The organism is Methylomonas sp. 2F7, assembly GCF_057126975.1.
Genome location: NZ_CP195203.1, coordinates 921902 through 1037244, shown reverse-complemented (window position 1 = coordinate 1037244; position 115343 = coordinate 921902). Strand labels below are relative to the sequence as shown.

102 protein-coding genes (2 of these 102 running past the window's edge) are annotated in these 115343 nt (G+C 52.2%); 54 read left to right on the top strand and 48 right to left on the bottom strand.

Translation table 11 applies throughout. The features are described 5' to 3' along the window. The 11 genes from ACR64Q_RS04840 to ACR64Q_RS04790 all read left to right on the top strand — a co-directional run. Positions 1-408: the 3' end of a hypothetical protein gene (locus tag ACR64Q_RS04840; RefSeq protein WP_313733768.1), read on the top strand. 801 nt of this gene lie to the left of the window's left edge; 408 of the gene's 1209 nt are visible here — the last part of the coding sequence; its start codon lies beyond the left edge, outside the window; the stop codon is at positions 406-408. A gap of 2 nt (positions 409-410) precedes the next feature. After that, complete coding sequence (locus ACR64Q_RS04835) at positions 411-1541, top strand: glutathionylspermidine synthase family protein (RefSeq protein WP_313733767.1); 1131 nt, start codon at positions 411-413, stop codon at positions 1539-1541. A gap of 2 nt (positions 1542-1543) precedes the next feature. Next, positions 1544-1960: a DUF350 domain-containing protein gene (locus ACR64Q_RS04830; RefSeq protein WP_313733766.1), complete on the top strand. Its 417-nt coding sequence runs from the start codon at positions 1544-1546 to the stop codon at positions 1958-1960. Positions 1961-1964: 4 nt separating this feature from the next. Beyond that, positions 1965-2657: a two-component system response regulator CreB gene (creB, locus tag ACR64Q_RS04825; protein WP_313733765.1), complete on the top strand. Its 693-nt coding sequence runs from the start codon at positions 1965-1967 to the stop codon at positions 2655-2657. Further along, complete coding sequence (gene creC, locus ACR64Q_RS04820) at positions 2654-4096, top strand: two-component system sensor histidine kinase CreC (RefSeq protein WP_313733764.1); 1443 nt, start codon at positions 2654-2656, stop codon at positions 4094-4096. Before creB ends, creC begins: the two co-directional genes overlap by 4 nt. Further along, the gene (locus tag ACR64Q_RS04815; protein ID WP_313733763.1) at positions 4093-4551 is read left to right on the top strand and encodes a hypothetical protein; all 459 of its coding nucleotides are present in this window, start codon (positions 4093-4095) and stop codon (positions 4549-4551) included. The genes creC and ACR64Q_RS04815 overlap by 4 nt, the downstream gene beginning before the upstream one ends. A gap of 125 nt (positions 4552-4676) precedes the next feature. After that, on the top strand, positions 4677-5078 hold the full coding sequence (locus tag ACR64Q_RS04810; protein ID WP_313733762.1) for a type II toxin-antitoxin system MqsA family antitoxin: 402 nt from the start codon (positions 4677-4679) through the stop codon (positions 5076-5078). 63 nt (positions 5079-5141) lie between these two features. After that, complete coding sequence (locus tag ACR64Q_RS04805) at positions 5142-5435, top strand: hypothetical protein (protein ID WP_313733761.1); 294 nt, start codon at positions 5142-5144, stop codon at positions 5433-5435. 924 nt (positions 5436-6359) lie between these two features. Further along, a complete protein-coding gene (locus ACR64Q_RS04800; protein WP_313733760.1) occupies positions 6360-7112 on the top strand; it encodes a flagellar brake protein in 753 nt (250 codons plus the stop codon). 169 nt (positions 7113-7281) lie between these two features. After that, entirely contained in the window at positions 7282-7911 is a 630-nt protein-coding gene (locus ACR64Q_RS04795; RefSeq protein WP_313733759.1) for a response regulator transcription factor, read from the top strand. Positions 7912-7955: 44 nt separating this feature from the next. Further along, a complete protein-coding gene (locus tag ACR64Q_RS04790) occupies positions 7956-8480 on the top strand; it encodes a PepSY domain-containing protein (RefSeq protein WP_313733758.1) in 525 nt (174 codons plus the stop codon). Positions 8481-8571: 91 nt separating this feature from the next. On the opposite strand, the gene ACR64Q_RS04785 is transcribed toward ACR64Q_RS04790, so the two are convergent. From ACR64Q_RS04785 to ACR64Q_RS04755, 7 genes are all read right to left on the bottom strand, one after another. After that, a complete protein-coding gene (locus ACR64Q_RS04785) occupies positions 8572-10959 on the bottom strand; it encodes a hypothetical protein (protein ID WP_313733757.1) in 2388 nt (795 codons plus the stop codon). Between the two features lie 56 nt (positions 10960-11015). Beyond that, a complete protein-coding gene (locus tag ACR64Q_RS04780) occupies positions 11016-11879 on the bottom strand; it encodes an esterase/lipase family protein (RefSeq protein WP_313733756.1) in 864 nt (287 codons plus the stop codon). Between the two features lie 22 nt (positions 11880-11901). Then, positions 11902-12960, bottom strand: coding sequence for a DUF6765 family protein (locus tag ACR64Q_RS04775; protein ID WP_313733755.1), 1059 nt, complete (start codon positions 12958-12960; stop codon positions 11902-11904). Between the two features lie 17 nt (positions 12961-12977). Further along, the gene (locus ACR64Q_RS04770) at positions 12978-13874 is read right to left on the bottom strand and encodes a glycyl-radical enzyme activating protein (RefSeq protein WP_313733754.1); all 897 of its coding nucleotides are present in this window, start codon (positions 13872-13874) and stop codon (positions 12978-12980) included. Between the two features lie 15 nt (positions 13875-13889). After that, positions 13890-14543 (bottom strand): hypothetical protein, encoded by a 654-nt coding sequence (locus ACR64Q_RS04765; protein ID WP_313733753.1) that lies wholly within the window; start codon positions 14541-14543, stop codon positions 13890-13892. 13 nt (positions 14544-14556) lie between these two features. Next, the gene (locus ACR64Q_RS04760; RefSeq protein WP_313733752.1) at positions 14557-17529 is read right to left on the bottom strand and encodes a pyruvate formate lyase family protein; all 2973 of its coding nucleotides are present in this window, start codon (positions 17527-17529) and stop codon (positions 14557-14559) included. Between the two features lie 241 nt (positions 17530-17770). Continuing rightward, complete coding sequence (locus tag ACR64Q_RS04755; RefSeq protein WP_313733751.1) at positions 17771-19276, bottom strand: phenylacetate--CoA ligase family protein; 1506 nt, start codon at positions 19274-19276, stop codon at positions 17771-17773. 99 nt (positions 19277-19375) lie between these two features. Here ACR64Q_RS04755 and ACR64Q_RS04750 point away from each other — a divergent pair, with 99 nt between their 5' ends. Beyond that, positions 19376-20353 (top strand): MDR/zinc-dependent alcohol dehydrogenase-like family protein, encoded by a 978-nt coding sequence (locus ACR64Q_RS04750; protein WP_313733750.1) that lies wholly within the window; start codon positions 19376-19378, stop codon positions 20351-20353. A 523-nt stretch (positions 20354-20876) separates the two neighbouring features. On the opposite strand, the gene nadA is transcribed toward ACR64Q_RS04750, so the two are convergent. From nadA to ACR64Q_RS04735, 3 genes are all read right to left on the bottom strand, one after another. After that, positions 20877-21971: a quinolinate synthase NadA gene (nadA, locus tag ACR64Q_RS04745; protein WP_313733749.1), complete on the bottom strand. Its 1095-nt coding sequence runs from the start codon at positions 21969-21971 to the stop codon at positions 20877-20879. A gap of 78 nt (positions 21972-22049) precedes the next feature. After that, the gene (locus tag ACR64Q_RS04740; RefSeq protein WP_020485324.1) at positions 22050-22439 is read right to left on the bottom strand and encodes a hypothetical protein; all 390 of its coding nucleotides are present in this window, start codon (positions 22437-22439) and stop codon (positions 22050-22052) included. An 84-nt stretch (positions 22440-22523) separates the two neighbouring features. Then, the gene (locus tag ACR64Q_RS04735; protein ID WP_313733748.1) at positions 22524-23078 is read right to left on the bottom strand and encodes a DUF2780 domain-containing protein; all 555 of its coding nucleotides are present in this window, start codon (positions 23076-23078) and stop codon (positions 22524-22526) included. A 278-nt stretch (positions 23079-23356) separates the two neighbouring features. Between ACR64Q_RS04735 and ACR64Q_RS04730 the strand changes: the two genes are divergently transcribed. From ACR64Q_RS04730 to ACR64Q_RS04720, 3 genes are all read left to right on the top strand, one after another. Beyond that, complete coding sequence (locus ACR64Q_RS04730; RefSeq protein WP_313733747.1) at positions 23357-24286, top strand: ZIP family metal transporter; 930 nt, start codon at positions 23357-23359, stop codon at positions 24284-24286. Positions 24287-24368: 82 nt separating this feature from the next. After that, positions 24369-25025 (top strand): TMEM165/GDT1 family protein, encoded by a 657-nt coding sequence (locus ACR64Q_RS04725; RefSeq protein WP_026603934.1) that lies wholly within the window; start codon positions 24369-24371, stop codon positions 25023-25025. Between the two features lie 25 nt (positions 25026-25050). Further along, positions 25051-29148, top strand: a complete 4098-nt coding sequence (locus ACR64Q_RS04720) for a bifunctional diguanylate cyclase/phosphodiesterase (protein ID WP_313733746.1) — start codon at positions 25051-25053, stop codon at positions 29146-29148. A gap of 182 nt (positions 29149-29330) precedes the next feature. On the opposite strand, the gene rnd is transcribed toward ACR64Q_RS04720, so the two are convergent. Continuing rightward, a complete protein-coding gene (rnd, locus tag ACR64Q_RS04715) occupies positions 29331-30479 on the bottom strand; it encodes a ribonuclease D (RefSeq protein WP_033194401.1) in 1149 nt (382 codons plus the stop codon). 201 nt (positions 30480-30680) lie between these two features. Between rnd and ACR64Q_RS04710 the strand changes: the two genes are divergently transcribed. Continuing rightward, the gene (locus ACR64Q_RS04710) at positions 30681-33011 is read left to right on the top strand and encodes a TonB-dependent receptor (protein ID WP_313733745.1); all 2331 of its coding nucleotides are present in this window, start codon (positions 30681-30683) and stop codon (positions 33009-33011) included. Positions 33012-33044: 33 nt separating this feature from the next. Here ACR64Q_RS04710 and ACR64Q_RS04705 read toward each other — a convergent pair whose 3' ends face one another. The 3 genes from ACR64Q_RS04705 to ACR64Q_RS04695 are packed head-to-tail and all read right to left on the bottom strand — an operon-like array spanning position 33045 to position 37551. Further along, positions 33045-33593 (bottom strand): DbpA RNA binding domain-containing protein, encoded by a 549-nt coding sequence (locus ACR64Q_RS04705; RefSeq protein ID WP_313733744.1) that lies wholly within the window; start codon positions 33591-33593, stop codon positions 33045-33047. A gap of 6 nt (positions 33594-33599) precedes the next feature. Further along, positions 33600-34886, bottom strand: a complete 1287-nt coding sequence (locus ACR64Q_RS04700) for a peptidylprolyl isomerase (protein ID WP_020485316.1) — start codon at positions 34884-34886, stop codon at positions 33600-33602. 7 nt (positions 34887-34893) lie between these two features. Further along, positions 34894-37551, bottom strand: a complete 2658-nt coding sequence (locus ACR64Q_RS04695; protein WP_483823277.1) for an LPS-assembly protein LptD — start codon at positions 37549-37551, stop codon at positions 34894-34896. Positions 37552-37808: 257 nt separating this feature from the next. On the opposite strand from ACR64Q_RS04695, the gene ACR64Q_RS04690 reads away from it, so the two are divergent. Together ACR64Q_RS04690 and murU are read left to right on the top strand one after the other, a co-directional pair. After that, positions 37809-38810: an aminoglycoside phosphotransferase family protein gene (locus ACR64Q_RS04690; RefSeq protein ID WP_026603927.1), complete on the top strand. Its 1002-nt coding sequence runs from the start codon at positions 37809-37811 to the stop codon at positions 38808-38810. After that, complete coding sequence (murU, locus tag ACR64Q_RS04685; protein WP_026603926.1) at positions 38807-39505, top strand: N-acetylmuramate alpha-1-phosphate uridylyltransferase MurU; 699 nt, start codon at positions 38807-38809, stop codon at positions 39503-39505. Before ACR64Q_RS04690 ends, murU begins: the two co-directional genes overlap by 4 nt. Here murU and hemJ read toward each other — a convergent pair. The 6 genes from hemJ to pyrC all read right to left on the bottom strand — a co-directional run bounded on the left by hemJ (position 39502) and on the right by pyrC (position 44574). After that, positions 39502-39927, bottom strand: a complete 426-nt coding sequence (gene hemJ / locus ACR64Q_RS04680) for a protoporphyrinogen oxidase HemJ (RefSeq protein ID WP_026603925.1) — start codon at positions 39925-39927, stop codon at positions 39502-39504. The genes murU and hemJ overlap by 4 nt on opposite strands. A 17-nt stretch (positions 39928-39944) precedes the next feature. After that, entirely contained in the window at positions 39945-40397 is a 453-nt protein-coding gene (locus ACR64Q_RS04675; protein ID WP_313733742.1) for a DUF4124 domain-containing protein, read from the bottom strand. A 127-nt stretch (positions 40398-40524) separates the two neighbouring features. Further along, a complete protein-coding gene (locus ACR64Q_RS04670; RefSeq protein WP_313733741.1) occupies positions 40525-40902 on the bottom strand; it encodes a lipid-A-disaccharide synthase N-terminal domain-containing protein in 378 nt (125 codons plus the stop codon). Between the two features lie 50 nt (positions 40903-40952). Then, positions 40953-41678 carry a glycosyltransferase family 2 protein gene (locus ACR64Q_RS04665; protein ID WP_313733740.1) on the bottom strand — a complete coding sequence of 242 codons (726 nt, stop codon included), beginning with the start codon at positions 41676-41678 and terminating at the stop codon, positions 40953-40955. A gap of 76 nt (positions 41679-41754) precedes the next feature. After that, positions 41755-43332 (bottom strand): ArnT family glycosyltransferase, encoded by a 1578-nt coding sequence (locus ACR64Q_RS04660; RefSeq protein ID WP_313733739.1) that lies wholly within the window; start codon positions 43330-43332, stop codon positions 41755-41757. Positions 43333-43536: 204 nt separating this feature from the next. Beyond that, positions 43537-44574 carry a dihydroorotase gene (pyrC, locus tag ACR64Q_RS04655; RefSeq protein WP_313733738.1) on the bottom strand — a complete coding sequence of 346 codons (1038 nt, stop codon included), beginning with the start codon at positions 44572-44574 and terminating at the stop codon, positions 43537-43539. A gap of 113 nt (positions 44575-44687) precedes the next feature. On the opposite strand from pyrC, the gene ACR64Q_RS04650 reads away from it, so the two are divergent. Both ACR64Q_RS04650 and aspS read left to right on the top strand, forming a co-directional pair. Then, positions 44688-44951, top strand: a complete 264-nt coding sequence (locus ACR64Q_RS04650; RefSeq protein ID WP_020485305.1) for an FmdB family zinc ribbon protein — start codon at positions 44688-44690, stop codon at positions 44949-44951. Positions 44952-45040: 89 nt separating this feature from the next. After that, positions 45041-46831 (top strand): aspartate--tRNA ligase, encoded by a 1791-nt coding sequence (gene aspS, locus ACR64Q_RS04645; RefSeq protein ID WP_313733737.1) that lies wholly within the window; start codon positions 45041-45043, stop codon positions 46829-46831. A gap of 613 nt (positions 46832-47444) precedes the next feature. Here the strand turns inward: aspS and epmA are convergent. Further along, positions 47445-48422, bottom strand: coding sequence for an EF-P lysine aminoacylase EpmA (epmA, locus tag ACR64Q_RS04640; RefSeq protein WP_026603917.1), 978 nt, complete (start codon positions 48420-48422; stop codon positions 47445-47447). Then, entirely contained in the window at positions 48419-48988 is a 570-nt protein-coding gene (gene efp, locus ACR64Q_RS04635) for an elongation factor P (RefSeq protein WP_020485302.1), read from the bottom strand. Before efp ends, epmA begins: the two co-directional genes overlap by 4 nt. Positions 48989-49061: 73 nt before the next feature. Between efp and epmB the strand changes: the two genes are divergently transcribed. The 5 genes from epmB (at position 49062) to ACR64Q_RS04610 (ending at position 56854) form a co-directional block, all read left to right on the top strand. Continuing rightward, positions 49062-50048, top strand: coding sequence for an EF-P beta-lysylation protein EpmB (gene epmB / locus ACR64Q_RS04630; RefSeq protein ID WP_313733736.1), 987 nt, complete (start codon positions 49062-49064; stop codon positions 50046-50048). 99 nt (positions 50049-50147) lie between these two features. Beyond that, the gene (locus tag ACR64Q_RS04625; protein ID WP_313733735.1) at positions 50148-54146 is read left to right on the top strand and encodes a PAS domain-containing protein; all 3999 of its coding nucleotides are present in this window, start codon (positions 50148-50150) and stop codon (positions 54144-54146) included. 4 nt (positions 54147-54150) lie between these two features. After that, positions 54151-55074, top strand: a complete 924-nt coding sequence (locus ACR64Q_RS04620) for a diguanylate cyclase domain-containing protein (RefSeq protein WP_020485299.1) — start codon at positions 54151-54153, stop codon at positions 55072-55074. 89 nt (positions 55075-55163) lie between these two features. Then, entirely contained in the window at positions 55164-55889 is a 726-nt protein-coding gene (locus tag ACR64Q_RS04615) for a sulfite exporter TauE/SafE family protein (RefSeq protein ID WP_020485298.1), read from the top strand. Positions 55890-55900: 11 nt separating this feature from the next. After that, on the top strand, positions 55901-56854 hold the full coding sequence (locus ACR64Q_RS04610) for a sigma-54 interaction domain-containing protein (protein WP_020485297.1): 954 nt from the start codon (positions 55901-55903) through the stop codon (positions 56852-56854). Positions 56855-56910: 56 nt separating this feature from the next. On the opposite strand, the gene ACR64Q_RS04605 is transcribed toward ACR64Q_RS04610, so the two are convergent. The 10 genes from ACR64Q_RS04605 to smc form a co-directional block, all read right to left on the bottom strand. Continuing rightward, positions 56911-57654 (bottom strand): PP2C family protein-serine/threonine phosphatase, encoded by a 744-nt coding sequence (locus ACR64Q_RS04605; RefSeq protein WP_313733734.1) that lies wholly within the window; start codon positions 57652-57654, stop codon positions 56911-56913. A gap of 4 nt (positions 57655-57658) precedes the next feature. Next, entirely contained in the window at positions 57659-58402 is a 744-nt protein-coding gene (gene pdxJ / locus ACR64Q_RS04600; RefSeq protein ID WP_313733733.1) for a pyridoxine 5'-phosphate synthase, read from the bottom strand. Positions 58403-58475: 73 nt separating this feature from the next. Continuing rightward, a complete protein-coding gene (gene recO / locus ACR64Q_RS04595; protein WP_313733732.1) occupies positions 58476-59177 on the bottom strand; it encodes a DNA repair protein RecO in 702 nt (233 codons plus the stop codon). Then, a complete protein-coding gene (gene era / locus ACR64Q_RS04590; protein WP_313733731.1) occupies positions 59177-60067 on the bottom strand; it encodes a GTPase Era in 891 nt (296 codons plus the stop codon). The genes recO and era overlap by 1 nt, the downstream gene beginning before the upstream one ends. Then, complete coding sequence (gene rnc, locus ACR64Q_RS04585) at positions 60064-60747, bottom strand: ribonuclease III (RefSeq protein WP_313733730.1); 684 nt, start codon at positions 60745-60747, stop codon at positions 60064-60066. The genes era and rnc overlap by 4 nt, the downstream gene beginning before the upstream one ends. Beyond that, a complete protein-coding gene (locus tag ACR64Q_RS04580; RefSeq protein WP_313733729.1) occupies positions 60744-61121 on the bottom strand; it encodes a DUF4845 domain-containing protein in 378 nt (125 codons plus the stop codon). Before ACR64Q_RS04580 ends, rnc begins: the two co-directional genes overlap by 4 nt. 96 nt (positions 61122-61217) lie before the next feature. After that, complete coding sequence (gene lepB / locus ACR64Q_RS04575; RefSeq protein ID WP_313733728.1) at positions 61218-61994, bottom strand: signal peptidase I; 777 nt, start codon at positions 61992-61994, stop codon at positions 61218-61220. 12 nt (positions 61995-62006) lie between these two features. Further along, the gene (gene lepA, locus ACR64Q_RS04570) at positions 62007-63806 is read right to left on the bottom strand and encodes a translation elongation factor 4 (protein WP_020485289.1); all 1800 of its coding nucleotides are present in this window, start codon (positions 63804-63806) and stop codon (positions 62007-62009) included. Positions 63807-63877: 71 nt separating this feature from the next. After that, the gene (locus tag ACR64Q_RS04565; RefSeq protein WP_020485288.1) at positions 63878-64615 is read right to left on the bottom strand and encodes a cell division protein ZipA C-terminal FtsZ-binding domain-containing protein; all 738 of its coding nucleotides are present in this window, start codon (positions 64613-64615) and stop codon (positions 63878-63880) included. Continuing rightward, complete coding sequence (gene smc, locus ACR64Q_RS04560; protein ID WP_026603904.1) at positions 64615-68115, bottom strand: chromosome segregation protein SMC; 3501 nt, start codon at positions 68113-68115, stop codon at positions 64615-64617. Before smc ends, ACR64Q_RS04565 begins: the two co-directional genes overlap by 1 nt. Before the next feature lie 371 nt (positions 68116-68486). Here smc and nhaD point away from each other — a divergent pair, with 371 nt between their 5' ends. From nhaD to ACR64Q_RS04545, 3 genes are read left to right on the top strand one after another with little or no spacing between them, the layout of a single operon-like run. Further along, a complete protein-coding gene (gene nhaD, locus ACR64Q_RS04555) occupies positions 68487-69932 on the top strand; it encodes a sodium:proton antiporter NhaD (protein ID WP_026603903.1) in 1446 nt (481 codons plus the stop codon). A gap of 24 nt (positions 69933-69956) precedes the next feature. After that, on the top strand, positions 69957-71492 hold the full coding sequence (locus ACR64Q_RS04550; protein WP_313733727.1) for a DUF4118 domain-containing protein: 1536 nt from the start codon (positions 69957-69959) through the stop codon (positions 71490-71492). Beyond that, positions 71489-72187, top strand: a complete 699-nt coding sequence (locus ACR64Q_RS04545) for a response regulator (RefSeq protein ID WP_026603901.1) — start codon at positions 71489-71491, stop codon at positions 72185-72187. The genes ACR64Q_RS04550 and ACR64Q_RS04545 overlap by 4 nt, the downstream gene beginning before the upstream one ends. A 200-nt stretch (positions 72188-72387) precedes the next feature. Here the strand turns inward: ACR64Q_RS04545 and ACR64Q_RS04540 are convergent, their stop codons facing one another. Beyond that, positions 72388-72747, bottom strand: coding sequence for a hypothetical protein (locus tag ACR64Q_RS04540; RefSeq protein WP_026603900.1), 360 nt, complete (start codon positions 72745-72747; stop codon positions 72388-72390). Between the two features lie 294 nt (positions 72748-73041). Between ACR64Q_RS04540 and queF the strand changes: the two genes are divergently transcribed. The 13 genes from queF to tpx all read left to right on the top strand — a co-directional run bounded on the left by queF (position 73042) and on the right by tpx (position 84543). Continuing rightward, entirely contained in the window at positions 73042-73431 is a 390-nt protein-coding gene (gene queF / locus ACR64Q_RS04535) for a preQ(1) synthase (protein ID WP_020485282.1), read from the top strand. A gap of 7 nt (positions 73432-73438) precedes the next feature. After that, entirely contained in the window at positions 73439-73723 is a 285-nt protein-coding gene (locus ACR64Q_RS04530; RefSeq protein ID WP_026603899.1) for an EscU/YscU/HrcU family type III secretion system export apparatus switch protein, read from the top strand. Then, complete coding sequence (gene asd, locus ACR64Q_RS04525) at positions 73720-74580, top strand: archaetidylserine decarboxylase (protein ID WP_026603898.1); 861 nt, start codon at positions 73720-73722, stop codon at positions 74578-74580. The genes ACR64Q_RS04530 and asd overlap by 4 nt, the downstream gene beginning before the upstream one ends. A 108-nt stretch (positions 74581-74688) precedes the next feature. Then, a complete protein-coding gene (gene yajC / locus ACR64Q_RS04520; protein ID WP_020485279.1) occupies positions 74689-75039 on the top strand; it encodes a preprotein translocase subunit YajC in 351 nt (116 codons plus the stop codon). Between the two features lie 75 nt (positions 75040-75114). Beyond that, positions 75115-76962 carry a protein translocase subunit SecD gene (secD, locus tag ACR64Q_RS04515; RefSeq protein ID WP_026603897.1) on the top strand — a complete coding sequence of 616 codons (1848 nt, stop codon included), beginning with the start codon at positions 75115-75117 and terminating at the stop codon, positions 76960-76962. A 149-nt stretch (positions 76963-77111) separates the two neighbouring features. After that, a complete protein-coding gene (ndk, locus tag ACR64Q_RS04510; RefSeq protein ID WP_026603896.1) occupies positions 77112-77543 on the top strand; it encodes a nucleoside-diphosphate kinase in 432 nt (143 codons plus the stop codon). Next, on the top strand, positions 77518-78630 hold the full coding sequence (gene rlmN, locus ACR64Q_RS04505; RefSeq protein WP_313733726.1) for a dual-specificity RNA methyltransferase RlmN: 1113 nt from the start codon (positions 77518-77520) through the stop codon (positions 78628-78630). The genes ndk and rlmN overlap by 26 nt, the downstream gene beginning before the upstream one ends. Then, positions 78620-79381 carry a type IV pilus biogenesis/stability protein PilW gene (gene pilW / locus ACR64Q_RS04500; protein ID WP_020485275.1) on the top strand — a complete coding sequence of 254 codons (762 nt, stop codon included), beginning with the start codon at positions 78620-78622 and terminating at the stop codon, positions 79379-79381. Before rlmN ends, pilW begins: the two co-directional genes overlap by 11 nt. 19 nt (positions 79382-79400) lie before the next feature. Further along, complete coding sequence (hisS, locus tag ACR64Q_RS04495) at positions 79401-80687, top strand: histidine--tRNA ligase (RefSeq protein ID WP_313733725.1); 1287 nt, start codon at positions 79401-79403, stop codon at positions 80685-80687. Between the two features lie 33 nt (positions 80688-80720). After that, positions 80721-81377 carry a YfgM family protein gene (locus ACR64Q_RS04490; protein ID WP_313733724.1) on the top strand — a complete coding sequence of 219 codons (657 nt, stop codon included), beginning with the start codon at positions 80721-80723 and terminating at the stop codon, positions 81375-81377. 28 nt (positions 81378-81405) lie between these two features. Continuing rightward, the gene (bamB, locus tag ACR64Q_RS04485) at positions 81406-82617 is read left to right on the top strand and encodes an outer membrane protein assembly factor BamB (protein WP_313733723.1); all 1212 of its coding nucleotides are present in this window, start codon (positions 81406-81408) and stop codon (positions 82615-82617) included. A 4-nt stretch (positions 82618-82621) separates the two neighbouring features. Further along, the gene (der, locus tag ACR64Q_RS04480; RefSeq protein ID WP_020485271.1) at positions 82622-84013 is read left to right on the top strand and encodes a ribosome biogenesis GTPase Der; all 1392 of its coding nucleotides are present in this window, start codon (positions 82622-82624) and stop codon (positions 84011-84013) included. Positions 84014-84039: 26 nt separating this feature from the next. Then, positions 84040-84543, top strand: coding sequence for a thiol peroxidase (tpx, locus tag ACR64Q_RS04475; protein WP_020485270.1), 504 nt, complete (start codon positions 84040-84042; stop codon positions 84541-84543). 78 nt (positions 84544-84621) lie between these two features. Here the strand turns inward: tpx and ACR64Q_RS04470 are convergent, their stop codons facing one another. The 3 genes from ACR64Q_RS04470 to ACR64Q_RS04460 form a co-directional block, all read right to left on the bottom strand. Next, a complete protein-coding gene (locus ACR64Q_RS04470; RefSeq protein ID WP_313733722.1) occupies positions 84622-85176 on the bottom strand; it encodes a hypothetical protein in 555 nt (184 codons plus the stop codon). Positions 85177-85330: 154 nt separating this feature from the next. Beyond that, complete coding sequence (locus ACR64Q_RS04465; protein ID WP_313733721.1) at positions 85331-85723, bottom strand: glycine zipper family protein; 393 nt, start codon at positions 85721-85723, stop codon at positions 85331-85333. A gap of 102 nt (positions 85724-85825) precedes the next feature. Next, a complete protein-coding gene (locus ACR64Q_RS04460; protein WP_483823276.1) occupies positions 85826-85990 on the bottom strand; it encodes a hypothetical protein in 165 nt (54 codons plus the stop codon). A gap of 192 nt (positions 85991-86182) precedes the next feature. Between ACR64Q_RS04460 and ACR64Q_RS04455 the strand changes: the two genes are divergently transcribed. After that, a complete protein-coding gene (locus ACR64Q_RS04455; RefSeq protein WP_313733719.1) occupies positions 86183-86689 on the top strand; it encodes a YkgJ family cysteine cluster protein in 507 nt (168 codons plus the stop codon). Here the strand turns inward: ACR64Q_RS04455 and ACR64Q_RS04450 are convergent. The 5 genes from ACR64Q_RS04450 to ACR64Q_RS04430 all read right to left on the bottom strand — a co-directional run bounded on the left by ACR64Q_RS04450 (position 86672) and on the right by ACR64Q_RS04430 (position 92658). Further along, positions 86672-86956 carry a hypothetical protein gene (locus ACR64Q_RS04450; protein WP_026603887.1) on the bottom strand — a complete coding sequence of 95 codons (285 nt, stop codon included), beginning with the start codon at positions 86954-86956 and terminating at the stop codon, positions 86672-86674. The genes ACR64Q_RS04455 and ACR64Q_RS04450 overlap by 18 nt on opposite strands. Before the next feature lie 128 nt (positions 86957-87084). Then, positions 87085-88890: a helix-turn-helix transcriptional regulator gene (locus tag ACR64Q_RS04445; protein ID WP_313733718.1), complete on the bottom strand. Its 1806-nt coding sequence runs from the start codon at positions 88888-88890 to the stop codon at positions 87085-87087. Between the two features lie 273 nt (positions 88891-89163). Beyond that, a complete protein-coding gene (locus ACR64Q_RS04440) occupies positions 89164-89673 on the bottom strand; it encodes an aspartate carbamoyltransferase (RefSeq protein ID WP_313733717.1) in 510 nt (169 codons plus the stop codon). A 214-nt stretch (positions 89674-89887) separates the two neighbouring features. After that, the gene (locus ACR64Q_RS04435) at positions 89888-91756 is read right to left on the bottom strand and encodes a diguanylate cyclase (RefSeq protein ID WP_313733716.1); all 1869 of its coding nucleotides are present in this window, start codon (positions 91754-91756) and stop codon (positions 89888-89890) included. Positions 91757-91845: 89 nt separating this feature from the next. Then, positions 91846-92658 carry a Crp/Fnr family transcriptional regulator gene (locus ACR64Q_RS04430; protein WP_026603883.1) on the bottom strand — a complete coding sequence of 271 codons (813 nt, stop codon included), beginning with the start codon at positions 92656-92658 and terminating at the stop codon, positions 91846-91848. A 611-nt stretch (positions 92659-93269) separates the two neighbouring features. Between ACR64Q_RS04430 and ACR64Q_RS04425 the strand changes: the two genes are divergently transcribed. The 4 genes from ACR64Q_RS04425 to ACR64Q_RS04410 all read left to right on the top strand — a co-directional run bounded on the left by ACR64Q_RS04425 (position 93270) and on the right by ACR64Q_RS04410 (position 98590). Beyond that, positions 93270-96791 (top strand): PAS domain S-box protein, encoded by a 3522-nt coding sequence (locus ACR64Q_RS04425; protein WP_313733715.1) that lies wholly within the window; start codon positions 93270-93272, stop codon positions 96789-96791. Then, positions 96788-97396, top strand: a complete 609-nt coding sequence (locus tag ACR64Q_RS04420) for a response regulator transcription factor (protein WP_313733714.1) — start codon at positions 96788-96790, stop codon at positions 97394-97396. Before ACR64Q_RS04425 ends, ACR64Q_RS04420 begins: the two co-directional genes overlap by 4 nt. A 102-nt stretch (positions 97397-97498) precedes the next feature. Next, positions 97499-97807 (top strand): hypothetical protein, encoded by a 309-nt coding sequence (locus ACR64Q_RS04415; RefSeq protein WP_483823275.1) that lies wholly within the window; start codon positions 97499-97501, stop codon positions 97805-97807. 471 nt (positions 97808-98278) lie between these two features. Next, entirely contained in the window at positions 98279-98590 is a 312-nt protein-coding gene (locus ACR64Q_RS04410) for a hypothetical protein (protein ID WP_313733712.1), read from the top strand. A 16-nt stretch (positions 98591-98606) separates the two neighbouring features. Here the strand turns inward: ACR64Q_RS04410 and ACR64Q_RS04405 are convergent, their stop codons facing one another. After that, positions 98607-99428: a thermonuclease family protein gene (locus tag ACR64Q_RS04405; protein ID WP_313733711.1), complete on the bottom strand. Its 822-nt coding sequence runs from the start codon at positions 99426-99428 to the stop codon at positions 98607-98609. Between the two features lie 14 nt (positions 99429-99442). Between ACR64Q_RS04405 and ACR64Q_RS04400 the strand changes: the two genes are divergently transcribed. The 4 genes from ACR64Q_RS04400 to ACR64Q_RS04385 all read left to right on the top strand — a co-directional run bounded on the left by ACR64Q_RS04400 (position 99443) and on the right by ACR64Q_RS04385 (position 106148). Continuing rightward, on the top strand, positions 99443-99988 hold the full coding sequence (locus ACR64Q_RS04400) for a DUF1415 domain-containing protein (protein WP_026603876.1): 546 nt from the start codon (positions 99443-99445) through the stop codon (positions 99986-99988). Between the two features lie 497 nt (positions 99989-100485). Next, positions 100486-104559 carry a response regulator gene (locus tag ACR64Q_RS04395; RefSeq protein ID WP_313733710.1) on the top strand — a complete coding sequence of 1358 codons (4074 nt, stop codon included), beginning with the start codon at positions 100486-100488 and terminating at the stop codon, positions 104557-104559. Further along, the gene (locus tag ACR64Q_RS04390; protein ID WP_313733709.1) at positions 104552-105715 is read left to right on the top strand and encodes an HD domain-containing phosphohydrolase; all 1164 of its coding nucleotides are present in this window, start codon (positions 104552-104554) and stop codon (positions 105713-105715) included. Before ACR64Q_RS04395 ends, ACR64Q_RS04390 begins: the two co-directional genes overlap by 8 nt. Beyond that, positions 105630-106148, top strand: coding sequence for a hypothetical protein (locus tag ACR64Q_RS04385; protein WP_313735086.1), 519 nt, complete (start codon positions 105630-105632; stop codon positions 106146-106148). The genes ACR64Q_RS04390 and ACR64Q_RS04385 overlap by 86 nt, the downstream gene beginning before the upstream one ends. A 60-nt stretch (positions 106149-106208) precedes the next feature. Here the strand turns inward: ACR64Q_RS04385 and ACR64Q_RS04380 are convergent, their stop codons facing one another. Beyond that, complete coding sequence (locus ACR64Q_RS04380; RefSeq protein WP_313733708.1) at positions 106209-106910, bottom strand: TPR end-of-group domain-containing protein; 702 nt, start codon at positions 106908-106910, stop codon at positions 106209-106211. Positions 106911-106993: 83 nt separating this feature from the next. Here ACR64Q_RS04380 and ACR64Q_RS04375 point away from each other — a divergent pair, with 83 nt between their 5' ends. After that, the gene (locus ACR64Q_RS04375) at positions 106994-107320 is read left to right on the top strand and encodes a DUF2288 domain-containing protein (protein WP_313733707.1); all 327 of its coding nucleotides are present in this window, start codon (positions 106994-106996) and stop codon (positions 107318-107320) included. Here ACR64Q_RS04375 and ACR64Q_RS04370 read toward each other — a convergent pair. Beyond that, positions 107262-107921: an HvfX family Cu-binding RiPP maturation protein gene (locus ACR64Q_RS04370; protein ID WP_313733706.1), complete on the bottom strand. Its 660-nt coding sequence runs from the start codon at positions 107919-107921 to the stop codon at positions 107262-107264. The two genes, ACR64Q_RS04375 and ACR64Q_RS04370, sit on opposite strands and share 59 nt — an antisense overlap. 42 nt (positions 107922-107963) lie before the next feature. Here ACR64Q_RS04370 and ACR64Q_RS04365 point away from each other — a divergent pair, with 42 nt between their 5' ends. Further along, complete coding sequence (locus ACR64Q_RS04365; RefSeq protein WP_313733705.1) at positions 107964-108308, top strand: cupin domain-containing protein; 345 nt, start codon at positions 107964-107966, stop codon at positions 108306-108308. 60 nt (positions 108309-108368) lie between these two features. Here the strand turns inward: ACR64Q_RS04365 and ACR64Q_RS04360 are convergent, their stop codons facing one another. Then, positions 108369-109655, bottom strand: coding sequence for a DEAD/DEAH box helicase (locus ACR64Q_RS04360; RefSeq protein ID WP_313733704.1), 1287 nt, complete (start codon positions 109653-109655; stop codon positions 108369-108371). Between the two features lie 151 nt (positions 109656-109806). Between ACR64Q_RS04360 and ACR64Q_RS04355 the strand changes: the two genes are divergently transcribed. Continuing rightward, positions 109807-110169: a PilZ domain-containing protein gene (locus ACR64Q_RS04355; RefSeq protein WP_020485245.1), complete on the top strand. Its 363-nt coding sequence runs from the start codon at positions 109807-109809 to the stop codon at positions 110167-110169. A gap of 35 nt (positions 110170-110204) precedes the next feature. Here the strand turns inward: ACR64Q_RS04355 and rapA are convergent, their stop codons facing one another. Next, a complete protein-coding gene (gene rapA, locus ACR64Q_RS04350) occupies positions 110205-112967 on the bottom strand; it encodes an RNA polymerase-associated protein RapA (protein WP_313733703.1) in 2763 nt (920 codons plus the stop codon). Between the two features lie 198 nt (positions 112968-113165). Here rapA and ACR64Q_RS04345 point away from each other — a divergent pair, with 198 nt between their 5' ends. Beyond that, positions 113166-113603: an NUDIX domain-containing protein gene (locus ACR64Q_RS04345; RefSeq protein ID WP_026603868.1), complete on the top strand. Its 438-nt coding sequence runs from the start codon at positions 113166-113168 to the stop codon at positions 113601-113603. Between the two features lie 43 nt (positions 113604-113646). On the opposite strand, the gene dapB is transcribed toward ACR64Q_RS04345, so the two are convergent. Together dapB and dnaJ are read right to left on the bottom strand one after the other, a co-directional pair. After that, the gene (dapB, locus tag ACR64Q_RS04340) at positions 113647-114453 is read right to left on the bottom strand and encodes a 4-hydroxy-tetrahydrodipicolinate reductase (RefSeq protein ID WP_313733702.1); all 807 of its coding nucleotides are present in this window, start codon (positions 114451-114453) and stop codon (positions 113647-113649) included. 3 nt (positions 114454-114456) lie between these two features. Then, positions 114457-115343 carry the 3' portion of a molecular chaperone DnaJ gene (gene dnaJ / locus ACR64Q_RS04335; protein WP_033155573.1) on the bottom strand. The gene runs 253 nt beyond the window's last position, so the window shows 887 of its 1140 coding nt (coding positions 254-1140); its start codon lies off the right edge, out of view; it ends in the stop codon at positions 114457-114459.

Sequence of the window (115343 nt, the reverse complement as noted above, 5' to 3'; positions counted from 1 at the left end):
CTGTGCGGTAACAGACTGGATTTTTATCTAATGCTGTTGATAGGTGCGATTTATTACTACGACTTTTATCCCCGGCTATCCACCTGGGAAAGCATATTGCAAGCCGCACCTGAAGCCCAGTCGGTCCAAGTAACAGTTCCCCGCCGTTCCATGCAGGTGTCCTTGGCTTTATTGGGCGGTCTATCGCTAGCCAGTTATGCCGGCAACCCGAACGATTTTCGGATACGCCAACAGGATTGCGTCGACGACCAAGGCAACCCGGTCGAATGCCACAGCAGCGGCAGCCACGGCGGCGGTTCCGGTTCCGGTTCCAGTTATCGCGGCAATAGTGGCTCGGACAGCCATAGCTCGACAAGACGCGGCGGTTTCGGCTTCTTTGGCGGATCGCACAGTTCGTTCGGCGGCTAAACATGCAACGTATCGAGATAGCTCCCCGCAACGACTGGCAGCAGCGAGTGGAAGCGGTAGGTATGACTTATCACACCCTGGACAACGAAACCTACTGGGACGAATCGGCCTGCTATCGCTTCACGGCCAGCCAGATCGATATTCTCGACGATGCCACCGCCGAATTGCATGCATTGTGTCTAAAAGCCGTTCAGGCCATCATCGACCGCAAGTTGTTCAAGCAATTGTTGATTCCGGATTGGGCCGTGCCCTATATCGTCGATTCTTGGGAGCGGCGGGAACCCAGCGTTTACGGCCGCTTCGATCTGGCCTGGGACGGCAGCGGCCAGCCCAAATTGCTGGAATACAACGCCGACACGCCCACCGCGCTGCTGGAAGCGGCTGTGGTGCAATGGTTCTGGTTGCGGGAATGCTATCCGGACGCCGATCAATTCAATTCGATACACGAAAAACTGCTCGGCTTTTGGCAACATTACCGGCAGCACCAGCCCAGCCTGTATTTTGCCGGCGTGGACACCAGCGACGAGGATAGCGGCAACTTGGAGTATCTGCGCGATACCGCTGTGCAAGCTGGTCTGCAAACACAGCGCCTGGCGATCGACCAAATCGGCTGGGACACCAACGGGCAACGCTTTGTCGATCTGCGCAATAACCCCATCCGCGCGCTGTTCAAGCTTTATCCCTGGGAATGGCTGTTGCATGAGGAGTTTGGCCCTTACCTGCCGCAAGCCCAGCCCGCCATGCTGGAACCGCCCTGGAAGCTGCTGCTCAGCAACAAAGGCATGTTGCCGATTTTATGGGAGTTGTTTACCGACCACCCCAATCTGCTGCCGGCCAGTTTCGCCGACCAACCGTTGCTGGGCGATTATGTGCGCAAACCGCTGTATTCCCGTGAAGGCGCCAACATCCAGATTCGCCGTGGCGCCAGCCTCGTCGAAACCGGCGGTAGTTACGACGGTGCAGCTTACATTTATCAAAGACACACGCCGCTGCCCAACTTTGCCGGCAATTTTCCGGTGATCGGCTCCTGGGTCATCGCCGATCAACCGGCCGGCATCGGCATACGTGAAGACAAAACCGAAATCACCGGCAACAATAGCCGCTTCATCCCGCATTATTTCGTCGAGAATTGACTATGGAATCGCTAGACCTCTCTAACCTCCTGGCCGGCGCTAATGGCTTTTTTCTGCACTTCGTCGCCGCTGCGGCACTGACCGGCCTGTTTGCTTTCTGTTATCTGTGGATTACGCCCTACGCCGAATTCAAACTGATCCGCGAGGGCAAAACGGCGCCGGCGGTGGCGTTTAGCGGCGCATTGCTGGGCTTTGTGTTGGCGCTATCGGGAGCTGTCGCCAATAGCGTGTCTTTTATCGACATGCTGATCTGGGCCGGCATTGCTTTATTTTTGCAGGTGCTGGTGTTTGTCGGGCTGAGACTGGCCTTTGCCGACCTATGTAAACGCATCGCCGACGACGAATTGGGGCCGGCCATCGTCCTGGCCGGTTTTGCGCTGGCTGCGGGCCTATTGAGCGCGGCCTGCATGACCTATTAAAGCCGTGACCGCCGCCAAACGCATCTTAATCGTCGAAGACGAACCGGCAATTGCCGACACCTTGATTTACGTGCTGAACAGCAGCGGTTATCAGACCGAGCACGTCGGCTTGCTGCAAACTGCGTTGTCTAGGCTGCAAACCGACTCGTTCTCTCTAGCTATTCTCGATGTCGGCCTGCCGGACGGCAATGGTTTTGACTTGTGCCGGCAGTTACGCCGCTTCTCGGACATCCCGGTGATTTTTCTGACCGCGCATGGCGACGAAATCGACAGGATCGTCGGCTTGGAAATCGGCGCCGACGACTATATCACCAAGCCGTTCAGCCCGCGCGAAGTCGCGACCAGAGTTGGGGTTATCCTACGCCGGATAGGTAAAGCGGACGCTAATAAGCCAGCAGTGACGCCTAACGCCCAGTTTGATTTGGATAGCCAAGCCGGCCGCATCCGCTATTACGGGCAGTTACTGGATTTAACCCGTTACGAATTTTTGTTGTTGAAACTATTCATCGAACATCCGGATCGGATTTTCTCCCGCGAACAACTGCTGGAAAGAATCTGGCAAGACCCCGGCGACGTGTTCGACCGCACAGTCGACACCCATATCAAAACCTTGCGCGCCAAACTACGCTTGGCCGCCGCCGACCAAGACCCGATACGCACCCATCGCGGCCTGGGTTATAGCTTGCAAGGCCGATGAAACTATCGGTAAGGCTGTTTTTGGGTTATTTCCTACTGGTGGCTGTGACCGGGCAACTGGTGTTGTTACTGGTGGTAAAACAGATCGGCCCCGGCGTGCGTACCGCCCTGGAAGCCAGCTTGGTGGATACCGCCAACCTGCTGGCCGAACTGGCCGCGCCGGACTTGTTGCAGGGTAACATCGCCGACGGCCATTTCGCCCAGGCAGTCAAGCGTTACAGCAAGCGGCCGGTGTCGGCGACCATCTTCGGCTTTCCGAAACAATCCCTGGATTACCGGGTTTACGTTACCGACTCGACCGGCATCGTTCGCTTCGACTCGGCTGGGACGGCAGTCGGCGAAAACTACTCGCGCTGGAACGACGTCTATCTAACCCTGCAAGGTCAATACGGCGCCCGTTCCTCGCAAGCCCATCCCGGCGATAAAACCAGCTCGACCATGCATGTCGCCGCGCCGGTGCGCGACGGCGAGAAGTTGATAGGCGTGGTCACCGTCGCCTACCCCACCGCGCTGCTGCAACCCATCGTCGACGCCAGCAAGAATGCCATACAACGCGGCGCGTTCTGGCTGTTCGGCGGCGCTTTGCTTTTCGGTGCGGTATTCAACTGGCGCTTGACCCGCGCCATCGATTTATTGGTCGGCTACGCCCGCAGCGTCGCGTCCGGCGGCAAAGCCAGTCCGCCGAAATTACGCAGCGTCGAGCTGTCCACACTGGCACACGCCCTGGAAAGCATGCGCCTGGAATTGGAAGGCAAACAATATGTCGAGCGTTATGTACAAACCCTAACCCATGAAATGAAAAGCCCGCTGGCGGCCATCCGCGGTGCGGCGGAATTGCTGGAAGAACCACTACCGGATGCAGACCGCCGCCGTTTCGCCGGCAACGCCAAAGAACAGGCCGAGCGCCTGGATCAATTGATCGAACGTTTATTGGGACTAGCTGAATTGGAGCAGCGCCAGCAATTATCCGATCCAGAGCTATTGGATTTGGGCGAATTGCTGAAAAGCGTCCTGGCTGAAAAAGCCCCGCAATTGCAGCACCTGCATTTGCAAACCGCCGTGACGCTTGACGAATCACTACACGTGCTAGCGGAAGAGTTTCTATTGCGGCAGGCCATTTCCAATTTACTAGACAACGCCTTGGCCTTTGCACCCGAGGCTTCAGTGATCGAGATCGACGGCCGCCGCGACGGCAAACAAATCATCTTGCGCATCCGCGACCACGGCCCCGGCATCCCAGACTACGCGCTGGAGCGTGTGTTCGAACGCTTCTATTCCCTGCCGCGCCCCAACAACGGCCGCAAGAGTACCGGCTTGGGCCTGGCATTTGTTAGGGAGGTGGCTACGCTACATGGCGCGGAGATCAAAGTCGGCAATGCCGAGGGCGGCGGGGCGATGGCGGTGTTGAGATTTCCTGACATTATGACCCAACGAATATGAAATCGAATTGGACTATTTGTTTACTCATCGCGCTGAGCCTTCAGCAAATTGCTTATGCTGAATATGATTTTCCTCTCGGCACCAATTGTTCTTTGAAAAAACCTCCTGAAAATGCTGGTGAATATCTTATACATGGCCGAGTTAATAAAGTTTATCCTCGCGCTAAAGATATAGATGCCACCTACAATGGCTGTCAAATTGCATGGTCTCCTGTTGAAAATGGCTGGGAAATTTTCGGTATTGAACACTTTACGGACGGGTACTCAGACCGTATATGGGGACCTAGCAATTCCGGCATTCGATTACGGGATTGTATTTATCAGAAAGGCCTACTATTACAGGGAAATCTGCGTAGCTGCCACTCCAAATCCCAACCTATGCCTTCAATGCCATCCGGATGCGCGAAGCGGAAGCAAGGGGATGGACACTTACCACAAGATTGTCGATACGAATAGATTCGTCCGCTGGTAGGTCAGGGTTCTCGATAGCGTTCCCTGATAACTTAGCCGATAGGTCTAATTTATTTGAAACAGACCGTCGTCGACGATGTTCTCGTCGTCTCGTTTAAGGAGCTTTGACTATGAAATGCCCATCCTGCGCAACGGCCGAACTGCTGCATGACACCCGAGATATGCCCTACTCTTACAAAGGCGAATCTACCGTGATACCGGAAGTCACCGGCGATTTTTGTCCCGCCTGCGGCGAGGTTTTGACCGATCCCGAGGAATCCAAACGGACCATGGCCCTGATGCTGGAATTTAATAAACAGGTCAATGCATCCATCATCGATCCTAATTTCATTGCTCAAGTTCGCAAGAAGCTGGCATTGGATCAGCGTGAGGCCGCCGAAATTTTCGGTGGCGGCATCAATGCGTTTTCCCGTTACGAAACCGGCAAAACCAAGCCGCCATTGGCTTTAGTAAAACTGCTGAAAGTATTGGATAGGCACCCGGATTTGCTGGATGAGATTAGAGCGGCGTAGAGATACTTCTGACAACTATCATCCCCAGTCGCAAAGCGACGAAACACTATCTGCGAGACGGACATGACTAACTTAAAATTGGATCAAGATGAACAGGCATTTTTAAGCGCCTTCGAAGCCGACGAATTCGAATCCGTGTTGACCGACGAACGTAAGGCCGATTTAGCTACGGCCGCCGAAGCAACCTTTAAAAAAGACAAGCGCATCAACATCAGAATATCCGCCAGGGATTTAGCGGCGTTACAACGCCGAGCCTTGCAAGAAGGATTGCCATATCAGACGTTAGTTGCCAGCGTGTTGCACAAATATGTCTCCGGGAGTCTGCGGGATGTTATGTCGGACAATATTCGGGGTTAACGAGCATTTAGGATTTGCATGGGTGTTTCATAAAGTATTTGATATACACGAATGCCGTCGAATAGGCTTGCCGGTATACTTTGTTTGTTGGTTTTTGATGATCCGGCACATGACGCTAACACTGATGCCTCCTAAGCGGACAGAAACTTTCTAATAAACTCCCAGGCGCGCCGTTGAAACACAACCCCAAATCTACTGTTGAATATGGAAACCAGAGGCTCTTGATAGCCCCATTTGGCGCCCTGCCTGCGACATTTTTTTGATGCTTTGGGCCGCCCTATTAATTCCGGACTTTGAGCCACGCTATTTAGACATTTTATGGCTCGCTATGGATACACTTGGCGTTGTTGGTTTGTGGCTAGCAGTATTTCAAAATCCTCGGGAGTCTAATATTCGAAGCACGGTCACCTTTACTTTTCTTATTGCCGGACTAATTGCCGAGGGCCCGGTTCTATATGAGTTGGTAGTATCCTTTTTTACGGTTACTCCTCTAACATTTTCGGCAAAAAGCTTTCTTGACTTGGGAACGTGGTGCTTTATTGCGACATTCTTCGGGCCAGCGACTTGTGCCTCGCATTACTGTTTCCACTATATCGCAGCAAGACTAACCCAGGTAGGTCAGGGTGCGCGCTAGCGTTCCCTGACAATTTGGCTTCGATTCGTCAGGTAGCCGCTCGGCAACTGCTCCTGCGTTGCCCTACCTCCTGCATCCATACAGTCGTATCGCGCCAACGTGACCTACATCATTCACTGCCTTCATAGAGCTTGCTAAGTCAGGGAACGCTGTCGCGTACCCTGACCTACATGTCTGCATTCATAGAGTTCGCTAAATCAGAAAATTAAATACGCCCGGTTTCAAGCCTGCAACAAAGCGGTTTTTAACGTATATTTTCTAATATATTTACAAACCTACGATAACTATCGATGGAAGACGACTACGCGATTTTTAACCAGAAACAGATTGTCAATTACCTAACTGAAATCCAGCAGCGTAATTGTATTTTGTCCGCTCGCTACGGGGTGAATAATCAATCGTTTTTAACTGCGATCGTGCAAATTGACCTTAAGCATAATACGTTGGCGATAGACATTGCGCCGACGAAAGAATTGACGGACCGTTTGTTACTGACCAAGCGTGTGCATTTCTTCACGCAGGTGGATGGGATTGAAGCGACATTTCAAGGGATGAACATCAAACTGGTGCAAAGCCCGCAGGGCGCGGTGTTAATGATGCCCTTGCCTGATAGGCTGTATTGGCGGCAGCGGCGTAATTATTATCGGGTGAAAGTACCGCAATCGCATGTCGGCACCTATTGCCAGTTTAACTTTAACGTAACAGACGCCACCACTGGCGTTCAATCTGCCCTTACAAAAACCTTCAAACTGCTGGATATCGGTTTGTGCGGTCTGGCCTTAATCAATCCCGAGCATGCGTTACAACAAGATTTACTGTCTATCGAAGCGGTCAGTTGCACGTTATTCCTGCACGACCACGAACATCACCACGCCGACGTCGGGCTGCGCGCCAAGTACAGTATCGACGTCAAAACCAGCACGATAACCACTGCGCATCGGATAGGTTTTCAATTTACCGCCATTTCACCGGCTTTTGAGAGCAGCGTGCAAATTTACATGCAATCCATAGAGCGGATGCTGAAAAACATCGAGAGTCATTAGAACAGCGTTAACACGCCCTGTTTCTGTTAATCTCCAACGACAGCTAGGCTCAAACCCTAATCAAAAGGCGAGTTCACCGATAGCCATCGACGCCAGAGAGAACAATGCCTTCCGCACCACAAGGGCTTGGCTTGACAATTACACCCGTTTAGACAAAAGGCAAGATATTGTGTCAGTCATCAGACTATTGCTACCACCAGGGTTTGCAGAAATTGGCCTTGATCCGGTAGAGCTGGAGAAACAAGGTATTGTGGTCGTAACAATGGAGCCAAATACTGCGGAACCGATGAATTTCGCGGCTTTAGAGCTAGCCATGATCGATGGAGAGGCGACCTTGCAGGACAATCTGACCCTGATCGAGCAAATAAAATCTATTGCTCCCGCGTGTAAATTTATGGTCCTGCTTCGCCATTCCAGTGCTCATGCCGTGACTTATATGCAGGCCGGTGTGACGGGATTGTTGGCAGTGCTTCCCGACGCGGTGAAGTTGGCCGAGATCATCCGCAAGCTTGTGCAAGGTGAATATTACCTGGATCAAAACATCGCGCAGTTGTTGGCCATGCGGCAAATCAAAAAGCAGCTAGATCCATTTGTATCGCTCAGCTCCCGCGAATTCGATGTATTTTGTCTGTTAGCCGAAGGCTGTTCATTGCAAACGATAGCGCTGCAATTAGGCATCAGCAGTAAGACCGTGTCCAATTGCCAAACTCAAATCAAACTGAAACTGGCTATCGATAATCGAGGCTCGCTCAGAAAGTTTGCGAATTGCCATGGCTTGATTATCGATAACAGCGTATGATTCCCGTCATTCGGGAATTTTTCCTTTTATTTGCGAGGTAGCTTATGAAAAAGTCATTGTTAACATTATCTGTATTAGCCGGTTTTGGCATGTTGTCCGCTAGTGCCGTGGCAGCCGATCAAGGCCTGGAAAACTGCATCCAAGCCGTAAAAAAAGAAAAAGCGGGCGAGCTGGTCAAACTGGAAAAGCTCAACGTAGCCGGCAAAGGCGCTTACGAACTGGAACTGCGCGACAGCAACCGCCAGGAGTGGGAATTCATGTGCGATGCCGACAGCGGCAAGCTAACCGAAAAAGAATCTGAAGTGGCTGATCCGAATAGCCAGGCATTCAAAAAGAATGTCAAAGTCACAGAGGAAGACGCGGCGGCGATTGCGCTAAAAGCCAACCCCGGCAAGATTGAGGAGGTCGAATACGAAGTCGAGGAAAACGGCGGCTCATCTTATGAATTCGACATCGTCAACGACAAAGGCTTAGAAACCAAAGTCGAAGTCGACGCCGCCAGCGGAAAAATCATCGAAACCGCTACCGAGGAATGGGAAATCGGCGAGGAAACTGACGAAAAACGTTAGTTCCATCCCCTGATAAAAAGCCTTGTCAAAGGGACTCTCGCAAACAGAGTCCCCGCGCCAGTCAAACCGATACCCTATCCGATATTCATGCTCAGGTATTGATATCAAAACCTATCGCCTGCCGATGTTTCTCCCAGGTGTTATCCAGCAATAGAAAATAACCAAATAATTGGTATTGGTATTCCGCCGGATCGGTAGCCGAGTGAAACGGCACCAGCAGCGCAGTGGAATAAATCAATTGCCCCAGAAACAAGCCCTCCGCAATCTCCACCAACTCATCCAGACACGTACCGATTGGCGCCGGACCGCCGATTAGCGGATAGCGGTAGTGAAACTGGAATACTTTCTTGGCTTTGTCCGGCCCGTTATTCATCGGCAAAATCGATTCCCGATCATCTACACCCAAAAAGCTATAGCCCTGCCTGACGAACGGCGACGGTCCGGCATCGGTGAGCTGCTGAATGGATGGCAGCGGCGGATGGTAATTCATATCCAATACCCGGAACAACGCATCGGTGGGTAGGATGCGCGAATCCTGGATGTTATTGCCAAATACCCAATGTTCGGCAGCTTCCCGTTCCCAGAAGGACTTGTCGGCTTTTGACATGCCCTGGTCCCAACTGCCGCTGCTCAAATGTTCGGCGTATAAGCCCGGTTCTGACCAATAATGCTCACGATTTTTTTCTACCAAGGCGTAATGCGGAAAACTGGCCGGATGAGCTTTTAGCTCGGCTACCCGCTCCGGATAGCGCTGCACCAAGTCGTCGCTCTCGTCCAGCAGCATGCTCAACTTACGGCCACTGATCCGTTCGAAAGATTTACCGGCCCAAGGAAATATAAAGCGGCCGATATTGGCCCACACCGCGTTCAGCAAATTGGGCGCGCGCGGATCGTTTTGCAGCCTATCGGCCAGCGCGGTCGGAATCATGCTGTGTTCCTGTAAAGAGCGGGCGATATTGGCGATAAAGCTGTCGCCAAAACCCCAATGCAAATTCAGCGTGGCGCCGTGGTAATAATCAAAGCCGCTGCAAGGATCGCTTTGCCCGTACCAAGCGCGCGCTTCGGGCGCGTCGAAACGGGTGTTGTAACCTCTACCCTGCCCTTGAAACACACCATCGGCAATACGTGGCGCAACGCCGCAACGAAACAGGCGATTCAACACCTCAAAATGCCGCAGATGATCATCAAAACCACTGGCTGCGGAAATTTTGCCTTGCTGGCGTTGCAACATTTGCAAAATGGATTCGCCTGGCTGTAGCAACTCGCGTACATCGCCATCGTCACTTTTTGGCGACGCTTCCAGACAAAACGTGGTGAATTTGCGATTCAACTCCAGATCGTCGCGCCAGCCATTCGCCCAATCCACACCATCCGCTACAGCACCCGGTTTGGCCGGCACCGGTTTGTCGTAGCCCAGCTCCTTCCAGCCGCGTTCGCCGGGCCGTGGCCGCAGGTTCGGAAAAGCCGAGTCTGCAAACGCCTCGCGGGCGCGAGCGGTATCTATCATCAAAAAAAAGCCGTTATTTTGATAGCCGTAATCGACCGAATTATCGCCCGTATACGCGTCTCCCAATTCCCACTCCGGCGGATGATCGCCAAACAAGGGTAACTGCAACGTGCCCAAGCTGTAATGATGGGTGGCCATGACCAATTGGCCCAGATAGACGCCCTCCTCTATTTGTACCAACTCGTCGATTAAGCGGGTCATCGGGAACGCCGGATGTAAGTCGTGCCAACGGTAATTGAGCTGATAAACGGCTTTGCCGTTCATATCTCCAACCACGGACTTGCCAGGCAAGGACAGGAAAATTCCGCCGGTTTTCACATACGGAATGGCTTTTTCCTTGGCCAGATTTTGCGCAAGCAATTGGCTATCGAAGCCCTGCGCTTTGGTATCCAAAGGCCGGTCCCGCAAACTCCAGAATTGGGTCAGGACCGGCATGCCCAAGCTTTGAATGAAATTGGGATCGTCCGGTTCGCGGAAAAAATTCCGGCCGATACGAGTCGTTTCCGGGTCGTAATTAAAGATCGCGACCGGATCGTGGCCACATTTCGTGGCGAATACCTCTTTAGTAACCGGCTCAAACGTCTTACCCATCCATAAACCGGTACTGGCAAAAGTGACATTCCACAGCGTTGCCATCCATTCCAGATGCGCCAGCAGCGAACGGTTTTCACCGTGTTTCTTGGCTGCCTCCTTAAAATAATCGCTGTCGCGAATAGACATCGAAACGCCGATCATCGGGCCGTCCAGCGGCGTGCTGGTGCCGCACTTGAATAAGGTCAGCAGTTTTTCGTGGACAGCGTCCCATTCCTCGCGGCGCAGATTATCTCCCAGAATGTTGCGAAAGCGGCCCAGCATAGGCAGCGCGCCGTCTTGAAGATCGTTGGCAAGAATAGCTTCGAGCGCATTGGCCAACGCTTGTGTTTCAGGCTCCGAAGCGGTTGGAAAATTGGCGACATTGAGATAGTTGTTCATGGTCCTTCCCCGGTATTTGTTATATTTTTTGCTTAGGCCGGACGTATGGTCCCGGCTCAAAAGCCTTGTTGTTTTAGGTCTTTGACTATGTCGACGTATACCGCCGGAATATCGAAATGTGTCAGCAGCACGCCGCGATAGTCCACCAAGTCGCCATGTGACAGGCCTCGGTTCGGATTGCTATCACCGATCAAGCCGCGAAACCTGCCCCACTGGCAGGAATTAGTGGAGACCATGCCATCGTTGTCGCCTTCTATGCGCTTCAGCAACACATGGGTGGCAGCAAACACAGGGTCGTCGATAGCCCGGCGCATCAGCGTCCCATAGCTTTGGTAATACACGCCTGGCATATCCGGTACCTGTTGATTAAATTCCGCCAGGTAACTACGAGTCAGCTGTTTAATGGCCATGCCAGCTTGGGGGCTTTTGTCGCCGGTGATTCTGGCCAGGATGTCCATCGCGCCGAACCCCAATCTCTGCGCCAGGCGTTTGAAGAAATTTACGCTTAACAGGTTTTGGGTATCGGGAATGTCGCCGGCGACCAGATCCGCCACGGCCGAGCCATGATGAGGGGTGCAAACCGTGGTCAGACTGGCGACCTTATCGGCCATATCCAGCTTGGATATCAGATAGCGTGCCTCCAGACCGCCCTTGGAATGAGCAATGATGTTGACCTTTGCCGAGCCGGTTTGGCTAAGCACCTGTTCAATATTCGGCTTCAGGACGAGTGCGCTGTTTTCATGACTATTCCAGGCATCCAAACCGCCCTGAACTACCTGAGCACCGGCGGCTTCCAAAACTTTAGGAATCCGCCCCCAGGAGTTCAGCATCAACATATCGTCGCGGTAGCCGATGCCGTGTAACAAGACGATGGGGTATAAGGTACGGCAAGTTAAATCGGCTTCGGTATTGGCGTTCATGAGTTGTCTCCTGCTTATCGGCTTAGCCCGCGCAAATGCCGTACTTGGGCAAAATATCGTGCAGCACCGTCAAGCGATGCAACTGCAAGGCGTCGTGGAATAACTTCCAGTTACTGCTTAAAAATCCGGGCTTATAGGGATGAACGCGCAGATCCCAACTGCTGCCCAAGGCTTTCTCCTTCCAGGATCCCACACCTTCCGCGACGTAACTAATCTCGGCGCCGCCAAAACTAAATCTTTCCCCGTTAAAGCCGCTTTTGACGATATCCAGCCATCTTTCATGACGCGTCTTATCTTCTTTAATTTTTAATTCCAGAAAGATTTTATTCAGTAGGGCCTTATCCGCAGCCGGCAACCCGCTTGGAGGTTTATTCAGGTACTGCTGCATGGCTTTACACATCGCATCCGCAGCCATGCAAAAATCCGTGGGGTTATCGCGATCAACCCAGACACCGCGACCGTTCTTATACTGCCAATGTAAAAACGGTAGATCGGGAAACATCTTGGCACGACCATGACCCAAGGGCGGAATGACATCGTCCAGCCAATCCTCCAACATATGCTGGAGTTGCTTGGCATACATACCGGAGCTTTTAATTTCTCTGGCGTGCTCCACTTGGTTGATCTCGTGAATTACCCCGGCAAAGCCTTGGTGCGACCAGGTATCCGCATACACATGCAATGCAATCCCCAGCCGATGCAGACTGTATGGTTTGCCTTTATCGTTGACGGCCGCCTGCACCATCTCCTTGGCCGGCGGACTATCCGGCAGGCAGACAATTTTCTGGATAAACGTGCCATCCGGATCCTCGCCCGGCCCCTTGCCGCCGTTACCCGGCAAAAAATGGAACGGCAACCAGATCAGATGGTTGTAATCGTTGTTCAAATTACCGACATCGGTGCTTTTATGCGAGGAATGAATCCGCGCATAAAAGGCGTCGTTATCGAAATGCACGACGCCTTCGCTGACGGCGTCGTCCACGTATTGTGCCGAATAGGCGATGATGTCGGCCTGATCGTGCTCGAAACCGGCGATGCGGGCCGTGACATAAGTAACGGAGTGATGGAAATCGGTTTGCATGATGACTCTCCTTGAAATCAATTGGCTTGCAGGCAATCGATGCAGTGTTCAATTTCGGCGTCGCTCATGAATGCGCTGTGCCGATATTCGACATCGATACCGAAGCGTTGCAGCTTGTCCAGCCATAATGGGTTATAAGGCAAGGCGCTGACCTGCTTGATCCGGTGCTCCCGCAAAAATCGGGCTATGCCGCGCAGGTTTTCGTCGGTGGCGGTAATATTGGGAATTAAAGGAATACGTACCTTGACCGGAATGTCGGCGATCTCGGTCAGGCGCTGCAAATTATCCAGAATCGGCCGATTGGAATGGCCGGTGTGCTGGATACTCGCGGCTTCGTCTATCAGTTTTAGATCAAAATAAATCAAATCCAACCAAGGCAGCAGTAAGCGGGTAAAGCGCCCGAAATTGAACATGCCGTTGGTTTCGACGGCGGTACGAATGCCGACGGCTTTCAGTTTTTTAAAAAACTCGTGCAGAAAATTCATCTGCATGGTGCATTCGCCACCGGACGCCGTAACACCGCCGCCGGTAGCATCAAAAAAGGGCTTGTCTATTGCCACCCGGTAAAACAGCTCGTCCACGCTCAGCCATTGGCCGACCAGCTCCAAGGCATGCCGAGAGCACACCGTCGCGCAGCGCCCGCACTGATCGCAGCGCTCTCGATCAAGCCGCAGCAGCTGGTCTTGCAGGGTTAAGGCTTTGGTTTTACAAGCCTTGATACAAGGCCTATCGCAGTCGTCCTGATCACAGAGCTCGGGGCGAAAAGACAGGGATGGCCCCGGAGCAAGCCCTTCGGGATTTTGACACCAACTGCAACTCAGCGGACAGCCCTTGAAAAACACCGTGGTGCGGATGCCCGGCCCGTCCTCGCTGGTATTGCGTTTGATATCGAAGATGTAGGCTTTGCTGTCCATCTTCCTGCTCCATATTCAGGCCGCTTTAGGAAGGTCCAGGGACAACTGAATATCCGTGGCGATAGCGCCCAGTTTGAAAAGATGGCCGACATGGCCGGTCAGCTGCACCAGATTCTCCAGCAGCAAACCGACGATATCGACACCGGAACGGCCCAACAGGCCGATAATGGATTGCACATCCTTGAAGCGCACGACCAGATCGACCTGGCTGGGGTCATTCTCAGTTTGGTCAGCTTGATTTTCAGTCAGCACTTGGGTATCGACCAGCGCCAGCGAGTTCAGCGCCTGTCCGAATGGGGTCTTGATATACAGCGCATCGGGATCGGGGCAAAACCTCAGCAACACATTCATATCGTCGCCGCGCCGGCTGGTGCGGATCAGAAATTTGCCTTGGTAATAACGGCGACCACCCGGCGCGGCGGGATCGAGAATTACAAAATTTTCCTCGAAAAAGGCATTGGCCTTGGCGGCTTGCGCGGCGTCCAGATGGCAATCGCGTAATAAATAGCCAAAACCCAAGCGCAGCGCGACAGCCATGCCGCCTGCCAGTAAGCGGCCTTGAGTCTTATCCAGCACCGCCGGCAGGTCGCCGGCCTGGTTCGCGGCCTTGGCGCCCAACTTCAAGGTTTTTTGTAAATTCGGTAATAAACAGGGAAATCCGGCATGCATGACAGTTCTCCTATTAAAGCGCGTTGAGCGTATGTTGCTCGGCGCCGGTATCCAAGCCAAAATTGGCTCTTTGAATAATCTCTTTGCGCATTTGCGGGCTGAGCGTAACAAAGTACGCCGAGTAGCCCGCCACCCGTATCATCAGATCTTTAAAAGGCTCCAGGGCTTTGTGCTCGGCCTCGCCGGAGCCCGTTTGGCCGGCCGCCGTGGCGGCGCGGTCAGCGGCCACCAGATCGTTGATGGAGGACACGCACATTTGCACCAGCACGCCGTTTTGGTCGGCAAAGGCCTTCATATAGCGCGAGAACAATTCGGTATCTTCTGCGAAATGGCCGCGATCACGGGTGGTTAGGCTGAGGTTGTAGGTGTAGCCGTTCTGCACCGTGTTAGCATTCACCGAGGTGACCGACAGCATATGATCCAGCAAATTGACCGGCTCACCGTTGGCTTTCACAATGCCCGGACACGGCGTGATGCCGCTGGCAAACGACTCGCCGCTACGCCGGCCATTGGGTGTAGCCTTGGTCAACATCCCAAAACCGGCATGATTGGTCATGCTCCAGTAACCTGGCAGATAACGCCCGCCGCGATGAGTGCGGTATTGGGCAAACACTTCCTGCAACATTTCGGTCAGCAAATGCGTGTATTTAACAGCGGTGGCGTTGTTGTAAATGCCGCCCGGGGTTTGATCGACGCCAGCGCCGTATTTGGGGGCCAATCGGACCATTTCCTTGATTTGTTTTAACCGATCTTTGCTTAGATTAGGCAAGCCGAGCGGTGCATCCTCGGGATGCAACCAGTTTTGTACCCGCGCCAGAAATGCCGCCCAAGCGCTTTTCGGTTGTAGGCTGTTTTCATCGAAATCGGCCTGCATGGCCGCCAGCAATTCGCCGGCAGACATTTTGCCGCCAAACACCAGGGTGTCCAGCACGCAAAACGAGTCGATTACATCGGCCAAACCAATCACCGCAATCCCCGCCGAATTGTATTTAGCCCCGCCGGCGGATACATCGCGAAAACTGGCGCCGTCGCTGTCCGGGGTATTGGTGGGTCCGGTGAACAACCCGGACAAGAACGGCGACTGCCTGGATTGTTCGTAGAAACGGCCGAAGTAATTGTTGCATTGCACGACGTGGCGGGCCATTTCGTTCAATTGAAATTTAAAGGCTTCGATAAACGCTTGCATGCTATCGATTTGAATCAACGGCTGAGTGGTGTAACGCTCGTCTCCGTAAAACAGGTTTGGCGATTTCGGCGCCACGCCGTCGCTGCGGTGTTTGCCGCCATACAAAGCCAGCTCTAACACCGCCGGCAGCACCATCAAGGTCGAGCCGGTATTGCCGTAATGTTTATGCGCGGCATTCTCTTCGATGCAGCCGATAGAAGTGTAATCGTAGGCATCCGCCAAGGCTTCTTCTGCACTAATGCCGGCGTGCGCCGCATAGTAACTGGCCATGGCCGGGACTACCGCTGCGTCGCCATGCAGCGCCGGCGTGGCTCGGGTCAGGATATTCACCTGGCAAATGCGTCTTAAATACGGGTCCATCACCTCGGTGGGTAGCGAATTGCCTTGCGCATCGCGGTGATGCACATCCCGGTGATAGCGGGCATGCACGTTCGGGTCGCGGATCGACAAAATCTCGGTAGCCTTGAGGATGATGTAGGTCATATCGTTGACGGCATCGACGACTTGGCCGTTTTCGTAACGGGTGCCGCCCACGGTCAAGGCTTGATTGGATCCGCTGCCGGCAAATAGGGTCTCAGAGCCGGACGTGGACAGCGGCACATGATCAGAACAATGCAGAAAGAAATGACTGACGAGCTCCACGGCATGCCGGATGTAATCGTCCTGAGCTTGCGCGCTATCCAGTTTTTGCCAATCGGCCAGATAGAAGCGGTTAAGTATTTGATCCAGGCGGCCGATGGAAAAACCGAAATTGGTGTTTTCCTGCAATAACAGGTGATAGCAAATCCAGACTACCGCCAGCGCTTCGTGCAAGGTTTCGGCGGGCTGGGCCGGAATCTTCCGGCAAATTGCAGCCAGCGCCAGATTGCCGGCTTTATCAGCGGCCTCGGCCAGATGCTGCGCGTAAATTTTGGCGCCTTCGTAAACCTCGATTACGCCTTGCAGAAACTCAACTTGCTGCGGCGTGGCCGCTACACCATTGGCGATGTCTTGCCGAGCCCGCTCAATCAAACCATCGAAGCCGTATTTCAAAACCCGTTCGAAATCCGGCACCGTATGCGAAACGCAGGTGGCTTTATCGGACAGGAAGAACGCCACCCGTTCCATGAGTTCCTGCGCTTTCGGGGTTTCTCCGGCTTTTTTACTTAAGGGCGGATCGATGGACGGCGGGTAATCACCGCCTACCCTATCCCTGTTTTCATAGTCGGCGCTATCGTAATTGCTGTACCGAGCTAATTCCTGCACCGGTTTTTGTTCCAGCCAGAATGGAAAAATCTCCCGATTCAGGCGGTCGGCCACTTCCGGGCGAATCTTGAACGGATTTTGGGCGCGGGTCGTGACGGTTTTTAATTCCGGCCATATGCAATAACCAATGGTATCGGCGTAGACCACCGGACCGACGAAGCTGGTGGTGGTTTGGCCGGGCAGCAAGTCGTCTGCATGCACGATTGCGGTTTTGTTGACGAAGATGTGGCGCAGCGCTTGGGCGCGCCGGGTGTAAGGCGGTAAGGCCTGACTCTCGGGCCGGCGTAAGAATTCGGTCAGCAAGCGCGGCAACTCGTCGCAAATCTCCGGCGTGCCTTCCGGCGCAAACAGCTTCTCCCGCCAGGCGTTGACGACCGGGAACTGTTCCAGCGTTATATGACGTAGCGCCAAGTCCTTCAGAGTTTTAATTTTCTGGAAGTCTTGATTGATGATGGGAAATAAGTCGATTTTTCCGGAACCGGAGTCCGGCAGAGCAGGACCCTTGCCAAGTTCTACCGAAATACCGCCGTCGGCTGATGGATATGGAACAGACATGTTCAATCTCCTTACAACAGAACGCTCCCTCGTAAGCGTGTGCCGGCTGCTTGCGGCTTGATCGCCAGTTCCCTGCTCCGACTATTTTTGTGATTTACGTCTAGATTATAGATCAATCCCTGCAAAGTGTAAGGAAATAAACTAGCGCTAATTTCCGGTATGCCAGTGCTATTTTGAAGTTTTTATGTTGCTGATAGTTTGCAGCAGTCCAACGGACTAACGTCAACAACCTGACCAAGGTTCAACGCCGGGTGTAACGATGTTTTACCCCGGCGGGAAAATATTCCGTATCTGCAAAACTATGTAAGCTGATTTGCGGCAATTGTTTCTCGGCTGGCGTGTAATTGGCAAACTCGCTGTTTAGCCGCAACAATTGAGTACGGATGGAGGCGGCTATCTTTGGCGCCAGCGCCGGTTCGGGCACCACGTCCGGCAATAATTCCACGGCGATATGCAGATATTTATCGCCCTCCGCGTTTTCCTGAGTTTGCAGGACAAATTTACCGGTCACCCAAGCCATGATCTCCGGCTGCTCCAGCCCCACCGTAACGTTTTCCGGATAGATATTGGCGCCGTAATACGACACGGTAAAATCCGCCCGGCCGAACACATACACAAACGGCAGGTTACGCGCTTGAAAACTGCTATCCAAACCTAAGTCCTCGACCGACTGCACACCATGCTGCCGCAAAAACTCCCAGATTTGCGCGTAGGTCAAGACCCCGCCCTTGTCGGCGATGTGATAGCGCAATAAGGGTACGCTGTTCGCGCCGGAGACCACCAAGGTTCCTTCATGTACTTCAAAGAATCGGCTATGCGGATCGTATTGCACCAGGGTCGGCAGTCGTGATTCGCCGAACAAACTTCGCGCCGCTTCCGGCCGTTGCGCTAACCAACGGCGAATGGCGATGCTGAGCGGCGTTTCGTTACCCAATACGCCGCCGTCTGCGGTACCGTACAAAGATGCCGAATCGAAACAAACCGACTCTGAACCGATACGCTCGGACAGCAAGCTGCGCCATTCCTCACTAAACACCTCGCCGGCAAACACCAGTTTGGGCTTAAATTGTGCCCAATCTATGCCCTCGGCGGCGCCGGCATCGATCACGTCTTTCACAAACGGTGGATACCCCAACAGCACGGTTTGCTCAAAATGCGGCGCCAATTCTCGCACCACCCGAAAAATCTCAGCTTTGTTATTGCCCGGCGTTGCCACCAGCAACGGATAGCCTTTGCCCGCCAAATGCCAGCAGCAAGACGTGGTAAATAATCCGCCCACCCAATTGCCCAGCGCAAAACACACTACCGCCAGTGTAGTCCGTTGATCGGCCTGAAAACTATCCTTGAACACTTGCTCGAAGCGCACAGCCACATCCAGCTCATACGCCGCCGAACGCGGCCAAAACGTCGGCACACCGGTGGAGCCTGACGACACCGCCACTCGATCGGCGCCACTCAAACTGCCACCGAAACAACGCGCCGGCAAGGGATAGGCTTGCATGTAGTTAGCTTTGTTGATTAGGGGCAGATTTTCAAAATCAGGGTAAGTTTTAATCTGCGCGGCATCGATGTGGTTTGCTTGCAAAAACTGCCGATAAGCGGGAACCTCGGTCGCACAACGCTGGAATAAAGCCAGCATCTTTTGCTGAGGATCAAACGCTTGATGTTCGGCAAGTAAGGCATCCAATGGCTTGGACAGAAAATGCTGAAATGCTGCCGCGGAAGATGTTGTGGGTAAATAGCTCATCGCAAACCACCTGAAAAATGCTGGAAAAACGCTAAAGGTATATTCTTGGCCTGAATGTTTGGTAAAAAGTTAATTCGGCACGGTTCCTTGATCATACCCATGCAAGCATTGAGACTAGACAAATCCTTATCCTACCGCAACGATATTCCGATACCGGAATTAGCTGCCCGTGAAGCTTTGATTGAACTGCGCCTAGCCGGCATCTGTGCTACCGATCTGGAACTGGTGAAAGGCTATGCCGGCTTTTCCGGCATCCTCGGCCACGAATTTGTCGGTACGGTAGTTGCAATTGCCGATCACAAACACCGAGACTGGCTGAATCGGCGCGTGGTGGGCTCCATCAATATCGGCTGCAACGCCTGCGAGGTGTGCCGAAGCGACGGTCCCGAACATTGCATGAATCGCAAAGTTTTGGGGATACGCGGTAAACACGGGGTATTTGCAGATTATTTCAGCCTGCCGGTTGTCAACCTATACGCCGTTCCCGACACAGTACCGGATCAAGCCGCCGTGTTTACCGAACCCTTGGCCGCAGCATTACGCGTCGTCAAGCAAATTGCCGCCCTCCCCATCACCGGCGTCGCCGTCGTCGGCCCCGGCAGATTGGGTTTATTGATCGCCAAAGTGTTGAATCTGGCCGGCTACCGGGTTACGGTTTTGGGACGATCAACAAGCTCCTTGGCTTTGCCCCAACAATGGCAGCTAGCTACCGGCTTAACTGCCGAGATTCCGGACAACTATTTCGACTGCGTCGTCGACTCCAGCGGTCAAGCTGCCGGCTTTGCCCAGGCCTTGCGCATCGTCAAGCCACGCGGCACATTGGTGCTAAAAAGCACCTTCGCTGCCAACGCGGCGCTGGATCTAAGCAAAGTGGTGGTTTACGAAATCAACATCATCGGTTCCCGTTGCGGTCCGTTTGCGGAAGCCCTAACGCTGTTGGCCGAGGGCAAACTGCCCGTGGCAACCATGATAGACGGCCAATACCCGCTTAGCGACGGACTTGCTGCATTCACGCACGCAGCTCAAGCCGGCGTCAGAAAAATTCTGTTACGGCCGGCACTGCATGCAGATTATTAGCCCGGCCCTCAAATATCGCCGCTCCCGCGGAGCCCCCCCGACTATATTGCCCCCGCCCATAGGTGAACCTAGCCCGAATATTTCACTATTCGTTGCCAGAAAGACCAGGTTGAACCGCTGGAAAAAGAGCGCCAGCATTTTTCGGTAAAGCTGAAATGGGTCCCATCCGATTTCAGCGCGAAAAATTTGCTGGCAGTTTATGCCTTCGGCGGCCCCGATCCGTCCGCGTCACCTCGTTCCGACCCAACAAGGGGTCGAAACATAGGCTCTCGCATGACTTGACGCCGTGTCGCGATGCCTTGCAGGTTTTCTCCGCTTCGCTGCGAAAACCCGCCCGGCGCTACGGCTATCGGGGACTAAAAATCTTCACTTCGCTAACGCTCCGTTTCCAAGATTTTCAGCGCATGTCAGAAGAGACTCAAGCCGGTAAGCAACACCATCACTCAAAGCAGGCCGACTACCGTTGGAACTTTAACCCGCTCGAACTCGCCTACACCGCTAGCGGGCATGCGCTTAGAAGGCGTTACGATGCCAAAAGCATATTATCCAAAGTCTTTTTCGCCAACGCGGCCTGTTCGGCAGGCACAGAGACCTGATTGACCACATGTCCGGCCGCCAGATTTTCCAGCACCCAACACAGATGTTGCGGGTCGGTACGGAACATGGTCGAACACATGCTTAAAGTGGGCGCCATAAAGTGCACACTTTTGCCTTGGGCTTTGCATTCCTGATTCAGGCGGTTGACCAGATTCAGCTCGGTCGCCACCAGCCAACGGGTGTTGGCTTCGGCTTCGCGGACGATTTTTAAAATCATCTCGGTTGAACCGATGAAATCGGATTTTTCACAGACTTCGAAGCAGGCTTCCGGATGGGAAATGACGATGGTTTCCGGGTGTTTTGCCTTGAACACATCAATCTGCTCCGGTTGAAAGGCCTGATGCACGGAACAATAGCCTTTCCAAAGAATAATCTTGGCGTCGCGGATTTGCTGCTCGGTCAAACCGCCTTGCGGTTTATTGAAATCCCAGGTCACCATTTGCTCCAACGGGATGCCCATCCGGTAGCCGGTGTTGCGTCCTAAATGCTGATCCGGAAAGAACAATACTTTTTCGCGCTTCGCAAAACTCCAATTCAGAATTTTCTGTGCGTTTGAAGAGGTACAAACGATGCCGTCGTGCTGCCCACAAAAGGCTTTTAGATCAGCGGCCGAGTTGATGTAAGTGACTGGCGTCACCGTGTTTTCCACGTCGATGATTTTTGCCAGTTCATCCCAACATTGCTGAACTTTGACTTTATTGGCCATGTCGGCCATCGAGCATCCGGCCGCCAAATCCGGCAAGATCGCGATTTGCTCCGGCCGCGACAAAATATCCGCGACTTCCGCCATGAAATGCACGCCGCAAAACACGATGTATTCGGCCTCAGATTGCGCGGCTTCCCGGGATAATTTCAAAGAGTCGCCGAAAATATCCGCGTGTTTAAACACCTCATCGCGCTGGTAATGATGTCCAAGCACGATACAGCGTTTGCCGAGTTTGGCTTTGGCGGCAACGATGCGGGCATCGCATTCGGCATCATCAAGCAAGGCGTAATCATGTATGGGTAAGGCAGCAGTCATTTTTTAACCTGAAAATAAAACAAAGAAGTGTAAAGCCTTGGGCCGGTTTTTTAACAGTCGGTTCCATCGCCAGCCGATTTACAGGGCATATTGCAGCAAGGTGATGCCGATCCAGCCAAAGCCCAGCGTGGTTACCACAAAACTCAAAGCCGAATAAATCCGCCAGATCGGCTTGGACCAAAAATCCGGATCGAATGCCGCAACCACAAACACGCCGGGATTGGTCAGGCCGCCGATCACCACCAACCAACAAGCCGTCACCGGCAACGGCACTTTCGCGCCGTAAAAACCTAGGCAAAACAGTGCCATCAATGCAAAATCCACGTGGGCTCTGATCAGGGTCTTGTAGTCCTTCAAAAATTCGCCGTCTATGCCTTTTATCGGAAACCATTTCGCAAAAGTCATCAGCCATGCGGATAGCAAAATGGCGAAGATCATCAAAACTGCGCCGATCAATAATATTTCCATGATTTTTTAGTCTGTCGTTGTAAAAATTACGCTGAGGTCGACACCAATTTAGCCGGACTCAAGCCGGAAAAGTTGGCGCGAAACTTAATATAAAGCGTGCTGAAGCAAACTCATAGCGCCGGCGCCGCTTTGGTTTTGCACATACTGTAAAACCACCGGCACAAATTGGCTGACCATGGACGGATTCATGCCCAAAGATTGAAACGATCCGGCCAAATTCGCCAGACTGCCGAGTTGCCCGCCCATTAATCCGCCCGCAGCGCCCAGCAAAGATTGCGAACCGGAAGCGGAAACCTGTTGCGGCACCGAGGACAAATAGCGGTCCATACCCGGCACGGCATTGCTCAATTGCGAAAAGTCACCGGGATTCATGCGTTGCTGAGCCACGGAAAAAATTGACCCGACACCACCGAGCGCTTGCTGCGGACTGATTCCCAACTGGCCGACCAATATGTCGATCAATCCCAATTGGCTAGTCTGCCCCATTGCCCCGGCGACGGCACCCACAGCACCAGAACCATAGCCGGCTTGAGATCCGCCCAGAGCAAAAGTCCGATCTGAAACCTGCTGTTGAACGGGTGCGCAAGCGCTGATGACCGCGAGAACGCTAACTGCTGTAAAACCTTGCAAAACCTTCATTCTGTCGAGCTCCTAAAAAACGCCGAAACACCGGATCAAGCCACATCATGGCCGCCGAAACCGGCACTGTAAATCGAAACCGGCCTAGGATACAACCAGAGCCTTTTTATGAAGCCCTTGCGCCGCATGGTGAACAATAGCGGATTCCCGTCTTACAACTTTAGCGTTATCTGCCGATGACCGAGAAACTCCCCGCAAACATTGTGGGTAAAAATCGGCAATTCGAATGAATTCAGTATAATCCCGGCTTTAGCCACAAGAACAAGAAAGGTAAAAATATGCTGAATATTCAAAAAACGCTCGAAGACTACTATCTTCGCTTGCAAGCCCATCCCCAATACCTGCATGTAATGACCTTGCCGCTGATGCAACGTTGGGGTGTGTTTATCGGTTTGTTTTTACTCTCCCAGCTTTTGGTATTCGGCAGTCTGTACCTTATTTTTGACAAAGTGGTGGTCATCGGCTTTCTGGCCAGCGTGCTGGCGGGATTGGCGACCGGCATCGGCGCCTTACCTGCCCTGTTCTTTAAAAACATTTCCGACCGATTATTCAATGGTTTGCTGGGTGCCGCGGCTGGCGTAATGTTGGCAGCCACCGCGTTTTCTTTGTTGGTACCCGGCCTGGACTACGGCGAGCAAATCTGGCCCGGCAAAGGCTTATGGATCGTGTCGGCCGGCATGCTGATCGGTGCGCTGTTCCTGCATTTTGCCGACAGCCGTTTGCCGCATCTGCATTTTGATTCGGTCAGCGATCATTCCTTGGATTCGCTGCAAAAAATCTCTTTATTCATCATCGCCATCACCATCCATAACTTCCCGGAAGGCATGTCGGTCGGCGTCAGCTTTGGCTCCGGCGATATGAAAAACGGCTTGGTATTGTCTATTGCGATTGCCTTGCAAAACTTGCCGGAAGGTCTGGCGGTAGCGCTGCCCTTGGTGGGCTTGGGTTACAACAAATGGAAAGCCGTCGCCATCGCCACGTTGACAGGCTTAGTGGAACCGGTGGGCGGCCTGCTAGGCATTACCATGGTCACGGTGTTTTCGTCGATATTGCCAATTGCAATGGGGTTTGCGGCCGGTGCGATGTTGTTCGTCATCAGCGAAGAAATCATCCCGGAGACGCACTCCAAAGGCCGCTCGCGCATCGCTACATTTTCATTAATGGCCGGTTTCATCATCATGATGATCTTGGACAAAATACTGACATAAAAACTGCCTAAACCAAGTGCGCCACCCAAAAGGCAGCAGCCTTTTGGGTGTTTTATCTTCCGATCAAACTCCTCAGTGCCGAATGGAATACTTAGCAGCATTCATCACCCAAATAAGCGCATTAAACCTTACGGAATTACTGGCGACCGGCGGCACCAGCTTTGCGCTGATCGCGGCAGCTGAAATCGGCGATAAAAGCCAATTGGTATGCATGACCTTAGCGTCCAAGCACAGACCGGCTCCAGTGCTGTGGGGGGCTATCGCCGCGTTCGCGCTGCTCAACACCTTGGCGGTGGTTTTCGGCGCGGCGATTGCGAAATGGTTACCGGAATATCTGGTCGCGGCCACCGTCGCCCTGCTCTTTGCCGCATTCGGTCTGCATGCCTTACTCAACCACGACGAAGACGATGACGACGAGGAAATCGCCGAGAAAAGCGGCCACGGCATTTTTTTTACGACCTTTTTATTGATTACCGTCGCCGAATTTGGCGATAAAACCCAACTGGCCGTCGTGGCGTTCAGCAGCACCGCGCAACCGATTGCGGTTTGGCTAGGCTCGACGCTGGCACTGGCCTTTACTTCAGGACTCGGCGTGCTGGCCGGGCGTACCGTATTGCAAAAAATCCCCTTGTCCTTGCTGCATAAAGCCAGCGGCGTGTTTTTCCTGATTTTATCGGCAATAGCGGCTTATAAAGCCTACGAAAGCTTGCTGGCGGCGGGTTTACTGCCGCAACTTTAGCCAAACACCAGATGTGAAGCGATTCATGGCATTTCCCAATTACCGCTGGCTAGACTTTCCGGCGATACTCGGCTTGGCCGGGCTTTATTGCCTATTGGCTAAAATTGTACTCACCTATTTCTCGGAAACCGGCAATGTCACCTTGGTGTGGTTTTCCGGCGGATTGGGATTGGCCGCTTTATTGCTGAAAGGCCTTCGCTATTGGCCAGGCATATTTCTGGGTGCTTTTGCCGCCGGCTTGATGGTAGACGACTCGTTCCCACTGTCTTTTGCCATTGCAACCGGCAACACACTGGAATCGGCGACAGCCGCCTACCTGCTAAAAAACCAACAGCGTTTTTCTTTAGACTTAACCGAGCCAGGCCACTTTATCTGGCTAACCCTGACCGGCGCCGCTTGCTCTTTGATCAGTGCAGGTATTGGCCCTTTGGCTTTACATCAGGCTGGTTTCATACCACTAGCGGCTATCCCGCAATCGATTTTACATTGGTGGATGGCGGATGCTTTCGGCATTGTCACGGCCACGCCGATATTATTGGTTTGGCGGAATTGGCCAAACCAATGGCTTGCTGAAAAACGTGGCCTGGAAGCATTGCTGCTGATCATTCTGACCTTGTTCGCCGGCCAAGTAGTATTTCTCGAAGCTTTCCAGCCTGTCTTTGGAAAAATCGCCCGCGGTTACTGGATGTTTCTGTTTGCCATTTGGGCCGCCCTCCGTTTCAATCGTCATGGCGTGACACTGATTGCCGGCTTGATTACCATCCAAGCGCTATTCGGAGCCGCACATCATCTGGGCTTCTTCGGCGACGATTTTGAGAAAAGCGAGTTGCTGAACCTATGGTTTTATATATTGGTACTGTCCTGGACCGGCACGACTTTGGCACTAACCCTACACAAACAGCAACTGATTACCACAGGACTGGCAGATAGCGAACGGCGTTTGAAGGCAATAATCGACTACTCCCCAGTGCCACAGGCCATTTACGACGCCAAAGGCAATTTCACATTGCTAAATCCGGCTTTCAACAAAGCTTTCGGTTACACGCTGGACGATATTAAATCGCTAGACGAATGGTGGCCCAAAGCCTATCCGGACCCTGTCTACCGCCGGACTATTATGGAAACCTGGCAGGAGTTGACTGATAAATCCCGTCGCATACAAAGTTTCGAAACCATCCAAGCGGAAATTCATTGCAAACACGGCGAGCGGCGTACTGTGCTCGCGGGCTCGGTATCCTTGGGCGAATCGTATGTCGGAGATAACCTGGCCATTTTGTTCGATATTACCGAGCAACTAAAATCCGAAAAAGCGCTGACCGAATCCAATTTATTGTTGCAGACCATCCTGGAAACCTTGCCGATCCGAGTGTTCTGGAAAGACCTGGATTCTCGCTATTTGGGGTGCAACGCGCTATTTGCCGGCGACGCCGGACAACATAGCTCAAAGGATTTAATCGGGAAGGACGACAATCAACTGAATTGGCGAGATCAAGCCGCAAATTACCAAGCGGATGATCGCCAGGTAATCATATCGGGTAAGGGCAAACTGGCTTATGAAGAGCCGCAAACCACCCCTGAAGGCAATACGATTTGGCTGCGCACATCGAAAATACCCTTGCGCAACTCCGATCATGAAATTATAGGGGTTTTGGGCAGCTACGAAGACATTAGCGAGAATAAAGCCCGAGAAGACGCATTAGCCCAATCGGTTTCCTTGCTAAGGGCTACCTTGGAAGCCACGGCTGACGGTATTCTGGTCGTCAGCCTCCAACGCCAAATCGTTACTTACAACCAGCGTTTTTTTGAACTTTGGCAGTTGCCCAGCACTGCGGTTGGAGAAGATAAAGACGATACAACACTTTTGCATTTAGCCATCAAGCAGCTAAAAAATCCGGGCGAGTTTTTCGACAAAGTCCAGGAGCTCTACAATCACCCGGATCAAGAAAGTTACGACCTGATCGAATTCAGCGATGGCCGGATTTTTGAACGCTATTCCAAGCCGCAAAGTATCGCCGATATTATTGTCGGCCGCGTATGGAGTTTTCGCGATGTCAGCAATCAACATCGCGCGGAGCAAGCATTACAACAGAAAGAATATTATCAGCGCGCATTGCTGGATAACATTCCGCATGCGATTTGGCTGAAAGATACTGACAGTAGATTGCTGGCGGTCAACCAGGAGTTCGCCAACGTATTTGCCGCCGAAAATCCGGAAGCCTTGGTCGGCAAAAACGATTTCGACATCGCCCCCCCGGAACTGGCCGAAAGTTATCTCGCCGATGACCGGCGCGTGTTGGCCTTAAGGGATAAGTTGATAGTCGAAGAAGAAATTGTCGATCGCGGCGTACGTAAATGGTTCGAGACCTATAAAGCGCCGGTAATGGATGAGCAAGGCCAGTTGCTGGGTACAGTGGGTTTTGCCCGCGATATCAGCGAGTTGCGCAAAATCGAGGAAAACCTGAGGTTGGCGGCTCTGGTTTACCACAACAGTAGCGAAGCGATGATAGTGGTGGACAGCGATAACACCATCCTCAGCGTCAACCCCGCATTTACGACGATGACCGGCTATACGGCGGAAGACGTTGTCGGCAAAAAACCGCATATTCTCAGTTCCGGTGAACATGATGCGGCGTTTTACCGAGAGCTATGGGCCGCGCTGGATACTACCGGCGCTTGGCGCGGAGAAATAAAAAATCGGTCTAAAGACGGCCGCCTATTCGTCGAAGAACTGGCAATCAACACCATTTACAATGCGGAAGGCAAGCCGCAACGCCGGGTCGCCCTGTTTTCCGACATCACTCAGCGTAAACAATCCGAGGAACAAATCTGGCGGCAAGCCAACTTCGATCCGCTCACCGGTCTGCCTAATCGGCGCATGTTCCGCGACCGTCTGGAACAGGAAATCAAAAAAGCCCACCGCATGGGGCAGTTGTTTGCGCTGTTGTTTATCGACCTGGACCGCTTCAAGGAAATCAACGATACGCTGGGCCACGACATGGGCGACAAATTACTGAAGGAAACCGCGCGGCGCTTGCAGACCTGCGTGCGGGAGTCCGATACCGTGGCGCGCTTGGGGGGCGACGAATTCACAATTATCTTGAGCGAGCTGGACTGCATCGAAGTCTCCGAACCGATAGCTAAAAACCTACTGCAAAAACTCAGTGCGCCGTTTAGCTTGGACGGCGAACTAGCTTATGTCTCTGCGAGTATCGGCATCACGTTTTATCCAAACGACAGCACCGATTTAAGCCAGTTACAAAAAAATGCGGATCAGGCCATGTACGCCGCCAAAAACCAGGGCCGAAACAACTACCGCTTCTTTACCCAAGCCTTACAGGACGCGCTGGAAGCCCGCGCCGCGATGCTCGGCGACTTACGTATCGCGCTGGCCAACGCGCAATTTTTGCTGTGCTATCAACCTATCGTCGACTTGCTGAACGGCGAAGTCCACAAAGCGGAAGCCTTACTGCGCTGGCATCACCCAAAGCGTGGCCTGATTAGCCCCGCCGAATTCATACCGCTGGCGGAAGAAACCGGTTTAATCAGAGAAATCGGTGATTGGGTATTCGAAACCGCGGCACGACAAGTGCAAACTTGGCGAAGCACTATCCACCCTGACTTCCAAATCAGCGTCAACAAATCACCGGTGCAATTTCAAAGCGCCGAGCATGCCCCTGAAGACTGGTTCAATTATTTGCATCGACTGGGATTGTCGGGCCAAAGTATTGTGGTAGAAATTACTGAAGGCTTGCTGCTGGACGCCAATCTTTCTGTACATAATCATTTGATGGCTTTCCGCGACGCCGGCATGCAAGTAGCGATAGACGACTTCGGCACCGGCTATTCCGCATTGTCCTATCTGAAAAAATTCGACATCGATTATTTGAAGATAGACCAGTCGTTCGTCCGCAATTTATCGCAGGATTCGAACGACTTCGTGCTCTGCGAAGCCATCATCGTGATGGCGCATAAATTGGGCTTAAAAGTTATCGCGGAAGGTGTGGAAACCGAGCAGCAACGTGATTTGCTGGCCGCTATCGGCTGCGATTACGGTCAGGGTTATCTGTTTGCCAAACCGCTGCCGGCGGCATTGTTTGCACAACAATTCGGTAAATCAGCATAGCGGACTCTCCCGCGCCCCGCCACCGATACAGTTATCTTTGTTATCGCACTCGCTGCCGCACAGGCGACAGCGCAATGGCTGTTAATCGAGACGCGGGCTTATACGGAAATGCCGGCCACCAAGATTTTGTAGCCGGGTTGATAAATCAGCAGTATCGCTGAGGTATGACAGGCCGCTGCATACTAAACAGCACTAATCACCACGCCATCCGGCTGCAAACTCAAGGTCAAGTCACCGCGCAATAGGCCCTGCAACTCCCGGCCAGCCATGTTGTAACGCCAGCCGTGCAACAACAAGCAATCCTCATCGCCGGACAATAATTGTTCCAGATCCTTGCGGGTAGCCAAAATAATGGGATTCAGTGAGTTTTCCTCAGCACGGATCCTAACCACCGCGCTGAGCACATCCACTATCGCTTCATGCTGCTGAGTTTTCTTGCCTGCTTGATCTTTTTCAGCCAGGGGTTTGGGTGCACGTTGTTTGGCGCTATCGATCAATTCGCAAATCGTTTTGCCGTAGCGATTAACAGTGCGGTCATTGATGTTGCGGATTTTGGCTAAATCGGCCAAGGTCACGGGTTGTAATTTGCCCAGTTCCAGCAGCAAATCGTCCTGCAACAGCCAACTGCGGGGTTTGTTTTCTTGCTGAGCGGTACGTTCGCGCCATTCGGTGAGACTTTGCATGATGGACAATTGCTTGCCGGTCAGCTTGTTTTTGCCGCGAATCTTCAACCAGGCATTTTCCGGCGACAGTTGGTACAACTCCGGATCGTTCAACAAGGCAAAATCGCTCTCCAACCAGTTTGAGCGCCCCAGTTTATCCAGCTGATCGCACATGATTTTATAGATCTTGCACAGGTAAATCACATCGTCGGCGGCATATTGAATTTGATCCTGACTCAAAGGCCGTTCCGACCAGTCGGTGCGGGTATGCGCCTTGCTGAGATTGACGTTTAAAAAGCTGGATACCAGCATCGCGTAGCCGGGATTTTCCTGAAAACCCAGCAGCGGCGCGGCAATCTGTGTATCAAAAATCGGGCCCGGAATTTTGCCGGTAATCTGGTAAAAAATTTCCAGATCCTGCCGGCAGGAATGCAACACTTTGACAATATTGGGATTGTAAATAGCCTCTAACAACGGGGTTAAATCGGCTATCGCCAAAGGATCGACACAAGCCACCCAGCCCGGCGCGGCTATTTGCAGTAAACAAAACTTGGGGTAATAGGTTTTTTCGCGAAGGAATTCGGTATCCAGGGCTATCCATGGCTCCTGGCTAATCAGTTGGCAAAGGCTATCGAGTTGATCCGGGCGGTTGATATATTGAATAGTCATAGTCGCTATGGCAATTAACAGGGCTTGCCGAAAAACGGCGTGACTGCGTATTTTACCGCGTCGGGACGTGATTGACTTAAATATTCAGGTTTTGGCCGACTCAATGCAGAACAGGAATTTTTCCTTTTTATTGCCAGCCATGGAACCCCCGGCCCAGCTTGTTTACCATGCCGCTTTTGTTTTGATTACTCAGGTAAAGTTATGAAAAAAGTTGCGCTCGGCGTGCTGCCATTGTTCAGCATGCTGCCCTTAGCCGAAGCCATAGCCGCGGAAGTTGCGACTAATCTGGAGGAAGTGGAAGTCGTGGCGGTAACGCCTTTACAATTCGGCGGCGTCGATATCAACAAAATTCCGGCCAACGTACAAACCGTGTCAGCCGAGAAATTGCAAGAAGCCCAAGCCCTGTCTTTGGCGGACTACATGAACCGCTACCTCGGCAGCGTCAATATCAACGATGCGCAAAACAATCCCTTGCAACCGGATGTGCAATACCGCGGCTTCAGTGCTTCACCATTAATGGGTTTACCGCAAGGTCTGGCTACGTATGTCAACGGTATTCGTTTCAATGAACCGTTCGGCGACATGATCAATTGGGATTTAATCCCCAGCGGCGCCATCGACAATATGAGTTTGCAGCCGGCATCGAACCCGGCGTTTGGTTTGAACGCCTTGGGCGGCTCGATCAACATCAACACCAAGACCGGTTTCTCGGCACCCGGCCACAGTTTCGAAGCCCAAGGCGGCTCCTGGGACCGCCATTCCGAAGAAGTCACCAGCGGCTGGAACAACGGCACCTGGGGTTATTTTCTGGATTTCAAATATTTCAACGAGAAAGGGTGGCGCGCCCATTCGCCCAGCGAAGCCAAGCAAGGCTTCGGCACATTGAGCTGGCGCGGCGTTAAATCCAGCCTGGATTTAAGCATAGGTGGTACCGATAATACCTTGCGCGGCAACGGCGCCCTGCCTCAGGAAATGCTGGCGTTCGGCCGCGACCAAGTATTCACCCATCCCGACATCACCCGCAACCGGATGATGCTGGTGTCGCTGGATGGCGATACCTGGCTGAACGACCACAATCAGTTATCGGGTACGATGTATTATCGGCGCAATAAAATCGGCACCTATAACGGCGACGGCAGCGAATTTGGCGCCTGCCTGGACGAAGGCGGCGGTGAAAATGCCTTTTTGTGCCAGGAAACCGACGGCGAACTGGCCGATGAAGGACTCTTCGATTTGGTGGGCAACAATATCGCCAACGATCCTTCTGCTGTGGGCGGCACTATCAACACCTCCAGTACGCTGCAACAATCATTCGGTTTTGCCTTGCAAAACGCTTTCGACCACAAGATATTCGGCCTCAACAACCGTTTGGTCGGCGGTGCCAGTTTCGACCATGGTAACGCCCGTTATCATGCCGACACTCAACTCGGCTCGTTAACCGCCGACCGCGGCGTGGCTGGTGCCGGCGTACTACTCCAGGACGCCCATGTGCGCTTGACCACTGAAACCGACCACTACGGCCTGTTTCTGACCGATACCTTTTCTCTGACCGACAAACTGGATCTGACGGTATCCGGCCGCTACAACCAGTCGCATATCAAGTTGCGCGACCATGTCGGCAACGACCTGAACGGCTCGCATTCCTTTGATCGCTTCAATCCGGCGGCGGGTTTGACCTACGCCTTCATGCCCGAATTAACCTTTTTCGGTAACTACAGCGAATCGTCGCGGGTGCCGACACCCATGGAGTTAAGCTGCGCCAATCCGGACGACCCTTGCCGGCTGCCCAACGCCTTCGTGTCCGATCCGCCGTTGAAACAAGTGGTGGCCAATACTTTCGAAACCGGTGTGCGCGGCCGATTGAAAAACCTGTTGCCTGGCTACATGGACTGGAATCTGGCCTTATTCCGCACCATCAACAATAACGACATCATTTTCAAAAGTACCGGCGGCGTCGGCAGCAATGTCGGTTATTTCGACAATGTCGGCTCTACTTTACGCCAAGGTGTGGAAGCGGGGTTGTCGGGCAATTTTTACGAGCGCTGGCGCTGGTCGACGCATTACACTTATATCGACGCCAGCTTCGAAACGCCATTTCTGGGTAGCAGCCCCAACAACCCGATGGCGGACGGTAGCGGCAATATTCCGGTACAAGCCGGCGATAAAATCCCTGGCATCCCCGCCCATCAATTTAAGTTCAGCACCGATTTCGACATCGTTTCGGCCTGGACTTTGGGAATGGATATGAATTACAACAGCTCGCAATATCTGCGCGGCGACGAAGCCAATTTGACTGCCAAGCTGCCGGGATTCGTCGTGTTTAACTTACGTAGCGAATACCGCTTCAACAAAAACGTCGCGCTGTTCGGAAAAGTAAGCAACTTGTTCGACCGTCAATATGCCAATTTCGGCACGTGGGGCAATACCGGCGATGTACTTGACGGCGTGGGATTGCCTGGCGACCAACAAAGCCGCTTTGTTGGTGTGGGCGCGCCGCGTGCCGCTTGGATAGGCATTCGCCTGACGATGTAGGCCAAGCTTGGCCGTAGGAAAACGGCTGGTGAATTAGCCGTTTTCCTCGTCTAGCTGATTGTGGTTACGGGTTTGTCTGAATTTATTATTCGGTTTAATCCGTTTGATATTGAGGCGATGCGGTCCTATAGTCGCTTCGGTCAATAACTGAAAAATATCCGCCGGCATGCCGTCCGGCAACTCCACCAATGTGTGGGTATCGCGAATGTCGATCCGGCCGATGCGCTTCTTATCTACACCGGACTCTTCGACCAATACCGCTTGAATATCATCGCGGCTAACTTGATGCTGGCTGCCGACGGCCAGACGATAACGCACCATTTTGCCGTTTGCATGCGAACCGCGACTGTGAGGCTGCGGTAGAGGGACCAACAATTTGGGTTGTTGGATATGAGCGGGATACAAGTTTGGTTGACTCAGATAAACCAAGGCCGCGGCGCAAGTCAATAGATCTATATCCAATTCGGCCGCGGTACGCTGAATCAACTCTCGTTGCTGGGTCAGGTCTTCTTCGGTGACTATGCGCTGCAAGCGCCTTTTAAACTTATCTTCCTTACGACTTTCGACAGAGAAAGCGTTCATAGTGCCTTACAGTCTATCCAGATCGATTTCCACAAAAGCCTCGTCGCGTAAGCGCCGCAACCATAATTCGGTTTCTTCCTCGATTTTACGCTTGCGGATTTCCTCGCGGATCTTGTCTTTTTTAAATTGCTCGCTGTTGTCCTGATTTTCGCGACCCAACACCTGGATCATGTGCCAACCGAATTGGGTTTGCACCGGTTGACTAATCTCGTTAATCGCCAACTTGTTCATCGCTTCCTCGAAAGGCGGCACTAATGCGCCCGGACCCACCCAATCCAGCGAACCACCGTTAATCGCCGACCCTTTGTCGTCGGAATGCGCGCGCGCCAAGTTGGCAAAATCGTCGCCGTCGTTAATCCGTTCTCTAAGCGCCACCAAACGCTTCTGCGCTTCGGCGTCGTCCACCAATTCATTAGTCTTGATCAGAATGTGCCTGACCTTGGTTTTGGTAACGATATGCTGCCCGGCACCCTCAGTTTCCAACATTTTGATGATATGAAATCCACTGGGGCTGCGTATCGGTTCAGAAACATCGCCCTGGTTCATCGTCGTAACCACTTCCGTAAACAGGGATGGAATTTGACCGATGCTGCGCCAACCCAAGTCGCCGCCCTTCAAGGCATTGTCGTCGTCGGAGACACTCACCGCGACTTGTTTGAAATCCTTGCCGCCGCGTAAATCGGCGATCACCTGATCAGCCTTGTCCTTGGCTTTTTGTATAGCGGTGGCCGAAGCCGCCTCCGACACCGCGATTAGAATATGCCCCAAATGATACTGGGAGTTGCTCTGGCCGGCTTTGCTCTGGGTTTCCATGTAATGCAACACTTCGGCATCGGTGACCTTGACCCGCGAACCGATTTCCCGACCCCGCAGCTGGTTGATGATGATTTCGTTGCGCAGATTATCCTCGAAAGCTTTGTATTCCATGCCTTGTTTGGCCAACTCGTTACGAAAACTTTCAACCGACAAGCCGTTGCGGCTGGCTATATCAGCGACTGAAGCGCTAAGCATCTCATCGCTGACCTGTACGCCCGATTTAGCCGCCAGTTGCCGTTGTAACTTATCGACTACCATGCGTTCCAACACCTGTTTCCGCAGGACATATTCGGGAGGCATCGTTACATTGTTACTACGCAATTTGCTGACGATGGCCCCAACTTCGTTATTCAGTTCGCGTTCCAGAATCACATCTTCTTCCACCACCGCCACTATTCGGTCCAACACCTGGGCTTGGCCCGGAGCGATGTAAGCGCTTAGCAGCAAACAGAAAATCACTACCCATTTTTTTATCATGCGTTGCTTACTCAAAATAGCTGGCTTTGCGATAGCCTTTCAGGTTGGTTTGCAGGAACGTATCGACATTGTCGCCGAAGCTGGACAGACCTTTCAGTTCCAACTGTACGAAAAACGCGGTTTCCGGCTTCGTGCTAGGATCGATAAAGGCGACGGTATTGGCACCGTTGATAAAGCGCCTACCCAGAATACGGAAGCGCCAGCAACAGTTTTCCCGTTCCACGCCAATGAAACTTTCCGTGGTTTTATCGAAATTCAAAGAATACTGCCAACGTCCGAAGCCATACCATTCACCGAATAACGGTAAGCGGAACGACACATCGGTTTGCGAAATGGTTTGTAAACTATCCAAGGGGTTACGACGGTACCGATAACCCAGGTTAACAATCTGGTTAGGTTGCATGTTGTATTTTAATGCCACCTGGCCGCGCGCAAAGCCGTTGGCTTCCGGATCCCATTGGGTACCGGTCATATACGACCAATGTTTGCTGAATTGGCCGCTCAGTTCGCCGACGAAATTGGAGGTGTTACTGGTTTCGGTAGGCTGCCCAGGCATTGTCACCGTTCTGTCCTGGAAATACATAATCTGTCCCAGACTGACTTTTAAAGGCTCCAAGCCGGTATTGGAATCGATAAACCGCGAAACAGTCGCCAGCGTGACCTGATTGGCGTCCTGAATCCTGTCTGCGCCAGCAAAACGGTTTTCCCTGAACAAGCTGTAAAAGTTGGTATCGTACAAAGCGGTATCGAAAACCGGAATATTGCTTTGATCCTTACGCGGGATATACAGGTAAAACGCCTGCGGCTCCAAGGTATGCAGATACTGCGAACCACCGAAATTAAGGTCTTTTTCGAAATTCATACCGCTACTAACCGAGAAGATCGGCAAGGTCCGGCTGATAGTGCTGGGCTGGCCGGCTAAGGTTTGGTTGCTCAATTGATACTGCGTGTATTGACCGGTGATTTTTGGAATGAAATACCCGGCGCTACTTTCCAATGGCAAGCTGAGTGACGGGGCAATGTTAATACGCTGGCCGTTCACCAAATCGGTGTGATAGAAATGGGTGAACTCGTTATTCATCGCCAGCGTAACCGGCAAACCTTCGAACGCACGCGCCACGTTGAAATTGACACGTGGCAGCATATCGTAGGGCATCGCGGCATCGGGAATGGTTTTATCCACCGATTGGTAATGGTACGCCCCCACCGACAAACCTACACCGGTGCCGGCAACAGCCCCGCCGTAACTCAGTAACGCGGTACTGGGCAAATAACTGGTATTTTGGAAGCCCAAAGCATTGTTCAAGTCGTTGAAATAGGTTTTGTCGGACACATAATTCAAATCCAGCAAGGAATTTAAACCGGGTAACAAGCTGGTTTGATCTTTCCAGCTTGCAGAGTAGCGGGCCTTGTTGACCAATTGATCGTTGGGCATATATTCCGCAGAAAACGTGCCTCTGGACATATCGGTCAGGTAACGGAATTTATTACGTAATTGCTCGCCACGCTTACTCATGTAACGCGGCGTGACAATATCGTCGAAGTTAGGGGCAATATTCCAATAAAACGGCACGGAGACGTCAAAACCATTCCGCTGCGTACTACCCCAGGTTGGCGCCAATAAACCCGACAAACGGCGATTATCGGTAGGGAAGGAAATATATGGTGTGTACAGCACCGGTACGCCTTTAAATTCCAGCCAGGCGTTTTTCGCCGAACCTTGTCCGCTGTCTCGGTTAATTTTCATCCGCGACGCATGCACAATCCAGTCCTGGTTGCCCGGCGCACAACTGGTAAATGCGGCGTCGTTGTAACGCGACAAACCTTTGCTCTCGCGATAAACCACCTCGGCATTACCGCGAAACGGCGCCTCCGCGACGATAAATTGCGCCTTCCGCAAGCGCGCTTCGTCTTTACCCAGGCTCAAGGAGGCGGTCTCGCTGGAGAACGCCATTTGGTCTTCGCTGTATAACACGCTACCTTGCGCGTCCAAGGTCTCGGCAACCGTGTCGTAACTGGCCTTGTCGGCAATCAAATGCTGATCGGCGCGCACCATATCGACATTGCCGGCAAAATTAAGCACTTCGCCGTCGAACACTTCCGAAAAGTCGGCATTGATATCGGTGGTCGCCGCATCGCGAACCTCGGCGGAGGTGGCTCTGATTTTGCGCTTTTTAGCGCCCCACACTTCACAGCTTTGCCAAGGATCTTTATCAAACTCGGCCCGTAAGGTTTGAAAATCTCGCTCTTGTTTGCGATCAAAGGTAGGCGTAAACAAATACGAACCTGACTCTTCACTGCCACCGCCCTCAGCCACGACATGGGCCTCGCCTTTCGGGTCGGCACCCACCAGATTACAGTTCCAACCGCTCTTATCATCACCGGTTTTGCAAGTCCAACCGGGAACTTTACCGGTGTTGGCATTGGCTGTCTCGGTTTTGGGCTCGACTTTTTCAAGCACAGGTTTTTGATTTTCAGTGACTTTAACCCGCAACTTTTGTGGCTCTGCCACGGATTTTTCCACCACCTTTTCGACCACCTTAACCTTTTCCGGCTCCGGCTTGACCGCTTGCTGAACAGGCGCGGGCACGACGGGAACAGGCGGCTGCGCGACTGTTTCCGGCTGGGCAGGCTTGGTTTGGGCGGGCGGGGTAGGTTTAATCACTTGCGGCTGAGCAGTTGGCTCGTTGCCAGCAGGTGTTTGATTTAGACAAGTCCATTCGCCATTTTTGGTTTGCTCACAATTCCACGCCGCATTATTGGCAGCAGAGGCGACGCCCGTAAAAAACAATAATGCTGAAGAAATTGTATAAAACCGATAATTCATGTCTTGGCGAATGCAGCTAAATTGACTTAGCGGAATGGAAATCGAATAAAATGCTTCCCATCATTTTACCTTAGGTTGACCCGCAATTAATAAAAATGTACGTTTCCAGCTCAGACCGCCGCTTGGCGGAGCTTGTCGATTGGCTCAATAACGACGTCGCACTTGATATACAGCAAATTACCCCGGCTTCCAGCGACGCCAGTTTCAGGCGATATTTCCGAGTTGAGCACCGCGACGGCTGCCACATTGCCATGGACGCGCCGCCGGACAAAGAAAATACCGAACCGTTCGTACGCGTCGCCGGATTGCTGAAACCAAGCGATATCCATATCCCGAATATCTATCAACAGAATAGCCGACAAGGATTTCTGTTGCTGGAAGACTTAGGTTCTACGAGTTTTCTCGACCGCTTACAAATCGGCAACGCCGAGCTGCTGTATAGCCAGGCCATGGACAGCTTGTTCAAACTACAAACCGGCGTAAACCCGCTTGACTGCGGCTTGCCGGCTTACGACAGCGCCCTGCTCCTCCGCGAGCTAGCTATTTTTTACGAATGGTTTTTGGAAAAACTACTCGGCATTGCCATTCCACATAAGCTCGCGACAACTATCAACACTATTTTGATCGATTCGGCGCTTGAACAGCCGCAAGTCTGCGTGCACCGAGACTTCCACTCGCGCAACCTGATGGTGCTGGAACACAACTCTCCTGGGGTTATCGATTTTCAAGATGCGGTGATAGGCCCTATCAGTTACGATCTGGTATCGCTGCTGCGCGACTGTTACATCGCCTGGCCCGAACAGCAAGTCATCAGTTGGGCCCAGCAATATCATCAACGCCTGTTGGCAATCGGACTGCTGAACGCCGATTTTAATCGATTCAAACGCTGGTTCGACCTGATGGGCATGCAGCGCCACCTGAAAGCAGTGGGCATTTTCGCCAGACTTCATCTTCGCGACGGCAAATCCCATTATTTGGCCGACATCCCGCGCACCCTGGCTTACATCTCCCGTGTTTGCGACCTCTATCCCGAGTTCGCAGACATGCAGCAGTTTCTGCAAGAACAGGTGCTGCCGCGTGTCGGAGCATCCGCATGAAGGCAATGATTTTGGCGGCCGGACGCGGCGAAAGAATGCGACCATTGACCGACCACACCCCTAAACCTTTACTGAAAGCAGCCGGCAAAGCGCTAATCGAATTCACCATAGAAAATCTAGCGGCCGCCGGCTTTGGCGACATAGTCATCAACATCGCCCATCTAGGCGAGCAGATTAAAGACTATTGCGGAAATGGTAAGCGCTGGAATGTATCGATTGTGTATTCTGATGAAGGCGAAACCGCACTGGAAACCGCCGGCGGCATTGCCAAGGCCCTGCCTTTGCTGGGCGACGAGCCGTTCCTGGTGCTTAACGCCGATATTATTTGCGATTATCCCTTGGCCAATTTGCGGACCAAAGCCATCGATCTCGCTCATCTGGTGATGATCAATAATCCGCCGCATCATCCGGAAGGCGATTTTTCACTGAACGCCGACGGCGTATTGTCGGAAAAAGGTTTGAACAAACTGACCTTCAGCGGTATCGGCGTTTATCACCCCAAGCTGTTTGCCAACATCCCCGTCGCGCCGTTAAAACTAAGACCGGTGTTAAACCGCGCCATGCAGCAACAGCGGATTAGCGGCGAGAAGTTTTCCGGCCTGTGGATGGACATAGGCACACCGGAACGCTTGGCTGAACTGAGTGAACAACATGCTCGCCACGGCGACAGACATACCGAGGATGCCGCGTATTAGAACGGCTTGACGACGGCCAACAGGACTATGGCGACTAAGAACAATACCGGAATTTCGTTGATCCAGCGGAAATACACATGCGAATGCCGGTTGCGATCATACTTAAAATCCAGCAACCATTTGCCGCAAAACAAATGATAAACCACTAGCAAGCCCAATAGCCCCAACTTAAGATGCAGCCAACCGCTGGCGGAATAAAGCATCCAGGCGTAATCGCCCAACATCCAAACGCCGAATATAAAGGTGCAAATCATGCCCGGCGTCATGATGCCGTAATACAGTTTGCGCTCCATCACTTTGAAACGTTCGTTGCTGATACTGTCGTCGCTCATTGCATGATAAACAAATAATCTGGGCAAATAAAACAAGCCGGCAAACCAAGTCACCATAAAAATTAAATGTAAGGCTTTTAACCAGAGCATGAGGTTCCCGAGGCTGACTAACGTAAAATTTCGGTGGTCACCGGCGCGGGCATGCCCGGTAACACGGTGGGAGGCGCGACAATCAGCACCCGATTATTGTTTTGCTGCGTCTGTCGTTCCAAGGCTGCCGCCTGGCGCTGTTCCGCTTCAACTTGCTGCTGTTGCGCAATTGCGCTTTGCTTTAGGGCATTTGTCGATTCGGTTTGATTTTTCAGTATCGCATCGCGTCTTTCCGCTTCCAGCTTGGCGGCTTTGGCAGCTTCCTGTTCGTTTTGCAGCGCTTCCAGCTTCGCTTTGGCCGCCGCTTCTTGGGCTTCATTGGCTTGAATATCCAACTGCACGGTTTTATCGCTGGTTTGACAAGGCTTGGCCTGATAAACGGTTTTACTGTCCTTGCCGATACATTTGAATACTTCCGCACTTGCCGAGTAAAAACTCAGAATCATCGCCAGCAAAATTAACACCCTCATAGCACACCTCGCCAAAACGCCATTTGCTCGGGCCATAGTTTAGGGTAAAAATTCAGTCTGTTTTTAATAGTTAGGAAAAATCCTCACGCAAAATCAGGCTAGGCACTTTTCCAGACGGTCAAACCGTTTAGGTCCGCACATCTTGCTCGGTCATTTCTGCCAACGCGTCGCGATGTTCGCGGCGAATCAGCATTAAGTTTCTGGCATACACAAAAGTACCTGGCAATTGACCAAGGATAATCACCGGATCGACACGGTGGATGCCGTAAGCCAACACAATCACACCGCCCGACAAACTGAAATACCAGAAACTCACAGGAATCATGCTCTTCTGGTGCCGCTCGCTGTGTATCCATTGCACGATAAAACGCATCATGAACAAGGCCTGCCCTACCAAACCGATAGTCAGCCAAATGATGTCATTCGAGTCCATGATCGATAAATGGTGCTGCCATTTATCAGCCAAATGCGTAAAAAAATAAACGATACCACTTTGATTTTCCATGTTAGAAACTCCTAAATTGCGTAGCGGAACGATCCGATTGAATCCAGCGCTTAACCACGCTGAATCTCGCTGACAATCGGCAGGCTATGGCGTTTTTTCAACCAAACCACGCCCAGCAAATCGACGATGCCGACCAAGGCCCGATCCAAGGTCCCGTATTTCGACGTGCCGAAATTTCTCGGTCTATGATTCACTTTCACCGAAATGACATGCCCGCCCGCCATTCTGATTAACGCCGGCAAGAAACGATGAATATGATCAAAATACGGCAAAGCCAAAAACTTATCGCGCAGGAATAACTTCAAGCCGCAACCGGTATCCGGCGTGGCGTCGTGCAAAATTGACTGCCGAACGGCATTGGCAAATTTGGATGATAACTTCCGCCAACCCGTATCGTTGCGCTTATGCCGAAAACCGGCCAACATCCACAATTGGCTGTCTTTTTGTTCGTGCCAGGCCGCGACCAGATTGGGTATATCGGCCGGATCGTTCTGACCATCGCCATCCAAGGTGGCAATCCACGGATAGCGCGCCGCCGAGACACCGGTATGCACCGCGCGGCTTTGCCCGCAACTGCGTTGATGTGTCAGTACTCGCAGAGTAGGATATTGCTGCATCGCATCTTGCAGTTTAACGCCGGTGTCATCGGTACTGCCGTCGTCCACAAAAATCATTTCATAGGTTTCCCCATCGCCCAGCGCGCGATGGATTTCCTCGATCAGCAATTCGACATTGTCCGTTTCATTGTGAACGGGGACCACTACAGAAATCTTCATATCTTGGTAAAAGTTGAAAAAGTTGTGAATTGTATCAAACGCTTATGCACAGATAAGAATTTTGTACAGGTTTGAGTTATAGCGGCTTGACCTCAGCAGCCTGCCCCGCGTACCGAAATACCAGCCAATATTCCCGATGCGGCTGTAAGTATACGGCGTCGCTAGGCTTGTTTTTTTCCAGGGAAATCAGGTACCCGTCCGCATGTTGTGCCACCCAATCGGCAAGCCGTTCCGCAGGTAAAACCGGCAGTGGCTGGGTTAATCGCCCCAAGAAATTGAATTGACCTTGGTAATTGCCAACATAGACATAAGGAATGTGCTGCTCGGTAAAGCTTTTCACCTGGATTGCCGAGGGCGCCAGGTCGTATGCCGGACCGGCATAGCGGAAGAAAAATATAAATCCGACAAAAATTGCCGCCACCAAAGCCGTTGATATTGCCGCAACCGGCAACTTGCGTTTAATCCAAACCAGCAGCGCCAACATAATGGCAATAGCCAAGACACTCAAACCCCATGCCGGCTGCACAGTCTGGACCCAGTTCAGTTTCGACAAGCCTGGCACCTTGGGCAGATAAACTAAAAACATCCCGATTGCGCCGAACAGTAGCGGCAGCAAGCACTCGCCCGCTAATTTCGGCTTATGGGCATGCAGTACCACCCTGGCTACCAACAACGCAAACGCCGGTAACATCGGAATCAGATAATGAATCTGCTTACTGGGCAACAACGAGAACACTACAAAGGTTGATAGCAGCCAAACCAAACAGAAGCGCAGGCCGCTATCCTTAAAAAATCGGCTACCGCGCAAACTGCCCCAGAAACATGGCCAAAACAACCACGGAAACAAAAACATCGGCAAAAACGGCAGGTACCAGAACACTGAGCGGGTATGGATTTTAGTGCTTACTGCGCGATCAGCGGTCTGATGCCAAAGTATCGCGTTGGCGTATTCCTCGCCACCGGCAATGGCGGCCGGAATCGCCCAGGCTAGCGCTATCGCAGCTCCGATCAAGGCGGCTATCAACAAGCCACCAAACCAGCGGCTGAAAACAATCGGACGCGGCGTCCAAACAACGACCAAAACTACGGTGGGAATTAGATGCAAAAAAACCACAGGCCCTTTGCTTAGAATTCCCAAACCCAACGCTGCCGCAACCAATATCCAACCCTTGCGCTCCTCACCTTGTACAACTTCCAGAACACCGAGCATGCCTAACAACACCCAGCTGGTCAGCAGAACATCGAACATGATCGACGTGGCAAACAAAGTCCATAACAAGGTTGCAATCAATATCCACGGCGCCAACAATGCGGCTAGCGCTTGCTCCGGCCAAAGCTTTTCCGCTAATTTTCGCGTCAGCAACAGATTTGCTAAAGCTGCCAACGGCCCTACCAAACTCGGCCACCATGCGTTAACGCCGAACACGCCCCAACCCGCTTGAATCAACCAGAATAGTAAGGGTGGCTTATGACTGTAGGTCTGGCCGTTTAGATACGGCACCAAAAAATCGCCGCGCAGCCACATTTCCCAGGCCACGCTGAGATAGCGCGTTTCGTCGATGGGTATGGGCGAACGAAAATAAACGCTTGTGGTCAACAGCAGCCAAAGCGGCAGAATGCCCCAGCGGTAAATCAGTTTATCGGGTATGGTCATTTTTCGAGAAAATATCGATTCCGAGCACTGGACATCCAAGTGACCAGAATCACGCCAGCGTTATGACAATAAGTTAAGCCAATTTCATGCCAACACTATTACAGTCGGCAAAGCCCGACACATCTAAAGTCGACATAAAAAGGTGACAGGGCCGGTTGAAACAAACCGCTAATCAGGTTGAATTGCCCCACTTATCATAAGGAATCAGGCGACGACTAAGCGCCATGACAAACTTTCACCAGCCCGTAATGGTGTAATAGTGCCATTCGGATTGGCATAGGCTTCCGGCACGATCCAGGCTTGTTTTTCTAAAGTAACGCTCGCGGAGTTGCGCGGCAACCCATAAAAATCGGCGCCGTAAAAACTGGCAAATCCTTCTAGCTTGTCCAAAGCGCCAACCTGTTCGAAGGCTTCAGCATACAATTCCAACGCCGCATGCGCGCTGTAACAACCGGCGCAACCGCAGCTATTTTCTTTCAACCCGGTCAAATGCGGCGCGCTGTCGGTACCGAGGAAAAATTTGGCATCACCGCTGGTAGCCGCTTTTATCAGGGCTTGGCGATGGTGTTCGCGCTTCAGGATAGGTAAACAGTAGAAATGCGGGCGAATACCGCCGGCCAAAATAGCATTGCGGTTGTAGAGCAGATGTTGCGGGGTAATAGTCGCGGCGACATTCGCGCCTGAGGCTTGAACAAACTCTACCGCTTCCTGGGTCGTCAGGTGTTCGACAACAATGCGTAGCGCCGGGAATTGCCGGGTAAGCTTGCTTAATTTACTATCGATAAAGATTTTTTCCCGGTCGAAAATATCGTATTCAGCATCGGTGACTTCGCCGTGGATTAATAGCGGCACGCCGTATTTCTCCATCGCCGCGAATAAAGGATAAGCCGCTTCGATATCGGCGACGCCGGCATCGGAATTGGTGGTCGCACCGGCTGGATACAATTTAAAGGCGAACACATGCTCGGCATCGGCCACTTTTTTGATTTCCTCCACCGACGTACTTGCCGTGAGATACAGGGTCATCAAGGGCTGAAATGTCGATCCTGGCGGTAAAGCTGCCAAAATTTCCTGCCTGTAAAGCAAAGCCTGAGCGACCGTTGTGACTGGAGGTTTCAGATTCGGCATGATAATAGCTCGACCGAACTGCCTAGCCGTATGACCGATCACCGTTTTTAAAATACTGCCGGTTCTAACGTGCAAATGCCAATCGTCGGGTTGGCGGATGGTCAATTTATCCATAATCTCCGGGCGTTTTCATTTAAAATAGCCAGTTATTCTAACATTAAGGGCCTTGAAAACTTAAAACCTCGCCCTTAGTAAGCCGATTTAAACACTTTCAACTGGAGAAGCAGATGCCTATTTACGAATACCAATGCAATGCTTGCGGACATGAACACGAAGCCCTGCAAAAACTGGGTGCAGAGCCCTTAATCGTTTGCCCGGCCTGCAATGAAGCGGAATTAAAAAAGAAAATTTCCGCAGCGGGATTTCGTTTGAAAGGCGGCGGCTGGTACGAAACCGATTTTAAAAGCGGCAACAAGAAAAACGTCGCCGGCGAAAACAAAGCCCCGGAAAAAGCCAGCAGTTGCAGCGGCTGCCCCAACCATAACCATTAGGAATCTCATGGTAACTGCCAGTTTTCCGAAACGACTGGCACTTCCTAATTTTTACCTATCCCCGTATTTTGATTAACCCGAGAACAACTATGCGTAGCCACAAGTGTGGAGAATTGAACACCCAACATTTAGGTCAAACCGTTGCCCTGTGCGGCTGGGTACATCGTCGCCGTGACCACGGCGGCGTTATTTTTATCGACTTGAGAGACCGCGCCGGCCTGGTGCAAGTGGTGTTCGATCCCGATATGGCCGAAAGCTTTGCGATTGCCGAAAGCGTGCGCAGCGAATATGTACTGCGTATCGAAGGCATCGTGCGCGACCGCCCGGAAGGCACGCATAACCCGAACATGTCCACCGGCCAAATCGAAGTACTGGGCAAGCATATCGAAGTATTGAACGAGTCGGAAACCCCGCCGTTCCCGTTGGAGAGCGATATCGAAGTCAACGAAGAGACCCGCCTGCGTTTCCGTTACATCGATCTGCGCCGCACCGCGATGCAGCAAAAAATGAAAGTGCGCCGCGACGTCACCCGCAACCTACGTCAATATCTGGACGATCACGAGTTTTTCGAAATCGAAACCCCTTATTTGACCAAGGCAACCCCGGAAGGTGCGCGCGATTACATCGTCCCAAGCAGGACCCACCAGAACTCATTCTTCGCCTTGCCGCAATCGCCTCAACTTTACAAACAATTGCTGATGATTGCCGGCATGGACCGTTACTACCAGGTAGTACGTTGCTTCCGCGACGAAGATTTGCGTGCTGATCGCCAGCCGGAATTTACCCAGCTGGATATCGAAACTTCGTTCATGAATGAACAAGAGATCATGGCGGTGATGGAAGAAATGATTCGTCGCTTGTTCAAGGATATTATCGACGTGGATTTGGGCGACAAATTCCCGGTCATGAGTTATGCCGAAGCGATGAATCGTTACGGTTCTGACCGCCCGGACCTGCGTATCCCGCTGGAACTGGTGGATATCGCCGAGGAAATGAAAGGTGTCGATTTCAAAGTCTTCTCCGGCCCCGCCAACGATCCAAACGGTCGCGTAGTCGCCATGCGCCTGCCGGAAGGCGGCGACTTGAGCCGCAGCGTGATCGACGAACTCACCAAGTTCGTCGGCATTTACGGTGCTAAAGGCTTGGCTTATATCAAAGTCAATGACTTGGCAGCCGGCGTCGAAGGCTTGCAATCGCCTATCGTCAAATTCGCTCCGGCTGAGGTCTGGGCCAAGGTAATGGAAAAAGTCGGTGCGCACAATGGCGACTTGATTTTCTTCGGTGCCGACAAAACCGGCATCGTCAACGAAGCGATGGGCGCCTTGCGGGTTAAATTGGGCTTGGACCGCAACCTGTTGACCGGACCTTGGAAACCCTTGTGGGTCGTGGATTTCCCAATGTTTGCCTGGGACGAAAAAGCCCAACGCTTTACAGCTATCCATCACCCGTTCACCGCGCCGAGCTGCTCGGTGGAAGATTTGGTCGCTAATCCTGGTACGGCATTGTCGCGCGCTTACGATTTGGTGCTGAACGGCACCGAAGTCGGCGGCGGCTCGATCCGGATCAACCGCACCGCGATGCAGCAAACCGTATTCGACATTCTGGGTATTGGCCACGAAGAAGCCCGCGAAAAATTTGGCTTCCTTTTGGATGCCTTGAAATACGGTGCACCGCCCCACGGCGGTATCGCCTTTGGTTTGGACCGCTTGGTCATGTTGATGACCGGAGCCAGCTCGATCCGCGATGTGATCGCGTTCCCGAAAACCCAAACTGCCGCTTGCCCGTTATTCAATGCGCCGGCATTGGTCAGCGAAGAACAATTGAAAGAATTGGGCATCAGGTTGCGTAACCCTGCCGGCAAAACCGAAAAGCAGGATTAAAGTAAATCTGAGGGCGGGCTAACTTGTCCGCCCTTTGTTCTTGTTAAGCTTGCCACCTGCGATACCTTACCAAGCAGTGAACCAAGGTCTTGATATACGTCAAAAAAGCCCACCAAATACTCGTTGACTTTTTTTGCCAAATTGATAAGTTAATCACGTTATTTTTATTAAATAACAGATCCCGGTTGCGGATCTTCGCATGGCATAAGGATTACCGCCCAACACTCCGAACGAGGAGGGGGATGCTATGAATAAAATAACTCCACATCTACTTCGCGATTTGAACGCCACTCTTCCTGAGGGTGCAGAGTGCTATCTGTGCGGCACAGTCAGAAGAGCGCTACACAATTACCGCAAGGGTCGCGAACCCGTGGCCTACCTAGACAAAGATCACGCTCTAGCGGTGCTGGCGCATCGCCTTGGCCGCGGCCTTAGGCGTTTTTTCGTAGACGACATACAAACAGCGCTAGATGCCGCAGACCACCCAGACCAGCAAAAAAGTTCGCTCAGCTGGCCCTACTAGGCAAATCGATTAATCGTTTTTAGGGAAACCTACCGACTACATCCCCCTTCGGCGAAGGGGGAGTTTTTTCGGACTTTTCATTATTGAGCCTCAAACGCGGACAGGAAAAGTCAGCACATCACTAATGGACTCACTGCCCAGAGCAATCATCAGCAGCCGATCCAAGCCAATCGCCACGCCGCTGCAATCCGGCAAACCGCATTTCAAGGCCTGCAAAAATGCCGCATCCTTAGCGACCGCCGGCAAACCATGACTTAGCCTATAGGCAATTTCCTTATCAAAACGCGCTTCCTGTTCAAGCGGATCGGCGAGTTCATAAAAACCATTGCCCAGCTCCACACCATTGATAAACACTTCAAAACGCTCACTGATCCGCGAATCATCGACATTCAAGCGCGCCAGCGAAGACTGTATCGCCGGATAGCCATGCAGCAAATAAATCGTATCGTTATCCATCATCTGCTGGACGCGATGGCTAAAAATGAAATCCAGCCACAAGGCATGATCGTTACCGCACAGCTCGCTAGCCTCCGGAAGCGCATTCGCAGCCGCATAAGCCTGATAATCGCTGATGCAAAATACCAATGGATCCAAGCCGGTGGAATCCAAAAATAGTTGTTGATAGCTGATTTGCTGGGTTGGCAATTCGGCCCGAAAAGGCTGCAACAGCTGCTGCAACAATTCGGCGACTTCCAGCATCAATTGCCGCAAATCGTAGCCGACCCGGTACCACTCCAAAATCGTGAATTCCGGATTGTGATAACGCCCGGCTTCGCCATTCCTAAACGCCTTGCAGATCTGATAAATACTGCCGCTGCCGGCGGCCAACAGGCGCTTCATCGCGAACTCCGGCGACGTTTGTAGAAACAGAGTTGGCCGGTTGGGGGGGGAATTAAACTGACTGCTGAAAAAATCCAGCTGCGGATCGGTACCGGTGGCCGGGCACAATAGCGGCGTTTCGACTTCCAGCACATCCCGCACCTCGAAAAAACGCCGTATCGCCGCCAGCATTTGCGCGCGAATGCGCAAATGCTCCAGTGGGCAGCTGGGCTGCCAGCTTACCGTCACTCTTTAACGCGGGACACGTACTCGCCGGTACGGGTATCGACTTTAATGACTTCGCCGATTTGCACAAACAAGGGCACCCGCACCACGGCACCGGATTCCAGCGTGGCCGGTTTACCACCGCCACCGGACGTATCGCCTTTCAAACCGGGGTCGGTTTCGGTGATAGTCAATTCCACAAAGTTGGGTGGTGTGACAGACAATGGCGAGTCGTTCCATAGCGTCATCGTGCAAACATCTTGTTCTTTCAGCCATTTAATAGCATCGGACACCGCGTTTTTATCGGCTTGGTACTGTTCGAAGGTATCGGGGACCATGAAGTGCCAGAACTCGCCATCGCTATACAAATATTGCATTTCCTTATCAACGACATCCGCACCTTCCACGGTATCGCCGGATTTAAAGGTACGCTCAATGACCCGGCCGGTTTTCAGATTTCTGATCCTGACCCGATTGAACGCCTGCCCCTTACCCGGCTTAACAAACTCGTTTTCGATAATCGAACAAGGGTCGTTGTCCAGCATGATTTTCAAACCGCCCTTGAACTCGTTGGTGCTAAAAGTCGCCATTTTTTCCTCGTGAAACAAATAATAGTCGGACGATTATAATGGATAAGATTTTTAATCGGAAACCGGAGCAGCATTGAACACCCAAACCGCCGGCTGGCAACAGGCGCTTGCCGATGCATTTACCAGCGTCGAAGCCCTTTGTGACTATCTGCATATTCCAACAGACAGCGTGGCATTGCTACCGGATTTCAAAGCCTTTCCGCTCCGGGTACCGCGCGGTTTTGCCGATTGCATGCGTCCCGGCGATCCGAATGACCCCTTGCTCAGACAAGTGCTGCCGACTCAGAACGAACTGATCGACTATCCGGGCTACAGCCATGACCCGGTGGGCGATCTCGGCGCGGTCGCCGAAGCCGGCATCATTCATAAGTATCATGGCCGAGTATTGTTGATTAGCACCGGCGCTTGCGCAGTGCACTGCCGGTATTGTTTTCGGCGCAATTTCCCTTATGCGGAGTTGCAGTTGTCGACGCAAAAAGTCCAACAAGCACTTAGCTACATCATCAGCCATCCGGAAATCAGCGAAGTGATCCTCAGCGGCGGCGACCCCTTGTTGCTAAATGACGAAAAACTAGGCCACCTGCTTGATCGGCTAGGGGAGATCGAACATGTCAAACGTATTCGTATTCATAGCCGGGTGCCCATCGTGTTGCCAATGCGCATCACCCGGCAACTGCTGAACTCCTTCTCCAGTCTGTCGCAACAAATTGTGATGGTATTTCACGCCAATCATGCGAATGAGCTGAGTCCTGCCGTTGGTGCGATTTGTGGTGATTTACGCCACCGCGGCGTTACCTTGTTAAACCAAAGCGTGCTATTGAAAGGAATTAACGACACCGGCACGACGCTCTGTACATTGAGTGAAAAACTGTTTGAATTGGGCATTCTGCCTTACTACCTGCATGTGCTGGACCACGCCAGCGGCACCGGCCATTTTGAAGTATCCGAAACCGCTGCCAAGGATCTACTAGAGCATATGCAAAGGCATCTCCCCGGCTATCTGGTGCCCAAACTCGTTAAAGAACAGGCGGGAGCAGCGTATAAAATCCCAATTTGCTGAGCACCGGACAGTTTTCCGGCGACATGGATTCACATTTACCGATACCCGGTCTAAGATTTTTCCCGTCCCTCCCGGCAAGATTCCCGACATCAGCAAAATATGACAGATCAACACGCAAACACTGACAATCAGATACGCCGGTTCGTGCTGGTCGCAGTGTGTTTACTGTTGATATGCGACATGACCGTTGTGCTCTATCAGAGCATAAACGGCACCAGGGAACTGACCGAAATACTGATAATTTTGCTGCCGGGACTAGCTGTCTTGCTGATTTTTAGCGAACTGTTGTCAAATCGGCAACATCTGCCATCCGGACTGGCGCCCATCGGCGACTTTTACGACCATCTCACCCAATCCGCCATCGTGGTCGATAATCGGGGCATTATTCGCAGTGCCAACAAAGCCGCGGCTTTGTCGGTGGGCAAGTCCCCGGCGGAATTAGCCGGACAAGCCGTACACACCTGGTTTCACCCGACCAACCATGCCGAATTAGAATGCCCCTTATGCCAACATATCAAGGCCGGCAAGGCCATGCCGGCCAGCGACTTTGCCTTTCCAAATCAAACATGGCAGCAAATCTCGCTTACCCGTCTGTCCATGCATAACAACAGCGAATTAATCCAGTTCCATATCGACATCACGCCTCGAAAGCAAATTGAAGAACAATTGGCCCTGGTCATAGACGGCGCCCAGTTGGGCTATTGGGATTGGAATTATCTAAGCGGCAAACATTCCGTGAATCAACGTTGGCTGGACATGTTGGGCCTCAGCCATGACGAACTGGATAACTATGTCAGCGATTGGGACAAACGCCTGCATCCGGATGACAGACAGCGCGTGAAAGAGGTGGTTGCCAAGCACATAGAGTCCGGCCGCCCCTATGTAGTGGAATTTCGCATGCGCCATAAACTCGGCCATTGGGTATGGATACAAGGCTCCGGCGCCGTTGTAGCGTACGACCCGGTCAGCGGCGGTCCAAGCCGGTTATGCGGCACGCACCAAGACATCAGCGTACGTAAGCAGTCGGAGCATAATCTGCAACGCGCCTATCAAATTATCAGCCAGAGCGCGGCAGTGGTATTGAAATGGAATAATTCCGAAGGATTACCGATAGAGTTCGCCACTGAGAACGCCCGCCAGCTGTTCGGCTACAGTGTCGAACAATTGATTACCGGCAATCTGTTTTATCTCAACCTGATCCATCCCGATGATGTTGGGGTTTTCCTTCGCGAAATCGCCACCTGCCGCAACGATCCGGACTGTTTCGAAATAGCGCATCAACCCTATCGCATCGTCGCCCAAAACGGCGGCATAAAATGGGTGCAAGACCGCAAGATGGTGGTGCGCAACGAGCAAGGCAAGATTATCGATTATCAGGGTCTGGTTACCGACATCACTCAACAGCGCCAGCAAACCAGCGTGATTAGGAATATCGTATCCAGTAATCTGCCGCAAAATGCGACATCGCTACTGGATAATCTGACGCTATTGACCGTGGAAACCCTAGGAGCCGACTTTGCATTAATCGCGGAAACAACGGGCAATGGACGCGCCCGCAGCCTATCGCTTTGCGCAAAAGGCAAAATTGTCCGTAATCGCGAATTCAGCCTAGATAACTCACCTTGCCGCGAGGTTGCCGCCGGATCTATTTGCTGCGTCGAACATAATGTAGCGGAACGATTCCCCGACGCAGACTGGCTGCGACACCAACAAATCCAAGGTTATCTAGGCATTCCATTGCACGACAAACAACAAAATAGTTTCGGATTTATCTCGGTATCCTACTGTCGGCCCATTCCCGATACTAACTTTGCCACAGACACCCTGAAATTATTCGCGTTGCAAATTACCGCCGAGCTGGAACGCAGCCGCGCCATCAACGCGCTGCAAGACCAAAAACAACGCTTACTGGATGCGCAAAGCATTTCCCATATCGGCGATTGGCATTGGCATTTGCCGGACAATCACTTTAGCTGGTCGGACGAAATGTATCGGATCACCGCAACCAGTAAAGCGATTTTTACCCCGAACTTCTCCAGCATTTTAAGCACGCTGGTTCACCCGGACGACCAAAGCTTTTTCAAAACGTCGATGCAAAACGCGATCAATAGCGGCAGTATCGATTTCAGACATCGGATAGTGCTCGGTAACGACCAAATTCGTCATGTCCACCAACGCGGACAAGTTATTCGCGACGTTAATGACAAACCCACTGGCATTCAAGGCACCATGCAAGACATCACCGACCGACTGCAAACCGAGCAACGGTTGTTGGAAGCCAAGCAGCAGGCGGAACAGGCAACACGGGTAAAATCCGAATTTCTCGCCAATATGAGCCACGAAATCCGCACCCCGATGAATGCGATTATCGGCTTGGTTGAATTATGTCTGAACAGCAATATCTCCGCCAAACAGCGCGACTACCTGGAAAGAGTGGAAACCGCCTCGCGCTCGTTGATGACCATCATTGACGATATTTTGGACTTTTCCAAAATGGAAGCCGGAAAAATGCAACTGGAATCCGTACCTTTTCTATTAGAAGAAATGCTGGATAAGGTGTTCTCCACGATGTCCGAACTCTGCGCCAGCAAAGGCATAGCCTTGATTCGCCCACCTAAGAGTCTGACTTTTCTCCCGGTGATCGGCGACCCACAACGGCTAAGGCAAATTTTTATCAATTTGATCGGGAACGCGATCAAATTTACTGAGCATGGCGAGGTAAGAGTCACGCTCACCGAGCTTAGACGCTCCGCGCAACAGACTTGTTTGCAGTTTAGTATCAGCGACACCGGCATCGGCATGAATGCAGAAAAACAGGCCAAACTATTCCAGGCGTTCAGCCAAGGCGATAGTAGTGTCACGCGCCATTACGGCGGCACGGGCTTGGGCCTGATCATTTCCAAACAATTGGTCGAACAAATGGGCGGAACGATAAGCGTCTCCAGCCAAGAAAACCTCGGCTCGACATTTACCTTCAGCGTCAAACTCGGCATCACCAGCCTTGCTTCGATACGCAACGCGCAATACCAACAAAAGCCCCCCCTCGATAGCGGGAAATTGCAGCATATCAGCGGCGCACGAGTATTGCTGGTTGAAGACAACGAAGTGAATCGAATTGTGGCGATTGAGCTGCTGGAACAAGCACATTTGCAAGTCGACGTGGCCGAAAACGGCGAAATCGCCTTGGGCAAACTGCAACAAACCACTTACGACTGCGTGTTAATGGATGTGCAAATGCCGGTGATGGACGGCTATCAAACCACCAAACATATACGAGCAATACCCGGCTGCCAAACCTTGCCGGTCATAGCGATGACCGCCAACGCGATGAGCAATGATCGCAACAGATGCTTTCAAGCCGATATGGACGATTTCATCAGCAAACCGATATTACCGGAAACGCTTTACGCCACGCTGGCGAAATGGATTAAACCGCGAGCTGATGGAATGCCCCAGACCGATCCGCACGACGAACAGATGGCAAGCAATCCGCTTCCTTATCTGTATGGCATAGACACCTCCGCCGGCTTACAACATACGGCCGGCAACCTGACCGTTTATCGAAAAGTTTTACTAAAATTTGCTGAAAATCATGCGGATACCATGAACGAAATCGACCAAGCCTTCACACACAACCAGTACGACAAGGCCTATCAATTAGTCCATACTTTGAAGGGTTTGGTCGGCTCGCTCGGCGCGCTACAATTGCAAAGCCACTTAGTACGGCTGGAAGAATCGCTAATCGATTTCCGTGCCAATATTGCCGATGTGCCGCATATCGACAGTAATATTGTCGCCACAACACTGGAGATGACCAAGGTTATCAGTAGTATCAACAGTAATTTGGCCAACAGCGAGAGCCACGGCGACGGTGAACCGCGCTACTCCACGCTGGAAACTCGGCAACAGCTGGCCATATTGATTGATAAACTACAAACCTTCGATTCCGACTCGGACCAGCAACTTGAACGGATTATGCGCCATATCGACGATAAAGCTCTGCTGCAAATCTTATTGCCCATCAAAAAACAAATTGCCAATTACCAGTTTGTAGATGCTGCGCAAGCTCTCAACCACATACTGGAACATCGGATATAGGAAAATGGAAAGTAGAAACACGCATACCATCCTGGCCGTGGATGATAGCCCAGAAAACCTGGATCTTATCAAGAATATTCTCGAACCCCATTACACGGTAAAAGTAGCCGTGCATAGTGAACTGGCTTTACATATTGCCACCAGCCAACTTCCCGACCTGATCCTGCTGGACATCATGCTGGACGACATGGATGGTTATGAAATATGCCATCAGCTCAAGTCGTCTGATAAAACCCGCAATATTCCGATTATTTTTCTGACCGCCAAACATTCGGAAGAAGATGAGGTGCATGGCTTTCGAATCGGCGGTAGCGACTACATCACCAAACCGTTTTCGCCATCGATTGTTTTAGCAAGAGTACGCACTCAAATTCAGCTAAAAACCAAATCCGATTTGTTGGAAAAACTGGCTTCGCTGGACGGACTGACGGAGATACCCAACCGCAGAGCGTTTGACGCCGCGCTGGAACGCCAATGGAATCAATCCAAACGCACCGGCATGCCGCTCTCGTTACTAATTGCCGATATTGACAATTTCAAACAATTTAACGACTACTTTGGCCACCCTATGGGCGACGAATGCCTGAAACGGGTGGCGCGCGCCTTACAAACAATTACCCACAGACCCGAAGACTTGGTAGCCAGATTGGGCGGTGAAGAGTTCGCCATCCTGCTTCCCAACACCGACAGCATAGGCGCCCTGATGCGTGCCGAGCAGTACCGCGAAGCCATAGAGAATCTGAAAATACGGCACACACAGAGCAACCCCAACAATTTCGTGACTATATCCATCGGCGTTGCGACCTTGCAGGCCCACACGTTCGACGACGTTGCCAGTTTACTGAAAGCGGCGGACGACGCGTTGTATCAGGCCAAGCATCAAGGGCGGAATCGCATCTGTGCGAATAACTTGTCCAACGGCAGTTAGTTTAAATATCTGCGCGTCGTTACCGTTCCGGAAAGCGTCTATAATCCTCGCTAATTCACTCGATACCTTATTACCCCGGCTTTTTGTTTATGCATCTTTACCTCGACTTTAATGCTTCCTATCTTGCCGCGTTTGTAATGGGTTTATTCAGCAGCCTGCATTGCATAGGCATGTGCGGCTCCATTATCGGCACCCTAACTTACAGCCTGAAACCCGAACTTCGCAACGATAAACGCCGTCTGTTCGGCATCGTACTGAATTACAACATCGGCCGGGTTCTCAGCTACGCGATGGCCGGCGCCTTGGTTGGCGTCCTGGAGGCCTTCTTGACTTTACCTTTTGCTCAAGGTCAGGCGCACAGATTTTTGCAACTCCTCTCGGCCGTGGTGATGGCAGGCGCCGGACTTTACCTCGGCGGCTGGTTTCCTTACTTTGCCTACATAGAAAAAATGGGCGCACGCTTCTGGAAGCTGATCGAACCATTCGGCCGCCGCTTGATTCCGGTACAAAATCGCACCCAAGCTTTGTTGTTTGGTATGGTGTGGGGCTGGCTACCGTGCGGCCTCATTTATACGGCATTGGCACTAGCCGTTACCACGGGGAGCATTACCCACAGCGCGCTCACGATGTTGGCATTTGGATTGGGCACTTTACCTGCCGTGATGGGTGTCGGTATAATGACCTCATTACTGGCGAGGCTTTCAAAAATCCGGCACTTTAAACACGCGGTTGCAGCCTTGTTTATTATCTTTGCGCTATTGGCGGCCTTCCCATGGCTCTATCCGATGCGCGTTGAACACATCATGACGTTTTGAGAGGTTTTACAGTGGATAACTTCGATCCTATTATTGGACAATCTCCCGCAATCGAAGCATTGATTCGCAGCGCTCGCATCGTTGCGGCGACCGACGTTACCGTGTTGATCAAAGGCGAAACCGGCACGGGAAAAGAAGTACTGGCAACAGCCATTCAAAAGGATAGCCCGCGCGCAAATAAACCCTTCATCGCCTTAAATTGCGCGGCACTCCCTGAAGGTCTGGTTGAATCAGAAATATTCGGCCATAAGAAAGGCGCTTTTACCGGGGCGGTATCGGACAAGCAAGGACTGTTTCAGGCAGCCGATGGCGGCACTTTGTTTCTGGACGAAATCAATTCTTTACCCTTGGGAATCCAGGCAAAACTTTTGCGCTTTCTGGAGTCGGGAGAATGCTTGCCCGTTGGCGGCACCAAGCCGTATATGGTGAATGTGCGCGTGATTGCGGCCTCCAATGCCGACCTCACCAAATTGATAGAAAACGGTCAGTTTCGTCAGGACTTGTATTTCCGCTTAAATGTAGTGCCTCTGGAATTGCCTGCATTGCATCAGCGCACCGAAGATATCGAAATACTGGCTAAACACTTTTTCACGCACTTTTCAGCCACACATTCCCTGGAACCGCCTACGTTCAGCAGACAAGCCATCAAAACGCTGCGCAGCTACAAATGGCCGGGCAATGTTCGTGAATTGCGCAATCTTTGCGAAAGACTAAGCATTCTGTTGGCGGGCAAAGTAATCGAGCCGGAAAATCTGCCCCACGAGTTCAACCGTAGCGCAATAACAGTCAGCTCAGACTTTACTTTGCCGGAGTTGGGTCTACAACTTGATGCGCTGGAAGCAGATATGATTCTGCAAGCTTTGAACAGAACCAAGGGCAATCGCAGCAAATCGGCGCGCTTATTGGGTATTTCCAGAGACACCTTGCTTTACCGAATTCAAAAGCACGGCTTGGCGACACACTAAGCCATACGATTTTACCGGGGGCTGAATGGTTCGGCCCCTGCGCTCCTGCTAAACAGCTAACGCCGTCTTATCCACTGCACGGTAACATTATCGCTTTTACCTTGGGCGCGTAACACCGCCATTTTTGCCATCTTCTGCAACTCCGGCTTTCCGCTACCCTCTTGCGATAGCGCCAACAACTCCTGCTCCTTTACAAACTCCCAGAAACCGTCGCTACAGAGCAGAAAGGTTTCGCCCCGTTTCATCGGTGGGAAACTGGCAATATCAACCGCAGGCGCACTCAACACATTTATACTACGGGTCAGCTTATGCTGATCGGGATGAACCCCCATTTCCCATTCGCTGATTTTGCCCTCGTTAAACAGTTGTTGGGGCACCGAATGATCCTTTGTCCGCCATAGGACTTGTTCGGAATTGATACGATAAACTCGCGAGTCTCCGCAATGCGCCACTATCGCTTGCTCCTGGTCCATATACAGAATTGCGCAGGTGGTGTGAGCATCGCTTGCAAACGGATCGTCGGCAAATAGTTCGCTCATATTCCTGACAGCTTCCGCAACCCAAGCAGCCATCACCGTCTCTGCCTTCACTGAGGCTATATGAGCATGATATTTTTCCGCTAGGGCAATCAAGCTACGGCAAAAAAATTGTGAAGCTTTTTCGCCGGAGTAATGCCCACCTAATCCGTCAGCGACGACAAATAGTGCGTAATCAGCGCACACCCGGTGCGCCATGCAATCCTGATTGACCTCGCGATTGCCTATCGAGGTTAATTGATAAAATTCGAGTTCTTTCTGCATTAAATCAACCGAGTAAACGCGACTCCCGCATGACGCGCTTCATATCCCTAACCGCGCTATCCAAGCCGGAAAACAAAGCTTGCGCAATCAAGGAATGACCAATATTTAGCTCGACAATCTGCTCGATCCGGCAAATAGCTTCTACATTGGCGATATTCAAGCCGTGACCGGCATTGACTTGCAATCCTGCTTGGTGCGCATAAGCCGCAGCCGTGCGGATTCGTTGCAACTCTTGCTCTCGCTCTAGTTTGCTTACAGCGTCGGCATAACGGCCTGTATGTAATTCCACCACCGGCGCGCCAGCCTCAACAGCCGCGTCGATTTGCCGACAATCCGGATCGATAAACAAGGAGACTTCTATATTCGCATCCGCCAATTGTTGGCAGGCAGAACGCATCCTATCCCCGGCACCAGCCACATCCAGACCACCCTCGGTCGTTAACTCCTCTCGGCGCTCCGGTACCAAACAACAAGCTTGCGGTTCGACCTTAACCGCCAACGCCAACATAGCATCCGTCACGGCCATTTCCAGATTCAGCCGGGTGTGCAACATATCCTTTAACAAATAAATATCTCTATCCTGAATATGCCGTCTGTCTTCGCGCAAATGCGCGGTAATGCCGTCGGCACCGGCTTGCTCGGCGATCAGCGCAGCCTGCACCGGCTCGGGATAACGGGTACCTCTAGCCTGGCGCAAGGTCGCAACGTGGTCGATGTTGACACCCAATAAGATGATTTGTTTTTCCATTGAATATTAGTCCGCAAGCGGATGAGTAAGATGTATGAAAGACGGTAAATCCATCCTGAGTTTCGTCTTTCGCTTATAAATACTTAATAATTTTTGCCAGTACATCCCTGCTTTTCAGCTGTCTGCCTTGCAAATGCCCATCCAGCATTTTTCTAAAGAGTAGTTTGGCTTCAAGCAAAGCCCGGCCCTCCAGCGGACCCCTTGCGGCCAATATTGACAAGGTTTGACCACCGATCAAGCCTTGGTTATCCGCGACCATGCCGAAATCCGCTAAAAAATTATAGCGTTGCCCTGTCATTATTGGATTACCGTTAGCTTCGGAGTCCATCGCAACGGCATAGCCAGCCTCTTGCAATAAATCCAGTTCAAAATAACGCAGAGTCTGCTCGATACGCTCACCAAGCAATAAATCACTCAGGCAACGCTCGTAGCAACTGAATATCTCGGGTTGAGGATCGTATTTGTGCACAAATATCTGCACCAGTTCGTTCACATAAAATCCGCAATATAACGCCAAGCGCTCTAAAGGGTAACTATCGACATATTCAACTTGAGAAAGAATTTTTAATTCGTTTTTATCGACAAAAGACAGCCGCAAGGCACTGAAAGGCAACAACAAGCCGGCTATTTTCGACTTTTCCTTACGCACACCCTTGGCGAGCATGGACATCACGCCAAAATCCCGGGTAAAAACATCTAACAATACGCTGGTTTCCCGGTATGGCCGATGCTGGAGCACAAACGCCGGCTGTAAATAAACGGCCGAACCATTCATTAATTACCAAAATCGCTGAAACCCAGACTCTGTAAGGCTCGCTCGTTATCCGACCAACCCTTTTTCACTTTGACCCACAGTTCCAGATAGACTTTTTGGCCGATCAATTTTTCAATATCAACCCTCGCCTCGCTACCGACTTTTTTCAGCATTTCGCCTTGCTTCCCAATGACGATGCTTTTTTGGCTATCCCGCTCCACCAAAATCGCGGCGTATATTTTGCAAAGCTCCGGAAACTCCTCGTAGCGTTCGATTTCCACGGTCAGGGCGTACGGTAATTCGTCGCCTAAACGCCGGGTCAGTTTTTCGCGAATAATTTCGGCGGCAAAAAATCGCTCCGGCCGATCGGTGATTTGATCTTCCGGATAAATGAGCTCGGCCTCGGGCAGCAAAGCCATGATGTGCTGTTCCAGCAGCTCAAGATTGGTATTTTTCAAGGCCGAAACCGGCACAATATGCTGAAACGGATATTTTTGCTGGGCCTCGGCGAAGAATTTCAGCACCGCATCCTTATCCTTGATTTTATCGACCTTGTTGATCGCCAAGATAACCGGCAGTCCAGCTTGCTCAAGTTTCTTGAAAATCTTCTCGTCGTACTCATGCCAATACAAGCCGTCCAGCAGCCAAATCACCACATCGACTCCCAGCAAGGTGCTATCCGCAGTCTTATTCAGATAACGGTTTAATACCTTTTTTTCGTCGCTGTGCATGCCCGGCGTATCCATAAAAATGGCTTGCCCGGCGGCTGTCGTCTTGATACCAAGAATTCGGTGCCGGGTGGTTTGCGGCTTTCTTGAGGTGATACTGAGTTTCTGACCCAGCAAGTGATTCATCAACGTCGATTTGCCGACATTCGGCCTACCGATTAAAGCAACATATCCGCAGTTCATTTATCCCTGGATTGTAAAAAATTTAACATATTTTCGGCAGCTGCCTGCTCGGCCTTTTTTCGGGAAATACCGACGCCGTTACGGGTTTCCGGCGTTAATGCGATAGTGCATTTCACTTCAAAGGTTTGCGCATGATCTGCACCGGACATACTGACTAATTCGTAAACCGGCAAGGGTTTACGGCTGGCTTGCATCAATTCCTGCAAACGCGTTTTCGGGTCTTTGGTCCAATCGTCCACTTTCAGCGCGGCCAGCTTGTCATCGAATAATCGCAATATCCACTGTTGACAGACTTCGACCCCTTGGTCCTTCAGCAAGGCGCCCATGATGGCTTCCAATGCATCCGACAGAATCGAGTCTCTGCGAAAACCGCCGCTTTTCAGTTCGCCGGAACCTAGAATCAAATAGTCACCGATATTATGCTGCCGAGCCACTTCCGCCAGCGAATTTTGGTTGACCAGACTGGCCCGTAAGCGGCTCAAGGCTCCCTCTCCAGCGTCGGGGAACAGCTCGTATAATCTTTGGGCAATGACGAAGCCCAAAACAGAATCACCCAAATATTCGAGACGCTCGTTGTTTCTGGCACCCATGCTGCGATGAGTCAACGCCATCGTAAATAAGCTGGGATCGTTAAACGTCAAACCCAACTTACCGGCAAGAATTTCCGGTTTTTTAATCACCTGTTGCCAGCTTCGAATTCCTCATGGAATTCAACCAACACACTCAAATTACCCATGATGGGCTCTACGCGCTCGTAGTCGATGTCAACCCGCACATAGCCGGGTTGCGCGACAATTTTGATATTGTCATTGGTCACGTGCTCTACATAATTCATATCAAAGCGTTTTTCCAAGCTACTTTTTATATCACCCTTGGTTTTAGTCGCTATATCGGTGGTGTTTTCCACGGCTTTCAAGGCGTTTACCACCCGGCTGTGATTGATGTAAATCGGCGCAATTTTTAGAATCAATAGGGTAAAGAAACCAATTAGCGCCAAGATAAAGGCAATAGACAGAAAGGTTAAACCGCGTTGTTTTTTTAATGATGACGGCATAACACTACCTCCGAGAAAAATTAGAAATAAACCAGCGGCTATCGAGAATCCACCGCAATAAGCATTGTCTTTTCGGATTGTCTCGCAGTAAACCGCTCAACGCAGCACTGTGCCTAGCCGGTCGAAAGCAATACCGTTATTTTGCCAGTCCCAATTCATCCAGATAAAAAAGGCTCTACCCACCAGATTGGCTTCAGGTACCGTGCCCCAATAACGGCTGTCGTTACTGTTGTCGCGGTTGTCGCCCATGACGAAATACTGACCCTGCGGGACCACAAACACATCCTCAACAGACGAGGCTCCGCGACTAACCAAGATGGAATGCTCAACCCCCAACAAATCCTCTTCCAGACGCTCGGCACCGGTCATATTACTGCCCTGCCCTACACCTTGATAACGCCCCAGCGACACTTGCTTCGCAGGAATTCCGTTAACGTGAAGCTTTTTGTCAAAGTAAGCGATGCGGTCCCCCGGCAAACCAATCACCCGTTTGATGTAATCGACTTCCGGTTGTTTCGGAAACCTAAACACCACGATGTCGCCTCGCTTGGGCTCGCTCACTTCGATAACCTTGGTGTTCAAAACCGGTAAGCGCACCCCGTAACTGAATTTATTCACCAGAATAAAATCGCCGACCAATAATGTCGGCATCATCGATCCCGACGGAATCCGGAACGGTTCGAACAGAAACGAGCGTAGCAACAATACGATCAATACCACCGGGAAAAACGAGCGGGCATATTCGACCAGTAGCGGCTCGTTTTCGGTAGGGTACGGAATATTGGCCCGCTTCAGATACAAGCAATACCCACCCCAGACAACGCCGGTGACAAAACTGGCTACCACCAGAAAAAATGAAAAATCGTAATCCATAATTGATCGTTATTATTCTTTGTTGACCTGCAACACCGCCAGGAAGGCTTCCTGTGGAATCTCGATACTACCCACCTGCTTCATCCGTTTTTTACCGGCTTTCTGCTTTTCCAGCAGCTTTTTCTTACGGGTAATGTCGCCACCATAACATTTGGCTGTGACATTTTTGCGCATGGCTTTTACCGTAGAGCGTGCAATGACTTTTGCGCCGATAGCCGCCTGAATCGCCACTTCGTACATCTGCCGCGGAATCAGATCTTTCATCTTTTCGACCAAATCGCGGCCGCGATTCTGGCTCAAGTCGCGATGCACGATAATTGACAAGGCGTCGACTTTGTCACCGTTGATTAAGACGTCCAGCTTAACGAGGGGGGCCGGCTCGAAGCGCAAAAATTCGTAATCGAAAGACGCATAACCACGACTGACCGACTTCAAACGATCAAAGAAGTCCAGCACCACTTCGCTCATCGGCAACTCGTAGCTCAGCGACACCTGGCTACCGGCATACTGCATGTTTTTCTGAATGCCGCGTTTTTCGATACACAGATTGATCACATTGCCCAAGTAGGCTTGCGGCACCAGAATATTCGCCAGAATGATAGGCTCGCGAATCTCGACGATGGTGCCAACATCCGGCAACTTAGCCGGGTTGTCGACCATCACTATTTCGCTGCCATGGGTTTCTACTTCGTAAACCACGGTAGGCGCGGTGGTAATTAGGTCGATATTGTATTCGCGCTCCAGTCGCTCCTGGACGATTTCCATGTGCAGCATGCCCAGGAAGCCGCAACGAAAGCCAAAGCCCAAGGCTTGCGAAGTTTCCGGCTCGTAATTCAATGCCGAATCGTTCAAGCGCAATTTGTCCAAAGCTTCGCGCATCGCGCCAAAGTCGTCTGAGCTTACCGGATACAAACCGGCGAACACCCGCGGCTGAACTTTTTCAAACCCCGGCAAGGATTCAGTCGCAGGGTTATCGGTCGCGGTAATGGTATCGCCGACCGGCGCGCCGAAAATATCCTTGATACCCGCAACAATAAAGCCCACTTCACCGGTGTGTAACTGCTGTTTCTCCAGCTGTTTTGGCGTGTAGACCCCCAGCTTCTCGACCAGAAACGATTTACCGGTCGACATCACGGTAATCTTTTGCTTTTTACGCAGATTGCCGTTGACGATACGCACCAGCGAGACTACGCCCAGATAGTTATCGAACCAGGAATCGATGATCAATGCTTGTAAAGGCGCATTTTCATCGCCGGCCGGCGGTGGAATTTTCTGGATCAATTGGTCCAGCACCGCTTCCACGCCGATACCGGTCTTGGCGCTAATCTTAAGTGCTTCGTCGGCAGGAATACCGATAACATTCTCGATTTCTTCCATCACCCGCTCGGGCTCAGCTGACGGCAAATCGATCTTGTTTAAGACCGGCACGACTTCCAAACCTTGTTCGATAGCGGTGTAGCAGTTGGCGACACTTTGCGCTTCCACGCCCTGCGCGGCGTCAACGACCAGCAAAGCACCCTCGCAGGCCGCCAAAGAACGCGAGACTTCATAGGAAAAGTCCACATGACCTGGCGTGTCAATAAAATTCAACTGATAAGTGACGCCGTCGCTGGCTTTGTAATCCAGGGTGACGCTTTGCGCCTTGATAGTGATGCCGCGTTCCCTCTCCAGATCCATGGAATCGAGTACTTGCGCCTCCATCTCCCGGTCGCTTAATCCGCCACAAATTTGAATGAATCGGTCTGCCAATGTCGATTTCCCGTGATCGATATGGGCAATGATGGAGAAATTTCTGATATTTTTTTGATCCACTTAGCTTCTAGTTAATTCGTTAGGTTTACAGAATAAATGCGGCGGCTGCCCTGCCCCCGCGAGGTACTGCTTTAGGCGGCCTTGGCCAATATTTGTCTAAACTGCGCGACGGTCTCCGCAGTCAGCGGCTGCCGCTGATTGTCCCAGACCACGCCGTCCAGTTCGTCGGCCAGAGTATCGATGGTTTCCATGAAGTCATCGAATACCGCCAACGGCGCATCGACCTCACGTGGCTGCATGAAAAACACGATGCCGGGGCAATAAAAGTCTTGTAGCCCGGTATCGGGAAAAGTACCGGGATCGACCATGCTGGCGACAGCGAAATCGACCATTCGGTTGGCATCTACGCGCTCGAATACCCGCACACTACCGTAACGCAAACCCACGCGTTCGAAAGCCTCGAACAAATCTTCGCCATTAAAGCCTTGGTCGGCACGGGCAACGATGCTGAACTCGATCAAGGCCGGCAATTCCAAACGCCGCGAATTAGCCAAGGTCGCGGCTTGTTTCTTATCGACATCCTTACGCGAGACATCGGTCGACGGTTTTGGGCTGGGCTTGATGGCTTGATCGTCTAACAGAGCATCTCCATCAACCAACTCGCTGCCCAACGCAAATACATCCATCTCATCGTCGTCTTCCTCGACCGAAAACTCGTCAACCACGCGGTCGTCGTAAGAGTCCTCGTCATAATAATCGTCGGGCGTGCGTCTTTCTCGCAACGATTTGACGAAATGCCACAACACCATGCCGATCATCACCAGCACGCCGATCAAAATAATCACGACTCTTAATAATTCTTTATCCATTAGCTTTCTGCCATGCTCACTGCTTCATCAATATCAACCGCCACCATTCTGGATACTCCAGGCTCCTTCATGGTAACACCTGCCAGATGTTTTGCAATTTCCATTGTGACTTTGTTGTGCGAAATATACAAAAACTGTACGGTTGCCGACATGTCTTCCACCATTTGTGAAAAACGCACCACGTTAGCATCGTCGAGCGGTGCGTCCACTTCATCCAGCAAACAGAACGGCGCCGGATTCAGTTCAAAAATGGAGAACACCAAGGCTACCGCCGTCAAGGCCTTTTCACCGCCTGACAATAGATGAATCGAGCTGTTGCGCTTGCCGGGCGGCCGGGCAATGATATTGACGCCGGCTTCCAGCAAATCGTCCTCGGTCAATTCCAGATAAGCCTGACCGCCGCCGAATAAACGCGGAAACTTCTCTTTCAAACCGTTATTGATCTTGTCGAATGTCTCTTTGAAGCGCTGGCGACTTTCTTTGTCGATCTTGCTGATCGCCTGATCCAGGGTATTCAACGCATCGACCAAATCATCATGCTGTTCATTTAAAAACTTCATCCGTTCGGACTGGGTTTTGAATTCCTCGATCGCCGTCAGATTGATGGACCCCAGCTTTTCTATCTGATCGGTCAAATCATCGACCGCATTTTTCCACTTAGCTTCCGTTGCGCCTTCGGACAGATTGGTTAGTATCGCCTCCGGATCGGCATCGACTTCTGTTAGTTGCTCCGCAATCGTTTGCTGCCGCACCCGGCTGTCCTGTTGCTCGAAACGCACCTGATCCAAGGCTTCTTTTTGTTTTTCCAAGGACCGTTGGGTTTGCGAGTATTGCTCAGCCAATTGACTGACTGTCTGTTCGCTGGCGTGTTGCGCCTGGCGTTCGGACTGAAGGTTATCCTCGAATTCGGCTTTTCTCTCCAACAACTCTTCCAGCTGCAATTTCTCGTCGTCGAGCGGTGCCAAAGCATAGTGCAATTTGTTTTCCAACTCGGCGATGCGGTCGGCCGATTGTTGATGTTGCAATTGCAGACGCTCGATCTGTTTGGCGGTCAGCACTTCCGAGGATTTCAGCGATTCGATTTGCGCATGCAGCCTATGCAAATGTCGGCGCGCCTCATCGACCGAGGCATCGGTGTTTTGCTGTTGCGCTTGAATTTGTTGATTCAGTTGCTCCAATTCGGTTTTCTTGTCGCCCAGGTCGCCCAAAGCTTGCTCGGCATCCTGCTTGATCATCTCCGCTTCGGAGATGCTTTCGGCGTTTTCCGCCAGATGTTGGCTGATTTCCTCTATCTCGTGATCGAGTTGCTCCAGGCGGCGCTTTTGCTGCTCAAAGCGGGCTGACTGCGCGCTGTACTCGGCGCTTTTCGCGGAAAACTCGGCGCTCAGCAGCTTTTCCTTTTGTTGGTACTGCTCACGATTGCTTTCGGCGGCCTTTAACTCCTGTTCAGCGTTCGCCAATTGTTCTTCATCCTCGGCAATCGTCATTTGCAGTTCGCTTTGCCGCTGCTTAAGTTCCCGCAATTCTTTTTCGCGATGCAATACACCGGCCTTGCTGTCGCTGCCCCGGCTGATTTTGATCCAATCCCTACCCAGCCAGGTGCCGTCGGCCAACACCACCGACTCGTGCGCCTGTAAATTCATTTGCCGGGCCTGTTGCATGGTCTCGGCGCAGTAGATGCCGCTTAATAGACTGGATAAATCCCAGCGACTGCGCAACTTACTCGCCAAAGCCACCGAATCAGCACTAGCACCGCTTGAACTGGCATGCGTTTCAAACACCACCAAGGACTGTTTGGTCAAATCCTGCAACTCGCCCAATATCGAATCGGCGCTATCTACACAGATCGCTTCCAGGTAACTGCCCAATACCGTTTCCACGGCGGTTTCCCAGCCTTCTTCCACATCCAGAAATTCAGCTAAGCGCGGCTGTTGCTCCAAGCCTACCTGCTCCAGCCAGACGCCCAACTCTTTTTTATCCTTACCCATCGCGTGCTGCTGCAACAATTCCAAGGAACTGATCTTGCCGTTAACCTTCTGCAATTCCGCTCGGCTGGCGTGCAGGCTGTCGTGAAGTTGTTTGATGGCCGGCCGTAGTTCGGCGATGCGTTGCAGCACGACTTCCAGTTGCTGCTGCAACGCATCACGTTCGGCTTCAATCAATTCGATACTGCTATCCAGCGTTTCCAATGCCAGTTGCAACCGGGTGTCGGCCAGGCCGCCACGTTCGCCGTTTAATTTGTCCAAGCGCGTCTGCAACTGCCGGTTTTGATTTTCCAGCTGTACCAGCTTGGTCCGCTGCACTTCCGCTTGTTCGCGGTAACCGGCGTTTTCCGCCAAAAACGCTTCCCACTGCTGCTGCCATTGCTGCTTTTGCAAATGCGCGTCTTGTTGAATGCCCAGCAAGTCTTCCTCGCGTTCGCGGGCCACAATCATGGTTTCTTCGGCTTCCAGCAAGGTCTGGCGAATTTCCTCCAGCTGCTGCCTATCCTGCTCGCATTCGGATTGCGCTTGCTCCGCCTGCAATTTCAAACGATTGATCTCAACCAGGGTTTCTTCGTGGCTTTTTTGATTGTGCTTGATGGTCTGTTCCAGCCGACTGACTTCGGCGACCACCGCATAGTATTCGGCCTGAGTGCTGTCCAGATGTTGTTGCTGAGCTTTCTGTTCGCCGCGTTTCAGCTCCATGGCTTTTTCGGTATCGCGCAGCAACACGAACAGCCGATTGTGCTCGGCGGCGATACTTTGCAGTTTTTCTTCCAGCTTCTGCGCGGAACGCTGAAAATTTTGCCAGCGCATCGCCAGCAGCTCTTGTTTGTATTGGCGTTCCTGCTTTTTCAGCTCGGTGTATTTCTCGGCCTTTTCCGCCTGCTTGGCCAAATTCTTGATTTGCTTTTCGACCTCGTCACGCAAATCGTTCAGCCGCTCCAGATTCTCGCGGGTATGGCGCATGCGGGTTTCGGTTTCCGACCGTCTTTCCTTATATTTGGAAACGCCCGCCGCTTCCTCGATATGCACCCGCAGATCTTCGGGCTTGGCTTCCACCATCCGCGAAATCGTGCCCTGCTCGATAATCGCGTAGCTGCGCGAACCTAGACCGGTACCCAAAAACAGATCGGTGATGTCTTTACGTCGGCATTTGGAACCGTTCAACATGAACAGCGACTGGCCGTCGCGGCTGACCTGGCGCTTGATGGAAATCGTGGCGTATTGTGAATACTCCCCACCCGCCTTACCTTCGCTGTTGTCGAATACCAGTTCCACCGAGGCCATGCTGACCGGCTTGCGCCCCGACGAACCGTTGAAAATCACGTCGGCCATATTGCCGCCACGCAAATGCTTGGCCGAGCTTTCGCCCATCACCCAACGCACCGCGTCGATGATATTGGATTTGCCGCAACCGTTAGGACCAACAATCGCAGTCAGATTGCCGTTGATCGGTATCGTGGTGGGATCGACAAAGGATTTAAAACCCGAAAGTTTGATTTTTTCCAGCTTCATGCCTGGTTAGAGACGCTCAAGGACGTTTACAAAGCCTGCTATTATCTTCGAAATGCCATTTCGATTCGAATGGAATTTAAATCCGCTTAACACTACGCCTTAAACTGAACGAAGCATTTGGTCTCGAAAATCAATGTGTAAAAACATTGCTGTTGTCGCTTGACCAACCACAGCTGTGCGCCTGGCAGCAAACGCTAGCAGCCTTTAACAAAGTCGATCTCAAATTTTGCACATGTAGCGGCTTTGCTTGCAAACATTGCCTCTTTACGCTTTTTTTACACGGCTAAAAATACAATCCGTAGATCGTCCAAAGTCGCCGGAAACCAAGCAATTTTGAGGCATCTTCATTTATCTCGTTAACCGGAGAACGCATGCTGCGGGTTGTCTATCTATTTGGATTAGTGTCGCTGATATTTCCCGGCCCCGGATTTGCCGAGTCTGCGACGCCGCCGCAGTCGTTTCATCTTGATCTTACTCAGCATTGGGTTGGCTACTTTTCGCTGGTCGTGATGATCATCGCGTATATCTCAGCGATGCTCGAAGATGTGACCAATCTCCGCAAATCCAAACCAATGCTGCTGGCAGCGGCATTGATCTGGTTTGTCATCGTCCTGGCGTATCAACAACACGGCGACAGTTTACCGGCAACTACCGCTTTTAAGGCGAACTTGCAGACTTACATCGAATTGCTGCTATTCATCATGGTATCGATGACTTATCTGAACGCCATGGAGGATATGGGCATTTTCGATGCGCTGAAGATTTGGCTGGTCAGTAAAGACCTCAGCTATCGACGACTATTTTGGATAACGGGATTTTTAGTTTTTCTAATTTCCTGTATCGTCAACGGCTTAACCGCCGGCTTGTTGATGGGCGCTGTCGTGGTAGCCGTTGGCAAAAACAGTCCGCGTTTTGTCTCACTGGGCTGTTTGAACATCGTGATTGCCACCAATGCCGGCGGCACATTTAGCCCGTTGGGCGGCATATCGACGCTGTTTGTTTGGCAACATGGCATGCTGGGTTTTACCGAGTTTTTTAAATTGTTCGTACCTTGTCTCGTCAACTTTTTGGTACCAGCCGCAGCTATGCATTTTGCACTACCCAAAGACAAACCCATTATCGAACCCCAGCAAATTTTGTTACCACGCGGGGCCAAACGCATCATATTCCTGTTCGGCGTCACCATCAGCTTGGCGGTTGGTTTTGATATGGCGTTGGGATTACCGGCGGCAGCCGGCATGATGGCAGGTCTATCCTTGTTACAATTCTTTTATTTCTATTTGCAAAAATCCGATAAGCCAAGTAATCCGCAACAGTCGGAGTTTTCGCTATTTTTCGGCGGTGGCGATTTGCATTCGCTGTCTATTGAAGCCAAGCGCCTGGATGTTTTCGATAAAGTGGGCCGACTGGAATGGGATACTTTACTGTTCTTCTACGGCGCGATGATGGGCATCGGTGGCCTAGGCTTCATAGGCTATCTTGATGCGATTTCACAGGTGCTATACGGGCAATTCAGCCCGACTCTGGCGAATGTGATGATCGGTTTATCGTCAGCATTCGTCGATAACGGCACTTTGATGTTCGCCGTGTTAACCATGCATCCCGATATTCCGCAAGGACAATGGCTGTTGCTGACCTTGACGTTGGGCGTTGGCGGCAGCCTGCTGGCAATTGGCTCCGCGCCAGGCATCGGTTTAATGGGCCAAGCCAAAGGACAATATACGTTCGGCAGCCATATGAAATGGTGTCCGGTAATCCTGTTGGCATACTTTGCCAGTATCGGCACACATATGCTGGTCAATGCAGGGTCTTTCTGACCAGCAGAAGCCTTAAACGGATTGATGAAATTATCTGGCGTTTTCGGCTCCAGCCCGAACTTAGCGAAAAACGAGCGTTTCATCGGCCATGCCTGGGGTTTAGCCGCGCCCTTCATTTGCACGCTGATCGATTGGCCATTGCGCGACCTGTTGGGACCGGCCAGCATCCTGATGACTTACTTGCTGGGCGTATTTCTGGTCGCCAGCCGCTATGGTCGCAGCGCGTCCATCGTCGCCTCGCTACTCAGCGCGCCAACCTTTGCCTTTTATTTTGCCCGGCCAATTTTCTCGTTTGCGATTAGCGACCTGGAAAATATCGTCGGCTTGGCGGTAATGATCATTGTCGCGAACGTCACCGGCAGCTTGCTTGAAAAATCACGCTTGCAAGCCGAGTTAGCCAAACAACGTGAATCGCATACCAATGCGCTCTACCGTTTGAGTCGCGACCTGTCGGCGGCCCAGGATCACAACGCCGTCGCGCGCATCGCGGCCGAACATATCGACAATGAATTTGGTACGGATTCGGTGCTGCTGATTGCCAATACCGAAAACGGCCTGCAAATACAGACAAATCAGGTATTACCCGTTTCACTGCACAACATCGATCTTGCTCTGGCACAAGGGGCCTTCGAGAAAGGCGAAGTCAGACAGCAGCACCCTTTAAGCTATTACCCGCTGCACGGATCTAGTGCCGTGCAAGGTGTGTTAACCATCCTACAAACTGAAGCATTGGTCAGACAATCGCCGGAAGTAAACACCTTCTGCCATTTAATCGCGCAAACCTTGGAGCGATTTCAGCTAGCCGCTCAAGCCCGCGAGGCCAATCTGCAAGCCGAAACTGAAGCCTTGCGCAATGCGTTGTTAAGCTCCATTTCCCATGACCTACGCACGCCTTTGACCCGCATCATTGGTGCGGTCGGCACCGCTATCGAGAATGATGCCGGTTTATCAGCCATGGAACGCCAAGAGTTGAATCAATCTGTATTGGACGAAGCGCAACGCATGTCTGAGCTCACCGGCAAAATTCTGGATATGGCCCGCTTGAGCAGCGGTCAGATCATTTTGCACCGCAGTTGGAACGCCATTGAAGAAATCGTCGGCAGTGCCTTGAACCGCCTGGATAAACACTTACAGGACAGACCGGTACGCACGCTGCTGCCGGATAGCTTGCCGCTATTGTGGATCGACGCGGTACTGATGGAACAGGTACTGGTCAATCTGATCGAAAACGCGGTTAAGTATACGTCGCCGGGCAGCCCCATTGACATCGAAGCGATAGCGCTGCCGAAGCGCTTTCGCTTAAGCATAACGGATTACGGCCCTGGCATTGCCAAACATCAACAAACCCGGATTTTCGAGAAGTTTTATCGCGGCGCCACCGAAACCCAGCAAAACGGGGTTGGCCTGGGGCTGGCATTGTGCAAGGCTATCGTCGAGGCGCATGGCGGGCTTATTCAAGCCGATAACCGCGCCGGCAAAGGTGCGGAATTTAGCATTGAACTACCCCTGCATGCGCCGCCGCTGCTTGCAGAATCGGAAGCGCTTGGGAGCGTGGCATGACAGCAATCCCCCTGATTCTACTGATAGAAGACGACGCACAAACCCGACGCTTCCTAAAAACCAGCCTCACCCATCGCGGTTGGTCCACAATCGAAGCCGACTGCGGCAAATCGGGGCTGGCAATGCTGAATAGCGAACATCCAGATTTGGTGATCTTGGATCTAGGGTTACCTGACATGGACGGTATAGCGGTCACCCGTCGCCTGCGCCAATTGTCGGATTTGCCCATCCTGATCTTGTCGGCGCGCAGCCAGGAACAAAACAAGATCCTGGCACTAGATGCCGGTGCCGACGATTACTTGACCAAACCCTTCGGTAGCGGCGAATTGCACGCTCGTCTGCAAGCCTTGATGCGCCGGGTCGCTCGCAGCCGTAGCAACCTAGAGGTATTCGAAACCGGTCTATTAAAGGTAGATTTGACGCGTCGGAAAGTATTCGTCGCCGATAACGAAGTACGCATCACCCCTATCGAATATCGATTGCTCGGGATTCTGATTCGCCATGCCGGCGTGGTGGTCACCCATCGCCAGCTACTACAGGAAGTCTGGGGCGCGGAACACATCCACGATCAACATTATCTGCGTATTTACATGGGGCAATTGCGCCACAAGCTGGAAGTCAACCCGGCGCGGCCACGTTATTTACTGACTGAAGTCGGCGTGGGCTACCGCATGGCGATTGATGATACCGAGTAGAGCAACCATTCGAGATCAACTGGCAGCACAGGATTCCACTTCTTTAGTGATAGTCGCTTCGTTTTTATCGCCAACGACTATTTCAAGACTTCAGTCAATCGGGGCGAGACGAGGATTGGTATGAAATTACCGGAATATAGCGGAGCCAGCCAAAAGACTGGCCCCTATTTGCGGAAACTGCCGAAAGAAACGTAGCGAGCCTAATTCAATAATGCGCTTAAGTTGGCGCGCGCTCTGTTGGCGACAGCAGATTGGGCTTGAACTGGATTGTTTTGAATGTCCGAGATTAACTTCCCAACCACCTCTTGCGCCTGCTCCGGACTGTTGATTCTGGCCTGACTGTCGCTATTTTGTCCGCTGGCAGCCTGCGCCAATTTCAAAGATTCCTGGGACAAACTGACTGTGTCGCTTGGGCTTGGCTCGGTTCTCTCAACCTGACTTTGCGAATTACTTGCCTTTCTGCGCTCGGCCAATTCTTCAATTGCGCCGGCTTTTTGCTCTCTGGATACGCCTTGGCTAGCCAAGGAATTTGGGTTTGGGTATGTAGTGTTGATTTCCATCGTCGACTCCCCTGCAAATTGAACTTACATTCTAGCGGTTTTTACGATTCGCCTTAGCACTAATTTTACATCATTCGCCCCAAGTTGTTGACAATTCCGCCGACCAATTGTTTCGACTCGTTTAGGAAGGACAAACCCGGAACCCTACACACCCGCCAACGTAAAATAATGCTATAAATAATTGATTTTAAATGCTTAATACGCTATGGCATCTTAGCTGGTAAAATATAACCAGACTTAACCGGCGGATGTCATATCCGCCACTCCGGAATCCCTAGCACCCCAAATCAAGCAATGACTACAAAACCCAGCGCAGACCTCACCACTTTCGAAAACCCCAGGCCGGCGCGCGACTTTACGATTCGCATCGACATCCCGGAATTTACCTGTTTATGCCCGATGACCGGCCAACCCGACTTCGCCAAACTGGTTCTGGAATACGTACCCAACACATTGTGCGTCGAGCTCAAATCCTTAAAGCTGTACATGTGGACTTTCCGCGAGCGTGGTGCCTTTCATGAAGCGGTCACCAACGAGATTTTGGATCATATTGTCGCGGCGATTTCACCTAATTTCATGCGCTTGCGCGCCGAATTCAATGTGCGCGGCGGCATTTACACCACCGTAATTGCCGAGCATCGCGACCCAAGCTGGCAGGCGCCCGAATTGGTCAATCTACCTTGAACCTGACGTGAGCGGTAGAACCTTCTACAACAGCGACATTGCCGTCGCGCTCCAGTACGACGGCAAAAATGCGCCGAAGGTTACGGCTAAAGGCGAAGGCTTTACCGCTCAGCAAATTCTGGCCATCGCCGAAAAACACGGCGTACCGCTGCAAAACGAACCGGAGCTGGCGCGAATTTTGGCGCAAGTCCCGCTCGGCGAGGAAATCCCCCAACAACTGTATATTGCTGTCGCCGAAGTCATCGCCTTTGCGTATTTCATCAGCGGCAAAACCCCCGATTCCGAATCATGAATTTAAAAGAAATTGTTACCGTGCTGCCGCAATACGCATTGCCGCACCACGCGCTGTCCGGCTTGATGTCCAAACTGACCCATTGCCAAAACAAAACCTGGAAAAACCTGTTTATCAAATCCATCGTGCAGATGTACGGCGTGAATATGCAGGAAGCCAGGTTTCAAGACCTGGATCACTATCCTAGCTTTAATGATTTTTTTACCCGCGAATTAAAAGACGGTGCCAGACAAATTGCCTCAGCAGCCAACGCCATAGCCTGCCCGGCGGACGGTGCGGTCAGCCAAGCCGGACCGATCAGCAATGGTCGAATTTTCCAGGCCAAAGGCCACGACTACACCGCACTGGAGTTGCTTGGCGGCGATACGGAACGGGCACAGGCCTTTGAAAACGGTTCCTTCGCCACCATTTACTTATCACCGAAGGATTATCACCGGCTGCATATGCCCTTAACCGGCACTTTGAAAGAAATGGTGCATATTCCCGGCCGACTATTCAGCGTGAATAACACCACAGTTGGCGCCGTACCGAATCTGTTCGCGCGCAACGAACGTGTAGCCTGTATTTTTGACACTGACGCCGGACCAATGGCTTTGATTCTGGTGGGCGCGATTTTCGTGTCCAGCGTCGAAACCGTCTGGCACGGTGTAGTAACGCCACCTAGCATCAGCGCACCCAGAACTTGGCGTTATCAAGAAGACGCGCCGACGCTTGAAAAAGGCGTGGAAATGGGCAGGTTCAATATGGGCTCAACCATTATCGTCTTGTTCGGTAAAGAAAAAACCGCCTGGAATGAAGACTTGACCGCCGGCAAAGCGGTACAACTGGGCGAAGCCATCGGCCGGACGCTAGCATAAACCGGGCAAATCGACTGCGTAATGTGATAAGCACTGCTAGTGTGGCATAATGCGCGCCTGTCCGCCCGGCCGGACCATTAAAACGACGATAACAATAAGAGGATTACCATGAGTTTCTTGATTTCTGATGCGCTGGCCCAAACAGCGCCCACCGCCGTACAACCCGGTTTTGAAGGCATGCTGTTCCCGTTGGGCATTCTGATATTTTTCTATTTCCTGTTCATCCGCCCACAATCCAAGCGCAACAAGGAACAAAAACAAATGCTGGCTGCGTTGGGTAAAGGCGCGGAAGTGGTCACCACCGGCGGCATTCTAGGTAAAGTGGCCGAACTGGACGACAACTTCGTCAAACTGGAAGTATCCGATAACAGCTTTATTCAGGTACAGCGCCATGCCATCGCCAACATGATGCCAAAAGGTACTTACAAAACCTTGAACAGCAAAAGAACCAAAGAATAAGTTTGCTTTAACCCTGCGATATCCCCCGCTTTTATTCGCAACAGCCTGGCTGTCACTGCTTTTAATGGAATAACCATGCAAAATCATTTCCCTGTCTGGAAAAACATCCTAGTAATTTTCGTGCTGTTGGTTGGTACGATTTACGCGTTGCCCAATCTTTATGGCAACGACCCGGCAGTGCAATTGGCTTCGTCTAGCCCGACGCCATTGCAGCAGTCTCAGGCTGACGCAGTCGCCGCCAGCATCAAAAACGCTGGTTTTACGCTGAAAAGCTTCGAATTTGCCGACGGCAAAATTCTGGCGCGCTTCAACAATACCGACGAACAAATGAAAGCGGCGGACATATTGCGCGAACAAATGTCCGGCAAAGCGACAGTCGCCTTAAATTTAGCGCCTGCCACCCCTGCTTGGCTGCGCGCTTTCGGTGCAAACCCTATGCATCTTGGCTTGGACTTACGCGGCGGCGTGCATTTCCTGTTGGAAGTGGATATGGACAGCGCGCTGAAACAAGCGGAAGAGCGCTATACCAACGATATTCGCTCGGCCTTCCGCGATGCAAAAGTTCGGTATCAATCAGTTTCGAAGGAAGCTGGCGGCATCAAAGTCGTGCTGCCTAACGAAGAATCCAGAGTTGCCGCCACGGAAGTACTCAACAAAGACTTCCGCACCCTCGATCTAGTGGAAAGCGGTCCGAATGAATTTACGTTAAACATTCCCGAACGCAACCTGCGTGAAATCAAGAAGGCGGCGCTGGGCCAAAACATTACCACGCTGCGTAACCGGGTGAACGAACTGGGCGTAGCCGAGCCTATCATTCAGCAACAAGGCGACAGCCGCATCGTCGTGCAATTACCCGGCGTACAAGACACTACCCGCGCGAAAGAATTGTTAGGCACCACAGCAACACTGGAATACCGTTTAGTGGACGTGGAGCATGATGTGCAGTCGGCCCTGGGCGGTCACGAACCTATCGGCAGCCGTTTGTATAAAGACAAAAACGGCGCTCCGGTGCTGTTGAAACGTTCGGTTATCGTGACTGGCGACCAGATCACCGATGCGTCATCGGGCTTGGATCAAGACGGTTCACCTGCCGTATTCATCACGCTGGATGGCGTCGGCGCCAAGAAGATGGGCAAGATGACCCAGGAAAATATCGGCAAGCCGATGGCGGTGGTGTTCATCGAATACAAATCCGAAACCCGGGTCGTTAACGGCGAGAAAGTCCAACATAAGGAAAAAGTCGAAAAAGTCATCAGCGTCGCCACCATCCGCGACAGTTTCAGCAAACGCTTCCAAACCACCGGCCTGGATAGCCCTGAAGAAGCCCGCACCTTGGCCTTATTACTCAGAGCCGGCGCCTTGGCCGCTCCGGTTGAAATCGTCGAAGAACGCACAGTCGGCCCCAGCTTAGGTCAGGAAAATATCGATCAAGGCATGATGTCGATTACCGCCGGCTTCCTGCTGGTCGTGTTTTTCATGGTCGCTTATTACCGCGCGTTCGGTTTGATCGCCAACTTTGCTTTGTTGTTCAATGTCGTACTGCTGATCTCCATCATGTCCGTTTTGCAAGCCACCCTGACCTTGCCAGGCATGGCCGGTATCGTCTTGACTGTGGGTATGGCAGTGGACGCCAACGTGCTGATCAACGAACGGATCCGCGAGGAACTGCGTAATGGCTTGAGCCGGCAGGCCAGTATTTACGTCGGTTACGAAAAAGCGTTTGCGACCATTCTCGACTCCAACGTGACTCACTTCATCGTCGCAGTATTATTGTTCGGCTTTGGCACGGGCCCGGTTAAGGGTTTCGCGCTGGTCCTGATGATTGGGATTGCCACTTCGGTATTTACTGCGGTTACCGGCACCCGGATGTTGGTCAACTGGTTCTACGGCAACGATCATCGCACCGATAAAATTTCCATCTAGCCAAAAAATTGAGGCTCGGCGCAGCACAAACCGGGCCTATTCAGCCGTTTCGGAAAAGCACTATTCGGCAGGGCGTTTCTCAACACCCTGCCTGACAAGATATAATGCGTAATTAATTTTTCAATCACTATCCTCACTGGAGTTACACAATGGCAATCGAACGTACTTTCTCAATCATCAAGCCTGATGCAGTCGCTAAAAATGTGATTGGGGAAATTGTCAGCCGCTTCGAAAAAAACGGCCTGCGCATCGTCGCATCCAAAATGCTGCAACTGAGCCAAGAGCAAGCCGAAGGCTTTTATGCCGAGCATAAAGAACGCGGCTTTTTCAAAGACTTGGTCAGCTTCATGACCTCCGGCCCGGTCGTTGTGCAAGTATTGGAAGGCGAAAATGCGGTTCTGAAAAACCGTGAATTGATGGGCGCCACCAATCCTAAAGAAGCCGCTCCCGGCACCATTCGCGCCGACTTCGCGGTCAGCATCGACGAAAACGCCGTACACGGTTCCGATGCACCGGAATCTGCTGCGAGAGAAATCGCTTACTTCTTCTCTGCTGATGAACTCTGCGACCGTATCCGCTAAGCCAGCATTGATTAATCTGCTGGATTTCGACAGAAAAGGCTTGCAAGCCTTTTTTGTCGAGCTCGGCGAAAAGCCGTTTCGCGCCACTCAGGTGCTGAAATGGATTTATCAGGAAGGCATCTCCGATTTCGACGAGATGACCAACCTGAGCAAATCGCTGCGCAGTCATTTAAAAGAACACTGCCAGATCAAAGTCCCGGAAATCGTTGCCGAACAATTGGCGTCCGATGGCACCTGCAAATGGGCGGTACAGATGCACTGCGGCAATCGGGTGGAAACCGTTTACATCCCCGAAGAACGCCGCGCCACCCTGTGCGTGTCCTCACAAGTGGGCTGCGCACTGGCCTGCACCTTTTGCTCGACCGCCAAACAAGGCTTCAACCGCAACCTGTCCACCGCCGAAATCATCGGCCAGCTCTATCTGGCGCAACAAAGACTGGGGCCGGAACGCCGCATCACCAATGTGGTGATGATGGGCATGGGCGAGCCTCTGCTGAACTTCGACAATGTCGTGGCGGCCATGAATTTAATGATGGACGACTTTTGCTATGGCTTGTCCAAACGCCGCGTCACCATCAGCACCTCCGGTATTGTGCCGGCGATGAAACGCCTGAACGAAGTCTGTGATGTCAGCGTCGCCGTATCGTTACATGCTCCGCATGACGCATTACGCGACCAACTAGTGCCGATCAACGTCAAATATCCGCTGAAAGAATTGATGGAGGCCTGCCGCGAATACGCCAAAACAGGTCCGCGCAAACACATTACGTTTGAATACGTGATGCTGGACGGCATCAACGACAGCCCCGAAGATGCACGCACCCTGGTCAAATTATTGAAAACCGTGCCATCGAAACTGAATTTGATTCCTTTCAATCCGTTTCCGCAATCGCACTATCGCTGCTCCAGTCACGCCGCTATCCTGAAGTTTCGCGATATTCTGCATAATGCCGGCATCGTCACCACCGTCCGCAAGACCCGCGGCGAAGACATAGACGCAGCTTGCGGGCAATTGGTCGGTCAAGTACAAGATAAGAGCCGCAGACATTTAAAGCTGCAAGCGCAAGGACTCTCGCATGGCCAATAGGCGAACAGCGCGCGGATTAGTGCTGATCGGTTTATTGCTGGGTGCCTGCGGCTTACTGCCGGAGACCCGCGACACGATGAGCAATGCCGAAAAAGCCAAGCTCAATTTACAGATGGGCGCCCGCTATCTAGATATGGGCATGCTCGAAGTCGCCAAGGAAAAGCTGGAAACCGCAGTGCGACTGGATTCCAGCAACCCGGAAACCCATAACGCCCTAGCGGTATTCTACGAGCGCATCAAACAAACCGAAGCGGCCAGCGAGAGCTATCAAACTGCGTTGAGTAAAGACTCGGATAACTTCAGCATCAAAAACAACTACGGGCGTTTTTTGTGCGAGCAAGGCAAATTCGACAAAGGCGTCGCCCTGCTGCAAGAATCCATGGCCTCGCCGATGAACAGCCGACCCTGGTTCGCGCTGACCAATTTGGGCGTTTGCCATGCAAAACAAAACGACATGCAGCACGCCGAAGAGTATTTTCGTCAAGCACTGCAATCTCAACCGGACTATTCGCCGGCCTTGCAGGAGATGCAACGCATCAGCTATCAAAATGGCCAGTTTATGTCCGCCAGGGCGTTTTTGGAACGCTATCTAGGCGTTGCTAAACATACCCCGGAAACGCTGTGGATAGCGTTTCAAACCGAACGGGCGCTGGGCAACAGCAAAGTATCGGAAGAATACCGCGAGCAATTGATTAGCTCATTTCCGGCTTCCAAAGAGGCTCAACAAGTAAAAACCGCGATCAGCAAATAATCCGGCAGCAAACAAGATCATGGCAAAACAACAACAGGCTATCCAAGCCATCCGCGGCATGCACGACATCCTTCCCGAGCAATCGCCTTATTGGCAATGGCTGGAAGGCCAGGCCAGACAAGTACTGGGCGCCTACGGCTATCAGGAAATTCGTCTGCCCATCGTCGAAAAAACCGAGCTGTTCAAACGCTCGATCGGCGAAGTCACCGACATCGTCGAAAAAGAAATGTATACCTTCGACGACCGCAACGGCGACTCATTAACCCTGCGTCCCGAAGGCACCGCCGGCTGTTTGCGCGCCTGTCTGGAACACGGCTTATTGCACAATCAGAGTCACCGCTTGTGGTATTACGGACCGATGTTCCGTCACGAGCGCCCGCAGAAAGGCCGTTACCGTCAATTCTACCAACTGGGCGTGGAAACCTATGGCATGCCGGGCCCGGATATCGACGCGGAAATCATCGCCCTAACCGACCGCCTCTGGAAGCAATTGGGTATTCGCGATAAAGTCGAGCTACAAATCAATTCCCTGGGCACCAGCGAAGAACGTCTGGCCTACCGCGGCAAACTGGTCGACTATTTCCAACAACATCTGGCGGTTTTGGACGAAGACAGCCTGCGCCGTTTGGAAACCAACCCGCTACGCATTCTGGACAGCAAAAACCCCGACATGCAGGCCATGCTGCAACAGGCTCCGGTGTTGCTCGAGCATCTGGGCGAAGAAAGCCTGGCGCATCTCAATAGCCTGAAAGCCACGCTGGACGACCTGGGCATCGCCTACCAGTTGAATACCCGCTTGGTGCGCGGCCTGGATTATTACGGCAAGACCGTATTCGAATGGGTCACCGAGCACTTGGGTTCGCAAGGCACCATCTGCGCCGGCGGCCGTTACGACGGTCTGATCGAGCAGCTCGGCGGCAAAGCCAACCATGCTATCGGCTTTGCGATGGGTATGGAGCGCATCCTGGCGTTGCTGGAATTACTGGAAAACGTGCCGGTCGCGCCGACTACCGATGTATACATGATTCGGGTCGGCACCAGCGCCGAAGCCGCCGGCATGTGCTTGGCAGAGCGTATCCGCGATGCGATTCCCGGCTTAAAACTGCAAGTCAATTGCGGCGGCGGCAGCTTCAAGAGTCAGTTTAAAAAAGCTGATAAATCAGGTGCAGAGTACGCCATCATCATCGGCGACGACGAAGCCCAACGCGGCGAAGTGGCCTTGAAACCCTTGCGTATCGACGCTGAACAGAGCACGCACAATCACGACCAACTCCTGCAAACCCTGCAAGACTGGCACAGCCAATAATCCCTTGTAACCTGAGAAAAGAAGAGAACTACCGTGGCAATTTACGATACCGAAGAAGAACAGCTGGAACAGTTGAAAAAATGGTGGGAAGCCAATCAGACTTCATTGATCGCCGGTGTTGTCACCGCAATAGTATTGGTGAGCGGCTGGAATCTCTGGCAAAACCACCAATTGGAAAAACGCGCCCAAGCCTCGCAAATGTACCAACAATTATTGGACAGCGCGGCCAAGGACAATAGCGAATCCACCGAAAAACTGGCGGAACGCTTGCCTATCGAATTTCCCGGCACCGCTTACGCCCACTATGCCGGCCTGCAACTGGCCAAAAGTAAAGTGCAAAAAGGCGATCTGGAAGGCGCTAAAGCGATTCTGGAAAAATCAATCAAAGAAGCCGACAGCGATGAATTAAGACATGTCGCCCGTCTGCGTCTGATTCAGTTAATGTTGGCTACCGGTCAATACGAACAAGGCTTGCAATTGATCGCTGCGGTCGATCCCGCCAAATCCGAAGGATTTTCCGCTAGTTACGACGAATTGCAGGGTGACCTGTATGTGGCGCTGGACCGCTTGGACGAAGCTCGTAGCGCTTACCAAAGCGCAATCAGAACCGGTCAAGCCACGCCGTTGACTCAGTTCAAACTGGACGACGTCGCGACGCCGAGCAAAGCTGCCCCGGCGACCGCCAATTAAGCTCACTCCAACGGATACACGCTTTAGCATGTTAATCAGGAACTTCAGATACCGCTCACTTTTCCCGCTGCTTGCTTGTCTCCCTATGCTGGCCGGCTGCGCGGGACTGGATGCCGGACGCGACTTTATCTCGGGCTTAACGGAATATATCACCGGCGACGACGACAACGCCGATCCACCGGCCGCCTTGCAGGAATATACCCCTGAAGTGCAAGTCGAGGTGCTATGGAAGGAATCAATCGGTAATGGCGCGGACGAAAAATATCTGAAACTGATACCCGCAGTTGCCGAAGGCACAGTCTACGTCGGCGACAACAAAGGCCATTTGCAAGCTCGCGGGGCCGGCAACGGTAGCCTGACCTGGGAAAACAACACCGATTACAGCTTCTCTGCCGGTCCCGGCCTGGGTGTGCACACGGTGGTGATGGGTACCAGCACCGGCGAAGTCGTAGGTTTTGACAAAGCCAGCGGCGAACAACGCTGGAAAATCGACGTGCCCAGCGAAGTATTGGCCGCCCCTGTGGTCAGTCGCGGTATTGTCATCGTCCGTACCACCGACGGCAAGATTATTGGCCTAAAAGAAGATAACGGCGCGCAACTTTGGACCTTCGAACACAACGTACCGGCCTTGAGTATCCGCGGCACCGGCGCGCCCATCATCATTGACGACAATGTGATCGCCGGCTCGGCTAACGGCAAGCTGGAAGCCCTGCAATTAAGAGACGGCAAATCCATCTGGGAAGCCACCATCGCGATTCCGAGCGGTCGTTCCGAAGTCGAACGCTTAGTCGATCTGGATGTCGATCCGGTCGCGGCGCGCGGGGCGATTTATATTGCCGGCTTCACCGGCGGCGCGTCCTCTGTTTCGGAAGTGGACGGCGACGTGCTGTGGCGCAACGAAGCGGTGTCGTCCTACACAGGCCTGAGCCTGGATTATCGTTACCTTTATGTCAGCGACACCCAAAGCGAGGTCTGGCAACTGGATCAACGTAGCGGCGCCTCGTTGTGGAAACAAAAAGACTTACACAACCGCCAATTGACAGCGGCGGTGGTTTATCAAAATTATGTGGTAGTTGGCGATTTCGAAGGCTACGTACATTGGCTGTCCAATAGCGACGGCCGCCAATTGGGCCGCATTCAGGTCAGTAAAGCGGCGATAGAAGCCAAGCCGGTAGTCGTGGACGACACTGTTTACATTTACGCCAAAGACGGCACCTTGGCCGCCTTGAGAGCAAAATAAATTCATGTTACCCGTTATAGCCCTAGTGGGCCGCCCCAATGTCGGCAAATCCACACTGTTCAATTATCTAACCCGCAGCCGCGAAGCATTAGTCGCCGACTATCCCGGCCTGACCCGCGACCGCCAATACGGTCGCGTCAAACGCGGTGAACGCGATTGTCTGATAGTAGATACCGGCGGGATTACCAACGAACAGGAAGGCATAGACGTCTTCGCCAAAAAGCAGGTGGAAATCGCCTTGCAGGAAGCCGACGTCGTGTTTTTTCTAGTCGACGCCCGCGATGGCCTCAACGCCATCGACGAAGCCATTGCCGACATGTTGCGCAAGCTTGGCAAACCGGTAGTGCTGGTAGTCAATAAAGTTGACGGCATAGACAGCAATACCGTGACCAACGATTTTTATAGCCTGGCGCTCGGCGAACCCATCGGGATTGCCGCCACGCACGGCCGCAATGTCCACGACTTGCTGGATCGCATCGACGAGCTGTTGCCGGTAGTCGAGGACGAATTCGAAGAACAAGATCCGGGTATCGCCATTGCCATCGTCGGCCGCCCCAATGTCGGCAAATCGACTTTAGTGAATCGACTGCTCGGCGAGGAACGCGTCGTAGTGTTCGACGAAGCCGGCACAACCCGCGACAGTATTTATATCCCCTTCGAACGCAACGGTCAGAAATTCACCTTGATCGATACCGCCGGCATGCGCCGCCGATCCAGGGTATCGTTGACGGTGGAAAAATTCAGCATCATCAAATCGCTGCAAGCTATCGAAAAAGCTCATGTGGTGATTTATTTGATCGACGCCCGCGAAGGTGTGACCGATCAGGATGCACATATTTTAGGTTTGGTCCTGGAAGCCGGCCGGGCCTTGATCATCGGCTTGAACAAATGGGATGGTCTGAACGCCGAACACCGCGATTTCGTGAAAAAGCAGATCGAAATCAAATTGTCGTTTCTGGAGTTCGCCGAAAAACATCCGATTTCGGCATTACACGGCAGCGGTGTCGGTAAGCTGTTCGACGTGGTGCATACCTTGTACGACTCGGCCATGACCGATATGTCCACGCCCTTGCTGACCCGGATTTTGACCGACGCCCTGACAGCGCATCAGCCGCCATTGGTCGGTGGCCGTCGCATCAAATTAAAGTACGCGCATCAAGGCGGCCGCAATCCGCCGGTAGTAGTAATACACGGCACTCAGACCGATTCCCTGCCCGGCGCCTACAAACGCTATTTGATGAACTATTTCCGCGACCAGCTGCGACTGACGGGTACACCGATACGCCTGGTATTCAAGTCGCCGGAAAACCCGTTTCAAGGCCAGAAAAATCCACTAAGCGATCGCCAAGTGAAAAAACGCAAGCGCTTGATCGATTTCAGTAAACGAAAAAAATAATAACTCAAGATACCTGGAGCATTCCTATGGCAACCATTACTTTCCAAGGCAAACCTATCAACACTGTCGGCGATTTACCGGCGGTTGGTACGCCAGCGCCGGATTTCCAGCTAACCAATCGTAAAATGCAGGATGTGGGTTTGGCCGAGTTCGCCGGCAAGCGCAAAGTGCTGAATATTGTCCCCAGCCTGGATACGCCCACCTGCGCCACCTCGACCCGTAAATTCAACGAAAAAGCCGCGCATCTGGATAATACCGTGGTGCTGGTGGTGTCAGCCGACCTGCCTTTCGCGCAAGTACGGTTTTGCGAAGTGGAAGGCATCAAACACGTCGTGCCGCTCTCCAGTTTCCGTTCCAAATTTGCCCACGACTACGGCGTCGAACTGTTAGACAGCATTTTGGCCGGTCTGACCGCCCGCGCCATCGTCATCATCGACGAAAACGACAAGGTGATCTACACCCAATTGGTTAGTGAAATTGCCGACGAGCCTGATTATGTCAGCGCATTGGCCGCGCTGCATCAACCGTAATCCAGAGCGCCGAGTCAGATTTTCAACTCGGCGCAAAGAACAGGCTAAATACCCCGGCGTCTCCAAACCCCAGAGTTACTAAGCTTTGCTCTGGCGTTCCGCCTGATCGTACATCGCGCAAAATAGCTGAACAACGACATACATCATGGTCCGGGTGGTGCGCAGCGCATCCGGATCAGTCGGGCTTTCGGCGACATATTCGCTGATCGCTTCGTCCATGAATTTAACCAAGTCAGGTTGCGAGTTACTATCGACCAGGCGCTCGGTAAATCGATTCTGAAATTTATCGCGAAACTTCGTATCCATCTGGTTACCCGGCATGAATGCCTGCAACTCGGCATCGAGTAAGGCGGCGGTGTTCTGTAACCATTCCATGCTCAAGACCCGCTGATCCGGCAAATCGCCGAAAGCATGCTTGAATACGCAAATCACATCAAAACAAAGATCCATGAATAGATTCGCCAGGTTCCGATCCTTATCGGCAATCAACGCCGAAAACACGCCAAAGACGGTTTGCGCCAACGCCGGTTGCTCGGTTTGGAATTGCTGAAGTATGGCTCGGCCAGCATTTTCATCCTGACTTTTGGCGTATTGCAGGGCCTGATACAACTCTCGGTCGGTTAATTCGCGCATCGTCATTTCTAAATAAGTTCAACAAATATCCAGGCGATATAGTATCAAGCCCCTGCCTGATAACGGATATTTATAATGTGTAGAACTATTCTCTCGGTCCTTAAATAGCGGCTCTCCCGCGTACACAGCAATCAGGTATTTTCAGAGGTTTTCTTTAGTTAACCAGCGTATGACCGCGTTGACGCATGCAGGTTTTAAATGCCCGTTTAAAGCCCTCGTTGGCTTTGTACCCTTCCCACAATCCTGCAGGAATAGCCAATATAGCGCCACCGGCGGCACCGGTTGCGGCACTACCGGCTATCGCACCGACTGCCGCGCCACCCGCCGCACCGGTAACCGCACCGACACCCGCACCCATACCGATTTCTTTGGTGATATCCGACGCTTGTTCCGCCAGCGACTTGCACTCGACCATGTCACGCTGCGCGGTTTCCGGCTGTTGGTCCAAGCGCGGATCGATGATCGGATGCCAACCACTCATGGATGCGCAGCCGCTGGTTAATGTGGCAAGTACCACCAACATAGTGGGTAGATATTTTTGTGTCATTTTTTCTCCAAAACAGACATGTTTAAATCGTTAGATAACATTTCAGCATTTATGCTTAAGACATAGAGCGATGCCGCTGCGGGATGGACACCGCGGCACACATTAGAAGTGATAAAGTTGTGGGATATTGCTGCCGCCTGGTTTGTACCATTCCTTAAAATCTATCGGCAGCTCGAGTAAGGGCGCTGTTATGCAATATTTTAAGAGGCCGTCAATGGCAACATAAGTGCCGCCGCCAATGCGTTTTTCGCCAAGCTGTTGATTCAATAAAGTATTCGAGTCGCACATAATCACTCCACAAGTTATTCACTTGCGGAAAATTCTAAGTTTGGCGACTTAAAATCTACTTAAGCTTTGATTAGGATCCGGTTAAAAGCAGCCGGCTATTGAGACCGCGCCGAACCGGCGTCATGCTCGGAAAGGCTTTGCAAAACCTGGTTAAACAGGCAGTATATTCAAATGAATACCCTCACCCAGCTCCAGACAGATATCAACACGCGCGTAAAAACCATCCGCGACGGCCAACCCGATTGGCTATGCCGCCAGGGTTGCGATGGCTGTTGCCGACGGCTTGCCGCAGTACCCAAAATCACCGAGGAGGAATGGCGTTGCCTGCAAGAAGGCCTAATGGCCTTACCTCCGGAGCAACTTCAGGAAGTCGGCCGGGCGATAGCCGCACTGGCCGGCCAGACGTCGCGCCCGATCATCTGCCCGCTGCTGGACCAGGCGAAAGGCGCCTGTCTGGTCTATGCCCACCGCCCAGTGGCTTGCCGAACTTACGGCTTCTATGTCCAGCGCGACCAGGGGCTTTACTGCAAGGATATCGAATCGCTCGTTACCGATGGCGCGCTGAACGAAGTAGTGTGGGGCAATCATGACGGCATCGATCATCGACTACTCGCTCTAGGCGAGTCGCGCGAATTGCCGGAGTGGTTTGCGGATTGGTCTCTAGCAGACTTGAAATAAGGCTCCTGCCTCGCAGTGAGCTAATTGAGGGCAATGCGAACAAATGCTTGCCACTTCCGACAATAGATCATTCTGCCTTTCCTCCTGAATTTGCCGCAACAAATACGCATTAAATTTATTGTCGGGTGGCTTGATATATAGCGGATAGCCGAGCCCGAGTAACAAAGTGCTGGCGAACTGGGCTTTGCGTCCGCCATTGTCTATCATCGATTCCTCTTCCAAAAATCGCGCAAGCGGGCAATTTCGCCCGAAGTCTATTTTGCTCATTACCGTATGCTTTTTACATAAATTCATGTAAAAAGCATACGGTAATGAGCCAAAAAAATAACCACCTGTATATGGTAATTATTTAGCACATATATGCCAATCACATAAAATCGAAGAGCTTGGATGCGCTACTTGGTAGTAATCAGACCGTGATCGATGGCAAAGCGCGTGACTTCGGCCGTGCTGTGCAGGCCTAGATTTGCCATCAGGTTCCTGCGGTGCGAGATGACCGTTGGCGTGGCTAGGTGTAGCTGTCTTCCGATTTCGGCAGAGGTCATTCCCGTAGCAATCATCCCGAGAATCTGCCGCTGCCGCTTGGTCAGACTTTCGGCTGCTTTAACGTTTTCTGCCTTAGAGGTTAAAGGCGATGAACTTTCGCGTATGAGCGATTCAATCCGCTTCAGCAAGTCCACACCTTCTTCATTCAGGCGCTTCCGTTGGCTAATATCCAATATCGTGCCGACCATGCGTAGCGGGTTATTTTGCCTGTCCCGAAGGGTAACCCTGCCTCTTGCTTCGACCGATACCCAATGGCCATCCTTGTGCCTCAACCGGTGTTCGCTTTCGAAGCTGACGGTTTCACCCTGCAAATGCGCTGAGATTTTCTGTTTGAAGTGTTCAAGGTCCTTGGGATTGACCAAATCCATCCAGTCGTCTTCGTTGTCGCCCAACTCCTCCTTGTTGTAGCCGAGTAATTCGAACCAGCGATTGCCTGTTGTGACTTTACGTTCAGGAATATGCCAATCCCATAAAACCAATCCCGATGCCGCCAGCGCCATTTCGAGTTGTTCCTCGCTTTCTGCCAGCGCCATTTCGGCCTGCTTTTGCTCGGTAACATCCTGGCCCATGCCCATCCATTCGAGAATGCGGCCTTGTCTATCGCGAACCGGCACCGCACGCACGTTCATCCAGCGCCATACGCCATCATGACGGCGAATGCGGTGTACGTTCAAGAACGGTTCGCCGCGCTCGACGGCGGATTTCCAGAGCGCCGCAGCCGCTTCGACATCGTCGGGATGCACAACCTTGGCCCACCCCGCGCCGAGCATTTCTTCCGCCGTCTGGCCGGTGAATGCCATCCATGCCGGTTGGGGAGCGACATGAAGACCATCGGAAGGGCAGAACCACGTCACGACACTGGTTGCCTCCACCAGCGTTCGGTAACGTTCCTCGCTCGCCTGCAACATGGTCAGAGCTTCGTGCTGGGCTGCAATGTCGCGACCAACCGACTGAATTTCCTTGAGTATGCCGCCAATATCGTAAAATCCTCGATTGACGAATTGCATCCAGCGCAGTTCGCCCCCAGCGACATACACCCTGTTTTCGATGGTGACGACGGGGTGGTCCGGCGACATCTCGCGCAGCTTGGCCTCGATCATGGGAATATCGTCGGGATGGGCTGCCGGATGCCAGCGATGGCCAATCAATTCATCGGCGGATTTGCCGAAAACCCTACAATACACGTCATTAACAAACTCGAAGGTTCCATCCGGCAAAAACCGACTTATTACCTCTGTTTGATCCTCCACGACCGAGCGGTAACGTCTCTCGCTCACTTCTAGCTGCTGGACACCTTGATAGCTTGCGGTTCTATCGACGATTGCGCCCACGGCCACATCAGAGCTATCCCCAAAACTTGAAATATTGAATTCATACCAGCCCGTCGAGCCATCCTTGCGTTTCTGTGGGATGATGCCGGTATAGGTTCTGCCTTCCGCAATAGCCGCATAAGCCTCACGGCCGAATGCCTCATAGCTGTCCTGGTCAAGAAACAGGTTGCGGGTAGCCTGCCCAATTAGTTCATCCGGCTCGTAAGCAAAAATGCGATGCATGGCCGCATTGGCCCAAACGATGTGCCTGTCCTTAATTATCGCGATGGCGATGAAATCACTATTCAGGATTGCGGCTGATTGACCAATTGATTTTTCGAGCATGACGCAGACCCGGCTTGTAGATAGCCAGGTATTTTGCCAGAAGGAACGCTTTAAGCGTCGAGTAATTGCCCCACTTTTCTATTCCAAGCATAAGGCTAGGGAAATGAGGGAACCCACGAGTTGAGTTCCCATGCCTATTTGCTAACCCGGCCCTTAAATATTGTCGCTCCAGTAAAGGCGGGAGCGACAATATTGGCTTCGCTGCGCAGTCTAAACGGCTCCCGCCTTTGCGGGAATGAAGAACCCAGGTAATTAAGGGCCGAGTCAACAATATCATTCAGCAGGCGGTGAATGATGGCTATTGTGACCGGGTATGTCTGGATTACCGTGGTCCTGGGTTTGGGCATCGAACCACTCATGCAGGGCCTGAACGAATTGGGGGTATTCGGTGGAAAAATGAATCTGTCCGCCGTTATCCAAGGCTTGATATAGAACTTTTATATCGTCGACTTTTGCCTTTTTTAACTGCGCCAGTCCAGGCATCTCCGCACCGTGCAAACGTTCGGTGACCGAATAATCACCCACTTTGTATTGTTCAGCCCTTTTTTGCAAATGCGCCTGGATCAATTTGATTTGCGAGGTGTTGTCCGCCGATTTGATTACCACATGCTGGACGCCGCCGTGAACCGTTTTGGTAAAGGTTTGTACCGTCCCCTTCACCGCGTAAGGCACTATTGTCTGTAATTGTTCTTGATTGATGGGTTTAGCGGGCGCATGTTCAATGGCTTGCACGACGATAAGGCATTGCAAAATGCCCAGTATTATTAATAGATAGTGTTTCATGGCGATACTCCGAGTAAGTTAACATTCATCCTGAACACTGAGTTTTTATCCGGTCGTTCAATACCGTTTGCTCCGGGCTTGCCGGAGCATATAGCCCACTTGGCTTCGATAAACTTAGCCGGAGCGGGATACCGGTAATAAATAGGGCCGGATTAGCAACTTAGTAATTCGCTGGCTCCGTTCTTTATACACAAAATCCGTTTTGGCAAAATCCTTAAGCTTTCCATTGCCCGAATTGATTGAGGCGCTCGACATTGTCGGGTAAAAACACATGTACCTGATTACGGCCTTTTTCTTTGGCTCGGTAGCACGCGCTGTCGGCGTTATTTAAAAACTCATCGACATCTCGAACACTACAGGTTACCGCGGCTACTCCGATACTAGCGCTAACGGTAAATTCGGTATCCCCCCAGTTAAATTTGAAATTGCGCAGGCTATCGCACAGTTCATGGGCGATATTCCGCGCCTGGTCAAGCGTGGTGTGTTCCAGCAACAACGCGAACTCGTCACCGCCCAGCCGGGCCAGAGTGTCGCGTTGCCGCAGTTTGGAGGACAAAACGGCACTTATTCTGCGCAATAATTCGTCCCCGGCTGCGTGTCCGCAGGTATCGTTAACCTGCTTGAAATGATCCAGGTCGATATAACAAAGCGCGTGTTGAAAATAGCCGGGGCGGGCACTGGCCAATACTCTGGTCACCCGTTGTTCGAAGGCTGTCCGATTAACCAGCCCGGTCAAGGGGTCGTGACTGGCCTGATAGGCCAAATTCTGGATTTTGGCGTGAGATGCGGACATGTCCCAAAACACCAGTACCACGCTGTCGACAAATCCATCCAGCGCGACCGGATAAAACGAATATTCGACCGGAAAATAACGGCCATCCTTGCGCTTAAAACTGGTGGCACTGCGCTGAGCTACTATATCCCGGGCAAGATCGGGCGACCCGAGCGCTTCCAGGGCTAGGGTTAAATCGTCCGCTACCATGGCTACGATGTCGTGTCCCAGCGCGTCTTCTTCGGCGTAACCCAACATCTGCAACGCGGCCCGGTTAACAAAGCTGCAACGACCAATCGCATCCAGACCGACAATACCTTCGCCGGCCGAGTCCAGCAGTAAGCGAAAGCGCCTCTCGCTGTTGCGCGCCTCGGTATTGGCGTGTTTGAGCTTAACTAAGGTGGCGTCAAGGCTGGCATTGGCGGACTTGAGGATGGCGCATTGTTTTTCCAGTTGCTCAGTGCGCTTGAATACCAGTTCCTCCAGGCGTTGCCGGTAATAGCTCAGTTCCTGCTCGGTTTCCTTGTCTTTGGTAATATCAACCAGGACACCCTGCAAAAACAAACTATCGCCAGCTTCATTCCGCACCACATTGGCTTCGTCCAGAAACCAGCGATGGTGTCCGTCGTGATTGCGTAATCGGTATTCGCATCGCAAAGGCGCATGATGTTCATAGGTATAGGCGTAGGCTTCCACGGTCACGGCCAGATCGTCCGGATGCACCTGCTTAAGCAAACCTTGCGGATCATCAAGCCAATCTTGCTGGGTATAGCCCAATTGAGAAATTTGCGGGCTGACATATAACAGCTTTACCGGCGTTTCCAGCGATGCGATATAGGTGATGACCGGCATTTGTTCTACCAAGCTCCGGTACTTAGCTTCCGCCTCACGCAATTGCTCCAGGGCTTCGGTCTTCTCCGCAAGCATTTGTTGTTCATGCTGCATTCGGCAAACTTCAGTGGGCGATTCGGCGCCAGCTTTGCTAGTGCAGTCTTCAGCTTGGTCCGCGACAAAGGCCGCATCATCCGATGATATCTGCATCAGGATGGACACATTAGCCTGTTTGACCGTTTCCGCTTGATTGGCGATGTAGCCGGCGTCCGGCATATCCGGCGATTGCCGGTCCCAGCGCGCTAGTTCGGGCTGACGGTCTTCAGCGAGTTTGAGACCGTGATGACTGGGTTCTTCCTCGCAAAATACCGAATCGTGATCTTGAAACGCCGCTAAGGAATGTTTGTTAGCCATCCGATTGGCAGGATCGTAGTCCATAACTAGTAAGCAGCTATTGGCTCTGGCTGATGCAGTGTTCATAAAATCGCCCCCCTATCGGTGACTGGGTTTCAATAGCCGGAGTGACCAGACAAAATCACGGGGCGATTTTTCAGCGCCGATAGACTTTATCAGCCAAACGCGTAGCGCTTCCTGAGATCTTTGACATGTCCATAAGACGTTATTGCAGTAATAGGTTTGGACAGCGGCGACAGATTAGCGCTAATAGCCACTAGCCGAGCAAACTCGTTTTTGATGACCTGGTAACACTCGCAACTTTGCGCTTCCAGGCCGGCGCGCTCCAGTACGCTGATATGCCCACGGCAATACCGAATCACCCCGGCTTGCTGTAATTTCCCGGCAGCCTCGGTGATACCTTCGCGGCGTACGCCCAACAGGGTGGCGATGGATTGTTGCGTTATCGCTATCTCGCTCCCACTCTGCCGGTCCAGGATCATCAACAGCCAGCGCGAGAATTGTTGATCAATTGAATGGTGCCGGTTGCAGGCGGCTATCTGCGTCATATGCGTAATCAATGCCTGAGTATAGCGGAGTAACATGCCGTGTAACGCGCCGCTACGCTGTCCGCCTATCCGTTCAATTTCCTCCTCAAATAGACTCCTGCGCAAACGATAGGCATAGCCCGGTATGACCACGACAGCTTGATGCGGCATGGATTCCCCACCCATGAACAGCGAAATGCCCAGCATGCCTTCGTTGCCGATCAAGGCCAGTTCGCTGGAGGCGCCATTCTCAGTAAAGTAAAGCTTGGCTATCACGCCGGTAACGGGAAAATAGACATAACGCAGTGATTCATCCGGTTCACAGAGCACATCGCCACAACGCATTTCAACCCGTTCCAGTAGTTTTGAAACGTGCGCGTAATTGGCTTCGGGCAGCATGGCGAGTAGCTGGTTTTGTCTTGGCTGGTCCATTTCACTCATCAGTTATTTCCGGATTGTTTGGCGAGGGCTGCATCAGGTATTCATATTGCTGAAACGGTAAATCCATACCAACATGGCGCGTTTTAACACAGCGGCTATCCGGTAAAAATACGTACTGCTACTTAGGCGGAAATCTGATTATTCACCTTGCCCGCAGATTCCCTATACTCGCCAAGCCTTAAACACTGCGGAGCGAATTCGCTGAAAGTTGCAAATGGGCAAAAGCGACCGAGCATTGAAGATAAGTTTGACAGGGTCAATTTTTCGCCAGCATACTTCTGCGCGAACTGGGGCAAGAAGCCAAGTCCATGCATAGATCATCACAAACTAAGGCTGGCTATTTCGGCTATGGCCGGATAAAAACCCGGTTGCTAACGCCCTCTGTTGCCGAAACAGGGCTTACCGGCTAACCACCCGCACAATACTGCTTGAGTAACACCCATCGAAGATAAGCCCGAAGCGGTCTCAATGCTATCCCAACTGGAAGATGACTCATGACTGACGAGCGTTACAAGTCTGCAAACACTGCAAGTCCTTTTCGACCAGAAGTGGAGAACATACACCCAAACTCAAAAAAAACCTCCTGTTCCCTGGACGCTCCAGAGACAATCTTGCATGAACTGCAAGTGCGTCAGATTGAATTAGAGACCCAAAATCAATCGCTGCTTCAGGCCCAACATACACTTCAGCAGTCGCGAGACCGCTTCCAGCATCTTTACGATTTCGCCCCGCTCGCCTACCTCACACTCAGCCCGGACCATATAATATCCGCCATAAACTTTACAGCCACCACGTTGCTGGCTGTTGAGTGCCAAAACGTAATTGGCCGTGATTTTTCCGACTTGATTGCCGATCAGAGCCGCGATTTTTGGCAAAGGCGTTTATTACAGATTCAGCAAAGCAGCGAAAATCAATCTTGCGAATTGCAAATGCTGCGTGGCGATAACACTGCATTTCCTGCCAGACTCGACTGCCTAATGGTCACCGATCCCGCCGACCAGCCGGAACTGCGCATTACCCTCACCGACCTCACTCGACAAACACAAGCAGAATCATCGGTGCAGGCGCAAAGCCCGACGCTGTGCGCGGCACTTATACAATCGGCGCGGGATGCAATCGTCTGCATCGACGCAAAATACCGTATCGTATTATTCAATCCCGCAGCCGGTAACCTGTTCGGCTGCCGCGCGGATCAAGCCATTGGCGACGCTATCGAACACTTTATTCCGGCTGGTTTTCCGGCCATTTATTCAGCGCCGAAATCGGGAGACGCTAGCGATCATCAGGCGAACGAACTTCGCACAGTGACCGGCGTGCGCGCTAGCGGCGAAGAATTTCCGATGGAAGCCGTCATTTCCGAGATAGACACTGGCGGGCAAACCTTGTATTCCCTCATTCTGCGCGATGCGGACGGGCGCTGCCTCCTGCAAGCCGGACGTCATTTGCAGGATCAACTGTCCAAAGTGGCGGCTTCCGTACCCGGCGTTATTTGTTCGTTCCGTTTGGCTGCGGATGGTTCAGCCAGCATGCCTTATGCCAGTCAGGCGCTTGAATCCCTGTACGGACTGGCTCCCGAAGCGGTGGCCGAGGACTTTAGTCCGGTATTTGCCAGAGTTCATCCCGACGACATCAAACTTATCAACGAAACCATCAGCGAATCGGCGCGCAGCCTTGAACCCTGGCGCGACACCTTCCGCTACCAACATCCCAGTAAAGGCGAAATCTGGATAGAAGGGCATTCCATGCCGATGCGGGAACAGGGCGGCAGCATTTTATGGCATGGCTATCTTCAAGATATTACCGCGCGAAAACAGGCTGAATCGGTATACCGCGATCAGGATAGGGAACTGCAACTGATCATGGATGCCACGCCAGCGCTGATCGCCTATTTGGATGTCGATTTTCGCTATGTGCGCGTGAATGCGACTTACGAACGCTGGTTCGGCATCTCTCCGGAACAGGTTATCGGCCGCACCGTGCCGGATATTCTGGGTGTCGCGGCGTGGGACATCGTCCGCCCGTATCTGGAACGGGCATTAGCAGGCGAGCAGGTGGGCTTTGATCAACAAATTCCCTATGGCAACGGCAAACCCCGCTGGGTGCATGCGACCTATATTCCTAATGCTGATGAAACAGGACGGCGGAAAGGTATTGTGGTGCATGTGATCGACATCGAAGAGCGCAAACAGTCCGAGCAGAAAATTGCCTTATTGAACCAACGCTTGCAGCGCCGCGTGGAGGAAATGCAGGTTATTTACAACACGGTACCCATTGGACTCGCCATCGCCGGCGATAAAAGCGGGCAACATATCCGCGGAAATCGGGCTAATGAGCAAATGTTAGGCTTACCCCCTACCTCGGAACTATCGCTGTCCAGCGGGAACCCGCCGGCCATCACGGTATTACAAAACGGCTATCCGTTGGCCGTCGAGGATCTGCCGATCCAGCGTGCTTGCCGGGGAGAAGTGGTGACCGACGAGACTCTGGATATAGTCCGCCCGGACGGCAAAGTCATTACCGTGGTGTCTAATGCATCGCCATTGCTGGACGATAAGGGTCAACCGCGCGGGGCCGTTGGGGCATTTTTGGACATTACTCCGCTGAAAGTAGCTGATGACGCCCTGCGCCGCAGCGAGGCTTTCATACGCTGTATTCTGAATTCACTGCCCGCGCATGTGGCAGTGCTGGATGATAGCGGCTTGGTGACTACAGTCAACGCGCCTTGGGATTGCTTTGCTATGGAGAACGGCGGTTCGTCCAGTCAATTGTCGGAAGGCGCCAATTACCTTGAGGTTTGCCGTCGTTCGTCGGCGGCAGGCGACCGGGACGCGCAGAAGGCTTTGACCGGTCTTGAAAGCCTGATAGCGGGGCATCAGCCGGAATTTATGATGGAATATCCGTGTCGGACCGCGCTTGGCGAGCTATGGTTTATGATGCATGCCAAACGTATTACCCAAGGTTTCAAGGGCATGATTATTACCCATGTAGACATTACCGAACTGAAGCGCACCCACGCGGAATTGCGGCATACCGAGACCCGTTTGGCGCTGATCATCGACGAAGTGAACGCCGGTTATTGGGACTGGGACTTAGTGTCACAAACCTTATTTCTCTCGCCGGAATGGAAACGGCAAATCGGTTTTGAAGACCATGAGATGCTGAACCGCTGGGAGGAATGGGAATCTCGATTGCATCCGGATGATCGGGCATGGGTGTTGGCAAGCACCGAAGACTATCTCGCCGGCCATCAGTCGGCTTACGAACTGGAATTCCGCTTGCGGCACAAGAATGGCTCGTATCGCTGGATCCATGCGCGCGGCAGCTTATTGCACGACAAAAATAACCGGCCTTATCGACTGCTGGGCATCAATTTCGACATCACCGACTACAAATTGACCCGGGAATTGAGCGAACGCCGAAATCGGATGGAGCAATCCTTTCGAGTATCGCTGGCGACACAGACGATAGCGGCGATTGCCCACGAACTTAACCAACCCCTGGCCGCCATTTCCTCGTATGCCGATGTGGCGTTGCGCCTATACCAATCAGAAAAACCGGATGCGCAAAAACTCAAGCACGTGTTGGAAGCCTGCGTGCAACAAGCTCAGCGTGCCGGCGAAGTCATACGGCAGCTATTCAGCCATTTGAATAAAACCGAGACCGTCGGCGAACGGGTCGATATTAATTTTTTAGTGACAGAAGCCTGCGCATTTGTAAAAAACGACAGAACCTTAGACACGTTTAACATAGAACTGGACCTTGCTGTCGACTTACCGCAGACGACGGTCAATGCACTGCAAATTCAAAAGGTGCTGGTCAATCTGATCAGCAATGGTCTGGAAGCGATGCAGGAACACGGCAAGCTGTCCGAGGTATTGCGCGTAACCACCGGCCGATACGCCGACGATCCTGATATGGCAATAGTTTGTGTTTGTGACAGCGGTAAAGGCTTGGCGGATGCCATTGCCCTGAAAACCCTGTTTCAACCTTTTTACTCGACTAAACCCGCGGGCCTGGGAATGGGCTTGGCCATCAGCCGCGCCTTGATTCAAGCCCATGGCGGCAATATGTGGGCGGAGCGGAATGTCGGCGACGGTCTGAGTCTGTTCTTTACCTTACCGTTTGCAAAATGAATACTCAGCCCTGCGTATTCGTGGTGGACGACGATGATGCGGTCCGCGATAGTCTGGGTTTGGTATTTGAAACCGCGGGCCTCGCGTATCAAACATTTGCCACCGCCGAATGCTTTCTGGAACGCTATTGCCCGGACCAGCCCGGCTGTCTGGTGCTGGACGTCAACATGCCTGGACTGGATGGTCACGAGCTGCAAGCCGAACTGATCCGCCGCCAGATCCACCTCCCCATTATTTTCCTGACCGCCTATGGCGACATACCGATGACGGTGCGCGCGATGAAGGCGGGAGCTGTTGATTTTCTCACCAAGCCGGTCAGTACCGATCTGTTGCTCGACAGGGTACAGGCAGCGCTACAGATTGAAATCAACACTCACGCAGAGGCCATAAAAGGACAAGCGCAGTGTAATCGGCTAAGCGGTCTGACTTCACGTGAACTGGAGATTATGGGGATGGTGGTGGCCGGTCTAACCAACAAAGAAATAGCCCGGCGCTTGGGCATTAGTCACCGTACCGTTGAAATCCACCGCGCCAAAGTGATGGAGAAAACCGGCGCGACGAATCTGCTGGAACTCGCCCGGATCTATGAGGCCTGCCGACTGTGAGTGCATCTATCCCGTTAGTCAGGCCCTTCACTATCCTTGTTTCCACGCCGGCGGAGCCCAATAGCTATCGATGGCCCCAAATGCACACTATTAATAGACCTGATGAATATTACTAATTTAACAAATCCTGTTTTTTGGCTTAACGTATGCCAACGTCAAGTAAAACCCCATATACAAGACTCGTTAGCAATACCAAATCCGAAAATAGGTGTAACGATGACAAGAGAAAAACTTACTACTGCTCAAAAAAACCTGCTGAATAAATGCCCCAAGGAGTGGGCTGTCGTGCCGGTTGGGTCCACTAATAAAACATTGATTGCGCTGATGAAAAAAGGCTTGGTTGATTCGCGGCTATTAATTAACACATTGTTCCCGGAGCTCTCCAGATGCGAATGGCGCATAGCTCCATAGCCGCCAAAACAGCAAAGGCTTTGCCATAAAAAAGCTGTTGCAGACCTACCTTATTCGGTGGAATAAGGCATAGCCAACAATTTCTCCCGGGTTTCCATCAGCAATGTCAAAGCCGTTTTGCAGGTTATGCATCGGTGTAGTGGCCTTTCGTCGGACCAACAACTTATTACAAAACAAAAAACCGCAGTGCAATAGCAACCGAATTTTTAGCTCGACACCCAAATTGTTGACTATGGACGATCAACTGCTGCGTTTACCGGGAACTTTGTCCAGTAATATGACATCGGAGAATTAAGTTTGATTGAGCATTTTGGCGAGTGCATTTAAAATCCCGACCTAAATACTCAGATTTTCTTGGGAAGTTTATTATTTTGGTCGAATGTTATTTAGGAACTATTTTTTCAACATCAATTCGCCGGTTGTCCTCTACAGCATTCGTGTATGCGGCGGCATAGGTCAGTGGTAGCCACTATGATGACTAGCGATGATTCGGCGCGCCGCCGAGGGGCGCGCCGTCAGCAAGAACGCCGGACTAATCCGTTCGCCTTCAACTCCGCAGAGTGGATCGCATTTGTGCAACAGCAATATGTGCTGTGGCCAAAACAAGACCGACGGGTATTAGATCGCCGGCGCGCCGAGCGCCGCGAGATTGATCGTCGCGCTGGAATGCGCGACGCGGAGCGGGAAATCCTGTTTCAACGCACCCGCTGGTTTTCGGCTGAGCATATCCTCAACGACGAAGAAAAGCTGATGATTCAGGCTTTATTTGCGGAAGAAGACTAGCCTGACACGGGCCGCATCAGCGCAGCACGATGTCCGCCGGATGCCTGACCTGCAAGGCAAAACGCTGTTTCGAGCGCCTCACCCAGCCCCTAACTTCCACGTCTTTGCCTACATAGGTTTCCAGCGGCGGAAACAACCCCGCCGATATTGGCTCCACGCTAATGGACACCGTATCGGAGAATTGCAGATAACTGTGTTTGGCGGTCTTTTTGACCCCGCGAATACGGCCGGTCACGCGCTTCCAGCCCTGATAATTATTTTCATCGAGCAGCTCCGCAGCCAGCGGCGCATAGGCCTCTTCACCCCAAATCCCCAGCCCGGCTTGCTCGGCACTGCGCTGAGCCGCAAGCAAGGTGTCGAGATATTTGAAGTTCGGCGGGTAAATATTCACCGTCGCCAAACCGCGTTTCACCAGCTCCAGATTGATATGCTCCTTGTCTTCGGTAAACACGTAGGCCAAGGTGCGCTGATATTTGTCCTGTTTTTCCACATCGCCTTGCAGGAATACCTTCCGCTGCTCCAACTTTTGCTTCAACCAGGCCTTAGCCTGCTCGCCGCCGGCTTCGGCTGACTTGTTACGACCGGCAACCTCCGGGGTATTGATCCCTAAAAAACGGACTTTCCGGCGGTCGCTTAGTAAGATAGTATCGCCATCGAACACCTTCTCTACCCGGTAATACGCGACGCCTGGATCGATGCTTACAACTTCGGCGTTTTCATTGCCATGATCAGCATAATGGCGGCGACCTTGCTGATCGGTCCATTGATAGACTTCGGCGTTCAGTAAAGCCGGCAATAACGCTAACAGCCAAAGACAGTGTTTAGTGCTTTTCATCATTTTTTTCGATCACCATGACTAACCAACAAATTATCGCCGCCACTCAGGCTTGGCTAAAAACTTTTGTTATTGAATACAATATTTGCCCGTTTGCCCGCCGCGAGCAGGAAAAAGACAGTATTCGCTATCAAGTCGTGTCGAGCAACAGCATTGAGGATAGCCTGGAAGCGGTAATTGCCGAGTGCGTGCATCTCGATTCCGAACCCGACACCGAAACCACCTTGTTGATATTTAGCGAGGCGTTTGCCGACTTCGAGGATTTCCTGGATTTGCTGGCTATCGCCGAGCAATTGCTGATCGATCAAGGCTACGAAGGCATCTACCAATTGGCTAGTTTTCACCCGGACTATTGCTTTGCGCAAACGCCGACAAACGACCCCAGCAATTACACCAACCGCTCCCCTTACCCCATGCTGCATCTGATTCGCGAAGACAGCATCGAAAAAGCCGTCGCCAGTCATCCCGACCCGGAGGGTATTCCCGAGCGCAATATAGCGCTTACCCGCGAATTGGGCCTGGAAAAATTGCGGGCGATTGTAAATGCCTGCTACCAACAGTAGCGGAAACCTTTGCCCGTATGCGTTCGGTTTTCTCGTTTCAAAATTAGCAGCGTTCTGATAGCAAGGCAGCGTCGCAAAATAAGCCTGTCGAATTGTTCTTACGGTGGGATTGGATAAGGCCGTTCACTATGGAATTCGTCTCGCGCCAGTTTATGCGCGGCCATCTCATCACGGCTCAACTTGATTCCTTTGGGTATTAATAGCCATCCAATTCGCAGTAGACCGGAAGCCCCTTACCCCAGCTGGGACGATACAGGCAAATCGGCAAGCACTTCATGCCTCACAGAGGCTGAGCTTGCCTGAATCTCGGCAATTGACTGTCGCAAGGGCCTGTTGCAAGACCATGCGGCCCGAATTCATGACTAAAAAACCTCCTTGAAAATCAGGACCGTTCAATGAATAAGCCTACCCACTAGCCTATGCCGATTACGCGGCCATTTCGCCGGCTTTTTAGCAATTGCCGGATTTAGATGATAATTTATAGCCGGGAGTGACACATGAAACAACGTTTTCCAAGAATATCCGCTTTTGGTTTGGCAATCGCCGCGGGCTTGGTCGGTATCTTGGGATTTGCGGCGCTGATGGGTTTGAGTCTGCAGCAAGAGCGCGATAGCCACGTAGAACATGCGCGTATCGAGACGGCAAATATCGCTCTGGTTCTAGAGGGGCATGCACTGGCCACGATACAAAAAATCGATCTGATTCTGAAAGATCTTCAGGGGCATATTCGACCCGAAGACATGCGCAGCAGCCAGTTCGATAACGCCGTTGAGTACCATGCTATGCGAGCCTTGCTGAAGGAAAAGGCCAAGGATATTCAGCAAGCGGCGGTAATCGAGATCGGCGGAATCCAGATATTCAATGCCAACGGCGATTGTATCTACAGCTCCATCGACGCTCAGCCGGCCATCAAAGTCACCGACAAAGAAAGCTTTCAAATTCATAGGGATCATCGCCAGATTGGCTTACACATTTCCCCGCCGGAAATATCCCGTACCTTGGGCATCTGGCATATATCCCTAACCCGGCGCATCGATTTTCCCGACGGAGACTTTGCCGGATACGTTAACGTCATTGTGCAATTGAGTTCGTTCGAAAGTTTTTACGCGACGCTGAACCTTGGCGAGCACGGCGCGGTTTTACTCCGCGACGAACAGATGAGGCTTTGGGCTCGCCATCCGCACCTGGAAGCCAATCTAGGCAAAGCCATGCCTAACCACCCCCTGAACCAATACGTTGCCAAGGGTATGGCCCACGGTTCCTACTTACAGGCCAGCCCGGCCGATGGTGTCAAACGCCTCTATAGTTTTCGGCGGGTCGGCGATTATCCCTTGTACGTGTTGGCCGCCATCGCCGAACAGGATTATCTGGTCGAGTGGCGAAAACATTTGGTTTGGTACGGCACGGCCGGACTCGTCATCTTGATCGCTTCGTTAGTGTTGGCGTTGGTTGCGCGACACAGCCGTTTGACATGGCAGAACAACGAAAGAAATTACCGCTACATCATCGAGAATGCACCGGTCGGCATTTTTCAGAGAAATTTTGAAGGTCAGTTTAGCTTTCTGAATCTCACTTTGGCACGCCAATTGGAATGCGACTCCGTCGATACCTTTCTGCAACGTTATGTTCCGGCCGAGAAGCTGTGGGCAGATCTCAATCAATTGAAGTCCTTTTATCAGTTGCTGCAGACAGATAAAGAGGTACGCGACTTTGAAGCGCAAGCGGTGCTCATAACCGGGCAAACCAAATGGTTCTCGATGTCCGCCTACCTGGATGAAGAAAGCGGACAGATCAACGGTTTTACACTCGACATTACCGAACGCAAGCAAGTCGAAGAACAACTCAAAACATCGGAAGAGCGTCTGCGTTTGACGATGGATGTGGCACAAATCGGCGTTTTCGATTGGGATGTCAAAAAAGACAGTTTCGAGGTGTCACCGATTTATTTCACGATGCTGGGCTACCAGGCGAAACCCGGTCCGGGTGATCGTAACGAATGGCTGGAGCGGCTCCATCCGGACGACAGGGCCGACATCGCCGAAAAAATTGGTGCCGTACTGTCGAAACGGGCCAATGCCTACAGTTACGAAGCCAGGATGCGCCATGCCAACGGCACCTATCGCTGGATAAGTGTTAAAGCGTTCTGCGTGCAGCGAGGCGAAGACGACATGGTCACCCGCATCCTGGGCATACGCATGGACATCACCGACCGCAAACGCTACGAAGTCGAATTGGAGCACTACAAAAATCATCTCGAACACTTGGTAAATGAGCGCACGACGGCGTTGTTGGACGCCAGAAAACAAGCCGACAATGCCAACCTGGCCAAATCCGATTTCTTGGCGAACATGAGCCACGAAATACGTACCCCGATGAACGCCATCATCGGCCTGACGCAACTGGCGCTGGATACCGAGCTGAACCAGAAGCAACGCGATTACCTCGGCAAGGTATTGAATTCGTCGCGAGCCTTGCTGGGTATTCTCAATGACATTCTCGATTACTCGAAAATCGAAGCCGGGCGCATAGACATCGAGGCCATCGAATTCAACTTGGAAGAAATACTACGGGCGACGGCAGACTTGTTCTCCCTACGTGCCGATGAAAAAGGCCTCGAGCTGTTCATCGATATGGCGTTAGATGTGCCCGATCAGCTGCTGGGCGACCCGCTCCGCCTCAGCCAGATCATTAACAACCTGGTCGGCAACGCCATTAAATTCACGCAACATGGCGAAGTCCACCTTCGCGTCGAGGCACAGGAAAGGACGGACGATGCCATACGCCTGCGTTTTGCGGTGAGAGATACCGGCATCGGCATCACGGCCGAACAAGCCGGTCAGCTGTTTCAGCCTTTCGCACAGGCCGACGCCAGTATCACCCGCAAATTCGGCGGCACCGGCTTGGGGCTGACGATCTCGAAACGCCTGGTGGAATTGATGGCGGGCGAAATCACCCTGGAGAGCAAACCCGAATCCGGCAGTACCTTTGCCTTTACGGTTCGACTAGGCCTGCCGGCCGGCATTTCGTCAAGCGTGCAGACACCGGGCCGGCGTTTGCAGGATTTACACCCCATGCGTACCCTGGTAGTCGACGATCAGGAAACCTCGCTGACGATACTGCGCTCGATTTTGGAAGCGTGGCAGTTCGAGGTGGCGACGGCCCGGTCGGGCGAAACAGGTTTGCGCTTGTTCGCCGAAGCGGCGCGATGTGGCAAACCCTTCGAGCTGTTGTTATTGGATTGGAAAATGCCCGGCATGAACGGTCTGGAGCTGGCCGAGACCATAGCCGATAGCGAGCACAACAGCCGGCCGCCAATATCCATCATGATCACGGCTTATGAGCGCGAGGCACTAGCTAAGTCCGCCTGCAACATTCGGGTGGATGCGATCATCGCCAAGCCGGTCACTCCCTCCAGCCTGCTCAACACCCTGGTTCAACTGCAACGAAACGAAACCAGCCAGCCTGTTCCCGTCGCCGAAGTTTTCAACGCCACCAGAACCACGCTAGCAGGCATCCGTAGCGCTCGGATCTTACTAGTTGAGGATAATAAACTCAATCAACAGGTGGCACAGGAATTTCTCATTAAAGGCGGTTTGGAGGTCACGACTGCCAACAATGGCCTGGAGGCCTTGGATTGGCTGGAGAAATCCAATTTCGATGCGGTGTTGATGGACCTGCATATGCCGGTGCTGGATGGCCTGGAGGCCGCCCGCAGGATTCGCCAATCGGCGGCGTTAAAGGAATTACCCATCATCGCGATGACCGCGGCGGCGATGAATCAGGATAAAGAGGCCTGCTTAGCGGCCGGCATGAATGACCACATCGCCAAGCCTGTCGAACCGGAAGAACTTGCCAATGCGTTGGCGAGGTGGATCAAACCCAAATCCGCTGCGGCGCAACAGGAAAAAGCTGTCGAGATTTGCCCGGATACCGAGGCAATTGCCAAACTCGAGAGCAATCTGCCAGGCGTGGCGGTGCAAGCGGCTTTGGCCCGACTGGGAGGCAACATCGCCCTTTACCGGCGCCTATTGCTCGCGTTTGCCGAACAGCATCGGAACGCTGCAACGCTATTGCGCCAACGGCTTGCTGATGACAATTCGGAGCAACTGTTTTTCGTTGCTCACAGCCTGAAAGGCGAGGCCGGCAATTTAGGTTTCGGCGCGCTTCAATCCTCGGCCGACCGACTGTGCCGGATGCTCAAAAACGGTGAGGAGAGGAATTTGATGGCGCAAACGGAAGTACTTGCACAGGAATGCGAGGCTGCAATACTTCTACTAAGTCAGTCATTAGAAAATGCTGACGATAGACTGCTTGCCTCATCTATCAATTCAAAAGAACTGTTTAAAAATACCAACCTGATTCCCGAACTAAAGAAATTGCTTCGCCAGTTGAAAGCTAAGAATCTGGATGCCCGATATTCGGTCACCGATCTCGTCCGCAAGATAGGCGATCACGAACTAGCCTTGGAATTTGCGGAAATTGCGCAAGCGACACAAGAATTGCGCTACGATGCAGCGTTGATCGCATTAGAGAAACTCTTAGAACGAAATAGCTGGACAGACCATGAATAGCCAAGATAAACGACCAAAAATATTGATCGTAGACGACTCCTTAAATAATATCGAGGTGTTGAGCAACATCCTGGGCAAGGGATACAGCACGAGCTTTGCCAGCGATGGCGCCGAGGCTTTGGCGCTGATCGGCCGCGACGCGCCGGACCTGATATTGCTGGATGTCATGATGCCGGGTATCGACGGCTTCGAGGTTTGTAAGCGCCTTAAAGCCGACCCCGCGACTCGCGATATTCCGGTGATTTTTCTGACCAGCTTGGATAGCGCCGTGGACGAGGAGTGTGGCCTTTCGCTGGGCGCCGAGGATTTTATTCACAAACCGGCTTCCGCGCCGGTGGTGTTGGCCCGGGTCCATAATCATCTGGTCCTGGCCACCACCAGACGCGAGCTTAAACAGCATAACGAAAACCTTGAGCAATTAGTGGCCGAGCGCACGGAAGAGTTGTTCCGCAAAGATCGGCAGCTGATCGCCGCGCAAAGCTCCATCATCGCCGCTTTTTGTGCGTTGGCAGAAGTCAGGGACAACGAGACCGGCAACCATATACGCCGTACCCAACGATACGTGCAGCTGTTGGCCGAACGGTTGAGATCTAATGCCCGCTATAGTCTCTCCGATGGAGCCATCGAACTGTTGTTTAAATCCGCACCTCTGCACGACATCGGCAAGGTTGCCATTCCCGATGCGATACTGCTTAAGCCGGGAAAGTTGTCGCCGGATGAATGGAAGATTATGAAAACGCACTGCGAGGAGGGAAGGTCTGCCATCTTGTCGGCGGCACGGGATTTTGGCGACAGCGACTGGTCATTTTTGAATTACGCGGTGGAGATTGCTTATTGTCACCATGAAAGATGGGATGGCGCCGGTTATCCACAAGGGCTTTCGGGAGAGCAAATACCGCTGAGCGCCCGTTTGATGGCAATCGCCGACGTCTACGACGCTTTGATTAGCAAACGCGTTTATAAAGAAGCGTATCCCCACGAAGAAGCTGTGCGGCTGATCGCGAAAGGCCGGGGAACTCACTTTGATCCGGATATCACCGATGCCTTTTTGGCTATCGCCGAGGCATTCGATGAAACCGCTCAGCGCTACAAAGATGTCGGCGACGCCAAGCCTGCTATCGAAACCGAAGAACATTCACTATCAGCTAAATCCTGAAAGACCTAGCAAAGTTTATCTTGCCGGCACCACGAACGACCTGAACGATCAAGCCGGATTAATTCCGGCGCTCAAGTTTTTAGAACGGTTTCCAAGACTGGATCAAACACGTTGTTCCGCATTCACGCGGCAACAATGTGAGCTATCAACTGGTCTTTGCAATACTATTGATCTCGGTGGGCGGGATAGGCGGCGCCAAAGCGATGACCAAAGTACGCGCCGCATGGTCGATTGGGGTTTCGACCAAGATGCGCGAGAGGGTTTCAATTGCCGGTGGAAACCGCTATCGGCCGCTTGTTTAATGTATCGATTTCAATCGAACGGCATCGGCGCCGATGACGCCTTTAATTTTCTATTCAATTGGTTCGCTTTCCATACCTCATCCGAGGACAAAAAACTGGTTGGCTATATTGAAAGTAAAGCAGATGAATAACCCGCCCGGGCGATGTAAAACCCCGCTCTCGCGGGGCCTTAAAATTGAATGGCCTTAACTTTAAGAGTAGTAATCAAAGTCCTCTTTTTTCTCTATCTTGAAGCCCGGTTCCACATTGATTTCAATATCCTTGAGCTTGGTTTTTTCTGGTGCCGGCGTGGCGCGGACCTCCTCCATAAACTCCTTGAACCATTGGGCGTTGATCACGCCAGCCATGTCTTCGTCTTGCAATATATTTTGTTCGTCGGGCAAACTGCCAAAGTCCCTGGCTGTCTGTAACGCAGCCAAGCAGGCATCATTATCGCCGCGTAATGCATAAACGCAGGCCAAATTGTAAGCCGCGCTGCCTTTTTGAATACCACAGGCCTTCTCGAAAAAATCTTCCGCCAAATCGTAAAGGTCGGGCTTCGCCGCCTCGGAACTGATGCGGGCCAATTCCATAAAGGCGACGCCGCCATCGATCGCGGCTCCTAAATAGTTAGGCGAAATCAATAAGCAAAAAGAGAACTTGGAAATGGCGTCTTCGTAAATCTCAACCGCGGCTTTCGGTTCTTGAGTTCGGGCCTCGTGTAATAGCCCAAACCCCCAGTGATACAGCGCTTCGGAAACAATCAAATGGTCGGCAATGACATTAGCAAAGCCTTGATACGCACCCTTGTATAGTTGCTCGGCTTTGCTGCCTTCGCTTTTACGGGCCTGGGCAACTTGCTTGATCGCCGCGTCCAGGGTGGAACGCTTTTTAAATGAACTCAATAGCGACATTGATGAATCCTCACTTCTGTTTTATGAACCGGGTTACGATAAAATAGTCCGGCATACTACAACATCCCAACCGGAAAATGTTAATGAACGACTCACTCCCCGATCTGGAAAAAGCCAAGGTGAATTTGGAAACCTCGTCCATTCCCTGGGCCGAGTTGCAACGATTTTTCGCAGCCGGACTAGCAATCTCGGTCGCAGAGGAGCTAGATCTGGTCGAAGTGGCTTACCAGTTTTCGCGCGACAATAAAACTCAGGTCGCACAATGGCTGGATGCCGGCCTAATCGGTCATGTTTCGGATCGACAGGCCGGCGAATGGATCAGCGCCAACAGCTCGGTTTGGGCTGTTGTCGTCAGGCCTTGGGTGCTAGTTCAGGCAAGTATTTGCGCGCCAACCAATAGTCCGCGCTGACGAACCTGCCCCCGCCCAGGAAAAACAGCGCCAGCAACATCACGAAATAGGTGGCGGCAAACTCAATCCCGTTATTCAGTACGACCAAGGCCCCGTTCTCGGTCAGCCATTGATAGTCGCCCTGCGCCTGTAAAATTTCCTTGGCGCGCTCCAAGCGTTCTATCGCACCTATCGTGCGTTCGGTGGCAAAAATACCGCTACCGGCCGCAATGGCCAGCCAACCGTTTTGAATATGGGCACTGATGGCGGCCACCACCATGATCACCATCAACGGAACGGTAATCGGTCGAGTCGCAAAGCCGAACAATAAAAACAAGGCGCCGACAATTTCAAATAGCGCCACCAAAAATACCAACACATAAGGCGCCGGCAAACCCAAGCCCCATTCGACATTACCGAACCATTCGGCCGTGTCCGAAAAATTGGCGAATTTTTTGGTGCCAGCCATCCAAAACACCGGCGCCAAATAAAGCCGCAGAAACAGCGGCGCCAAAAAATCCACGCATTTAGCAGTATCGCAAATGCGTTTGGACAGCTGCATAATCCCCGGTAGTTTATCGATGGCCACCGCCATTAACGAAGCAAAAGACGTATTATTCATTTTCATTCCCCTCCCCCAATTTTTTATTATTTACCCGCTTTTATGAATATCAGCAGTTCGTGCATTTTTACAGACATTCCAGCTCAGTTGCCAATAGAATTATGCCAAACCTTGTTTAGCAAGCCTACTATTCGCATCGAGCGCATCGTTTCCAAGGGGCATTGCAGCCCGGAAAACGAGTGGTACGATCAAAATCAGGACGAGTGGGTGATGTTGTTACAAGGCGAAGCCAGGCTGACATTTGCTCAATCCGCACCTGTGGACCTGAAGCCGGGCGACTATCTGCTGATTCCGGCGCATTGTCGGCACCGGGTGGAATGGACCCATCCGGACATTGAATCTATATGGCTGGCTATCCATATTTTCGCGGAACCGGCTGCGGAATAAACGGGCGTTCGGCGGGAGACGACTGCCGTGCCCATGGCCGGGCACGACAAGTCAAACTGATTAGCGGGGCTTTGCTGTTTGCGGACGCGGTTTACGAGAATTTGGCGCGCGTTTAGCCGGCTCCCCTGGCCGGCCATTCTGTGGCCGTCTGGCCGCTGGCTTGTTCGGCTGGGCCGGCTTCGGCTGCGGCTTGCTATTGGTCACCGCCAATGACACGTTGGGATAGCCGGTATCATCGACTCGCGGAATCTGCCTTTTCAACAACTTCTCGATGGCAGCCAACAAATAGGCCTCTTCCGGATCGACCAGCGAAATGGCCTGCCCTTCGGCGCCAGCGCGGCCGGTGCGACCAATACGATGCACATAATCTTCCGCTACTTGCGGCAAATCGAAGTTCACCACATGCGGTAATTGGTCGATATCCAAACCGCGAGCGGCGATGTCGGTCGCAATTAATGCGGTAATCGAACCGTTTTTAAACTCTTCCAGTGCCCGTACCCGTGCACCCTGACTTTTGTCGCCATGCAAGGCCGCGCAACGGATTCCGTCTTTCATCAACTGTTTGGCTAAACGATCCGCGCCGTGTTTGGTGCGGACAAACACTAACACCTGCTGCCAATGACCATTGCCGATCAGGTAGGACAGTAATTCGCGCTTGTATTCGCGGTTAATGCCATACACCAGCTGCGAGACGGTATCCGCGGCGGCATTACGTTTTGCAACAGCGATTTCAACTGGATCGGTGAGGATTTGTTCGGCCAGCGCGCTGATTTCCGGGGCATAGGTCGCCGAAAACAGTAGGTTCTGACGTTTACTCGGCAACAAGGCGATGATTCGACGAATATCGCGGATAAAGCCCATGTCCAACATCCGGTCGGCTTCGTCGAGTACGAAATGTTCAACCTTGGATAAATCCAGATGCTGTTGCTGAATCAAATCCAGCAAACGGCCGGGCGTAGCGACCACAATATCGGTGCCGCGTTGTATCTTTTGAATCTGCGGATTAATACTGACGCCGCCGTATATTGCTTCCGCAAAAAACGGTAAATGCTTGCCGTAGGTTCTGACGCTTTCATAAACCTGCATCGCCAACTCGCGGGTCGGCGTTAAGATCAATACCCGAACCGGCCGCGGCTTTTGCGGAACCGGCTGTCCTTGCAATAGCTGTAGCAAAGGCAAGGTAAATCCGGCAGTTTTACCGGTACCGGTTTGCGCGCCGGCCAGCACATCGCGGCCTTGTAAAATGACCGGAATGGCCTGCGCCTGTATCGGCGTCGGGGTTTCATAGCCTTGCTCGGCAACCGCCTTAAGTAGTTGCTCGGACAAACCCAATTCTGAAAATAACATGAAAAAGCCTTATTTTATACCCGTAATTAACGGGTGTATGAATAGAAAAGATATGGCATGATGAACACACCTAAAGTAGCAAAAATTAACTTTGCACCTACAATAAATCCTCGATAGCGTAACCGCGATTCTTCAGCAGGGGTCAAAACAAATGAGTTTCGAAAAACGAATTCACCGTAGAGTAAAACCTAGAGGCCTGCAGGCAGGCATTATTTTCCACAGCAAAACCGCCCGGGAAATTTCGCTGAATGCGGAAATTCTGGACATCAGCTATAGCGGCATCCGAGTTAAACTTCAAGACCCCATCAGTCCCGATGTTGCCGGCAAAGTTAAAATCACCATGGTATTGCCTGAATCGGGAACGCCGTTCAGTGTACACGGCATTCTGAAACATCAACATGTCGACTCGGAATGCGGCTTACACTACGTAGACCACGTCGAGGGTTCTATCGACGACCTGATGTTTGAATGCATCGAACTTGACGACACCACGGTGTTGATCAAAACCGTTTAAACAACACCACGGCTAAAGCCCCCTATCGTCCAGAGCTAGCTGGTAATAACAAATCGCACCGCGTCCAGCCGCAACTGAGTTTCCTGTATGCTTTCGTGCGAGAGCATGGTCATTTCCTTGAGTTGCTCTATTTCCTGCTCCTTGATGCCGGGGTTGATCTTTTTCAGCCGTACCAAACGCTTGATTTCGCCGGTTAAGGTCGCAATCATCAGGTTGCTGCTTTCTGCTACCAATTTCTGCATCTGCGCGCTCGCCAACTGCTCCGCGACTTTGATCATGTCCTGAATATGCTGGCGTTGACTGTTCAAAAATTGGCTGATTTGCGCCTTATCGAAGCTATCGCCGGTCTCAATCAAGCTGTCGTGGCTGATAACAAGCGTTAGATCTTTTTTATGTTGATCGACTAACACGCGTAGCGGCGTGTGCGGTAAAAACCGGCCGATTTGTAATTCGGCGGGCGCGCTGCATTCCGCAACAAACAATAGCTCCAGCAGGAATTGGCCGGCTTTCAGTTGCGGATGCTTGACCACACTCACTGCGGCATTGCCGGTCTCGCTGGACAACACTAAATCCATGGCCGACAACACCATCGGATGCTCGGCGGTGAGAAATTGCATGTCTTCCCTGGCCAACGCGATGTCACGATTGACGGTTACCGTCAAACCGTCGTCTTGCAACATCGGGAAATGGGCGATGCGCAGATTTTCGCTGGGCCACAGGATATGGCAATCGCGCGAATGATCTTCGACATCGACACCATAACAATCGAACATCGCTTCCATAAACGGCCATAAACTACCGTCGCGTTCGCCGGCCGTGATCTCGTCCACCAGACGCGCGGCTTCTTGCGGGCGGCAAGAATTTAGCTCCAACAGCAAATCGCGGCCTTTATGCAATTCCTCTTCAACCTGACTGTTCAAGGCCTTGGTATTGGCGATCAATGCTTCTACTGCCGCCGCATCGCGGCTGAGCAACGCGCTGTCACGAGCATCGCCGAGCAACTTCAAGACTTGCGCGGCACCTGAACAATTATGCCGGAATGCGTCCAGACCCTCGTCGTACCAGCGGAATAACACGTGCTGGGCACTATCGAGCAAATAAGGGATATGAATTTGAATGACATGCTTCTGGCCTATCCTATCCAGACGACCGATGCGTTGTTGCAACAAATCCGGATTTTCCGGCAGATCGAACAAAAACAGATGACGCACGAATTGAAAGTTGCGGCCTTCGCTACCGATCTCCGAACAAATCAATACTTGCGCCCGGCTCTCTTCGTCTGCAAAAAACGCCGCCGCCCGATCCCGCTCGACGATACTCATGCCTTCATGAAACACCGCTGCGGTATGGCCGACATGCTGCCGCAATAATTGCTCGAGCTGGATTGCGGTTTCAGCGCGTTTGCAGATTAACAGGGCTTTTTCATCGCCCAGGGCTTTCAACTGCCCAACCAGCCAATGCAGATAAGGGCTGTTGGCTAAATCCGCCGTGTCTTCACCTTGCAGCGGATAAGCATGGCGTTGCCGATCCGGAAAGCCCTGCACGGTTTGCCGAGAGTTTCTGAACAAAATCCGCCCGGTGCCATGATGATCGAGCAACAACTTGATCAATTCTTCCCGAGCATTGGCTTGGCTGTCGTTAACCTGTTGCAGCAGTTTGTCGACATTGTCCTGTCTTAATAAGTTTTTCAATTGCTCCTGCTGTTCGGCATCCAGCGCTGCGCCGGAAATCAGCAAATTGGCCAGTCTGGCTACCGGTTCAAACTGGCTTTCTTCGCGCAAGAACTGCTCAAACCGATAGAAACGGTCGGGATCGAGCAAGCGCAAACGCGCAAAATGACTTTCCTTACCCAATTGCTCCGGCGTAGCGGTCAATAAAATCAGACCCGGAGACCCAAAGGCTAATTGCTCGACAAATAGATAGTCGGCGCTAGGTGCATCTTCGCTCCATTCCAGATGATGGGCTTCGTCGACCACCACCAATTCCCAGCCGGCATCCAAGGCTTGTTGCTGGCGATGCGGAGAATCGGCAAAAAAACGCTGACTGCACAGCACCAACTGCTCGCTGAGAAACGGGTTCTCGTCGGGACAGGCAAAGCAGCGGCTTTCGTCGAAAATGCTGAAGCGCAGATTGAAGCGGCGCAGCATCTCCACCAACCATTGATGCAACAGGCTTTCCGGCACCAAAATCAACACCCGCTTGCTTAAACCGTTGATCAAGCGATGTTGAATGATCAAACCTGCTTCTATGGTTTTCCCCAGCCCCACTTCATCGGCCAGCATGATGCGCGGCAAGGCGCGGCTGGCGGCTTGATGGGCAATATAGAGCTGATGCGGAATCAGTGACGCTCGCGCGCCCTGTAGACCTTTGGTAGCCGCTTGCTGATGCTGTTGCTGACGCCGCCAGGTTTCATAGCGCAATAGGAACCAGGCCGTCGGGTCGAATTGGCCGGTAAATAACCGGTCTTGCGGTTTGTTAAATTGAATATGATGGTTAAGCTCCATCTCGTCGATTTGCTGCAACTGACCGTCTTCATCGATACCGATGTAGGTCAACAAACCATTGTGCTGCTGCACCTGCTGCACGCTAATCTTCGCGTAATCCGCCGATTCGATCACATCGCCTTCGTTGAACTGCACCCGGGTCAAAGGCGCGTTATCTCTGGCGTAAACCCGCCGGTCGCCGGTCGCTAAAAACAATACGGTGACACGGTTAAATTCAGCATCCATCACCATACCTAAACCCAATTCGGATTCGGTATTACTAATCCAGCGTTGGCCGGGAATAAACTCATTCATGTTTTACTTCTTGGAAATTTAATTCGACTTTAAAAGCGCCGCGTAAAGCAGCCGGGATGATATGAAAAGCGGATTAATTCATGATTAATTTGTCGAGGAAAAAGAATCGAGAATTTCAGCAACGCTTGAAAACATGGTTAAATTTAGCAGAACACTCATATTTTCTATGCGCTAAAACTCATCATTATCAGGAACAACATGGCCAAGCCGATCACACCGTTATTAGCCGCCGATATTTTGATCGAATTGATCGATCATCCACAGCGCCCTTTCGTGTTGATAGAGCGGAAATACCCACCCTACGGCTGGGCGGTACCCGGCGGCTTTGTCGATGTCGGCGAAACGCTTGAGCACGCGGCCATCCGCGAAGCCAAAGAAGAAACCAGCCTGGATGTGGAACTAACCGTACTGCTGGGCCTTTACTCCAATCCGCAACGCGACCCGCGCAATCACACCGTCACCGCAGTCTATCTGGCGCAAGCCCATGGCACGCCGATGGCGGCGGACGATGCGAAAAACTACGGACTGTTCAATTTTGACAATCTACCAAGCCTGCTGGCTTTCGATCATGCTCAGGTTATTGCGGATTACCGGCATTATAAACTGACTGGCGAGGTAACGCCTCTACGAATATAAGTCTTAGCTGATTCACTGGTCTGTAGGCTGGGTTTGGGGCGGCTTAGCCTTTCAAACCCAGTACATCCTGCATATCGAACAGCCCCAACGGTTTGTCCGCCAACCAAGCCGCGGCTCTTACCGCACCGTTGGCGAAGGTCATACGGCTGGTGGCTTTGTGGGTAATTTCCACCCGTTCGCCTTCGTCGGCAAACATCACGGTGTGCTCGCCGACAATATCACCAGCCCTAATCGTGGAAAAGCCGATGGTTTTGCGGTCGCGGGCGCCGGTATCGCCTTCACGACCATAGATGGCGCAGTCTTTCAAATCGCGTCCCAACGCAGCAGCGACGACCTCGCCCATCCGCAACGCGGTACCGGACGGCGCATCGACTTTGTGCCTGTGATGCGCCTCAATCACTTCGATGTCAGTGTAATCGCCCATCACCTTGGCGGTCATCTCCAGCAACTTTAAAGACAGATTGACACCGACACTGAAATTTGGCGCGATGACTATTGCGACATCCTTGGCAGCCTCGGCAATCGCGGCTTTTTGCGCATCGCTGTAACCGGTAGTGCCGATTACTACTTTCTTGCCAGCTTGCCGACAGATTTCTATGTAATCCATCGACGCGTCGGGTCGGGTAAAGTCGATCAATACATCAAATCTATCCGTAAGCGCTGCCAAATCGTCACTGACTTGAATGCCGGCCGCCGCCACACCGGCCAGTTCGCCGGCATCCTTGCCGATTGCCAAACTATCCGGACGGGATACCGCTACCGTTAACTCGGCGTTTTCAGCCGCCAGCGCAGCTTTCAGCAAACATAAACCCATGCGCCCGGAAGCACCCACTACCGCAATCCGCACCATGGTTTATCCCGTCAACTTGTCGAAGAAGTTTTTCACACCATCCATCCAGCCATGCTCTTGCGGACTGTGGTGTTTGCCGCCGCCGGATAATGATTCGCCCAACTTCTCGATCATGGCCTTTTGATCTTTGGTCAGATGCACCGGTGTTTCCAGTTGCACCTTGCACAACAGGTCGCCGACCGCGCCGCCCCTGACCGGTTTCACGCCTTTACCGCGCAAACGGAACATGCGTCCGGTTTGGGTTTCCGGCGGAATTTTCAACATCACCTTGCCGTCGAGCGTAGGTACTTCCAACTCGCCACCCAAACAGGCCATCGGGAAACTGATTGGCACTTCGCAGTAAAGATTCGCACCATCGCGGGTGAAGATCGGATGATCCTTGACCTGCACCTGTACATACAAGTCCCCCGCTGGCCCGCCGTTCGCACCGGCTTCGCCCTCTCCAGCCAAACGAATCCGGTCACCGGTATCGACACCGGCCGGGACTTTGACGTTTAAAGTCTTGGTTTCCTGCACGCGGCCTTGGCCGTAACATTTCGGGCAAGGATCCTTGATTTGCTTGCCGGTACCCCGACAAGTCGGACAGGTTTGTTGCACCGAAAAAAAGCCCTGTTGCATCCTGACTTGGCCGTGACCATGACAGGTATTACAGGTGACCGGGCTGCTGCCTTTTTTAGCGCCGCTGCCGTTACACTCAACGCAAGCCACCAATACCGGCACTTTGACGGTCGCTTCAGTACCGCCCACCGCTTCTTCCAGGGTCAGTTCAAGGTTGTAGCGCAAATCGGCACCGCGTTGCACGCTGCTGCGCTGCTGCCGACCGCCACCGAAAATATCCCCAAACACGTCGCCGAAGATATCGCTAAAATTCTCCGCCCCGCTAAATCCAC

Excerpts from the sequence above, each read along its gene's own strand:
- ACR64Q_RS04395 (WP_313733710.1), top strand. The coding sequence starts at position 100,486 with ATGAAACAACGTTTTCCAAGAATATCCGCTTTTGGTTTGGCAATCGCC.
- aspS (WP_313733737.1), top strand. The coding sequence starts at position 45,041 with ATGCGTAGCCACAAGTGTGGAGAATTGAACACCCAACATTTAGGTCAA.
- ACR64Q_RS04420 (WP_313733714.1), top strand. The coding sequence starts at position 96,788 with ATGAATACTCAGCCCTGCGTATTCGTGGTGGACGACGATGATGCGGTC.
- lepB (WP_313733728.1), bottom strand. The coding sequence starts at position 61,994 with ATGGATTACGATTTTTCATTTTTTCTGGTGGTAGCCAGTTTTGTCACC.
- dapB (WP_313733702.1), bottom strand. The coding sequence starts at position 114,453 with ATGGTGCGGATTGCGGTAGTGGGTGCTTCCGGGCGCATGGGTTTATGT.
- ACR64Q_RS04775 (WP_313733755.1), bottom strand. The coding sequence starts at position 12,960 with ATGCAAACCGATTTCCATCACTCCGTTACTTATGTCACGGCCCGCATC.
- ACR64Q_RS04830 (WP_313733766.1), top strand. The coding sequence starts at position 1,544 with ATGGAATCGCTAGACCTCTCTAACCTCCTGGCCGGCGCTAATGGCTTT.
- ACR64Q_RS04615 (WP_020485298.1), top strand. The coding sequence starts at position 55,164 with ATGCATCTTTACCTCGACTTTAATGCTTCCTATCTTGCCGCGTTTGTA.
- tpx (WP_020485270.1), top strand. The coding sequence starts at position 84,040 with ATGGCAACCATTACTTTCCAAGGCAAACCTATCAACACTGTCGGCGAT.
- ACR64Q_RS04835 (WP_313733767.1), top strand. The coding sequence starts at position 411 with ATGCAACGTATCGAGATAGCTCCCCGCAACGACTGGCAGCAGCGAGTG.
- ACR64Q_RS04815 (WP_313733763.1), top strand. The coding sequence starts at position 4,093 with ATGAAATCGAATTGGACTATTTGTTTACTCATCGCGCTGAGCCTTCAG.
- queF (WP_020485282.1), top strand. The coding sequence starts at position 73,042 with ATGACTACAAAACCCAGCGCAGACCTCACCACTTTCGAAAACCCCAGG.
- ACR64Q_RS04730 (WP_313733747.1), top strand. The coding sequence starts at position 23,357 with ATGCTGAATATTCAAAAAACGCTCGAAGACTACTATCTTCGCTTGCAA.
- ACR64Q_RS04360 (WP_313733704.1), bottom strand. The coding sequence starts at position 109,655 with ATGTTATTTTCAGAATTGGGTTTGTCCGAGCAACTACTTAAGGCGGTT.
- secD (WP_026603897.1), top strand. The coding sequence starts at position 75,115 with ATGCAAAATCATTTCCCTGTCTGGAAAAACATCCTAGTAATTTTCGTG.
- ACR64Q_RS04430 (WP_026603883.1), bottom strand. The coding sequence starts at position 92,658 with ATGAGTGAAATGGACCAGCCAAGACAAAACCAGCTACTCGCCATGCTG.
- ACR64Q_RS04740 (WP_020485324.1), bottom strand. The coding sequence starts at position 22,439 with ATGGAAATATTATTGATCGGCGCAGTTTTGATGATCTTCGCCATTTTG.
- ACR64Q_RS04355 (WP_020485245.1), top strand. The coding sequence starts at position 109,807 with ATGAGTTTCGAAAAACGAATTCACCGTAGAGTAAAACCTAGAGGCCTG.
- ACR64Q_RS04620 (WP_020485299.1), top strand. The coding sequence starts at position 54,151 with ATGGAAAGTAGAAACACGCATACCATCCTGGCCGTGGATGATAGCCCA.
- ACR64Q_RS04605 (WP_313733734.1), bottom strand. The coding sequence starts at position 57,654 with ATGCAGAAAGAACTCGAATTTTATCAATTAACCTCGATAGGCAATCGC.
- ACR64Q_RS04415 (WP_483823275.1), top strand. The coding sequence starts at position 97,499 with ATGAATATTACTAATTTAACAAATCCTGTTTTTTGGCTTAACGTATGC.
- ACR64Q_RS04760 (WP_313733752.1), bottom strand. The coding sequence starts at position 17,529 with ATGTCTGTTCCATATCCATCAGCCGACGGCGGTATTTCGGTAGAACTT.
- rlmN (WP_313733726.1), top strand. The coding sequence starts at position 77,518 with ATGAACTCTGCGACCGTATCCGCTAAGCCAGCATTGATTAATCTGCTG.
- ACR64Q_RS04785 (WP_313733757.1), bottom strand. The coding sequence starts at position 10,959 with ATGAACAACTATCTCAATGTCGCCAATTTTCCAACCGCTTCGGAGCCT.
- ACR64Q_RS04810 (WP_313733762.1), top strand. The coding sequence starts at position 4,677 with ATGAAATGCCCATCCTGCGCAACGGCCGAACTGCTGCATGACACCCGA.
- ndk (WP_026603896.1), top strand. The coding sequence starts at position 77,112 with ATGGCAATCGAACGTACTTTCTCAATCATCAAGCCTGATGCAGTCGCT.
- ACR64Q_RS04435 (WP_313733716.1), bottom strand. The coding sequence starts at position 91,756 with ATGAACACTGCATCAGCCAGAGCCAATAGCTGCTTACTAGTTATGGAC.
- ACR64Q_RS04710 (WP_313733745.1), top strand. The coding sequence starts at position 30,681 with ATGAAAAAAGTTGCGCTCGGCGTGCTGCCATTGTTCAGCATGCTGCCC.
- ACR64Q_RS04375 (WP_313733707.1), top strand. The coding sequence starts at position 106,994 with ATGAACGACTCACTCCCCGATCTGGAAAAAGCCAAGGTGAATTTGGAA.
- ACR64Q_RS04705 (WP_313733744.1), bottom strand. The coding sequence starts at position 33,593 with ATGAACGCTTTCTCTGTCGAAAGTCGTAAGGAAGATAAGTTTAAAAGG.
- ACR64Q_RS04665 (WP_313733740.1), bottom strand. The coding sequence starts at position 41,678 with ATGAAGATTTCTGTAGTGGTCCCCGTTCACAATGAAACGGACAATGTC.
- rnd (WP_033194401.1), bottom strand. The coding sequence starts at position 30,479 with ATGACTATTCAATATATCAACCGCCCGGATCAACTCGATAGCCTTTGC.
- ACR64Q_RS04400 (WP_026603876.1), top strand. The coding sequence starts at position 99,443 with ATGACTAACCAACAAATTATCGCCGCCACTCAGGCTTGGCTAAAAACT.
- nhaD (WP_026603903.1), top strand. The coding sequence starts at position 68,487 with ATGCTGCGGGTTGTCTATCTATTTGGATTAGTGTCGCTGATATTTCCC.
- ACR64Q_RS04805 (WP_313733761.1), top strand. The coding sequence starts at position 5,142 with ATGACTAACTTAAAATTGGATCAAGATGAACAGGCATTTTTAAGCGCC.
- pilW (WP_020485275.1), top strand. The coding sequence starts at position 78,620 with ATGGCCAATAGGCGAACAGCGCGCGGATTAGTGCTGATCGGTTTATTG.
- ACR64Q_RS04735 (WP_313733748.1), bottom strand. The coding sequence starts at position 23,078 with ATGAAGGTTTTGCAAGGTTTTACAGCAGTTAGCGTTCTCGCGGTCATC.
- murU (WP_026603926.1), top strand. The coding sequence starts at position 38,807 with ATGAAGGCAATGATTTTGGCGGCCGGACGCGGCGAAAGAATGCGACCA.
- hemJ (WP_026603925.1), bottom strand. The coding sequence starts at position 39,927 with ATGCTCTGGTTAAAAGCCTTACATTTAATTTTTATGGTGACTTGGTTT.
- yajC (WP_020485279.1), top strand. The coding sequence starts at position 74,689 with ATGAGTTTCTTGATTTCTGATGCGCTGGCCCAAACAGCGCCCACCGCC.
- ACR64Q_RS04800 (WP_313733760.1), top strand. The coding sequence starts at position 6,360 with ATGGAAGACGACTACGCGATTTTTAACCAGAAACAGATTGTCAATTAC.
- efp (WP_020485302.1), bottom strand. The coding sequence starts at position 48,988 with ATGGCGACTTTTAGCACCAACGAGTTCAAGGGCGGTTTGAAAATCATG.
- ACR64Q_RS04770 (WP_313733754.1), bottom strand. The coding sequence starts at position 13,874 with ATGGACAGCAAAGCCTACATCTTCGATATCAAACGCAATACCAGCGAG.
- ACR64Q_RS04700 (WP_020485316.1), bottom strand. The coding sequence starts at position 34,886 with ATGATAAAAAAATGGGTAGTGATTTTCTGTTTGCTGCTAAGCGCTTAC.
- ACR64Q_RS04750 (WP_313733750.1), top strand. The coding sequence starts at position 19,376 with ATGCAAGCATTGAGACTAGACAAATCCTTATCCTACCGCAACGATATT.
- ACR64Q_RS04660 (WP_313733739.1), bottom strand. The coding sequence starts at position 43,332 with ATGACCATACCCGATAAACTGATTTACCGCTGGGGCATTCTGCCGCTT.
- ACR64Q_RS04725 (WP_026603934.1), top strand. The coding sequence starts at position 24,369 with ATGGAATACTTAGCAGCATTCATCACCCAAATAAGCGCATTAAACCTT.
- ACR64Q_RS04390 (WP_313733709.1), top strand. The coding sequence starts at position 104,552 with ATGAATAGCCAAGATAAACGACCAAAAATATTGATCGTAGACGACTCC.
- ACR64Q_RS04670 (WP_313733741.1), bottom strand. The coding sequence starts at position 40,902 with ATGGAAAATCAAAGTGGTATCGTTTATTTTTTTACGCATTTGGCTGAT.
- pdxJ (WP_313733733.1), bottom strand. The coding sequence starts at position 58,402 with ATGGAAAAACAAATCATCTTATTGGGTGTCAACATCGACCACGTTGCG.
- ACR64Q_RS04455 (WP_313733719.1), top strand. The coding sequence starts at position 86,183 with ATGAATACCCTCACCCAGCTCCAGACAGATATCAACACGCGCGTAAAA.
- recO (WP_313733732.1), bottom strand. The coding sequence starts at position 59,177 with ATGAATGGTTCGGCCGTTTATTTACAGCCGGCGTTTGTGCTCCAGCAT.
- ACR64Q_RS04720 (WP_313733746.1), top strand. The coding sequence starts at position 25,051 with ATGGCATTTCCCAATTACCGCTGGCTAGACTTTCCGGCGATACTCGGC.
- ACR64Q_RS04550 (WP_313733727.1), top strand. The coding sequence starts at position 69,957 with ATGAAATTATCTGGCGTTTTCGGCTCCAGCCCGAACTTAGCGAAAAAC.
- ACR64Q_RS04465 (WP_313733721.1), bottom strand. The coding sequence starts at position 85,723 with ATGACACAAAAATATCTACCCACTATGTTGGTGGTACTTGCCACATTA.
- hisS (WP_313733725.1), top strand. The coding sequence starts at position 79,401 with ATGGCAAAACAACAACAGGCTATCCAAGCCATCCGCGGCATGCACGAC.
- ACR64Q_RS04650 (WP_020485305.1), top strand. The coding sequence starts at position 44,688 with ATGCCTATTTACGAATACCAATGCAATGCTTGCGGACATGAACACGAA.
- ACR64Q_RS04540 (WP_026603900.1), bottom strand. The coding sequence starts at position 72,747 with ATGGAAATCAACACTACATACCCAAACCCAAATTCCTTGGCTAGCCAA.
- ACR64Q_RS04545 (WP_026603901.1), top strand. The coding sequence starts at position 71,489 with ATGACAGCAATCCCCCTGATTCTACTGATAGAAGACGACGCACAAACC.
- rapA (WP_313733703.1), bottom strand. The coding sequence starts at position 112,967 with ATGAATGAGTTTATTCCCGGCCAACGCTGGATTAGTAATACCGAATCC.
- der (WP_020485271.1), top strand. The coding sequence starts at position 82,622 with ATGTTACCCGTTATAGCCCTAGTGGGCCGCCCCAATGTCGGCAAATCC.
- ACR64Q_RS04780 (WP_313733756.1), bottom strand. The coding sequence starts at position 11,879 with ATGAACGCCAATACCGAAGCCGATTTAACTTGCCGTACCTTATACCCC.
- ACR64Q_RS04765 (WP_313733753.1), bottom strand. The coding sequence starts at position 14,543 with ATGCATGCCGGATTTCCCTGTTTATTACCGAATTTACAAAAAACCTTG.
- ACR64Q_RS04690 (WP_026603927.1), top strand. The coding sequence starts at position 37,809 with ATGTACGTTTCCAGCTCAGACCGCCGCTTGGCGGAGCTTGTCGATTGG.
- asd (WP_026603898.1), top strand. The coding sequence starts at position 73,720 with ATGAATTTAAAAGAAATTGTTACCGTGCTGCCGCAATACGCATTGCCG.
- era (WP_313733731.1), bottom strand. The coding sequence starts at position 60,067 with ATGAACTGCGGATATGTTGCTTTAATCGGTAGGCCGAATGTCGGCAAA.
- ACR64Q_RS04405 (WP_313733711.1), bottom strand. The coding sequence starts at position 99,428 with ATGATGAAAAGCACTAAACACTGTCTTTGGCTGTTAGCGTTATTGCCG.
- ACR64Q_RS04380 (WP_313733708.1), bottom strand. The coding sequence starts at position 106,910 with ATGTCGCTATTGAGTTCATTTAAAAAGCGTTCCACCCTGGACGCGGCG.
- nadA (WP_313733749.1), bottom strand. The coding sequence starts at position 21,971 with ATGACTGCTGCCTTACCCATACATGATTACGCCTTGCTTGATGATGCC.
- ACR64Q_RS04440 (WP_313733717.1), bottom strand. The coding sequence starts at position 89,673 with ATGAAACACTATCTATTAATAATACTGGGCATTTTGCAATGCCTTATC.
- ACR64Q_RS04345 (WP_026603868.1), top strand. The coding sequence starts at position 113,166 with ATGGCCAAGCCGATCACACCGTTATTAGCCGCCGATATTTTGATCGAA.
- ACR64Q_RS04580 (WP_313733729.1), bottom strand. The coding sequence starts at position 61,121 with ATGCCGTCATCATTAAAAAAACAACGCGGTTTAACCTTTCTGTCTATT.
- ACR64Q_RS04385 (WP_313735086.1), top strand. The coding sequence starts at position 105,630 with ATGAAACCGCTCAGCGCTACAAAGATGTCGGCGACGCCAAGCCTGCTA.
- ACR64Q_RS04445 (WP_313733718.1), bottom strand. The coding sequence starts at position 88,890 with ATGCTCGAAAAATCAATTGGTCAATCAGCCGCAATCCTGAATAGTGAT.
- ACR64Q_RS04565 (WP_020485288.1), bottom strand. The coding sequence starts at position 64,615 with ATGGATAAAGAATTATTAAGAGTCGTGATTATTTTGATCGGCGTGCTG.
- ACR64Q_RS04755 (WP_313733751.1), bottom strand. The coding sequence starts at position 19,276 with ATGAGCTATTTACCCACAACATCTTCCGCGGCAGCATTTCAGCATTTT.
- ACR64Q_RS04790 (WP_313733758.1), top strand. The coding sequence starts at position 7,956 with ATGAAAAAGTCATTGTTAACATTATCTGTATTAGCCGGTTTTGGCATG.
- ACR64Q_RS04450 (WP_026603887.1), bottom strand. The coding sequence starts at position 86,956 with ATGAGCAAAATAGACTTCGGGCGAAATTGCCCGCTTGCGCGATTTTTG.
- smc (WP_026603904.1), bottom strand. The coding sequence starts at position 68,115 with ATGAAGCTGGAAAAAATCAAACTTTCGGGTTTTAAATCCTTTGTCGAT.
- pyrC (WP_313733738.1), bottom strand. The coding sequence starts at position 44,574 with ATGGATAAATTGACCATCCGCCAACCCGACGATTGGCATTTGCACGTT.
- ACR64Q_RS04675 (WP_313733742.1), bottom strand. The coding sequence starts at position 40,397 with ATGAGGGTGTTAATTTTGCTGGCGATGATTCTGAGTTTTTACTCGGCA.
- ACR64Q_RS04370 (WP_313733706.1), bottom strand. The coding sequence starts at position 107,921 with ATGAATAATACGTCTTTTGCTTCGTTAATGGCGGTGGCCATCGATAAA.
- ACR64Q_RS04365 (WP_313733705.1), top strand. The coding sequence starts at position 107,964 with ATGAATATCAGCAGTTCGTGCATTTTTACAGACATTCCAGCTCAGTTG.
- ACR64Q_RS04410 (WP_313733712.1), top strand. The coding sequence starts at position 98,279 with ATGATGACTAGCGATGATTCGGCGCGCCGCCGAGGGGCGCGCCGTCAG.
- bamB (WP_313733723.1), top strand. The coding sequence starts at position 81,406 with ATGTTAATCAGGAACTTCAGATACCGCTCACTTTTCCCGCTGCTTGCT.
- ACR64Q_RS04625 (WP_313733735.1), top strand. The coding sequence starts at position 50,148 with ATGACAGATCAACACGCAAACACTGACAATCAGATACGCCGGTTCGTG.
- creC (WP_313733764.1), top strand. The coding sequence starts at position 2,654 with ATGAAACTATCGGTAAGGCTGTTTTTGGGTTATTTCCTACTGGTGGCT.
- ACR64Q_RS04470 (WP_313733722.1), bottom strand. The coding sequence starts at position 85,176 with ATGCGCGAATTAACCGACCGAGAGTTGTATCAGGCCCTGCAATACGCC.